The sequence below is a fragment of the Neotabrizicola paludis genome (genome assembly GCF_044142105.1).
GTDB lineage: Bacteria > Pseudomonadota > Alphaproteobacteria > Rhodobacterales > Rhodobacteraceae > Pseudogemmobacter.
Genome location: NZ_JBGTYM010000006.1, coordinates 1 through 112,446 on the forward strand (window position 1 = coordinate 1; position 112,446 = coordinate 112,446).

A 112,446-nucleotide genomic window follows, 5' to 3' on the forward strand; every position below is an offset into this window, starting at 1 on the left:
AAGCGCACCGTATAGGTCGAGTTGCAGACCCGGATCTTCTGCTCAAGACCAGGGCTCAGATCCATCAGCCGAACCGCACGGTTGAACATCAGATCAACCGATTCGCGGAAACTCGGTTCGTTGACGTTCTGGCCCTGTCTTTGCATCGTCGTCATGCGCACTTCCTCCCTCGTGCTGCCGGGCGCTGCGCCAAGGGTGACGCAGGCCGACGCGCGCAGCCTAACGTCAGTCGCGGCCGGTTTCACTGGCAGATCGTCGCTCAGGCCGGTTCCTGCTGCGACTTTTCTTCTTCCCCCCGGTCAGTCTGGCCGCCACGACTGATTCGCCCCCGCCCTGCCCGGAGCGGCCGCCACACGCGCCAGTTGCAGTCCGGCGTTCAACCGTCGCAGATAATTTCGCAGCAAGCCCGCCATCGTTTCCCGATCATGGAAATGTCCGGCCAGCGCCCGCGCAGCGCCACAATTCCGCCTGATCGCAAAGGCTACCTGCCGCTGGATCGGCCCGTCCTGCCAGGGGCGGCACCGGCTTTACCAGTGATCGGGGACAGATCGGCATGATGATGGACATTCTCCGCTTCGGGCTGCAACGGGCGCAGCACAGGACCCGGCGCTTCCGCCGCGACGAGGCCGGGGTCATGGCCCCGCAGATCCTGTTCTTCTTCTTCATGATGATCCTGGTGGGCGGCGTCGCCGTCGACGTGATGCGCTTCGAGACCAAGCGCGTCGCGGTGCAGAACACCATGGACCGCGCCACCCTGGCCGCGGCCAGCCTTGAGCAAAGCCTCAATGGCGAAGACGTGGTGCGCGACTTCTTCACCAAGGCCGGGCTGCAAAGCGAGCTGGACTCGATCAGCGTCGACAAGGGAATGAACTACAAGATCGTCCAGGCCAAGGCGACCGTGAAGTCGGGCAATTACTTCATGTCGCTGATGGAGATCCCCTATCTCGAATCCCAGACCCGCAGCCAGGCCGAACAGCGCGTGACCAATGTGGAAATCGCGCTCGTGCTCGACGTTTCGGGGTCGATGTACAATTCGTTCAGCCGGATCACCAACCTCAAGGCGGCGGCCAAGGATTTCGTCGACACTGTGCTGAGCAAGGACACCGAGAACAAGATCTCGATCGCCATCGTGCCCTATAACGGCCAGGTGAATATCGGACCCGATCTCTATTCCAAGTTCACCAAATCCTACGCTCACAGCTTCGCGGTCACCAGCGGATCGAACCAGGGCATGAGCCAATGCCTGGACCTGCCGACCTCGACCTATGCGAACACCACGCTGTCGCGCAGCACGGCCTATCCGCAGACCCCCTTTGCCGATGCCTGGTCCTCGACCTCGCAATCGACCAGCTACGTGAGCTACACTGACAGTTCCTACGGCAAGCCCACCTACGATTCCGGCCGCGCGCTCTATTCCAATGTCTGGTGCCAGCCGATCGCCGCCAACGTCGTGCGCCCGTTCAACAACAACCGCTCGGTCCTGAAGAACCAGATCGACGGGCTGGTCGCCGTCGGCGCAACCTCGATCGATCTGGGCATGAAATGGGGCGCCTTCCTGGTCGATCCCTCGTCGCAAGGCATCAACAGCGAGTTGGCCGCCGCCGGCAAGGTGCCCAGCTATTTCAGCGCCCGCCCCGCCGCCTATGGCGACCGCGAGACGCTCAAGGTCATCGTCCTGATGACCGATGGCGAGAATTTCGTGCAGGAGCGGTTCAACGACGGCTACCGCACCGGCGATGCCTCGGGCAGCGCGCCCATCGGCTCTTACCCCTCAGGCAGCCCCTATACCTATTCGATCTGGCGCGCGACCGACGGCAACTATTCCGTCTTCCAGAGCAACAAGGTCGACAGCTCGACCTCGACCAAGCTCTGCAACAGCCGCCCGTTCTGGGTGCCGCATCTGGGTGCCTGGCACTCGCGGCCCTGGAATGGCACCACGCCCAGCACCTCGGCCTGCTATTCGCCGACCGGAACCTACACGCTCACCGCACGGCAGACCTGGGAGCAGGTCTTCCAGACCATGCGCGTGCAATATGTCGCCTGGCAGTTCTTCGCGCGCGCCCAGGGCACGACCAGTTCGACCCGAAGCGCCTATTTCAACGCCTGGACCGCAGCCATCAACACCAGCACTGACACAACCACGATGGACACACGCCTGAACACGGTCTGTTCCTCGGCCAAGACCAATGGCGTCCTCGTCTATGGCATCGCCTTCGAAAGCACGACCAACGGCGCCAATGCCATTCGCAACTGCGCGTCGTCGCCCGCGTCGAGCTTCTTCTTCGACGTGTCGGGGCTTGAGATCAAGACGGCCTTCGCATTGATCGCCTCGAACCTGTCGCAACTGAGGCTGACGCAATGATCCTTCCGCCCCTCTCGCGTCTGGGCCAGCGCCTGCGCCGCCTGTGGCGGCGCGAGGACGGCACCGCCACGATCGAATTCGTGATCTTCGTTCCTGTCGTGCTGACCATCTTCATGGCCTCGGTGGAATCGGGCTTCTACATGATCCGCCATGTCATGCTGGAACGCGGCGTCGACCTGGTGATGCGCGATTTCCGCCTGGCGCGTCTTGGTGCGGTCACGCATGACCAGCTTCGCAACCTGATCTGCGACGCGACGCCGATCCTGGGCGATTGCCGGAATATCCTGAAAGTCTCGCTCGAGCCGATCAACACCGCGACCTGGACCATGCCGGCCGCTCCGGCGACCTGCGTCGACCGGGGCGCCTCGATCCAGCCGCCGTCCAACTATTCGACCGGCGGTTCGGGCCAGCTCATGGTGATCCGCGTCTGCGCCGTGCAGGACCCCATCTTCCCCTCGACCGGGATCGGGCTGCAACTGCGTGCCGACAGCAAGGGCGGCTATCAACTGGTCGCCGCTACCGTTTTCGTCAACGAACCTCGGTAAAACAAGAAAAGACGAGGAGAACCGAGCATGTCCTTCTTCAAGCGCCTGCGGAAATTCCGCGATCAGGAAGACGGTCTGGTGATGACCGAGTTCCTGATCATGCTGCCGCTGCTGGTCTGGACCTTCATGGCGCTCTTCATCTACTGGGACGCGTTCCGCACCATCAACCAGTCGCAAAAGGCGTCTTACGCCGTGTCGGATCTCCTGTCGCGGCAAAGCGACATCAATGTCTCGTTCATCGGCGGGATGAAGACGGTGATGCAGTATCTCACCGGCGAGACGGATGTGAAGCTGCGCATCACCTCGATCCAGTGGCTGCAGCCCGAGAACAAATATTACGTCCTCTTCTCGCGCTCGCCGGGCAACCAGCTTCCGGCGCTGTCGGCGGGCGATGTCTGGAACATGCGCTCGCGCATCCCCTTGATGACCAACCGCGATTCCGTGGTGATCGTCGAGGCGGTGGTCGCCTATCGCCCCGCCTTCAACGTCGGCATCCCGGCACATACCTTCGACAATTTCGTGGTGACACGGCCGCGCTCGCCGATCCGCCGCGTCTGCCTGATCGAGCAGCCCTGCCCGACCAACCTGTGATCCCAGCGCTGCGCCGTCGCGGCGACAAGCCCCCCTTGCCCCGCGCCGTGCCGCGCCTTTAGGGTGGCGCGTCCCATCCGAAAAGCGCACCGCCTTGCCCTCCTCTCCCCTCCGATGCCTTTCCCCTCTCGCCGCCTTGCTCCTGTCGCTTGCGGCCTGCGCCCCCCTGCCCGGCGCGACCGCCCTGCCTGCGGCCACGCTCGGCACCCCGCCCGTGCTTCTGCCGCTCGACCAGCTGCTCGCCCGGGCCAATCTGCCCCCCCGCGCGACCGAGACCAGCGCGGCCGCGCTTGACGGCCGCGCCGCCGATCTCCGCCGCCGCACCGGCGCGATCAACTGACCACCCCGCCCAAGTTGCGCCCGCCCGGCCGAACGGCTAACAGGCGGGGCGCAGTCCTTCAGCCGAAAGGTTTTCCCATGCCCGCCGCCCCGCTTCGCCTTGGTCTTGCAGGTCTTGGCACCGTGGGCATCGGTGTGGTGAAGATCTTGGAACGCGAGGCCGACCTTGTCGCCGCCCGCGCCGGACGCCCCGTGGTGATCACCGCCGTCTCGGCCCGCGACAGATCGAAGAACCGCGATGCCGACCTGTCCCGCTTTGCCTGGGAAACCGATCCCGTCGCCCTTGCCAGCCGCGACGATATCGATGTCTTCGTCGAGGTCATGGGCGGCCATGAAGGTCCTGCCCGCGCCGCCACCGAAGCCGCTCTCGCCGCAGGCAAGGACGTGGTCAGCGCCAATAAGGCGCTCCTCGCCCATCACGGCCAGACCCTCGCCACCCAGGCCGAGGCCAAGGGCGCCACGATCCGCTTCGAAGCCGCCGTCGCCGGGGGTATCCCCGTCATCAAGGCGCTGACCGAGGGGCTTGCCGGCAATCGCATCAAGCGCGTCATGGGCGTGATGAACGGCACCTGTAACTATATCCTGACCCGCATGCAGGCCGCCGGCCTGCCCTATGACCAGGTGTTCGAGGAAGCCCGCCAGCTTGGCTATCTCGAGGCCGACCCCAATCTTGATGTCGGGGGCATCGACGCGGGCCACAAGCTCTCGCTCCTCGCCGCCATCGCCTTCGGCACCCAGGTCGCCTTCGACGCGGTCGAACTGGAAGGCATCGGCAATGTCTCGATCGACGACATCCGCCTGGCCGATGAGATGGGCTATCGCATCAAGCTGCTGGGCGTCGCGCAGATGACCGGGCGTGGGCTGGAACAGCGCATGACGCCCTGCCTTGTCCCCACCGAAAGCCCCTTCGGCCCCCTGATGGGCGGCACCAACATGGTCATGCTGGAAGGCGACTCCGTCGGTCAGATCTTCCTGCGCGGCCCCGGTGCGGGCATGGGCCCCACGGCCAGCGCGGTCATGGGCGACGTCATCGACATCGCCCGCGGCATCCGCCTGCCGACCTTCGGCCTGCCGGCCGCCCAGCTCACCAAGCCCGTCCCGGCCCGCTCGGCCGCCGCCGCGCCCTATTACCTGCGCATGACCCTTCTCGACAAACCCGGTGCTCTGGCGAAAATCGCCACCTGCCTTGGCGAAGCGGGCGTCTCGATCGACCAGATGCGCCAGATCAACCAGAAGGGCGACGAGGATGACGATGCCATCGTGCTGATCGTCACCCACAAGGCCACCCCGGCCGATATCTCCGACGCCATGGCGCGTTTTGGCGCGACCGGCGTCCTGGTCGGCGCCCCGGTCGCGATCCGCATCGAAGAGGTCTGAGCCTCGGCTTGACAGCGCCCCCTGCGCGGCCCGACGCTGGCGGTCATTCAACCGCCCGTGAAAGGTCGCCGATGCGTTTCACCCGCGCTGTCCTCGCCAGTCTCCTGCTCCTGGCCGCCCCCGCCCGAGCCGAGGCTCCGGCGGGCCTGGACGATCCCGCCTTCACCCAGCCCTTCCAGCGGCTTCTCACAGCGAATGACACCGACGCCCTCGACGCGCTGCACCAGGCGGCCGAGGCCGGCAATGCTGCCGCGCGCCTTGCGCTTCCCGCCGCGCTCGACTGGCTGCGCCCGCCGCTCAAGGACCGCCGAAAATACCTGACCGTGGGCGGCGCGAAACTGGCCGATGCCGTCGCTGCCGCCGCGCCCCAGGCCGCCGACTGGGCCGGCGGCAATCCCGATTTCGCCAATACCGACGATCTGATCTTGCGCGCCCTGCGCCTCTACGATGCGGGCGAGCACGAAAAAGCCACCGGCTTCCTTCTCACCTGGATCAACCAGACCGGCCCCTGGGCCGCGCTGCCCGAAGGGCTGTTTGATCGCCCGCTGCCCGCGCTGGCCGAATATTTCCTGCTGGCGATGCGCCTGTCGGATCCGACCAATCCCGATCCCGCCGCCGCCCGCGCCCTGACCGTCACCCGGCTCAAGGCCGGAAGCCCCGCGGCCGCCATGGCGCTGGCCCATCTTGCCGGCCTGCATCGCCCCGATGGCCCGACCAATCCCGAAGGCGCAGCCATGATCCCGCAGTTCCTCGCCGATGCGGGCCTGTCCCCTGCCGAGGGCGAGGCCCGCCTTGACGCCGCCCTGCCCGCCTTGAAACTGATCCAGGGCCGCGAGATGCCGGATGCGGAAACCGCGCTGGCCGCGACCGATTACCTGGCGGCGACCCCAGACCTCGCGCCCCTGCGCGCCGCCTGCGCCGCCGCCTGCCCGCAAAGCAGCGGCACCTGCACCGCGGCGGCGCTTCTGGCCTATGGCTTCCCGCAGGGCCGCGGCGGCATTGCCCAGCCCTTCACCGCGCTGATTGCCGCCGATGCCTTCTGGGCGACGCCGCGCGGGATAGATCTGCTTCTCGTCCGCCCGCTGCGCGACGCTTCCCCGGCCCAGGCCGCAAGCCCGCCCATGTTGGCCGCCATCGCGCTGGACGCCTGTTTCGCCGCCACGACCGGCAGCAGCCTGCCGTGATGCCCTTCCCAAGACCCGCCGTTAGCGACACCAGCCTTGCCGCAACAGGCCCCGCCCGCTAAGGCTCTGCCCGACCGCATTTTTAAGGATCCCCCCATGGCCGATGCCATCGAATTCCAGGACCGCCTTCTTTCCCTCGGCCTTGCCCGCGTTTCCGAAGCCGCCGCCATCGCCTCGGCCAACCTGATCGGGCGCGGCGATGAAAAGGCGGCCGACCAGGCCGCCGTCAACGCCATGCGCGATCAGCTGAACCTCCTCGACATCCAGGGCGTCGTCGTCATCGGCGAGGGCGAGCGCGACGAGGCGCCGATGCTGTATATCGGCGAAGAGGTCGGCACCGGCAAAGGCCCGGCCATGGACATCGCGCTCGACCCGCTGGAGGGCACCACGCTGACCGCCAAGGACATGCCCAATGCCCTGACCGTCATCGCCATGGCGCCGCGCGGCACGCTTCTGCACGCGCCCGATGTCTATATGGAAAAGCTCGCCATCGGCCCCGGCTTCAAGACCGGCGTCGTCACCATGGCCATGACCCCCTCCGAACGCGTCTCGGCCCTGGCCGCCGCCAAGGGCGTCTCGACCGAGAACATCACCGTCTGCGTCCTCGAACGCCCCCGCCATGAAGAGATGATCGCCGAGATCCGCTCCACCGGCGCTGCGATCCGCCTGATCACCGATGGCGACGTGGCGGGCGTGATGCATTGCGCCGAGCCGGAAGTGACAGGCATCGACATGTATATGGGCTCGGGCGGCGCGCCCGAAGGTGTCCTCGCCGCCGCCGCGCTGAAATGCATGGGCGGCCAGTTCTTCGGCAAGCTCCTCTTCCGCAACGAGGATGAACGCGCCCGCGCCAAGAAGGCCGGCATCGCCAATCTCGACCGCGTCTATACCCGCGACGATCTGGTCAAGGGCGACGTGATCTTCGCCGCGACCGGGGTGACCAATGGCTCGCTTCTGGCCGGCCTCAAGCGCGAACCCGGCTGGGTCACCACCGAGACGATCTTGATGCGGTCGAAAACCGGCTCGGTCCGCCGCGTCACCTATCGCAGCCCGCTCCGCTAGGCGCGCAACCGCGCCGCGCGGAAACGGGCCGCCGCTTCATCTTGGCAAACTGCTCCGGGGGGCTGGCCCCTCCGGCGATCCGTCGTGGCAGAGCCCGGTCAGTCGTTAAGCAATCCTTAACGCGCCACAAGCAACCCATTGATCTTTATGGACTCACCCGGATGTCCCTGCATGGGACATCCGCTTTCCCCTTGCGCTTCGCGCCCCGATGCGCCACCCCTAGCCCATGTCCGAGGCCGCCTTTCTCCAGGTTGAAACCTCCCTGACCGGCCGGCGCTGGCGCGGCCCCGATGCCGCATCCGACCGTCTGGCCGAAGCCATGGTCCAGCAGACCCGCCTGCCCCTGCCGCTGGCCCGCGTCCTCGTCGCCCGCGGCGTCGCGCCGTCCGACGCTGCCGCCTTCCTCGCGCCCACGCTCAAGGATCTGCTCCCCGACCCGCGTTCCCTGCGCGACATGGAAAAGGCCGCCGTAAGGCTGATCCGCGCCCTTCAGGCGCGCGAGGCCATCGCCGTCTTCGCCGATTACGATGTCGATGGCGGCGCCTCGGCGGCCCTGCTTCTCACCTGGCTGCGGGCGATGGGCCATCAGGCGACGCTCTATATTCCCGACCGCATCGACGAGGGCTACGGCCCCAATGTCCCCGCCATGCAGGCGCTGGCCCGCAATCATTCCCTGATCCTCTGCGTCGATTGCGGCACGCTTTCGCATGAACCGGTCGCCGCCGCCGCCCCAGCCGACGTCGTGATCCTCGACCACCACCTCGCCCTCCCCGACCTTCCCGCCGCCCATGCGGTGGTGAACCCCAACCGCCAGGACGAAGACGGCAGCCTTGTCCATCTCTGCGCCGCCTCGGTGGTCTTCCTTATGCTGGTCGAGGCCAACCGCCAGCTGCGCACCCAGGGCACGCAAGGCCCCGACCTCATGGCGCTTCTCGACCTCGTGGCGCTGGCCACCGTCGCCGATGTCGCCGCCCTCACCGGCGTCAACCGCGCCTTCGTGCGCCAGGGCCTCAAGGTCATGGCCCGGCGCGAACGGCCCGGCCTGCGCGCGCTGTCGGATGTGTCGCGCATGGACACCGCCCCAACCGCCTATTCGCTGGGCTTCCTCCTCGGCCCCCGCATCAATGCGGGCGGCCGCATCGGCCAGGCCGATCTCGGTGCCCGCCTGCTGGCCACCGCCGATGACCGCGAGGCGCAGGCCATTGCCGAACGGCTTGACCAGTTGAACACCGAACGCCGCGAGATCACCGAACGGGTGCGCGAGGAAGCCCTCGCCCAGGCCGAGGCGCGCGGCATCGACGGCCCCCTGGTCTGGGCCGCGGGCGAAGGCTGGCACCCGGGCGTCGTCGGCATCGTCGCCGCCCGGCTGAAAGAGGCCACGGGCCGCCCCGCCGTGGTGATCGGGCTGGAAGGCGGCTTGGGCAAGGGGTCGGGCCGCTCGGTCGCCGGGGTGGACCTTGGCGCCGCCGTACAGCATGTCGCCGCCGAGGGGCTGTTGCTCAAGGGCGGCGGCCACAAGATGGCCGCAGGCCTGACGGTGGCGCAAGACCGGCTTGAGGCCGCGATGGACCGTCTCGCCGCCCTTCTCGCCCGCCAGGGCGCCGGCAGCGAGGCGCCGCAGGATCTGCGCATCGACAGCCTGCTTCTGCCCGAGGCCGCGACGCTGGCGCTGGCCGAACAGATCGCCCAGGCCGGACCCTTCGGTGCCGCCGCGCCGGCGCCGCGATTCGCGATCCCCAACGCCATCTTCACCGCGCGGCGATTCGGCGAGACCCATCTCCGTCTCGCCCTCGCTACGCCCTCGGGCGGGCTGACCGAGGCCGTAGCCTTCGGCGCCTTCGACAGCGCGCTTGGCCCGGCCCTCGAGACCCCCGGCCACCGCGCGTTTCACCTTGCCGGTAAGCTTGAAATCAACACCTGGGGCGGCCGCACAAGGGTGCAGTTGCGCCTTGACGATGCGTCGCCAGCCTAAGGTGAATTTTTCCTCTTGCGCTCCCCCTGCGCCCCGATTAGACACCGCCCACCGACAGCGTGGCCCGTTCGTCTATCGGTTAGGACACCAGGTTTTCAACCTGGGAAGAGGGGTTCGACTCCCCTACGGGCTGCCACTTACTTGCTGTAACTTGTTGATTTTATTCCGAAATCGGACAAACGGCAAAACTCTACCCCCGCTCTACCCACAGCAAAATCGCCCTGAAAACCGGCCTCTCTGGCGCTGGATCGGGCCGGAAGCGATCACGCGAACGTGAACCTGAACGGATGCTTGAGGACGCCCCGCTTTCGTCGCATGTTTCCAATAAAGCTTGATCGGGTGCGCCATGGCAATTGAATCCCTTTACTGGAAAGAAGAACTTTCCCGCATCGCCAAAGCTATCCGCCCGGTTGCCAAGCCGAAGCGATGGTCGGAACGTGCAGTTTGCACCGTAGAACGGGACGTGATGATCGGCTTCTTCATCGTTCGCCGAATGATCGAACTGCACAAAGTGTCATCGGCCATCGCCGACATGAAGCTTGATGTGTTCGGCACGCCAGTTCTAAAGAATATCAATAAAATGAATCGTTTTTCGCTGGAAGAAAACTACGACTGGCAGGCAGAGAAGGCCGAACAAAAGCCCGCGACCTACATCTGCAACCAAAGTATTCACGCCTACCTTAGCTTCGTGTTCCGTGGAACAGATAGAAATTGGTCAGATTTGATTGTCGTGTCCGACTACGACCGCAACAAGACTGTTTGGCGCATCCCTTTCGCGACTATCATCGCCTTGCTCGAAGCGACCTCGAAAGATTGGCCGCAGACAACGCACATGGTCTATGATGAAGCACGGAACGATTACATAGTCACAACGAACTAAAAAGACCCCGGCGCATCGCTGCAACCGGGGCCTATCGCCGGGTCACTACTCCGACTGCCAGACAGGGCGAAAGGAATTAAGCCCCTGTCCGATCCTTATTCAGCCGCTTCGGCGGGCGGCACGGCGAAGGGGGCTTCGGCATCGACAAAGGTTTCCCGTGCCTTGTTCGACTGCGCCGTGTCATAGGCAGCGGCTTTCAGCTTCGCCATGCCTGCCTCAATCTTCGACGCTTCGGCCCCCACTTCGACCGCGTGAACCATCGCGGCGGCATCGTCGGGCGCGAACTCGACAACGGCGGTCTGGATCAACTGCGACCAGCGATCATCCGTCAGGCCCGAGTTGAAGGCCGGGGCCGCGTTCAGGGCTGCGGCAATATCCCGGTTCGACTTCACTAAGCGCGACGCTTCAACGGGCCATGACGGATCGGCCTTCGCAGCCATGTCGCGGAAGATGGCACGGGTTTCGGCATACAAAGCGGTCTTGTCGGGATCGGCGGCGATAGGCGCGAAAGCACGGTCGCGGGCCGCTGCGGCGTCTTTGTCTGCCTTGTCGCGAATATACGCAATATCTTTGGCGACGTGTTCGGCCAAGCGGTCGTAGATTTGGCGCGAAGCCTCATGCTGCATCGGAACAGTCTTCGTCACATCGGACGCGATACGGCTGATACGCTTGATCGCATCTTTGACGGCCCAATCGACGCGGTTCGCCGCCGCCGCGATGGACGTTTCGACTTCGTTCTGGGCGTATTTCCAGAAGTGAACCTTGAACCCGATTGTCGGGGTCAGCATCATGTCAAGAAATTCGGCATAAGCGGGGTTCAGATATTTGGGCATGATTTAGACTTTCCATTTCTGCCCGGTTGAAATCTCGACTTGCCATTCGGTTCCGCTGGCGTCGGTTTCATACCGGAATTTCAGGGGCTTCGCGCCGGGCGCAAGTTGATCGGTAAAGCCCGCAGGTGCAGGCGACGTGTCCTTGCCATTCGTATTCCCTTCATCATCAATTTGCGCGTCGTAATCTATCAGATCGCGAAGCAACTTCGATTGTTGATTACGTGCATAAATTTCGAATCCGCCCGGCGGTTCAGGCCAAATCAAGTGACCGGGGTTCGCCGGGTCTTCGATCATCTGCATGTATGGCCCGCCGACAACGCAAATGACCTTCGGCAGATCGTTCATCTTTCGCTTCGCCTCAAGCTTGGCAATACGCGATGCAAGGATGCGGCTCATTCGCTCGCCTCAAGCGCGGCAATACGTTCGGCCAAATCCGTATCAACGAAAGAACGGGAAATCAGCGCAACCACGTTCACAAGGCGGCTGCAATCTTCGATCTTCAATTTGCCGTTCCGCGCTTCGCGATAAAGCTTCGTCATTTCAAGGCGACAGTCGATCACCGATGCAAGCCGAACCCGCTTCTGCGGTTCAGCAGGGGGAAGGGGGGTATTGGCAGAAGGCCATACCGAACTTGCGTTTGCCATGATTGCACCGTGCAGATTTGAGCATGTAAGGGCGGCTTAATGATATGCTATCAGGGATAGGCTTAATATCGAAATCCGGTCAATCCCAAATCGCCAACTCTGCCGGAATTGACGCACCCCATCCAATATCTTGCCGCACCTTTACTTTGCGGCGATGCCTTTCGGCTGACTTCCTACCCCGTTCTATTTGGATTACGTCTAATACTTCGCCGATGTTTTCGATCTTATTCTTTCGGCGCTTCCAATCCTTATTTTCGGAAATGATACGACGCTGCATTTCGATGATGTCTTCGACTAAAAGCGGCGCACCGCGATAGGCGTTTCGAATTCGTTCTTCGCTGAATGCTTCATTGCTCATTTTCATCATGCCCACATTATTCAGCCCGCAGGCTCGATTTATCCCCATCCCCGCAGCGCCCATAGGAAGCCCGTGCAGCGCCCATCCCCATCTAGGCCACCATGCACCACCCCAAGCCGTGCCATGCCCTGCCCGTGGCCCGCTGGCGCAGCGCCCCGCGCCTATGCCTGCCCTGCCTCTGCCAGAAGGTCGGCCCTTGAGTTAACACCCAAAGCCCGCCACATGGCCTGCCTCTCTTCCCGCATGTGATCTTCGATTGATTGTCCGGGTTTCAGCCAGCCAGACCGGCCTTGATGAAACTGATGCGGCATGATCTTCGCGACGCGGTTCAGGGCGTGAACTTCGGCCATACGGGGAACTTCGCGTTCGTAAGTTTCGGACTTCACTTTGCGGTGCCGCTCCATTTCGTTCAGGTATCGCGTGAACGTGATGCTTGGCGCTTCTTCGTAAAACTCTTGCCCAAGGGCGCGGGTATAGTCGTTGGCGCGAAACAAAATTTCGCGATCAATTGACAGCAAGGCGTTCAGCTTGAGGAACGATTGACTGCAAAGCGGCTTCAACGCTTCGACAATCGACGGGATGGAACTGGAAAGAATACTCCATACCGGGGCGTTGCGAACACGACGCCTGTAAGCCTCAAACACCGACCATTCCCTATGAACCCATTCGCTAAGAACGTCGGTCAAAAGATGATCCGAAGTCGCAGCGGTCGGAAGTTCTTTGCTTCGGTCGATAAGTCGGTGGCAAAGCAGGAAGTCAAACCCGCCCGGCTGTTCGGTCGCCATAGCGATGAAGTCTTCGGCTACTAGCGGGTATCCGGTTGCAGTCATTTCGTGGTTCCCTTCAATAGTGGGTAGATTGTGGGTGGACAGATCACGAAGCTTTATTCGTGTTATATTTCAATGTGGATCGGTAGCGGTCTGCGCTGCCATGATGCCCACAGGTATCTGTCGCACACTGTCCCTTGTGCGGGTGGGGCGGAAATGTTGTCCGACCTGTCCCTATTAAAGAGGATAGGGGAACCCCCCATACCATTCGTGTGCGCAAGGAACAGTCGGTGACAGTTAGGGTTCGGGCGGGTTGAAGTGTCACACATTGTCGCCGCCCTTGCCGAACAGCGACCGCAGTTCAGCCTTCGCCTTGTTCCTGCGGTCAATTTCCGCCCGCGCCCGGCCTTCGAAAAGGACATGCACTTGCGGGTTAACGATGTGCTTCGTTGAATCGCGACGCGGCCCTTGAACACTTTCAATCCAACCCAAAGCGGAAAGCTGTTCAAACAGCGGACGGATTTCGTCGTTCTTCAAGCTGCGCAAGGCACGGTCGCCGCGCTGAACCGTTCGCGCGTCAATTTCCTGCAACTTGTGGGCAACGATATACATGGCAAGGTCTTGCAGCCGGTCCCATTCCGACGAAAGCCCGAGGACATTCTGATAAAACGCGGCGGCATGTGGCAGCAAAAATTCGTGCATGAAGCGAAGCACTCGAAGCGCAACAGCTTCTTCAATTCTGCCAATACGCTGAAAATCGGGCGGGCATCCGTTCAGGGTGTTTCCCAAGTGGTCAACGACATGAAACACGACACAAAGACGGGCAAAGATGCCGTCATATTTCCCGATGTGTGATGCCAACTTCGGCGAAACGCTTTCAATTGCTTGAAGTTCATTGTGCCTAATTTCGGCACGGCGCTGAACAGCCTGCGCTTCACGGGTGAATTCTAGCGGCGCGGAAAGGAACCCGAAACCGTAGCACCCTTCGATTAGCTGGGAATACCAGTCGTCCAATCCTTGCGGCGACGGTTCTGCGCTTGTGACAGTTGCAGGTGGCAGGATGACCGGCAAGAACCGCTGCAAAAGGCCGTCGTCGGCGGTGTTCGCTGCGACCTTTCGTATCGCCTCGGGCTGGATAGCGCCGATCATCGAAACTGACCAGTTCTGCACAACCCGTGTGCCTCGCTTGATCCGATCAACGACATATTCGCCGCCGTCGTAGGCTTTCAGCCATGCGGCGCGGTCGGCACCGGCGCTGTTGCCGTAACGCTCAAGTCCCGCGAACCAGCCGCTAAGTTCGTCCTGCTTCGACAGAACACCGTTCAGGCTATCGGCTAGCGTATCTTGCATAGCTTCTACGGTCGTATCTTCGATCCGCGCCCGCGTCTTGGCTGGTGGCTTCCGTGTCTTCCGTTCGTCCGGTGGAAGGGCGTCGTATTCGTCCTTCTTACGCAGGTATTCACGCACAAGTCGGGCGTCGATCCGTGCCAGCGGTTCGGTTGCCGCATTGATTTGGGGCGTCTTCTTCGAAGACGGCGGGCCGACTAACACACCCCAAATCCGCGCCGCTTCTTCCCAAGAACTGCCCGGCTTCACCCTGACCCTGATCTTGTCGGGGGTCGCGGCGGCACAAGTGACCAGAGCGGCAACCGCCAGCCCGGCAGCATCGCACCCAAGTTCCTTCCCCTTGGCGTTCGCCCACCATTCGATGAATTCGGGCAAAACACCTGTGGGCACAGAAGGCGGCTGCAACTGCCCGAACAGGTCAACGGGCTGCGACGCGGCCAGCTTTTCGCGCCCTGCTTCGATCAACCCTGCGGAATCGACAAACTCAAAGTCGCGATCCGCCGCTTTGTCGATCATGTCTTCAAGGTAGCCGTCGCGATCAGCCTTTGCCCGCTGACCCAAGCCGGATGCCCGGAACACGCGCATTACTTGCGCGATATTTCGGGAATAGAACCAAAGCATATCGACAAGCGCGAAGTCAGCTTCCGACTGCGACGAATACATGACTTGCCAGTTGCCTGCCCAAAGATCGGCAAATTTCTGGCCATTCGATGCAGCCTTTCCGCGTTCGTAGATTTCTTCGTCGCCAGCGCGTTCCGGCTGTTCAAAGGTAGCCGCGACGCTGGCCGAAAACCGCTTTGCGAAATTGGCAGCGACGAACTGGTTCAACAGATCGCGACGTTCGGCGATTGGCCGGGGCGCACCGAACGCCTGTCCGGTCACGGTGACGAACCGGCTTTCCGAATAGGCTTCGACAGCCGACACGCTGTTCTTGCGCCCCCGACCGCCGGGCATTTCGCCTTCAATCCACACATGCAGGCCGGTGCCGCTCGGGCTGACCTCTGTGTAGCTGGCAAACCGCTGAACGACTTCCTGCGCCAAGGGCGACAGCACCCCGTCGGGGTCGATACAGCCGTCAAGGTCGATGCAGGCGAACCGATCCTGCCCCGACAGCACATAGCCGATGCCCACAGCCCCCGTGACCCCGCAAGCCTGATCGAAGCTGCCCCATGTGGTCGGATCATCAACGCTGGCCCTTTGCCCGGTGCGCGGATTCTGCGGCACCTTGCGCGGCTTCGGTTCGTCGGGCATCTGTTCGAAGCGCCACGCAACCCACTGGGGCCGATCTGTAAGTTCTCGCGGGATACTCTGCGACTGCATATTCGGGCCTGTATGGGTAGAAAATGGGTGGAATATTCGGCGATTGATATTCGCCGTTTTCTTTCAATTACTTGAGTTGAATTAATCGCAGCCCGCACGGCTGCCATAAGCTTCCGCGATCAAGGTGGCGATTTCTTCGACAGTTTCGCGCAACCATTCCAGCGCCATGCTGTCTGGATCGGCGGGTTCGCGGCGGAACCAAGCGGTGCAGTTCGTTCCGTCCGGTGCCCCCTTCGGCCTGCCGGGATGAAACTGTTCGACAGCGGCGGCATTCAGAAGAAAACCGGCCCCGGTGCGGGCGTTCGTCACTCGAATGAACATGGTCAAGCACACCGCTTGCGGGCGTCGGTCAGTTCGATGACCAAAGCGCGAATAAGGTCTTCCGTCTTCCCGGCGATCCGCGCAGCGCACATGGCGTTCACTTCGGACGCGGGCCACGCGCTTGAATTGGTGCCAAGCTTGATCGGACGGGGGAACAAGCCCTTTGCCATCGCCTCATAGAGCGTCGGGCGGGCCATGCCGGTGACGGCGCAAACGTCGGGGGTGCGCATCAGCGCGTTCGGCACCAGAGCCGCAGGGCTGAATGCACGGTCGGGGCTGCCATAGTCGGCAACAGGGGGCGCAGGGTTTGTCATATCGCTATCCTCACAAATCCCGGCGTGTCTGCCGGTCGTCTTGCGAGGCTAGCTGCAAATAGGGCTGCCGGTCGAAGCTGAACAAAAAACCACTTAGATTAAGCTATTGTGAACGCTTCGATATTTCTGCGATCAATCGCGATCTGAAATAGCGGCCATCTTCGGTCATACCTTGCGAGTATTCTTCGAAGAACCGTTCGACCGTGATAGAAACATTCGTTTCGGCGGTCGCAATGTGCCAATCGGCTGCCTTCGCGACGACCGCCGCTTTATGTGTTTGGCGTGGCCTGTTTCGCTTGCCGGTCGCCCGTTTGTCCTTGGCACCTTCCGGCCTGCCGCCTTTATCCGGGTTGTGCGCCCTGTGCAGAACGTCTTCGGGAACTTCCGGGACCATAGTCCATTTAGCCATCACGCCACCCCCGCCCGCAGCGAAACGACGGTCGAAGCGGCGTTACCGCGACAGAACGCGCTGAACCGTTCCATCATATCGCGGCGCTGTTCGACAAGATCAGTGCGACGATACCGCTGTTCGACTTCGTTACCTACACGGTGCGCCAGCGCGATTTCGGATTGAATGTTGTCGATACCGGCTTCCGTCGCCCAATCCTTGAAGGTCGAACGCAGGCCGTGCGGCACGGCGGGGCGCGGCTGCGGTTCTTCGGCGGGGTCTTCGGGCTGCGTCAGAACATGCGGGTCAATCCAGCCCTTGCCGTCCTTCTTCGCCTTGGCTTCGTGCATCCGCTTCATAACAGCGGAAATGGTCATGTCGGACATGACGCCGCCACGCGGGGCCGGGAAGACCAGCGCCTTTGGGTTCTTGTGGTCGGCATCATAGTTCGGAAGCGACTTCAAAAGCGCGACCGCAGCTTCGGACAGCGGCACCGAATGCGGCTTCTTCATCTTCATGCGGGCTGCGGGGATCGTGAAGACCTTTGCGGCGAAATCCAATTCACCCCATGTCGCGCCGCGCACTTCGCCCGACCGGCTGGCGCACAACACAGCGAATTCCAGCGCCCGCGCTGCCATGCCGTCACGCTGGCGAAGATCGGCGAACCATGTGGGCATGTCGCCCTGTTGAATGGCTGGATGGTTCTGCGCTTCGGCCTTCTTCTGGTTCCCGATCCAGACTTCAAGCGCCTTCACCGATGCCGGGTTGTCGTGCTGGCGGCATCCTTCGTCCATCGCCCATGCGAAGACGCTTTCCATGCGACCGCGAACACGGCGGGCGGTGTCGGTCTTCGTGGCCCAAATCGGCTTCAACACGTCCTTCACGTCGTCAATGGTCAGGGTGCCCACATCCTTCGTCCCCATCTTGGGAATGGCGTGAAGGTCAAGGCTGGCTCGCCATTGCTTGCGGTGCTTATCGCTGCGGAAGTCTTCGATCTTGCCCGACTTCATGTATTCGTCCAGCGCGTCGGCGAAGGTGACGACCTTCGGCGCGTCCGGCGCGACCTTTGCCGCCAGCCTTTCCGCGATGGGATCACGGCCAGCTTCGACAAGCTGTCGCAGTTCAGCGGCCCGCAGCCGGGCATCCTTGAGCGTCAGGCCCATCACGGGTTCGTCGGGGTCTTTGCGGGGCTTCGCGAACGGCCCAAGGCCCATGCTGCGGGTCTTGCCGTGCAGGGTGAACCTGAATTCCCATGACCGCGACAGAACGCCCTTCCAGTCGGTCACTTGTAGGAACAGCCCGCCGCCATCGGCAAGCCTGCCCCGCGCCTTCTGCGCATCAATGTCCTTCGCCGTCAGCCGGTATATCTGCGCCATCGCCGCACCCTCTACCCATTTTCCACCCACATAATCTGGCAGAAAGGGGCAGACTGGACAAGACAGGTGCAGACGCGACAATCCAGCAAGCAACTGGAAACAATGGTTACTTCAGACAGCCACAGACGCTTGCAGACACTATGAGGGAAGCCCTACGGGCTGCCACTTTCCCTCGCAATTTAATGATTTAGCTGCTGAATTTCCAGCGCGCAAAATCCTGCTGCAAAAGAACCGCCGCGAAGGTGCTCGTGCTTTCTGCGGCGCCGGAAGCGGCACAGCTTCACGGTCATGACGAGCGGCAGGCGGCAGGTATGACGCGACAGGCGATCAGCGTCAGGTCTGTGCCATGATCGCCCCCCGCCGCCTCCCAGGCTTGGGCCGCACCCGCCAAGTCGCGCCAGCACTCCCGATCCATGAGGCGCCGGGCGCCCCGAGTCACCCCCGCCCCGCGATCCTGGTTAATCCTGCGGCCGACACCCGAAGAGAAGACCATCGGAAGACCCTTGGAAGACGGCTGGAAGACACGCGGAATCCGCCGGAACCCATGGGTTAATCCGGCGTTCCCAAAGGCTTGCCGCGCGACTCAGCCCCTTGGCAGGCGCCGCGACAGTTTCCCGTCGGTCCGGGCAGAAACCAGCGCCAGCTCGATCAGCCGGGACAGTTGCGCCGCGCCGTCGACATAGCCAAGACGCCCTGCCCGCAGCGCGACGCCCCGGGCGAAATCCGGCGCCAGCGCCCGCCTCACCGCCGCCTCGGCCCGCGGCGCATCCTCGCGCGTCAGGCACAGACCCAGCCCCGCCGATTGCGCCCAGGCGGCCCGCAGATGCTGGTCATCCATGATGCCGTGCCGGTTCGGCACATAGATCGCGGGCACCCCGCCATAGGCGCATTCGTGAAAGCTGTTATAGCCGGGCGCGACCACCATCAGATCCAGCGCGCGGCTGAGCGGATAGAGCGGAAAGACCGCGCGCGACGCCGGATCGCCGGGCATCGGCGCCCGCGCCGGGGCAAGCGGATTGGCGATCTCGATCACCTGCACCTCCTGCTGTGCCAGCGCCGCCAGCACGGCCCTGCGCACCGGCTCCATGTCGTAATTGCGCCCTGATCCCAGCTGCACCGCCGCCACCCGCCGCCCGGGATCGACGCCCAGCGCCACCGCCGCAGCGTCCCGCGCAAGTCTTTGATCCGGGTTGCAAACCAGAACCGGACCGACCCGCGCCACATCTGGCGCGCCCATGGTCGGCCCACCATCTTCGGCCCCGGCCAGTTCGGCAGGCTCGATCACCAGACGGAAGGCGGGCGCATAGCGCGGATCCAGCCGGTGATGCGGTTGCCACAAGGCCCGGCGCAGCCAGAACCAATGCACGTCCGGTCGCATCGGCATGAGCTGCAAGAGGCCCGGATAGACATCGTTGGAATCGAAGACCACCATCCGCGCGCCGGTCGCCGCCAGCGCATTCTCGGTCTCGACCGCGAAGGCCTCGTTCCAGCTTTCCACCGTCACGCCCGAGCGGGTGGAGCTTTCGATGTAATCGGCGCTGAACCCCTGCTGGCGCAGAAGATGCGTGCCCAGCGAACGGGTCAGGAAGATCGGCTCGATCCAATCGGGCAACCGCCGCGCGATGGCCATCAGCCTGGTGACATGGCCCAGCCCGATGCCATTGCCGCAGACCAGAAGCAGGCGCTGGCGCGCGGGCGGCCGCACGAAATGCCACGGGCTTTGCAAGGGAAGCGGCGGGGCGGCGACCGGCAGCGCCTGCCCAGTGGCGAGGCGGTCGGGCAGGCGCAGCGCCTTGCGCAGGGCGGCCTGCCGGTCGGCAAAACGCGCTAGCCCGTGATGCGCCTCGATCCATGCCCGCGCCGCGCGGGACTGGGCAAGATAGGCCTCCGGATCGGCGCGCAGCCGCTCGATCAGGGTGAGCACATCCTGCGGCGCGGCATAAAGGGCGCCGGGGCCGAAACTGGGACGCAGGGCCGGTGGCAAGAGGCAGACAAGACCGGTCGCCATGGCCTCGGCCGGAGCCATGCCAAAGGCCTCCACCCAGTCGGGGTGATGGTGATAGACATAGAAATCAAGGCCATGCAGGAACCGGGCCAAACCCGTTTCGCGAAAGGGCAGAACACGCCAATTTGCAGGCAGCGCCATGCCTTCGGGCAGATGCACCCCGCCCAGGATGCGCACTTCGACATCGGCCCGGTCGGGCCAGACGGCGCGGATCACCTCGGGATCTTCGGGCCATTTCAGCCGGTCCGCGCGCGCGTGACGGCCAATGACGACGGGGCCGTCCCGACCCGGCGGTGGGCGGTCGCGCAGCGGCCAGTCGCGCAGGTCAAGCAGGTTGGGCAGATCCTCCGGCAGCAGGGTCTGTTCCGGCTGATCCAGCAGCGCCAGCTGCGCCCGTACCAGCGGCCCGACCGGGGCGAGCCAGGCCTGCTGCAGAAAAAGCCGATCCAGCACCGCCAGCACGGCGCCGGGGTCATATTGCTGCCGCCCGGCGCCATCGAGCGGCGGCTGGTGCAGGACCAGCACCACGCGGTCCGGCCGCAGGGCCAGCGCCCGGTCCGGCATGTGCCGGAAGACCTGCGGATGGTGGCAGAACAGGATCTCGCAGCGCGCCTCGGTCTCGGGCGCAAGGATCGGCACGCCAAGCGCTTCGCAAAGCGCCTCAAGCCGCGGATCGGCGGTCAGCGTATAGGGCGCCTCGGGGCCGAGCAGTGGCAAAAGGGCTATGCGCTGCCCGGCAGCGACCGCCGCAGCCAGCTCTCCTCGCAGGGCGCTTGACGTGCCGCCGCGATAGCGCAGGTCGCAGGCATGGACACAATCGAAGACGGGCAGGTCCGACGCCATGATCAGGTCTTCCCCGCGATCGGTGTCATCCTGCTATCCCGTCGGCTCCGGCTTCTCCGGTTATTGGTAGATTCGCTGTCCCAAGGCCGGGGTAACCGGAACGACGGGTTTCTTGATCACCGGCGCCACAACGGGTTTCTTGAGCTTGGCCGTCGCCCGCGCGACATAGCAGCCCTGCGGATAATTGTTCAGATAGGCGCGATAGGCCTTGGCCGTGCCCTTCTTGACCGTCGCATCCCAGAAGCTCTGTTCTTCATGACTGACGAAACAACCGTCCTTGGTCACATAAGTTGGCACGCAGGCGGCGAGCGCTGTGGCCCAAATCAGCGGCGCTGATTTCTTCATCGCGGCACCTCCTGGAAAATGTCTGTCAAAACAAGGGTCACGAGCGACAAATCCGCCCGTGAAAATATTAACGCCAGCCTAGCACCGTTGCCTACCCTGTCAATCCCGACCCCGCGAAGAGGATTGACATCACGCCCGCCTGCCCAAGAATAACCCTTGGGGTCCCCGCAGCATTCCAGGGGCCCGACCGGGCCTTTTGCCCCGGAATTTGCCGAAGGACATTTCATGCAAAGCCTCGCGATTGCCCTATCATGGCGCAGGGTTCGGACCGCTTTCTGCGCCGCCTTCTGCCTTGTGCTGCTGCCAGCATCGGCTTTCGCCGAGGGCCGGGTGGCGGTGGTCGTCGGCAATTCGACCTATGCAGGCGCACCGCTGGACAACCCCGCCAATGACGCGCGGCTGATCGCCCAGACGCTGACCGAGCTGGGCTTCGACACCTCGCTCTATCTCGACGTGACCAAGGCGCAGATGCCGCTTCTTCTGGACCGCATCTCCGAGACCATGGCGACCGCGGATGTCGGCCTGTTCTATTACGCGGGCCATGGGCTGCAATATCGCAACGAGAACCTGCTTCTGCCGGTCGATACCAACCTGACCTCGGTCAAGGGCATCGCGACTGCGGGCCTGCCGATGTCTTCGGTGCTCGATCGCGTCACCGCCAGCGGCAAGGGCATCCGCATCGTCGTGCTCGATGCGTGCCGCACGGTGCTGGCGGGCACGGGCGAGGGCGACCTGAAATCCGGCTTCAGCTTCATCGAGGCGCCTTCGGGCGAGGTTCTGATCGCCTTTTCCACCGGCGCGGGCGAAGTGGCGCAGGATTCCGACGCCACCGGCAGCGGCAACAGCCCCTATTCGCTGGCGCTGGCCAATGCGCTGCAACAAAGCGGCGCCGATCTGTATGACGTCTTCCGCACCGTGCGCCGATCGGTCCGCTCCTCCTCGGGCGGCACGCAGATCCCCTGGATCACCGGCTCGATCGAGACCAAGCTGATCCTGCGCCCCGATCTTGCGGCGCCGCTTGCCGGTCCGGCCCCCGCAACCGGCCCCGCCCGCGTCACCACCGCCTCGGGCGAGGTGCTGACGCTGGACCGCGTGCTGTGGGAATATCTGCAATCTTCCGGCGACCCCGCCGATTTCCAACGCTTTACCGAAGTCTTCCCCGACAGCCCCTATGCCGAGGCAGCCAAGGCACGCGCGGTGCAGGAATTGGCGTCCGGCACGCCGGATAAGGAAACCGTCACCCGCGACGGCATCATGCTGACACCCGGCGCCATCGTGACCGAGATCGGCCCCAGCCTGCCAGGATCAGAGGCCGAGGGTCGGTCCTCGCCGCTTCTCGACCAGTCGGGCGAATATGTGATGCGCGACAGTTTCCGCACCTGGCCGCTGAGCTACCCGCAGACCCAGGCCGGACTGGGCGCCCAGGCCAATGCCTGCGACGAGGAAGCCGCCGATCCCCTGGATGCAGCCAAGCTTACGCCGGGCGTATCGCTGTCGCGGATGAACCTGCGCCGCGCCCTGCGCGCCTGCGCCTTCGCGCTGGCCGAGGCGCCCGACAGCCCGCGCCTTCTGTTCCAGTTCGGCCGGGTGCTGGATCAGGCCCGCCGGTATGACTGGGCCAACGCCTATTACGATGCCGCGATCACCGGCGGCTATGCCGCCGCCATGGTCAACCGCGGCTTCAACGCCCGCATGGGCCGCGGGCAAGAGCGCGACTTCGCGCTGGCTTTCGCGCTGTATATGCGGGCCGCCGGCATGGGCAATCTGCGCGCCCGCACCAATGTGGGCACCGCCTACCGCCTGGGCGAAGGCGTCGACAAGAACCCGGAAGAGGGCGTGCTGTGGTATCGGCTTGCGGCCTCGATGGGCTGGCCGCATGCCACCACGGCGCTTGGCGATGCCTACAGGAACGGCACCGGTGTCGAGAAGGATCCGCTTGAGGCCGCTGCCCTGTACCGCGCCGCCGCAAACCAGGGCCAGACCACGGCGATGGCCAACCTGGGCCGCGCCTATCTGGACGGCGAGGGGGTGGAACAAGACGTGAAAGCCGGGCTCGACTGGCTGGAGCGCGCTCGCGAAATGGGCAATGGCTATGCGCCGCTTTACGGCGGGCGCTTTTACCTGAAGGGCGGTGGCGGTATCGCCGCAGATCCGCAGAAGGCGCTGGAATTGTTCCAGGATTCCACGCGGCGCGGGCTGGCGCAAGCCTATCTCGACCTGGCCTGGGGCTGGCGCGACGGCCGTTTCGGCCGCAAGCCCGATCTGGAAGAAGCCTTCCGCAACGCCCTTTTCGCCCAAGAAGGCAAGGTCAAGGGCGCCGAGGATCTGGTCAAGGATCTGGCGGCGCAACTGCCCAAGGGCCGTGAAGCCGCACTGCGCGCAGAAGTGAAAACCTTCATTGACCAGAACGGGATCTGACCGGAATGCCAGAAGACCCCATGCAGGACAACATCCTGACCGAGGAGGCCGTCGCGGAGCCCGCCGCCGAGGCGGAGTCACTGCCGCAATCCGACGCGATCCTTCTTGTCGATCTGGACGGCGGGTCGCGCCCGCGCTGCCTCATCTCGGCCCTGGGTCCTGGCCTGCCCGCGCGCGAGGCCCTGCTGGCAGGTGTGGCGCAAAGCCTCTGGGACGAGGGCAAGCGCCCGGTGATCTGTGCAACCGGCCTGTCGCTGCCCTTCCTTGCCGATGCACCCGTCGCCATCGAGCTTCTGCCCACACGCGCGGACCTGCGCCTGCTTGCGGCGGCGGAATATGAAAGCTACCTGCGCCGCCGCTACGAGGTGGTGCTGGCAAAATGGGCGGTGACCGAGGAGATCACGCTGGGCGAGGAATTCGAGGATTTTCTCGCCCGCGAGGCGGCGCTGCCGGTCTGACTCACACGTTGCCATCCGAGCAATGCCGGCCCACCCATCTTCTGTTCTCAAATACCCTGGGGGTTCGGGGGCAAAGCCCCCGAGGGCGCCACAAACGCCCCCCAGTACCAGTCTGGCCTCAGCTCATCGCCTGGAACTCGACCCGGCGGTTGTCGGCCGCCTTGGGATTGGTCTTGTCGAACAGGAACCGCTCGCCCAGGCCCATGGCCTGCAAGCGCGCCTCGTCAATGCCGCAATCGCTGACCAACCGCCGCTTCACCTCTTGGGCGCGCAGGAGCGAGAGCTTCTCGTTATACTCGTCCGAGCCTGCGGAATCCGTATGGCCCATGATGCGGAAAAGCTTGATGTCGCTGGCCTTGATGACGCGGCACATCTGCTCGATCACCGGCACCTGATCGGATTTGATCGAGGCGGAATCATAATCGAAGGTGATCCGCACATTGACCTGCAACTCTTCGGGCAGGATGCCGACCTGGGTCGGGTCGATGGGCGAATCCGGGTTGGCGGCCAGGATCAGGTCGGGATTGTCACCCGCCTTGACCGGATCGACCTCGGCCTCGGTCAGGGTGACGCCACTCGTCTCGTCCGTGGTGGTACTGCCCATCTCCGGCCCGTCGGTCGCGGCGACGACCGGGCCGGTCTCGCCGCCCGCTTCGGTCGCGCCGTCCGTGGCCGGTGTTCCACCATCGGCCACTGCCGTTCCTTCAGCCGCGCCTGCGGCCGCCGTGCCTTCGGTACCACCCAAATCCTCGACCGAGACGATTTCCAACCCGCGCGTCTTGCCCTTGCCGGTCTTGACGGCGGTATAGGCATCGCGCTGGATCAGGAAGCGCTGCAGGATTTCCTCGTCGGTCAGGCTTTCGGCCCGTGCGATCTGGGTCGTGGCGAATAGCCCGCAAACGGCGGCAAGAAGCACGGCATGACGCATGATTTCATCCAAATTTTTGCTGTTAAACGCGCAACCATGCTATGCTAGCCTGACCTTGTTTTCAATCTCCGCCATTGTTCCGGGCTCTTCGCCATGCATCACGTTTTCCTTACGCCGCCGCCTTCCGCGCTCCGGCGGGCCCAGGGTGCATGATGCAGCCGACCACCATACTTCCCCGCCCCGGCGCCGGGCCCCTGCCCGTTCCGAAGGGCGCGGGGCTTACCCATCGCGGTCGTGTGCGGACACAGAATGAAGATGCGATTCTGGCCGATCCCTCGCATGTTCTCTGGGCCGTGGCCGATGGCATGGGCGGGCATGAGGGCGGGGCCGTCGCCGCCGATCTGGTGATCGACGCGCTGGCCGCGATCGGGGATCAGGCCGATCCGCCCGAGGCGCTGGAAGACGCCATCGAACGCGCCAATACCATCGTCCGCATCGCCGCCCGTGAACGCGGCGCGCAGGTGATGGGGGCGACGGTCGTGGCCCTGTTCATCGCCCAGGGCGTGGCGCATGTGGCTTGGGCAGGGGACAGTCGCGCCTATCTGCTGCGCGGCCAGCGCCTGCGGATGCTGACCCATGACCACACGGTCGTGCAGGGCATGGTCGACCGCGGCGAGATCGGCAGTGACGAGGCCGAAGGTCACCCGGAAGCCCATATCATCACCCGCGCCGTGGGCGCCGCGCCCGAGATCGAGGTGGACCATGCCGCCGTGCCGCTGATCCTGGGCGACCGGCTGATGCTTTGTTCAGACGGGCTGCCGCGCTGCCTGTATGAATCCGCGATCGAGACGATCCTGTCGCAGGGCGGCCATGCCCAGGCGACCTGCGAGGCGCTGGTCCTGCGCGCGCTCGAGGAAGGCGCGCCCGACAATGTCTCGGTCGTGGTCGTCGATCTGGTGGCGGGCTGACCCTATGGCACGAGGCACGCTGATCGGCCCTGTCATCGTCGCCATTGGCACGGTCGTCGCCGCCATCGCCTTCGCCGTGGTCACGGTGCTGATCGACACCGCCGATGGCGCCACCGACCTGCGCTTGCAGCGGCTGGAAGACAGCGTGAAGACGCTGGAAACTGCGCTGGCCGAGGAGGTGGCGAAATCCGAAGGCCTGACCGAAGAGGTGAAACGGCTGCGCGAGGATCTGAGCCTTCTGGCCAATCGCGCCCCGGTCGCTGCCCCAACCCCGGCGCCCACGGGCGAGGCCGAGGGCGTCGTCCCCGCCGATCCCGCCGCCCTACTGCCCGACGAGGATTTCGAGAACCCGGCAACCGAAGACCTGACCGAGCAGATGAAGCTGGCAAAGACCCGCTTCAACAAGGGCATCACCCAGCCGCGCAACCGCACCATGCTGGAGCTGCTGGGCAATCCGCGCGAGAGCTATTCGCAGGATTGCCAGGGCATGACCAATGAGCACCTGAAGTCGCTTCTTGAGGAACGCACGGTCGGGCCGATCAAGGTAACGATGCTGCGGCCCGCGCTGGAAAGCCTGCAACGGGTGCTCGACCGGCTGAAGGAAAGCGATCCCGACATCTATGCAAAGGTCGGCACGGCGGGCGCCCTTTGCGTGCGCAACATCCGCGGGTCCTCGACCTCAATCTCGAACCATTCCTGGGGCACGGCCATCGACCTGACGCTTGAAGGCCAGCTTGACGGCTTCGCCGATGGCGGCACGCAATTCGGCCTGCTGATCCTTGCCGAATATTTCAATGACGAGGGCTGGTTCTGGGGCGCGGCCTATAACCGCGAGGATTCGATGCATTTCGAGGTGGGCGAGGAAACCCTGCGCGCCTGGAAGGCGGAAGGAAAGCTCTAATGGCCGCGCCGGGCAGCGAGGCCACGGGTCAGGCGGCCACGGTCGCCCGTCTTGCCGAGCCGGTCCTGGCCTATGCCGACAGGCTGGCCACGGTCACCCGCGAAAAGCAGTCGGACCTACTGCTGCATGCCCGCACCCTGCTAGAACGCTTTGAATTCGGGCTGCAGCGCGCGGGCGTGCCTGCCCCTGCCGTGCCCCCCTCGCGCGCGGCTCTCGCCCTGGTGATCGACCAGCGCGCCCGGCAGAACCGAGCGATCGACGTGGCCGATTGGGGCGATGCCTCGCGCCGCTTCCTGTTCGACGGGCGCGATGTCACCGCAGCCGATCTGGCCGAATTCCTGCGTCGCAGCGCGGGGATGGCGGATTATGCCGGGGTGACGCCCCTTCTCTCCGATTGCCTGCGCCGGATGGAGGAACGCCGCCGCGCCTTTGACACCTCGCCCGTGACCGCGAATTGGACCGGGATGCTCGCGGTCCTGATCACCGCCTATGCGCTGGCCGTGGCGGGCTGGATGGCTTGGGTGGAGTGGCGCTTTCACCGGGATCTGGCCGGGGCCTATGCCGCCAGCGCCATCGAGATCGGGCTGGACCGCGCCGGACCCTTCCCCGACCTTGCAGCCCGGCTGGATGCGCTGTGGCGCGAGACGGAAGTCACAATGGTCACCCGGGCGAAGGCGCCGGTGAACCTGTTCGCCGGGATGACGGGTCATGACGCCGCTGTCATGGCCGAGACGGCCTATCAGGAGGCGCTGCAACGCCATCTGCCCGGGCTGATGTCCAAGGCCATCGACCGCGCGCTGGCCAGCGAGGGCGAGCCCGCCGCCGCCTATGACACGCTGCGCGCCTGGACGATCCTGTCGGGCGAAAGCGACTGGCAACCCGCCTGGTTGGCCGGTTGGGCCGAGGATCGCGCCGCCGCCGACCCCGCATTGGCAGGCCTTGCGCCGCATCTTCTGCGGCTGGAAAAGCCGCCGATCATGCCGACCCCGCCCGATGGCGAATTGCTGGATCAGGGGCGGGTGATCGCCGCCGAGGCATCGGAACCCGACCGCGCCTATCTGGAACTGCGCCGCTCGGCCGCCGTGGCTGCCCTGCCCGTCTGGCAGCCAGATACCGCCGTGCCCGGCCTGACCACGATCCTGCGCCGCCGCTCGGGCCTGCCGATGGCGACCCCCATGCCGGGGCTTTACACCCAGGCGGGCTGGGACCATGCTCGCGATTTCGGTGCGGGCCTTGCCGTCACCGCCGCGCGCGAGCGGGCGAGCGCCCTGTTCAAGACCCCGCCCATACCGCAGAACGACACGCCCGATCTGCTGATGGACCGCTTGCAGGATGACACGCTGACGCGCTGGCAGGCCTATCTTGCCGATTTGCGCGTGCCGGATTTCGCCTCGACCGAAGTGGCGGTGCTGGTCTCGGGCGAGCTTGCCCGCCGCGCCTCGCCGCTCGAGGGGCTGCTGCGCGAGGTCTGGGTTCAGGCCGGCGGCACCGACCGGGCACGCAGCCATGAGCAGCAGATCCGCGTCGCCGCCGAATTCGGCCCGATGATCCAATATGTCGAAGCCGGGCGCATGCAGGAAATCGGCAAGCTTTTCGCCGGGTTGAACGTGGCTCTGGCGGCGCGCGACCGCGACCAGGAAAAGGGCCAGCAGCGGCTGATGTCGGTGCAGGACCGCGCGGCCTCGGTCGCGGCGCTGGGTGTGGCCCCCAAGGTGGTGGTGCAACTGGTCGAGGATACGCTGGCGCAGACCGGCGCCGCCCATGCCGATCTTCTGTCGAACGACCTGACCCGGCGCTGGCAGAGCGAGGTTCTGGAGACCTGCCTTGCCGTCACCAATGCCCGTTTCCCCTTTGCCGATCCGGGCGAGGATGCCGACCCCGACCGCATGGCGCAGCTTCTGGCGCCGGGCGGCCTGATCGACCGCTTCATCAAGACCCGCGCTGCCGAGATGCTGGACATGTCGGCGACGCCCTGGCGCTGGAAACCCGAGGCGCGGTTCGAGGGACTGACACCCGACAGCGCCATCTTTCTGCAACGCGCGACAGAAATCGGCGCGGGGCTGTTCCCCGAGGGCAGGCTGGGCGCCACGCTGACCCTGTCCGCCCTGGCCGAACGTGGCCAAGCGCGCGTGGTGCTGGGCGGCACGGGCGGCCCGGTCGAGGCGTCGACCGACAGTCTGGTCCTGGCCTGGCCCGGCCCCGATCCCGCGCAGGGCATCGAGGTGACCTTCGCCACCGGCAGCGAAGAGGCAAAACTTTCCGCGCCGGGCCTCTGGGGTCTTCTGCGGCTTGTCGCGCCCCTGCGCCTGCGCGACCGCGACAATGGCCAGCGCTTCCTTGTCGATCTGCGCGCCCAGAATGCCCGGCTGTTTCTGGAAATCCTGTTCGACAAGCCGCAAAACCCCTTGGCCCAGCGGGTGCTGATGAAGGGCCTTACCTGCCCGCCCCTGTTGTGATCCGCGCGCGCTTCCGCGCGGGGGCCGGAATTTCCCACGCGCCAAGTGGCCGTTAAGCCGCTATACTGCCCGCATATTGCCCTCGCGTCTTTTCATGATCCGCTTCAAGGATGCCCGCCGTGACCCCTGACCGCGACATCACCGTCTCGATTCCCGCCATTGACGACGAGATCTTCTTTGCCCGGATGGAGGGCAGTGACGAGATCTCGAGTCCCTTCGCCTATGGCCTGCTGATCTCGTGCAAGAACATGAATCTCGAGGCGAGCGTCGTTCTCGGGACCAAGGCGGTCATCACCGTGGCGGGCGAGGAAGAGCGGCATTTCCACGGCTATGTTGCCGATTTCGCGCTTGAGGAAATCCGCGACGACCTGGCTTTCTTCCGCATGACCCTGCGGCCCTGGCTGTGGTTCCTGTCCCTGGATACCGACAACCGGATCTTTCAGGAAAAGACCGTGCCCGACATCGTCGAGGCGGTGTTCAAGGCCTATCCTGAGGCGAAGTACCAGATCAAGCTGCGCGGCAAGTACAAGAAGCGCGAATATTGCGTGCAATATGGCGAAAGCGATCTGGCCTTCGTGCAACGGCTTTTGGAACACGAGGGCATCTTCTATCATTTCGACCACGATGCCGACGGTCATGTGCTGGTCCTCGCGGATGACAATACCGCGCTTCAACCGGGGCCGGGCAGCGAGAACCTGCCCTATGAGCCAGACAGCCGGGTCAGCTTTCGCGACGGCGATTTCATCACCCATTGGGTGCCCAGATCGCAGGTGCGCAGCGGCAAATACGCTGCGACCGACTACGATTTCGAGAAGCCGAGTTTCGATCTGACCACAATGACCCAGAATGCGCTGGAGGGAGAGCTGAACAAGGCTGAGGTCTATCACTACCCCGGACGCTACCTTGAGCTAAATCCCGGCCAGGCCATCGCCGAGCTGCGCCTGCAGGAATTGCAGGCCGATCAGCGCCGGGTCGAGGCGCGGGGCACCGCACGCCAGCTGTGGTCGGGCCGGGTCTTCACTCTGACGCTGTTCCCGCGCGACGACGAGAACCAGCAGTATATCGTCATCCGCGCAAGCTATGAGCTCTGGGACGAAGAGTTGCGCGCGGGCCAGTCGCGCGAGGGCACGGGCTATGTGGTCAAGCTGGAATTGTCGCCCGCCAAAGTCACCTACCGCCCGCCCCGCCGCACCCCGCGCCCGCGCATGGCGGGGCCGCAGACCGCGGTGGTGGTCGGGCCATCGGGGGCCGAGATCTTCTGCGACGAATATTCCCGGGTCAAAGTGCATTTCCACTGGGACCGGCTGGACCATCGCAACGAAAACTCGTCCTGCTTCGTGCGCGTCAGTGCGGCCTGGGCGGGCGCGGGCTGGGGCTTCATCCAGATCCCGCGCATCGGCCATGAGGTGATCGTCGACTTCCTGGAAGGTGATCCCGACCAGCCCATCATCACCGGCCGCGTCTACAACGCGCAGAACACTGTGCCCTATGGCTTGCCCGGCAATGCCTCGCAATCCGGCTGGAAAAGCTGGTCCACGCCGTCGTCCGGCGGCTTCAACGAATTGCGCTTCGAAGACAAGGCTGGCGCGGAAGAGGTCTATTTCCAGGCCGAGAAGGATCATGTCGAACTGATCAAGAACAACGAGACCCGCACCATCGGCCATGACTGGGTCGAGGATGTCGGCCATGACGCCACCCAATCCATCGGCCATGACCGCACCGAGAGCGTCGCAAACAACAAGTCGGTCACGGTGGGCGCGAACCAGACCACCTCGATCGGCGTCAATGACGACGAGACGGTTGGGTCGAACCGCACGCTTTCGGTCGGTGCGAATGAGACGATCACCATCGGCGCCAATTCGACCGAGACCATCGGCGCCAATCACACCCAGACCGTCGCCATTGCCCAGACCGTCACCGTGGGCGCCATGCGCACCGATACGGTCGGCGGGGCCGAAGTGCGCAGCGTGGGCGCGTCACAGACGAACACCATCGGCTCCAGCCGCTCGGTGACCGTGGGCGGGGCCGAGACGCATACCGTGGCCAAGGACGACACCTGGACCGTGGGCGGCAAGCAGGCGATCACCATCGCCAAGGATCAGACGCTGGATGTCGGCGGCTTGCAGGGCGTAAAGATCGCCAAGGATCAGGCCATCGAGATCGGCGGCGGTCAGGGCACGAAGGTTGCGAAGGATTCCGCCTTTGACGTGACCGGAAGCTTTGGCGTGAAAGCGGGCAAGACCATCACGCTCGAGGCCGCCGATGCCATCGTGATCAAGACAGGCTCGGCCGCGATCTCGATGAAGAAGGATGGCACGATCTCGATCGAGGGCAAGGACATCACCCTCAAGGGCTCGGGCAAGATCAACGTCAAGGCCTCCAGCGACGTGACCGTCAAGGGTTCGAAGATCAACAACAACTAGGGCCGTTGGCGAACAAGGCCGACAAGGCGGCTTCGGGGGCGGCGGCATCACAGGGGATCGCCGGATGGCCGGCGGCCCACAGCGCCATGGGCGGTCCCTCTGCCGCGCCCTCGGGCGGCGGCAGGGCCTCCAGCGCCTCGGCCACCTCGTCAGGCCCCTGCCCGGCCGCCTGAGCCGCGCGCAGACAGGCCAAGGCAGCGTCACACCAGGGATCAAGCCCCGCAGGTCCGGGCAGGTCGGCGGCGATCACAAACCCCGCCAGCGGAAATCGCCGCCCCACCCGGTCGGTGCCGGGGATCGCAACACCCGCCGCGACCCGACCACCCGATTGCAGGCGCAGGCGCAGGCCCGCTTCCGGCCAGCCCTCGCGCCGCGCCAGATGGGCCGCGGCCCAGCCATCCCAGAAGGCCTCAAATCCGCTGGGCAGGCCCCGGCTGACGAAATCGCCCAGCCCGGGCAGCTTGCCGTGAAAGCCGGTCAGGATCTCGGTCATACGTCCCGCCCCGCAGCGCCAAACTTCTTCGAAGACAAAGGCAAACTCCTTCGAAGGAATATGCGGCTCAGAACCCCTGCGGGCATTTGAAATTGCCGAACATGGTCAGGTCGAACGGGTTTTCCACCGAGGCCGCCCGCAACTCGAACTTGGCCGAGAAGCCACCCGCAGCCAGTGTCAGGCTGAACAGCTCGGGCAGGTCCGTCTTCGCCAGACTGCCCTTGCGGATCATGCGCAGCCAGGCCCAGGCGCCGGTCTCCGAACTCATCACCTCTCCCGAACCATCCACCGGCGCGAAGGACAGCGAGATCAGGTTGGTGCCGTCCTTGCCGGGCCAGGTCATCGCCATCGGACGCGCGGCCGAGTTGAAATAAACCAACTGCTGCCCGTCGATGTTCAGCGTCACCCGGCTGGCATTGCCCGACAGATCCTTCGGCTCCAGCGTGAACGCCATGATCGGCCCTGCCCCGCCCGGAAACAGGCTGTCGCGGATCGAGCGCGCCTGTTCAAAGGGTTGCAGCGTTGCCGCAGGCAGGCCGAAATCGGCCCGCCAGGCCCAGGGTCGCACAGTCGTGTCGATATACTGTTCCAGATGGGTGGTGGTGAAACTGTCGATCAGCCCGCCCGGCCCGAACAGGCGCTGGAAATCGGCCGTGTTCACGTCGATCGCACTGCCCTGCTCGAACGGATAGCGCCCGGCGGTGGCGTTCTGGCAGAAGGGCAGCACATCGGCCTTCCAGCGTGCGTTCAACTGCGCCACCACCGCATCGCGGGTCACGGTGATCGTGTCTCCGGCAAGCCCGGTCAGCCAGTCATCGACCGGATCGGGCAAGACGCTGGCGACATTGGCCAATTGCCCGGTCAATTGCGGCAACCCGCCCCGTGCCAGCAGCGCTGCCTTGGGGTCCGGGCTGGCCGCCACGGTCTGCAACTCGTTCGCCAGGGCCCCCAGTGCCGTCTCGGCATCGGTGATCAGGGGCGGCACGCCATCGATCTCGGTCACCGTCGCCTTCAGGGGCGCGAAATGCTCGGAGATGCCGCTGCCCGGCGCCTCGCCACTGGCATCCTTCACCTCTTCATCGCCGCCCGCGATCTTGCCTGCGGCTTTGGATCCTTTGGTGATCAGCGCGCCGACCTTGCCCGCCTTCTTCAAGGCGCCCTTGATCAGGCCATCCGTCGCGGAACTGTCCGTGGCCTCGGGTTCCTCGCGCACGGCCAGAAGATCGGTCTCCTCGACCACCGCCCGCAAGAGCCGCTTGAGCGAGCTGTCCGCGCTGGCCAGATCCTTCAGGCTCGCAGTCGCGACCGTCAGATCGGTGATCGGCGCCAGCCGCACATCGCGCAGGAACCCGTCCCATTGCGCGATGAAATCATCGGAATAGAGCTTGAGGATATCAGCCTGCAATTGCCCGACCGATGTGTCGGAACTGTCGGCGCAGCCGCCCTCGAACACGGCGCGATCCAGCGCCATCTGCGCCGCGACCTCTGGGATCAGCGGCAGGACGACAGTATGGAACCCGTCATAGGTATAGGCTCCGGGCAGGCCCACACGCAGGGTCTTTTCCGAAAGACGCGTCAGCACCTTGGTCGAATTCGGACCCGCCTTGTCGGCCGGAATCCACTCCGGCAGCGCCGTCACCGCCGGATCGTTCATCAGCGTGTTATAGGCGCGGACGGAAAGCGGCACGGTGCAGATCGCCTCAAGCGCCTTGGCGACCAGCATGTCATCGGGCGCGATGCGCTGCGCCGCCTCGTCCCCCGAGGCGCGGTCGATGGCGGCCAGTTCATGCGCCAGCGCCGCATCATTGGGGAAGGGCGGGATCGGCGCGAATTGCGGCAGTTCGGTCTGCCACCAATGCGACAGGAATTCGGCGTTGTAGGGCGCCTTGCCGGTCAGCATGTGATAGGATTTCAGCGCGCCCAGCAGGAATTCCGGGTTGCGGATCTCGCGCCACATCGTCGCTTCGATCAGGGCCACCATGCGTGGCTCGAGGATCGTCTTCAGCCCATGATCATAGGCGATCTTCTCGGCCCGGTTCAGATCGGTCTCGGCGGTCGGTCCCGCCAGCGTCAGAATGCTGGCCTCGCGCGGGGACCGCGCCTTCTCGATCTCGTCCATCGCGCCCAGCGCCACGTCGAGATCCAGCGGATCGGTCGGCGCCTGCCGTGCGGCGACATTGGTCAGGCGCTGCGACAGGTCGGCGGTCAGGCGGGCCTGATCGGCGATCACCCCGGAATAGCGCAGGTAGCTGAACAGGAAGGCCAGCCCGGCAAGGGTGCAGACCATCGCCGCCGTCGCGACCGAGCCGCGCCAGATCCAGACCCGACGTTCCTCGGCCGCGCGATCGAACTGGCCCAGACCGGCCTCGGGGAAGATCACGTTGGACAGCAGTTCGCGCAGGAAGTAGCTGCGCTGTTCCCCTGCGGCCCGGCGCGGCGGCAGTTCCGCCCGCATCCCGAACGACGCTGCCATCTCGCCCAGCATCCGGTCGATGGGGCTGCCTTCCTGCGCGGCCGAGGTGAAGTAGAAGCCACGCAGCCAAGGCGCCTCTTCATAGCGGCTTTCACCAAAGACCGTATCGACCAGAACCTTGAGCGCGCCTTCCAGCCGTTCGACCTGGGCGGGGAAACGAAAGACCTCCGCCCGCCAGGGCAAGGGCGCATCTTCGGCCATCCGCGCCGACAGCCGCTGTTCCAGCCGTGCCACCAGCCCGCGCAATTCGCGCACGGCAACCGTGCCCTCGGCCCGGGCATCGGTGGGCAGGGTCGCGCCCCAGACCTGCTCGCGCTCGCGCGTGGTCAGATCCGCAAAGAAGGATTCAAAGCCCGGTACAAGATCGGCCTTGGTGATCATCAGATAGACCGGAAGCTGGATCTCCAGCCGCTCGCGCAATTCGGCCAGCCGCTTGCGGATCGTCTTGCCATGGGCGCGCAGGGCAGCCTCGTCGCCCAGCAGTTCCTGCAAGGAAAGGGTGACGATCACCCCGTTCAGCGCCCTCCGCCCGCGATGCTTTTTCAGCAGGTCCAGAAAGCCCGTCCATTCCGCCGCGTCGATTTCGGGGTTCGACTGCTGCTCGACATAGCGCCCTGCCGTGTCGACCAGCACCGCCGTGTCGGTGAAGAACCAGTCGCAATTCCGCGTGCCGCCGACGCCCTTGATGTCATCGGAAAGATCGATGGGGAAATGCAGGCCCGACTGTTTCAGCGCCGTGGTCTTGCCGGTGCCGGGCGGGCCGATGATCACATACCAGGGCATCTCGCGCAGGAATTTCTTCGCCCCCAGACGCGACTTCTTCATCTGGCCCAGAATGTCCTGAAATTTGGTATTGATCGCGGCAAGGTTCGCGTCATGCGGGCGCGATTTGTCGACCACCGGCGCTGCCAGCTCGGTCACGAACATCCGGTTCTTGCGCGCCGCGCGCAATTGCGCGATCAGGATCGAGAACAGCCAGATCAGCACCACACAGGCGATGGCAATCAGGCGGTTCAGCTCGTCTTCCAGCGGATGCACATCGCCAAAGGCCAGAAGCGCGCCGAATTGCCAGATCAGTGCGCACAGCAGCAGAACGCCGATGAAGACCCACAGCTTGCGCGAAATCAGGAAGCGGAGGATGGCCTTGATCATGCGGAACATGGCTAAAGCCTCTTCTCGATCTTGATCTCGATCCGCCGGTTCTGCGCGCGACCGTCCTTGGTGGCGTTGTCGCCCACGGGTTCGGTATCGGCGCGGCCTTCGGATTTCACGCTCTCCGCCGGAATCCCCGCCGCGACCAGCAGTTCCGCGATGGTGGCGGCGCGGGCTTCGGAGAGGCCCTGGTTCGACTGGAACGGGTTCGACGATTGCACCGGAACCGAGTCGGTATGGCCGATCACGGTGATCTTGCCGATCACCTCGGCATTCTCCTGGATGACCTGGGCGATCGACTGGATCAGCGGGGCATATTCCGGGTTGATATCGGCCTTGGCGCTGCGGAACAGCTCGGGCGCGGTGCCCTGCACCACAAGGACGGCCAGCGACACATCCTCGCGCCCCTTCAGTGCGGCAGCGGTATCAGCGGGGGCTTTGGCCTGGAACAGCGGCAGAAGTTCGAAGATCACCGGCTCAACCGGCTTGATCGGCGTGGTCGCCAGCGCCTCCAACTCTGCCGTGTCGCGCACCGGGCGAAAGACGCCCGCGCGTTCCTTGGGCGGCAGGGCAGCGGCGGCGGTGAACAGCTGCTCGGCCTTGTTGCCCAGTTGCAGCGACAGGCCGGTATAGATCCCGGCGACCAGGCAGATCGCCACCAGCCAGACCGTCCACAAGGGCACGGCGAAGCGGCGCGGCTCGTCCGGAACCTTCACTCCCTCGGCATGGGGTGACAGGGCCGCAGCCATCACATCGGGGCTGCGCAGGTGGCGGGCAATCTGGCTGCGCAAGGCCATGATCGCGGCTTCCCCCGTCGGCCCCTGCGGACGGAACTGGCCACGGAAGCCCAGAGACAGGCAGAGATAGGCCAGTTCCATCAGCTCGGGGTCGCGGTTCGGATAGGCCAGCAATTCTTCCAGATGGCGGAAGAAGCGCGTGCCGGCATCGACCTCGCCCGAAAGCGCCGTCACCAACGGCTGGCGCGGCCAGTCGGAATGGCCGCCCCAGGGCGTGTTCAGCGCGATGTCGTCGATCAGCGCCGCGACGAACCAGGCGGCCTGATTGGCGCGGGTCAGCGGCTGACCCAGGGCCACGGCGGCATCGCGGGCCTCGATCAGCCCGGACTGCATCCTCTGGCGTAAGATTTCCGGCTGCGTGGGCGGTGCCGCACGTTCCAGTTCGGGCGCGAATTCCAGCAAGGGCGCGAAGGCCGTGACCAAAGGATTTGCATGAGGCCGCGCCCCCCGCGCGCGCGCCGGGCCGGGGGGCGGAGGGGCATAGCCCTGCCCTCCGCCAAAGCCGCCAAAGGCCGGCTGCTGGCCATAGCCGGGCATCGGCGCGCCATAGGCGGGTTGCGGCGGCGTACCAAAGGGCGGCTGAGCCGCGCCATAAGACGGCTGCGGCGCCAGAGTGCCGCGATCCGCCCCGCCACCGCCCACAGGCCGGATGCGCGTGCGCCCGGCGTCGGAATTCAGGCCGAAAGGATCGTCCTTGTCACTCATCTTGCCTTACCTGCTGACCGCGTAGCAGTCGATCTGCGGCTCGCTTTCAAGCTGGCCCGAAATGCCGATCACAAAGCCCGGCGCCGTCAGAAGCTGGGCGAAATGTTCGGATTGCTGGCTCAGTTCCAGACACAGCCTTTCGCCATCATAGGGGATTTCACGCGGCTGCGAATGCAAAGGTTTGAGCGCGATGCCCGGCAGCCGCGACTTCCACAGCATCTCGAAGGCATCCGCCGCGCCGACCGTGGCTTGGTTGACGAAAAGCTGGCGCAGCATGTCCTCGGACATGGGCGAGCCGACACGCAGCACGATCCGGCTGGTGCGCAAAAGTTCGGGGTTGTCGATGCGCACCTTCCAGATGTTCTGGCTGTGCTTGGCCACAGGCAGGGCGCGCGACTTGGGTTCCACATGGCGCAGCGACAGCATCAGGCTGCGCAGCGTGTCGGCCAGTGCGGTAAAGGCAGGTGTCGGATCCATATGGTCATAGGCGGGCAGGTCCGACAGCCGGCGCGAGGACGAGCCATAGGTCGCCATGCGCCCGGCAAGCCCCACCAGTTCCTCGTAAAGCGCGCAGGGATGGATCAGGTTCTGCGCCAGAAGATGGGCGATGCGCGGCCGCGCCGAATTGGCGAGTTCCAGAATGAGAAGGTTCTCGATCGACCGGCCCGCGCCACCAAGGACCAGCCCGCCATGCGCCTCGGCGATGCGGTCAAGTCCGGTCACCACTTCCTTCAGGAAACCGGCATACCAGGGATGGGCCGCGATGGTCAGCGCGGGCGGCAGGTCGCCCTCTCGGATCGCGACCGAGCCATCGGCGCGCAGGCCTTCGACATGCAGCAGCGGCAGGGCGACGAAACCCGCCAGCGCCTCGCCCGGCGCAAGCGAGCGCAGGCTGAGCCGGGCGATTTCCACCTCGGCCGGATCGGCCCCGTTGCGGATCGTGTCGCGCATCTCGACGATCTCGCCCTTGTAGCGGGCGCCCGAGGCCTCGGCATGGGCGGGGTCCATCGTGGCGGTCCCGGCCTGCTCGACCGGCACTGCCAGATGCACCGCACCCGATGCGTCTGCAACGATCCTGATCGGCGCGGGCGGCGTGGCGCTGTCAGGGATGGCGAAGGGTGTGCCATCGGGAAAAATCCCTTCCGCCACCCGGATGGCGATCTGGCCGGCATCCAGCGCGGCCCGGTCCAGCTCGACCCGGGAAAAGCCATGCGGCTGCCAGGGTGCCACAAGCAGCCCCGCCCGCATCAATGCCTCGGCATGACGGTCCTGCTGCTGGAAATGCTGAGTGCGAAGGTACAGACCCTCGCTCCAGACCACCCTGTTGCGCTCGCTCATCCCCTGCCCTTTCCCTTGGCCTTCGCCGCGCCTCAGCCCGCTTTCAGGCTGACGCCGGAAGACGTCACCGCCACCGCGAAGGTCACGCTTTCCGTGGCCGAAACGCTGGCCTTGGTGCGAAAGACCTTGCCGCCCGGGTCACGATAGCCCGCGATCACGCCGATGACCGTGGTGCTGGCATCAAGCCCGATCGACAGCGTCTTGGCCGGCCCCGCGGTCAGCGCCACCTGATCGGCCTTGATGAATTCGCCTCCCAGCGCCGCCTGCGGGTTCTGAAGCGCAAAGAAATCGGCCCCGTCAAAGGCCCCGGCGCTGCGCATCTGGACGACCTGCAGGGTCAGCGGCCGGTCGGCCCCGTCCGGGCCGGGGTTCATCCCCGCCGCGCCCTGCGCGACGATCGTCAGGACGCCAGGACCGGAAGGCGCGCAGCCCATCAATGCGCCCGTCGACGCCAAAGCCACCCACCCAACCAGAAATTCACGCCGTTCCATCATCAATCCTCCTTGTTTCACTTTCATATGCTTCTCGAAAATCTGCACCGACTTCGCCCAGGAACCTGTCCTCGGCGGCCTTGGCCATCTCGCGATAGCGTTCGGCGTAAAGCTGCCATAGTCTCGCCGACCGGCTGCCGGATACCAGCGCCTTCAGCATGCCCACATCTTCCAGATCCGCCTCGAACAGCGCGGGATCGAAGCGGTCGATCATGCGGCGAAGCGAGGCCTGAAGCCCCGACCAGCTGCGCTGATGATGGTCCATCAGATCCGACAGCGTGCCCGCGATGGCGGCGTCCGGGTCAAGATAGCCTGGACCCTTGGCCGCCACGAGTGCTGCGACCATGTCTTCCGGCGTCACGAGGAACTTGAGCGGATTGACATTGGCCGCCCCGATCACCGTCTGCGCCACCCGCGCGCTGCCCTTTTCCCGCGCGCGCAGGCGCAGAAGCTGGACCATGCCCTCGACCATGGCGCGGTAGCGGCGCCCCAGGGCCTCCATCTCTTCGGCGCTGCCCTTGAACCCGGCGGGCGGCTCGATCCCCAGCCCCTTCAGGAAGGCCGCCGCCGCGCCCGGATCGGCGGGCGGGGCGGGCTTGTCGAGGACGAGGGGCGCGGGCTTGGCAGCCCTTGGCTTGACCGGAACCGGATCGGTCGGCGCCGCGTGCGGCGGAGGAGGCGGCGCCGGTGCTGCGGGTGGGTGCGCTTTTGGCTGACCCAGATCGGCGGGCAGGCCGAAATCGCCAAAGTCGAAATCGCTGGCGGGAGCTGTCGCAGGAACCGCCGCCGCCGGGGAGGCGAAGGGATCGCCAAACGGATCGCGCGCGGCGGGGGCGGCAGGGGGCGCCGCAGGCGGAGGGGGTGCGGGGCGTTGCGGCGCCGGCGCGTCGAACGGATTGCCCAGGGCGGGTTGCGCCACGGGTTGCGGCGGCGCGGCGGGCGGCGCTGCGCGCGGGGCAGGGTCAAGCGTGAAAGGATCGTCGAAGAAGGCCGGGCCGCCCGGGCGCGGCGTATTGACCGGGGCCTGCGGCGTCGCGCGCGGGGCATCGAACGGGTCGGGCAGGCCCGCCGGGCGCGGCGCCGCCGGCGCCTCGGGACGCGGGGTGAAGAAATCATCGCCGAACATGCCGCCCCGCGCCTGCTGCGGGGGCGCGACAGGGGCGCCTTGCGCGGCCGCACCTTCCTCGGCCCGGATCACGAAATCCCCCAGCCGCAACCGCATCCCCGGCACCAGAACCGCCGTCACGCCCTGCCCCAGCGGCGCGGGCGCGCCATCCAGGAACAGGCCGCCCCGGCTGTCATCGGTCACCCGGTACTGCCCACCCTGCCCGACCACCGTGCAATGGCGGCGCGAGACGAACATCTGCGGATCCTCGATCTTCCAGTCGCAATCCTCGCCCCGCCCGATCACGACGCGGCCCTCGCCCAAGACGAATTCGGTACGGGCCTGCGGCGCGGGGACGGTTTCAAGGATCAGGCGCAGGGTCATGCCGCCACCTCGCGGCCCGAGAAGTTGCGCATCCGCCAGTCATCGACATCGCGGGAGGGCTTTGCCCCGATCCAGGTCGTTCGGCCCAGGGCGCATTGTCCAAGCCGCGGTTCAGGGATTTCCTCCGCCGCCAGCACCAGCCGCAGGTCGAATTCCACATCCGCCCCCGCGACGAAGCGGATCGCACGGCGCAGGGCGACCATGGCGCGGCGGTCGCGGATCAATGCCAGATAGCGGTCAAGCGGCAGAGGACCCAGCCGCAACTCGGCCCGGCCCTGACGCTGAAAGACGCGGCGTCCAACCAGCGCCCCCTGCCCCAGCGCGTTGAAGCCCTGACCCAGCCTGGTCTGCAAGGCCTGCGGCACCTCGAGCCAATGGCCGACGAATTCCACCAGCCGAACCGGCACGCCCAGAAGATCCGTCAGATAGCCGGTCAGCCGCTCTGCCCCGTTGACCTGATGGCCCAGCGACGTGGCCTGACGCAATGCCAGATCGGGATCGGCGCTTTTTGCATTGGTCTCGCGCAGCCCGGGCAGACCTACGCCGCCCAAGGCGGCGAGCATCGCCATCACCCGCCCGCCCGGTCCATGTTCGACCTGAACCTCCGGGCGCTGGTCGCCCCAGGCCCGCCAATAAAGCGCCAATTGCCGGTGCTGGAGCATGTTCGCGAAATCAAGGAAGGTCGTGTCCGCCGTCACCTGCCCCTGCGACCCGCCGGAAAACCAGCGCTCGGACTGGCGCGCCATGATCCAGCGCGTCATGTGCAGGGGCATGGCACCTTCGGGGCCGAAAAGACCCAGCACCTCGACCTCGACCTTCGCCGGCGTGTCCTCGCCGGGCGGGGTGAAGCTGGCCACATCGCGTGTCGCCATCGCCAGCCGCGCGCGCTGGCCCAGCCGCGCCGGTTCCTTTTCCGGCCCGCCCGCGCGACCGAAGCGATTCCCCTCGCGCTCAAGCCGCCGCAACAGCTCGAAAAAACCGATCTCTTCGGGGGCCGGATCGCGGAAGCCTAGATCAGGTCGCGGTTGCCCAGGGCCATCGGCCATGTCACCTCCTCCTGTCTTTGCTGAAGCCGCGTCCGCGTGCGGACAAAGGCGTTGATGCTGGCATGTCGGGCGAAAAGCCGCGACAGCAAGGCCGAGAGCAGAAGCGTGCTCGACCCCGACAGCGGGCCTTCATCGACATGCAGCGTGATCTCGATCCCCTTGCCCAGGCACAGGGGGCCAGGCAGGTCGAGCCGTTCGATCACCTGCCGGCTGGTGACGCGGGCAAGCGCGCGGATATGGCGCGAAAGCGCCGGGTCGCCCCGGTCAGCGTAAAGTTCCAGAAGCGCGCGCAACGGTTCTGCCCCCCGGTTTTCCTCGGCCAGCGACAGGTGGTTCAGCGACAGTTGCGCCACCAGCCGCCAGGTCAGGTCATCCATCGCCGCCTCGCCCTCGCGCCCGACTTGCGGCAGGCTTGCCGCCAGCGAACCGCGCGGACGACGCAGCGAGGAGAGAAGCTCTACCCGCGCCACCGGATCGCCGGTTTCCAGCGTCAGGCGCGGTGCGTCGTCGAAGATCGGCAGGTCGCGGTTCGACACCAGCGCCCGGATGTCCAGCCGCCGCAGGGGCCTGTCCTGCTGCACGCTCGCAGGCCGCGCGACCGAGATGAACAGGTCGTCGCCGGTATAGGAGGTGCGCGTCTGACCCCGGCGCAATTCATCCGCGCCGGGGCGGCGGGGGCGGCGTTCAAACGTATAGACCAGGCCCGAGCCGGATTGCGCGGCGGGGGTGTAAAGCGGGTGCACTTCGGATTGCGGCCCATCCGTCTCGGCGTCGGTGACGCGCAGGAGGCGGTGGATCTCGAAATCCAGCGGGCGGGTGCGGTCGGCATGGACGACATGCGCCGTGGCGCGGGCGCCCATCTCGACGACATTGCATTCCTTTTCGAACAGGTTGACCACCGGGGCCGCGAACAGCCGGAAATCCTTGGCCGAGACATCGGCGATGCCCGGTGTCGCGCGGCCCATGGGCAGGATCACCTCCAGCCCGCGCAGGCCGCTGGCACGCACCGCCTTTTGCAGGCCGGTCAGGCGCAGCCCGTGGAAACGGTCGGGCATAAGGAAATATTCGCGCAACAGGCGATACCCTTCGAAACTGGGCCGCAGGCGCGGCAGCAGCGCCTCGTCATCGCGGATGCCGACCAGTTCGGGGGTGGGGCTTTCATGGAAGGGCGCGGCGGGTTCGCCATGCCGCGCAATGGTCGGAAGGGGGGCGGCGAAGACCGCGTCGAAGATCGCGGCCGAACGCGGGCCATGCGAGAAATCCAGATCCAGCCGGTCGAGCGACAGGTCCGAGATCAGACCCGCGCCCTGTCGCCGGAAGGTCAGCTTCAGCCCGGCCTCGGCCCCTTTCAGCCGCGCCTCGGGCACACCCGCCGCCGTCAGCGCGCCGCGATCCTGAAGATATTCGACCGAGACCAGCGCGATGGGCCACAGCGTCACATCCTGCGCGGTCGTATAGATGGCGCGGGTGGAAATCCCCTCGCGCAGCGCCGCCACCAGCCGCGTGCCGCGCCGCACAAGATGGCCGTCGGGCATGGTCTGCACCTGCGGACCGGGATGCAGCACCGCCATGCCCATGGCCGGCGCAGGACCGGCAAGATCGGGATAAAGCGCATCCAGCACGCCCCGCACCTGCCGCTGGCTTTCGGCATCAAGCTTGAGCCGCGTCCGCGCCGCCAGATAGGCCACGCCTTCCAGCAACCGCTCGACATAGGGGTCCGGGCAGGGCACCGCATCCAGCGACAGGTTGCGGGCAACCGTCGGATGCAAACCGGAAAACTCCAGCGCCAGCTCGCGGATATGCGCAAGCTCGGCCTCGTAATAGCCAAGGAAAGCCCTATCCATTGTCAGGCCTCCTCGATCCGGGTCGCGGCACGGCCATTGTCCAGGTCGATGGTCGTTGACAGCCGCAGCCGCTCTGGCACGGGAGACAACATCAAGACCGCCTCGATCTTGACCTTCAACCCCTCGCGCCCCGAAGTATCCACGCTGATCTTGATCGTGTCGCGCTTGAGGCGAGGCTCAAAGACCGCGACAACCTCTTTCAACTCGCGCGCCAGAACCTCGGGCTCGAAATCCTTGGCCCGGCGGCCGGAAAAGGATGGCACGCCGAAATTCAGCACCGAGCGCTGGACATGCGGAAAATCGGCCAGCACGTCGAGCAGATCTTCGGTTCCGCCGCGTTCGGCATCGGACCACAGGAACTGCGCCTGAAGCCGCTCCATCCCGAACAGTTCTTCCAGATCGCGCCGCACCGCTTCGCGCAGGATATCCGCCGTCACCACGATACCGCGTTCCTCAAGAAAGGCCCGCCGCTGCACAAGCTGCAGGAACTGCGCCAGCTCGCGCCGCCTGCTCTCATCCAGATCGCTGGCCTGCTCGATGGCGCGGGGGCCGGCGGCGATGATCGCCTCCAGCCGCTCCACGCCGATTTCGGCGCCGATCTCGCGGCGCCGAAGGTCGGTTTCACTGACGATACCGGGCAGGTCATCGACCAGCCGGTCCCAGAGGCTTGGCTGAACCGCCTCGCGCCGCGCCTGCAGCTGAACCGGCCCCTTGACCAAATGCGCCTCCTTCGTCTTCCGTCCGGCGCGCCCGCCTTACTTGGCCGCGACCAGATCGTATTCCACTTCGTGCTCGTCGCCCTTCGAATGATCGTCGGCCTGCACGACGTATTTGAAATTCACCTTCTCGTAGGAAATCCCGATCGTCTCGGAGACCAGCTCGTTCGAGCTTTCCTCGGGGGCGTTCTGAGTCATCTGGTAGGACGAGATGATGCAGTTCTCGAGCGTGATGATCAGATAGTCGAGATGCGCATCCCCGGAATCCTTGCGCGCGGTGAAAACGATTTCGGAGAAGGATTTGCCTTTGGCGCAGGCCAGCATCAGATAGGGCGACGCCGCGTCGAGCCACTTGTTGAAGGTGAAGTCCGACAGCGTCGCGCGGCCCCGGGTGCGCCCCGAGCCGACCGAGGACGAGGACATCTGCTTGGCCTCGAACTGAACGCCGAAGACGTCGATTTCCTTTTCGTGATCGGCGCGCTTGGATTCGCCCTCGATGCCTTCAATCTTGAGATAACCGGTAAAAGCCATGATCTTACCCTTTCAAAAGATGTGTCTTCTTGGAATGCGTGCCCCCCGCCCAGTACGGAGGGCCTTTCGACAAAAACCGCGCCCCCGGCCTCCGGGGAAAAACGGTCAGGCGCCCTTCACGGAAGGAAGTTCCGAGACCAGCCGCAAGCTCGCGTTGATGCCTTCCAACTGGTAATGCGGGCGCAGATAGAACCTTGCATTGTAGTAGCCCGGCCGCCCCTCGACGGAATCCACCTGCACTTCGGCCATGGCGAGGGGACGTTTCGCCTTGGCCTTGTCATCCGCCATGGCCGTATTCGCCAGCACATAGCGGTTGATCCACTCCGACAGCCAGACTTGCATGTCGTTGCGTTCCTTGAAGGTGCCGATCTTGTCGCGCGCGATGGCCTTGAGGTAATGCGCGAAACGGCAGACCGGGAGCAGGTAGGGCAGGTTCGCCGACAGGCGTTCATTCGCCTGGGCGTCCGGGTCGACCAGACGTCCGGCGCGGGCGTCGTCGTCCTGAAGGCTGTGGGCGCCGATGAAGGCCGCAAGGTCGGTGTTCTTGCGGTGCAGGATCGGCATCATGCCCAGCTTCGCCAGCTCCGCCTCGCGCCGGTCGTCGATGGCGATCTCGGTCGGGCATTTCATCGCGACAGAGCCGTCATCGGTGGGGAAGCTGTGCACCGGCAGGTTGGTGACCGTGCCGCCCGATTCCACCCCGCGGATCTGCGTGCCCCAGCCATAAAGCTTGTGGCTGCGGTTGATGTTCACGCCCATCGCGAAGGCCGCGTTCATCCAGGTGTAATGGTCGTGCTTGCCATCTATCTCTTCCTCGAAGGCAAAGCCCTTCACCGGAACAGTATTGGCGCCATAGGGCAGACGCGCCAGCACGCGCGGCATGGTCAGGCCGATATACCGCGCATCTTCCGACTCGCGCAGCGACTGCCACGAGGCATATTCCGGCGAGGAGGTGATCTGTTTCAGATCCTGCGGGTTCGGTAACTCCTGCCAGCTTTCCATGCGGAACAGCTGCGGCGCCGCCGCCGCGATGAAGGGCGTATGGGCCGAGGCACAGATGCCCGAGAGGTTCCGCAACAGCCCCACATCGCGCGGATGGTGGCTGAACTCATAGGCGCCGATCAGCGCGCCATAAGGCTCGCCGCCGAACATCGAATATTCTTCGCTGTACAGCTTCTTGAAGGCCGGGGACTGGTCCCACATCTGGCCTTCGAAATCCTCGAGCTGGTCGGCAAGCTGATCCTTGGTGATGTTCATCACCCGGATCTTCAGCTTGCTGTCGGTCTCGGTGTTGTTGACCAGGTAGTGCAATCCGCGCCAGGTGCCTTCCATTTGGCGCACTTCGGGGGCATGCAGGATCTCGTTCATCTGCACGGTCAGAAGCTGGTCGATCCCGGCGATCAGCGACTTGATCGACTTGACGGCATTGCCCGAAATCGTCGCCGTGCCCGATTTCTCCTGCGCGGCAAGGGCAAGGTTCTGCACCAGCTTCTTCAGCTTGGCCGAACCGTCATCCTTGACGCGAAAGTCCTTCTCAAGCAGGTCGTTGAATTCGCCCAGGTCGATCGCCTGCGCTTCGGCTGCGCCGGGGCTGCCTGCGGATTTTTCGGTTTCGGCCATTATTCAGTGCCTCCCTGATCCTTCATCGCCTCGGTCGCGACCTGTTGCAGCAGGGGTTCGTTCTGGAGAAGCTGGGCGATGCGCTTCTCGGCATTCACCTTGCCGTCCATATAGCTGAGCAATTCCTCAAGCTGCTTGCGCATGGCCAGAAGCTCGGCCAGCGCGGGCACCTGTTCGGCGATCTTGTCGGGGGTGAAATCACCCATGTTCTTGAACGAGAGATCGACGAACATCTCTTCATCCGCTGCCTCGGCTCCTTCCTTGGCTGGCAGCGTGTTCTTGACCCGCGCCTTCACCCGCGGCGACAGCGCCTCCATGAACTTATTGAAACGTCCCGCATCGACCTCGACAAAGCTGCGGTCGGCGGGGGCTTTCATCGCTTCCCTGGTTTCGGACTTGCCGGCCAAATCGGCCATCACGCCCATCACGAAGGGCAACTCGATCGTGGTCGGGCTGCCGTAATGCTCTACGTCATAGGCGATCTGCACGCGCGGAGCGCGGTTTCTCTCGATGACTTTCGCCTTGCTCTCGCTCATCAGTCTCTCCCGGATTTGGCCTTGTCGTCAAAGACACCGGCGATGCCGCGGAATTCCTTCAGCCCGCTCGGCGCAATCTCTTCCATCAATTGCAAGAAATTCATCGGAACCATCTTGCGCATCCGCCGCGCAAGATGCGGGATCGGGCTCGAAGGCTCGGTCCTTTCGTAAAAATCAATCACCAGATCGAGGCAACGTTCCACGTCGCGGCGGCTATTGATCTGGCCGGGGACATAGGCCCCGTTGGCCGCGCCGTTCACCGGCGCTGTGGGCGTGGTCATGGCTGGGCCTCCCGTCCCGGCGGAAGCGGCAGGCTGGTCCGCAGCAGGCGCGGCAGCCCCTGCCCCGGCCCCTACCGCGTCAAGCGTCTGGGCGATCCGGCCCAGCATCTTGCCCATGGCATCGAAGCGCACCGCCACATCGTTTTCCGTGACATGGGGGGCAAGGGCCGACTCAAGCTCGGCCAGCGCCGCACGTCCCGCCGCGATCCCTTCGCGCAGCGCCGCGAATTCCTCGGGCCGTTCCGCCGCCGTGGCGCGGCAGGCCGCCGTCACCCGGTTGAGCCGCTGCTCATGTTTGGCGATCAGCTCGGCCACTTCCTTTTCGCCCAGCCCGCTGGGCACTTCATTGGCAAAGACCGCCCGGCTGATCGCGCCCGCCGCCAGATCGCCCCCCGTCACCGGACCGATGCCGCGCGGGGCCATCAGCGTCACGAATTCCAGATCGCCCAGCACGCCGCCATCTGGATTTTCAATCTGATACAAGGCGTTGATCCGCCGCAGCGCCGCCTCGCGCTTGCCGCCGCCCGGACGCAGGGCCGGATGCAGACTGTCCCAATATTGCGTGATCGTGTCGGCCAGCAACTTGAAGCCCGGCGCCAGACCCTCGGCACGATCCTCATTCACCATCAGCCGCGCGACGATGACCAGAAGCCGCAGATCGCGCCCCGACTGGGCCAGCCCCCGCGCCTCTTGCGCGAGGTCCGACCAATCAAGCTCCACCTGTCCCGTGCCGCCTTCGCCGACAAGTTTTAGCCGCGCGGCGCGCGAGGCGGGTTGCAGACGGTTCTCAAGGGCATGAAAGCGGGCGTCGTTGCGCAGGTCTGTGCCCGACGGCGCAGCAGAATCCAAGGGCGCGAGGAACGCTTCAACTTCCATAAGTCATTGGCCAGTACTGAAAAGGTCGTCGGAATAAAGAAAGACTGTCAGACAAGGACGATTCTTGCAACGTAACTGTCGAAAGGATCAACCTCGGCTTGTGTTCCGTCAAGGTCGGGATTCCAGAATGCGGCTGGCATAGCCAAGGATGTTCCCCGGATGCTCGGTCTGGGCGAAATCCAGCGCCTCGGCGAAAGACACGATGGATTCGTCGCGCGGCCGCCGCGTGTCGAAGAGGTCGGATTTGGTGACGAAGGCCAGAAACTCGCTCTTGCCATAATCCGTCTTCTTGATCCGCATCGCCAGAAGCTTGGGATTGGCGCGCAGCTCGTCAAAGCTGAACAGAACCCGGACCCGGCGCATCCCGTCCTGCACCGTACCGAGCTTGGTCAGGTCGGTTTCGGCGAAATTCACGTTCGGCAGCAGGTTGTAGACCGTGCCCGTATTGTCGACCACCATCACCCACAGGCGCCCCTCGGTGATCGAGGCCGGGATCAGCACTTCGACCACGGGATTGTCGCCCTCGGTATAGATGCCGGTCAGGTTCGGCTCGCCCGTCTCGCCCTTGCCCAGCCAGATCGACACGGCGTTGTTGGGCAGGTCGGGCAGCACGTCGCGCACGGCGCAAAGGTCTTCGTTCAGCACCGCCAGATCGACCCGCACCTTGCGGTCGCCGATGCGCTCGCGCAGACCAAGCTGCACATCGGCCGCCAGATCGCCATCGGGGGCCGAGCCGGTAACGGCGATCGTATCGCCCAACGCATAGCCCGCGGCGGGCGGGTCGGTGAGCATCAGCTTGCCGCAGGTCGCCCGCTCGTCCAGCATTTTCTGCACATCGGCCAGGACCAGCACCTTCGGCCCGATCGACAGCGAGGTGGTCAGGACGAAATTCCCCTTCTGCGCCCAGGTCTCAAGCATCTGGCGCAGCGCCTTGCCCGCGGCCGCATCCGCCGCAAGGCCCGTGACCTTCACCGCCCGATCCGAGACTTCGACCTTCCAGTCCTCGACGCCTGACAGGATCGAAAACAGCTCGCTCACCGCCCCCACCCAGTCCGGCCCGGGCACGCCCTGGGCCAGAATCAGCGCCTCCGGCGCGGCATCGCTGCCCGCCAGCCCCGCGAAAGCCGCCCGCAGTGCCGCCGCTCCGGCCTCATCCGGCGCGTGACCAGCGAGGGTTGGCGGAGCCGGGCCATCGGCCGCCTTGGCCGTCAGCGTATAGGGCGAAGCCACCGGCAGGGCGGGCTTGAGCAAATCGTCAAACAGGCCCGCATACCAGGCCCCGCCCCCTACAGCGCCCAGCATCAGGACCAGCACCGCCACCAGAAACCCCGCGCCCGAGGACCGCTTGGCCGGGGCAACCCCGCGCTCGCTGCGCGGCAGGGCACGGGTGCCGCCCGCTGCGCGCGTGGTCGCGGCCTCCCCCCCCGCCCGCCCGCCCGGCGTGCCGCCCAGGGCCGCACCGACCTGCTCCACCACCGCCGCCGCCGAGGGCGCGCGCTGCGCCAGCGCCGGGGCCGAAAGCCAGTCAATCAGCCCTTTCAGCGGCTCCGGCACGCCCAGAGTGTCCAGGGGCTGCCCCTTGCGGCGGATCATCTCGCCGGGTGTCATTCCCGCAAAGGGGATCTGCCCCTTCCAGGCCGCCAGCAAAAGCGCGCCCAGCGCATAAAGGTCGCTGCGCGGCTCGGCCTTGCCCTCCATCTGCTCGGGCGCGGCATATTCATATTTCCCAGCAAAATCATTGCCGACGATGGTTCGCGCCCCGGCTCCCGTGTCCTTGGCGATCCCGAAATCGATGATCGTCGCCTTTTCGGGACTGCCGCCTTTCAGGATCACATTGTCCGGCGACAGGTCGCGATGGACGATCCCCTGCGAATGGGCCGCCACCAGCCCCTCGGCCACACGATGCGCAATGATCATCAACTCGCGCGGCTCCATCCGCCGACGCATCATCACATCGGCCATCGACGGGCCGTCGATGAAATCCATCACCAGAAAGACATGGCCCTGATCGGTGCGCGAACATTCGGTGTAGCGCACCACCGCATCGTCACGGATGTCGCGCATCTGCTCTTCGCGGCGCATCAGGGCGATATAGCCCTCCTGCCCCGAGAACTGCGCGTTCAACGCCTTGATCGCCACGATCCTGCCCGAGATCAGATTGCGCGCACGGTACACCTCGCCCGTGCCGCCGCGCCCCAGCACGCCCTCGATCTCGTAGGTATTGTTCAGGATCTGGCCGGCACGGAAAATGTCGCCAGGCAACGGTGCTATCATCGCCTCAAACCTCCGGGCAACCTGACCGTCACCCTGTTCTCAAATCTGTCGCGCAGTCACTCAATCTAGATTAGACTGAGTCTGCAGGATTTCCCCATTTATCTGCAAGTCCGTTAGACAGACCCCTTTTTTTGAAAGGCTTTGGCATGGCCCAGCGCGGTTCGCCCGAAACCGTCAAGCGCAAGGAGCTTGTCGGAAAACTCAACGAAACCTGCCTGCGGGCCTTCTCGGCTGCTGCGCAAAGCGCCAAGGCGCGCGGCAACCCCTATGTGGAACTAGCGCATTTCATCGAGGCGCTGTCGCGGACGGAACGCACCGATTTCGATATCATCTGCCAGTCGGCCGGCGTCGATGGCGCGCGGATGGAAGGCGATATCCAGCGCGCCCTGGACAAGCTGCCGCATGGCGCAAGCGCGGTCGAGGAATTCTCGGACCATATTTTCCACGCGATCCGCGAAGCCTGGACCTATGGCAAGGTCGAGAAGGATCAGGACAAGGTCCGCTCGGCCTATGTGCTGGTCGCGGCGATGAAGACGGCGGTGCTGGAAGGGCTGCTGCTGAAGATCAGCCTGGAATTCGACAAGATCGACCCGGAAACGCTGGAACCGGCGCTGGAGGGGCTGCTGGAGGCCTCGGTCGAAACCGATGCCCCTGCTGCTGCGGCCGAGCCCGGCGCACCCAAGCCCCAGGGCAAGTCGGCGCTGGGGCAATATGCGACGAACCTGACCCAGCGCGCCAAGGACGGCAAGATCGACCCGGTGATCGGTCGCGACATGGAAATCCGCCAGATCATCGACATCCTGATGCGGCGGCGGCAGAACAACCCGATCCTCACGGGCGAGGCCGGGGTGGGCAAAACCGCCGTGGTCGAGGGCTTCGCCCTGCGTCTGGCGCGCGGCGACGTGCCGCCGCAATTGCAGAATGTCGACCTGTGGATGCTGGACATCGGGCTGATGCAGGCCGGGGCATCTGTGAAGGGCGAATTCGAAAAGCGCCTGAAGGCGGTGATCGACGAGGTTCAGGGCAGCCCGAAACCCATCATCCTGTTCATCGACGAGGCGCATACCCTGATCGGGGCCGGGGGCGCTGCGGGCACGGGCGATGCCGCAAACCTGTTGAAACCGGCGCTGGCGCGCGGCGAGTTGCGCACCGTCGCCGCGACGACCTGGGCAGAGTACAAGGAACATATTGAAAAGGACCCCGCCCTGACCCGCCGCTTCCAGGTGGTCAAGGTCGAGGAACCTTCGGAAGATGCCGCCATCCGCATGCTGCGCGGCATCGCGGGCGTTCTGGAGAAGCACCACAAGGTCGAGATTCTGGACGAGGCAATCCAGAGCGCCGTCCGCCTGTCGCATCGCTATATTCCGGCGCGGCAATTGCCCGACAAGGCGATCTCGCTGCTCGACACCGTCTGCGCCCGCGTCGCCGTCAGCCAGCACGCCACCCCCGCCGAGGTGGAAGACATCGAACGCCGCTTGCAGGCGCTTGAGGTCGAGGCCGCGATCATCTCGCGCGAGGGCGCCGTCGGCATCGAGGTGGCCGAGCGCGAGGCCGATGTGAGTACCGCGCTGGAGACCGCGCGCGGTGAGCTGGAAGCTGCGAAGACCCGTTGGGATGGGGAAAAGGCCTTGGTGGATGAGGTCCTGGACCTGCGCGCCAAGCTGCGCGCCGAGGGTTTGCCGGTCGATGACAGCGGCGTCGCTCCGCCCTCCGGCGAAGCCCTTGCCGATCCCAGCGCCGCGCCGCCCGAGGAGGGCGAAACCGCAGGCGAAGCGCCCGATGCGGCAACTCCCAGAATGACCGCCGAAGAACGCGCGGCAACGCTGGACAGCCTCAAGACCAAGATGGCAGAGCTGGCGAAACTTCAGGGCGAACGCCCGCTGATCCTGCCCTCGGTCGACCGTATCGCCGTGGGCGGCGTGGTGCAGGACTGGACCGGCATCCCCGCCGGCCGGATGCTCGCCAGCCAGGCCGAACAGGCGCTGCAACTGGCGTCGATCCTTGCCCAGCGTGTCGTGGGCCAGGACCATGCGATGAAGATGATCGCCAACCGCATCCAGACCAGCCTTGCGGGCCTTGGCGCGCCGGAAAAACCCGTGGGCGTCTTCATGCTTGCGGGCCCCTCGGGCGTCGGCAAGACCGAGACCGCTCTGGCGTTGGCGGAAACCCTGTTCGGCGGCGAGCAGAACCTGATCTCCATCAACATGTCGGAATTCCAGGAAGCCCATACCGTCTCGACCCTGAAAGGCGCGCCGCCCGGCTATGTGGGCTATGGCAAGGGCGGCATCCTGACGGAAGCCGTCCGCCGCCGCCCCTATTCGGTCGTGCTGCTGGACGAGGTCGAAAAGGCCCATCCCGACGTCCATGAAATCTTCTTTCAGGTCTTCGACAAGGGGATGATGGATGACAGCGAAGGCCGCCGGATCGATTTCAAGAACTGCCTGATCCTCCTTACCACCAATGTCGGCAGCGAAGAGATCATGGCGATGACCGACGACGGCCGCGGCACCGCAGATCTTGAGGAACTGACCGGCTCGCTGCGCGCGCCGATGCTGAAAACCTTTCCCGCCGCCCTTCTGGGCCGGATCGTCACCATCCCCTATTACCCGCTGTCGGATGCGATGATCGAGGCCATCGCCGGACACAAGCTGCGCGGCATCGCCCGGCGGCTTGAAGCCGGGCATGATGCAGAACTGGTGATCGGTGAGGGCGTGATGGACCAGATCAAGGCCCGCTGCACGGAACTGGAATCGGGCGGCCGGATGATCGACGCGATCCTGACCAACACGCTTCTTCCCGAACTGTCGCGTCAGGTCCTGAACCGCAAGCTGGAAGGCGTGCCGCTGTCAAAGGTCACGGTCACCGGCACGCCCGAAGGCTTTGCCTACGCTTTCGAGTAGCGCGCGATGCGCATCTTAAGCAGCACCCGTTTCCTTGCCCAATCCACGCAGGGCACAGACATCGCCGGCAGGACCTACCTGTCGCTGGTGATCAAGGGGACATGGGATTTCCCCGAGCCCGGGCAGACGCCGCGCAAGGCCAAGCTGCAGCGTACGCTGGTGATGGCCGATGAATTCACCGGCCCGCCCGGCTTTTCCGCGCCGCTCTGGGAGACGGATTTCGCTTTCCGCAAACCCCATGCCGAAGTGATCGCCCAAGGCGCCGCCTATGCCCCCGGCGGCCAGCCGGTCGAGCGGGTCCGCGTCGGCCTTCGCGTCGGCGACTGGACCAAGCAGTTTGACGTGGTCGGGCCGCGGCAATGGCGCACGCTGGGCCCGACCATCACCGCCACTAAACCCTATCCCTTCACCCGCCTGCCTTTTTCCTATGACACGGCTTTTGGCGGCCCCGACCGCTCGCTCGGCGATGTGCCGAACCGGCCCGCCTATGCCGACAATCCCTTCGGCCTCGGCTTCGCCACCGTCCGCGCGGGCAGCCGGATCGACGGGCTGGACCTGCCCTTGACCGAGGCGCCGGACGATCCCGTCCTCTCGCCCTTTGGGGCACATCGCCCGATGGCGCTGGGTCCTCTGCCACGCATCATTCCCGCCCGCGCCCGCCTGGGCGGCACCTATGATGACAACTGGAAGGACAATATCTTTCCGTTCCTGCCGCCCGATTTCGACGAGCGCTACTATCAGGCCGCGCCGCAGGACCAGTGGATTTCCAGACCCGCGCCCGGAACGCCGGTGGTCATCGTCGGCATGACGCCACGCGGTCGCGAGGAATTCCGTCTTCCCGACACGACGCTGCCCGTCCGCCTGTTCCGCGGCCGCGAAGTGGCGCTTGACGCCACGCTTGTCGCCGACACGCTGACCTTCGACACCGAGGCACGGCAGTTCACGCTCGCCTGGCGCTGCGAGGCCCCGATCCGCCGCACCATCGGCGAGTTCACCGAGTCCTGGATCGGCCCGCCCTCGCCCGGGCTGCGCCGGGCCTATGCCTGGGGCAAGGAGTATCTCGTTCTGCCACCGGTTGTCCGCCCGGATGACCAGATCGCCGGGGCCGCTGCGCCATGAGCCGCCCGCTGCATATCACTGCCGCCGGAATGGTCACCTGCGTCGGGCTGGACGCTGCCGCCTCCTGCGCGGCGATGCGGGCGCGGCTGGACGGTTTCGCCGAGACGCGCTTTCTGGGCACCGAAGGCGCCTGGCTGATCGGCGGCGGCGTGCCCCTGCCCCGCAACTGGATCGGGATGAAACGGCAGGCCTATCTTGCCGCCGGGGCCTTGATGGACATCGAGCGCCAGCACCCGGGAACCCTTGCCGCGACGCCCCTTCTTCTCTGTCTGGCCGAAACCGACCGCCCCGGTCGCCCGGTCAACGACGCCGAGGCGTTCCTTCAGCAGCTCGCCCAGATCCTGGGCAGCCCCGCCTCCCCCCAAATCCAAGTCATCGCGCATGGCAGGCCTTCGGGCTTCGTCGCGCTCGATCTTGCGCGCAGAATGATCGCCGAAGGCGCGCGAGCGGTGCTGATTCTGGGTGTCGACAGCTATCTGACCGCGCAATCCGTCAGCCATTACCTGAACCACAGCCGCCTGCTCTGCCCCGGCAATGCCAATGGCTTCATCCCCGGCGAGGCCGCCGCCGCCATCCTCTGCACCGCCGCGCCGGGGCCGATCCGCATGACGGGGCTCGGTCTCGCCCGCGAGGTGGCGCATATCTACAATGCGGCGGACACGGGCGGGGCGGATCTGCCGCTGCGCGGCGATGGCATGACCCGCGCCTATGACCTTGCCATGACCGAGGCCAGTGTCGACCTGGCCCATGTCGAATACCGCATCTCGGATCTGATCGGAGAGCAGTATTTCTTCAAGCAGGCGGCGCTTGCCTCGCTGCGGCTCGAACGGGGGCGCATCCCGTTTCAGGACCTGTGGAGCCCGGCGGAATCGCTGGGCAATATCGGCGCCGCGGTGGTGCCGGTGATGGCCGGTCAGCTCATGATGGCCGAGCGCCGCGGCTATGCGCCGGGAAGCCCCGCGCTGATGGAAGGCTCGGGCGATGACGGTGCCTGTGGCGCTGCGGTCTTTCACGCCGTGCGGAGGGCCGCCTGATGCCCGACGTCTACGCCAATGGTCTGGAAATCTCGGGCAAGGCGGTGCAGGCCCAGACCATCGCCGCCTTTCCCGATGTCTGCTTCACCCCGCCCGAGAACCCGGCCACGCCCCCTGGCGTGCCGATCCCCTATCCCAGCTTCGGCATGGCCTCGGATACCGAGAACGGCACTGCGACTGTCTTCATCTCGGGCAAGACGGTCAACATCAAGAACAAGTCCGATGAATCCAAGACCAGCGGGACCGAAGCGGGCTGTGCCGCGAAGAAGGGTGTCATCACCTCGAAGAACACCGGCAAGAAGTATTTCAACAGCTGGTCTGCGGATGTGAAGTTCGAAGGCGAGCCGGTGATCCGCTTTACCGACCTTGCCACCCACAACCACGCCTCGCCCATCGGCAATACCGGCCCCTGGCCTGACATTTGCAAGGCCAATCCCGCCGTCACCGCCTGCGCCGCCACGCTGGCGAAGCACGGGATGCCGGTCCATACCCATGGCAAAAGCGATTGCACCACCCCGGCGGAAAAGGCGGCGGGCAAGAAGCCGATGAAGGAATCCGAGCATTTCTTCGAGAATCAGATGCTGCAAAAGGCGCGCGGCGGACCGAATTACAAGAATTTCCCCGGCTATGACGTCGATCAGGCCCCCTGCGTCTGCATGACCTCGCGCCATGACGATGGCACGGGATTCGGCAAGCGCGGCGGTGGCTCCAAGAAGGACACGCCGCACAATCTGAAGACCGCCGACATGCGGGAATTCCTGGCCGAGAACACGAACCCGCAACCGACCGTGGGCGAGGCCTGCGACGAGACGATGAAGGCCGTCGGCAAACATCACGAGGCGCTGGAGAAGAAGACAGACGCCGAGAAGAAAGAAGTTCTGGATTGCCTGACGCTGATCATCCTGTCCTATCTGGCGGCCTGTGCCAAACCGGTGCAGGACAGCCCGACCAGCAAACCGCGCCAGCCCACCATCGCCGAAATCCGCGGCGTGAAGGTAAGGACATGACACCATGGTAAAACGTCAGATGCCCGAAGAAGGCTGGGAGATCGACCGGCTCGCCCCCGATGAGGTCGATATCGAGGCGATGGAGGCCTTCCATCTGGGCGGCGACCGCTTCAGCGCCAGCTTCGAATTGTCGAACGACCGCAGCGAATTTGCCCGCTCCTTCCTGCTGGACGTGCGGTTCGGCACCTCGCTGACCTTCGACATCCGCTTGCGGGTCGAGGATTCGATCCTGTCCCATGCCAGCCTGGCGCCGGATCGGCATCTGGTGCTGGAATTGGGCGGGATCATCCACCATCTGCAACCCGGCGGCGACACCGAGGTCACGCTGAAACCCAGCCGCCTGCGCCGGATCTGGGCGCTGGATGACCGGCATCAATATCTGATCGGCGATCGCGGCATCTCGTTCCTGCGTGAAGGCGGCGACTGGCAGGCGATCGAACCCTATGGCGACAGCCTTTTCAAATCGGTCCATGGCCTCAGCCCCCAGACCATCCACGCCTGCGGCACGAGGGGAGAGGTTGTCCGTCTGGAAGGGCGGCGCTGGGTGCCGCTGGACGTGCCAGTCCAGACCGAATTCAAGGCGGTCCATCTGGGACAGGACGGGACCCTCCACCTCGCCGGAACCGAGGGCCAATGCTATGCCATCCGCGACAGCGAACTGATCCCGCTGGCCAATCAGGGCTGGAGCTACATGGGCATCGCCGAGTTCAAGGGCCAGCGCTACTGGAGCGACGCGAATTTCGGCCTGTCCATCCAGCGCGGCGACAGGATCGAGCCTTTCCGCGCGCTGGGTCAGGGCTTCACCATGCATGCCTCGTCCGACCTTCTGGCCATTGCCGGATGGAAAGAGGTCTTCCTTTTCGACGGCGAGAACTGGTCGGGCTTCGAGCTGGGCTATGACGGCACTCTTTTCCTCAGCCAGCTCGACATGACCCAGTTCGGCGGCTGAGGCCGGCGCCCTTAGGGGGGCAGCGTCTGGGCCAGATAGTCGCGCACCTTGGCAAGATCCAGATCGGCGACGCGCAGCCCGGCCGCGGCGGGCTGCAACATGCGGATCACGAACAGCTCTCCCGGCTCGGGATAGTCGGCATAGCGTTCCTGGGCCATGGCCTGTCCCGCCGCGCCGGCAAGGCGCAGACCGTCCAGATGCGCCTCGAGCCGTTCCAGCAGCCGCGCTATGCGCAGCTCGTCGAGTTCGGGGTTTTCCTCGGGAAACAGCCGCGCCCGGTCATAGACCGTCCAGAGAAAGGCCGCCTGTTCGGCATGCTGGCGCAGGATATGGGTAAGCTGCGGCACCGCAGGCTCGGGGAAGGACGGGGCATCCTGCATGCAGGACCTCAGTTCAGGTTGACCGACCCGCCGCGGATACGGTTTGACCGCGCGGCATGGCTGACAAGATCGGTGCCGCGTATGGTGATATGGCCATCGGCCTCCATCACGATGCTGGCCTTGCCGACGCGCAGTTCGATCTTCTCTTGCGCCGTCAGGCGCAGCATCTCGCCATCGGCCACCACCAGCGGCGCCTTCGCCACCCTTGCGGGTTCGATGATCCGCCCGACGATCAGCGGCCGGTCGCGGGCGCCATCCTCGAACAAAAGCGCGACTTCCGCCCCCACATCCGCCGAGGACAGCGGCGCCAGGCTGCGCGCGGCGATGGCATGATCCTTCTCATTGCCAGGGAACACGACCAGCGGCCTGTCCTCCTGGAAGCCCAGAAGAAGCCCGATCACAACGCCATCCACCTTCTGCCGGTCTGCAATCATCGCCTGAAATCCCTGGTTCAATACCGAAAGGATACACCCGTCCGGCCCTTGGGGCGACGAAAATCTGCGTGGGCCAAAGCGGCCCGATCCGAAAGGCTTGGCATCGCACAACCCGCCTTCTATGCTGCCGCGAAACCTGCACAAAAGGTGTTTTCAGTGCCGCGCTCCCTTCTGGCCTTCGCCCTTTCCCTGACCCTCGCCGCCCCCGCAATCGCCGCACCCTGCTCGGATACCGGCGGCAAATACGAAGACTGGAAGCCCGTCATGGCCAAAGAGGCCCGCGCCGAAGGCGTGGGCGAAAAAGGCATCGCCGCGCTGATGGGCACCAGCTATTCCAAAGCCACCATTTCCGCCGATCGCGGTCAGAAAAGCTTCAAATACTCGCTCGAGAAGTTCCTTCAGGTGCGCGGCGCCGACACGATTATTTCGCAGGGCCGGTCGAAGAAGAAGAAGAACGCCGATTTCTGGGCCGGGATCGAGCGGACCTATGGCGTGCCCGCCGGGGTGATCCTGGCGATTCACGGCATGGAAACCGGCTTCGGCAATTTCATGGGTGATACCAACGTGGTCTCGGCCATCGCGACGCTGACCTATGACTGCCGCCGCTCCGATTATTTCCGTCCGCATCTGATCGCGGCGCTGATGCTGGTCGATGAAGGCTCGATCAGTTCGAAATCGGTCGGCGCCAAGCATGGCGAATTGGGCCATACCCAGTTCCTGCCGGGCAATGCACTGAAATACGGCGTCGACGGTAATGGCGATGGCCGCGTCGACCTGACGAATTTCACCGATGCCATGGCCTCGACCGCCAATTACCTGCGCCAGAAGGGTTGGCAGGCCGGCAAGGGCTATCAGGAAGGCGAGCCCAATTTCGCCGTGATCAAGGAATGGAACGCCGCCAAGGTCTATCAGCAGGCCATCGCGCTGATGGGCAAGCGGATCGACGGCTGACCCGCCCTTCCCGTCCGCCCTGGGCGGCCCGTCACGCAAGGGCCGCCGGGCAGACGATGTAAGGGCGCAGGCGAAAGAGGACGCGCCCGTGCCAGAGCCGCAGCCCTTCGAGCTTGTCATTTTCGATTGCGACGGGGTGCTGATCGATTCCGAGATGATCTCGGCCCGGATGCTGGTGGCCGCCCTGGCCGAGCGCGGCGTCTCGATCGACCTGCCCTATGTCGCGCAGCATTTCCTGGGCCGCAGCTATCCGACCGTCATGGCGACAATCCGGCGCGACTTCGGCCTCGACCTGCCGCCCGCCTTTGAGGAAGACTATCGCGAACGTCTGCTGGAAGGGTTCCGCCGCGAGCTGCGCGTCATGCCGCATGTGGCGGAGGTGATGGATGCGCTTGGCCTGCCCTATTGCGTCGCCACCTCCTCGTCGCCGCGCCGGGTTGAGATTTCCCTTGTGCTGACAGGACTTTGGCCGCGCGTTCAGGGCCGCATCTTCACCGCGTCGGAAGTGGCGCGCGGCAAGCCTGCGCCCGATCTGTTCCTTCATGCCGCCGCGCGCATGGGGGTCGATCCGGCCCGCTGTCTGGTGATCGAGGACAGTCTGACCGGCATCGCCTCTGGCCTGGCCGCCGGCATGACCGTCTGGCGGTTCACCGGCGGCAGCCATATGGCGAATGGCTATGCGCCCGAGCCGCCCGAGGCCACACCGCAGATGCACTTTGCATCCTTCGCCGATTTCTTCCATCTTGCGCCCGACTTGAGGGGGGCCGGATGACGCCGAGACAGGAGCCAGAACCCACGCCGCTGGACGATGCCGCCCGCGCGGGCTGGTTGTCCTATGTCGGCGGGCTGACGCAGGACCAGATCGCCGCCGAGCTGGGCATCTCGCGCCAGCGGGCGCAGCGACTGGTCAGCCGCGCCATGGCGGAAGGGCTGATCCATGTCCGCCTGAATCATCGCATCGGCGCCTGCATGGATCTCGAGACCGGGCTTACCCAGCGCTTCGACCTGACCCGCTCCCGGGTCGTGCCTGGCCTTGGCCCCGGCGCCGATCCGGTGCGCGCGCTCGCGCCCGCCGCTGCGGCAGAGCTGGAGCGGTTCCTGCGCATGGCAGAGCCGCTGACCATCGCCCTTGGCACCGGCCGCGCGCTGCGCGGCATGGTCGACGCGGTCGAGGCGACCGAGGCGCCACAACACCGGCTGGTCTCGCTGATCGGCAATATCGCGCCCGACGGTTCGGCCAGCTTCTTCGATGTGGTGATGCGGCTGGCCGACAAGGTCATGGCACCGCATTACCCGATGCCCGTGCCGGTGATCTCGCCCACGGCCGAAGAACGGGCGGCTTTCCACGCCCTGCCGCCAGTCAAGCGCGTGGCCGACCTTGCGGCCTCGGCCGATGTGGTCTTCGTCGGCGTGGGCCAGATGTCCGATGATGCACCCCTGCTGAAGGACGGATTCGTCACCCGCGCCGAACTGGACGAGATGCAGGCCGCCGGGGCGACCGGGGAAGTTGCAGGCTGGGTCTTCGATTCCACCGGCGCCTATCTTGATTTTGGCACCAACCGCCGCACCGGCGGGGTGCGCGTCACGCCGGGCCTTGACCGGCCCTCGATCGGCATTGCTGCGGGCGCATCCAAGGCGCCCGCCATATTGGCCGCGCTGAAATCCCGTATCCTCAATGGCTTGGTGACTGACGAGCCAACGGCCCGCTGGCTGATCGCGCAGCGCTGACCTTCGCATCTGCGGCGGAAGTGGGGGCTTGACGACTCAGATCGTCGTGTGAGCATTTACTCATTCAGCGATGAATTGCTCATACGCTATCAGGGAGGAATACTGATGACCTATCCGCTCCGCGCCCTTCTGGGCGCGACGGCCTTTGCCGCCCTGTCGGGTGCCGCGCTGGCCGAAACCACCATCACCGTGGCCACCGTGAACAACGGCGACATGATCCGCATGCAAGGCCTGATGGACGACTTCAACGCCAAGCACCCCGACATCAAGGTCGAGTGGGTGACCCTGGAAGAGAACGTCCTGCGCCAGAATGTGACGACCGATATCGCCACGGGCGGCGGTCAGTATGACGTGATGACGATCGGCACCTATGAAGTTCCGATCTGGGGCAAGCAGGGCTGGTTGGTCAGCCTGAACGACCTGCCCGCCGAATACGATGTCGATGACCTTCTGCCCGCCATCCGCGGCGGCCTGACGGTCGATGGCAACCTCTTTGCCGCGCCCTTCTACGGCGAATCCTCGATGGTCATGTATCGCAAGGACCTGATGGAAGCCGCGGGCCTGACCATGCCCGACGCGCCGACCTGGGCCGATATCGAGAAGGCCGCCGCGGCCATGACCGACAAATCCAAGGAGCAATATGGCATCTGCCTGCGCGGCAAGGCCGGCTGGGGCGAGAACATGGCCTTCCTCACCGCCATGTCCAACTCTTTCGGCGCGCGCTGGTTCGATGAGACCTGGCACCCGCAATTCGACCAGCCCGAGTGGAAGGCGACACTCGACTTCTACCTGAACCTGATGAACAACTACGGCCCGCCCGGCGCCTCGAACAACGGCTTCAACGAGAACCTGACCCTGTTCCAGCAAGGCAAATGCGGCATGTGGATCGACGCCACCGTCGCGGCCTCCTTCGTGACCGGCAAGGATTCCACCGTGGCCGACAAGGTGGGCTTCGCCCTTGCGCCCGATAACGGCCTCGGCAAGCGCGGCAACTGGCTCTGGGCCTGGTCGTTGGCGATCCCTTCCTCGTCCAAGAACCAGGAAGCGGCCAAGACCTTCATCGATTGGGCGACCAACAAGGACTACCTCGCCCTTGTCGCGTCCAAGGAAGGCTGGGCCAACGTGCCTCCGGGCACCCGCACCTCGCTGTATGAGAACCCCGAATACCAAAAGGTTCCCTTCGCGAAGATGACGCTCGACTCGATCAATGCGGCCGACCCGAACGCGCCGACCGTCAAGCCGGTGCCCTATGTCGGCGTGCAATTCGTCGCAATCCCCGAATTCCAGGGGCTTGGCACCTCGGTGGGCGAGTTGTTCTCGGCCGCTCTGGCCGGTCAGAAATCGGCGGATGACGCGCTGGCCGAAGCCCAGAAGCTTGTGACCGATGAAATGACCGCTTCGGGCTACATTCAGTAATCCTCCTGACTTGGGGGCCGGAACCCTTCACCGGCCCCCCTTTTTCTTCCTTATCACCTCCGTCCCGGCATCCGCGCGCCCCGCCGCGCCCGCCCCCCGGCGCCCCTTTGCGCCATTCCCCGAGCGACCCGGAGACCTGTTCCCATGTCCACGCAATCGACCCGCGCCGCAGCCCGACTGATGGTCGCGCCTTCGGTCTTCGTCCTGTTCATATGGATGATCGTGCCGCTGGCGATGACGCTGTACTTCTCTTTCCGCTTCTACAGGCTGCTGACGCCCGACCGCACCGGCTGGGTCGGCCTTACGAATTACAAGTGGTTCCTGAACGCGCCCGATTTCTGGCTGGCGATCTTCAACACGCTGCTGCTGGTCGGCGGGGTGCTTTTCATCACCGTCGTTCTGGGCACGCTGATTGCGCTGCTGATCGACCAACCGGTCAAGGGTCAGGGCGCGCTGCGTATCCTGGTGATCGCGCCCTTCTTCGTCATGCCCCCCGTCGCCGCCTCGATCTGGGAAAACCTGTTCATGCATCCGCAGAACGGGCTGCTCGCCGCCCTTTCGCGCGGGCTGGGCTATGATCCGATCCTCTATCTTGAACAATATCCCATGGCCTCGGTCATCGGCATAACGGCCTGGGAATGGCTGCCCTTCGCCACGCTGATCCTGCTGACCGCGCTGCAATCTTTGTCTTCGGAACAGCTTGAAGCGGCGGAGATGGACGGGGCCTCCGCGCTTTCCCGCTTCCGCTACATCATCCTGCCGCACCTGACCCGGGCCATCACCGTGGTGATCCTGATCGAGACGATCTTCCTGCTGGGCATCTTCGGCGAGATCTTCACCACTACCCAGGGCGGCCCCGGCTCGGCCTCCACCACCCTTCCCTATATGATCTACAAGCAGGCGCTGGTGGCCAAGGATATCGGCCGCGCCGCCGCCGGTGGGATCATCGCCGTCATCCTTGCCAATATCGTTGCGGTCTTCCTGATGCGCGGCATCGGCAAGAACCTCGACGCATAGGAGAACCGACATGGCCCGTGCCGTCACCCCGCAACGCCAATGGATCGTCACCATCGCCGCCTGGTTCGTGGCCTTGCTGATCTTCTTTCCCGTCCTGTGGATGATCCTGACCAGCTTCAAGACCGAAGCCTCGGCCGTCGCCTCGCCGCCGCAGCTGTTCACCGCGGACTGGACGACCGAGAACTATGCCGAGGTCTGGGCGCGGTCGGATTATCCGCGCTTCTTCTGGAACTCGGTCGTCATCTCGGTTGGCTCCACGCTGCTGGGCCTGGCCATTGCCATCCCGGCGGCCTGGTCCATGGCTTTCGTGCCCGGCAAGCGCACCAAGGATCTGCTGATGTGGATGCTGTCGACCAAGATGATGCCGGCCGTGGGCGTTCTGATCCCGATGTATCTGCTGTTCCAGAAGATCGGGCTCTACGACACCAAGACCGGCCTGATCCTCGCCTTGATGCTGATGAACCTGCCGATCATCGTCTGGATGCTCTACACCTATTTCAAGGAAATCCCCGGCGAGATCCTTGAGGCTGCGCGGATGGACGGCGCCAGCCTGTGGAACGAGGTCGTCTATGTCCTGACCCCCATGGCCATTCCCGGCATCGCCTCGACCATGCTTCTCAACATCATCCTCGCCTGGAACGAGGCCTTCTGGACCATCACGCTGACCACGACCAAGGCGGCGCCGCTTTCGGCCTTCATCGCCAGCTTCTCGGCGCCGCAGGGCCTGTTCTACGCGAAACTCTCGGCAGCCTCGACCATGGCGATCCTGCCGATCCTGATCCTGGGCTGGTTCAGCCAGAAACAACTCGTGCGCGGCCTGACCTTCGGCGCGGTGAAGTGAGGAAGAAATGGGACAGATCACGCTCAAGCAAGTCCGCAAATCCTTTGGCGATGTGCATGTCATCCCCGGGGTCGACCTTGACATCCATGATGGCGAGTTTGTCGTCTTCGTCGGCCCCTCGGGCTGCGGCAAATCCACCCTTCTGCGCCTGATCGCGGGCCTGGAAGACACCACCTCCGGCACGATCGAGATCGATGGCAAGAACGCCACCAACCTGCCGCCCTCGAAGCGCGGCCTGGCGATGGTGTTCCAGAGCTATGCGCTTTACCCGCATATGACAGTGCGCAAGAATATTGCCTTCCCGCTGAAGATGGCGGGCATGACCGAGGCCGAGCAGGCCAAGCGGGTGGAACGCGCGGCCAAGGTGCTGAACCTTGGCAGCTATCTCGACCGCCGTCCCGGCCAGTTGTCGGGCGGCCAGCGCCAGCGCGTCGCCATCGGCCGCGCCATCGTGCGCGAACCGGCAGCCTTCCTGTTCGACGAACCGCTGTCAAACCTTGACGCCGCCCTGAGGGTGGGGATGCGGCAGGAAATCTCCGAACTGCATCAGTCGCTCAAGACCACCATGATCTATGTGACCCATGACCAGGTCGAAGCGATGACCATGGCCGACAAGATCGTGGTGCTGAACGCGGGCCGGATCGAACAGGTTGGCGCGCCGCTGGAACTGTACAGCACCCCGCGCAACCTGTTCGTCGCGGGCTTCATCGGCAGCCCGAAGATGAATTTCATCACCGGACCCGAGGCAGAGAAGCACGGCGCCCATACCATCGGCGTGCGCCCCGAACATATCCGCGTCGCCGATGACGGCATCTGGGACGGCGTCGTGGGCCTGTCGGAACATCTCGGCTCGGACAGTTTCATCAAGGTCGACGTGCCCGGCATCGGCGTCATCAACGTGCGCGGCCCAGGCGAATTGGGCGTGCATCACGGCGACCGCGTCCGGCTCGCGCCCGCGGGCAAGATCCACCGCTTCGACGCGCAGGGGCTGGCGCTGAAATGAGACTGGCAGGTAAGACAGCCCTGATCACCGGGGCGGCGCGCGGCATCGGCCTGGAATTTGCCCGCGCCTATATTGCCGAGGGCGCCCGCGTGGCGCTGGCGGATATCAACGAGGCGGCAGTGCGGGCGGCGGCAGAAGGTCTTGGCCCGCAAGCCGTGCCGGTGGTGCTGGACGTGACCCGGCAGGACAGTATCGACGCAGGCTTCGCCGCTGCGGTCGCGGCGCTGGGGCGGCTCGATATCCTGGTGAACAATGCCGCGCTCTTCACCGCGGCCCCCATCGTCGAGATCACCCGCGCCGATTACGACCGGCTCTTCGCGGTCAATGTCGCGGGCACGCTTTTCTGCCTGCAGGCCGCCGCCCGCCAGATGATCGCGCAAGGCGGTGGCGGCACCATCATCAACATGGCCTCGCAAGCGGGCCGCCGCGGCGAGAGCCTTGTCGGCGTCTATTGCGCCACCAAGGCCGCCGTCATCTCTCTCACCCAATCGGCGGGGCTGAACCTGATTTCCCATGGCATCAACGTCAACGCCATCGCCCCCGGCGTGGTCGATGGCGAGCATTGGGACGGCGTCGATGCCTTCTTCGCCAAATACGAAGGCAAGGTCCTTGGCCAGAAGAAGCGCGAGGTCGGCGATGCCGTCCCCTTCGGCCGCATGGGCACCGCCGCAGACCTGACCGGCATGGCGATCTTTCTCGCCACGCCGGAAGCGAAATACATCGTCGCCCAGTGCTTCGGCGTGGATGGCGGCAATTGGATGGCCTGAGACATGGACGCAACCCTTCCCGACTATGACCGCAAGACCCTCACCCCCGGCATCGTCCATATCGGCCTGGGGAATTTCCACCGCGCCCATATGGCGGTCTATCTCGATGACCTTTTCGCCACTGGCGAAAGCCGGGACTGGGCCATCCTTGGCGCGGGCGTCCGCGCGCCCGATGCCGCGATGCGCGCGGCGCTCAAGGCGCAGGATTGTCTTTCAACCATCATCACGCTCGACCCCGCCGGCAAATCCGCCCGCCGTGTCGGCGCGATGATCGACTTCCTTCCGGTCGAGGCCGACAACAAAAGCCTTATCGCCGCCATGGCGCGGCCAGAGATTCGCATCGTGTCGCTGACCGTCACGGAAGGCGGCTATTTCATCAACCCCGCCACCGGCCAGTTCGACCCGACCGACCCTGCCATCCTGGCCGATGCCAAGGACCCCAAGACCACCGCCTTCGGCGCGATCGTCGCCGCGCTCAAGGCGCGCCGTGCCGCCGATATCCCGCCCTTCACCGTGATGTCCTGCGACAACCTGCCCGGCAACGGCCATGTCACCCAGGCCGCCGTGGTGGGCCTTGCCCGGTTGTCGGACCCGGCCCTGGCCGACTGGATCGCCGCCCATGTCGCCTTCCCCAATGGCATGGTCGACCGCATCACCCCCGCCACCGGCCCGCGCGAACGCGCGCTGGCCGAGGTCTTCGGCCTGAACGATCCGGTTCCCGTCACCTGCGAGCCGTTCCGGCAATGGGTGCTGGAAGACAATTTCCCGCAGGGCCGCCCCGCATTGGAAAAGGTCGGCGTCACCTTCACCCCGCATGTCCATGCCTATGAGATGATGAAGATCCGCATCCTCAACGGCGGCCACGCGACCATCGCCTATCCCGGCGGGCTCATGGGGGTGGAATATGTCCATCAGGCCATGGCCCATCCGCTGATCCTGGGCTTTCTGAACAAGGTCGAGACCGAGGAGATCATCCCCTATGTCCCGCCCGTTCCGGACACGGTCATCCCCGATTACTACAAGCTGATCGTCCAGCGCTTTTCCAACCCCGAGATCGCCGATACCGAACGGCGGCTTTGCCTGGACGGGTCGAATCGCCAGCCCAAGTTCATCGTGCCCTCGATCCGCGATGCGCTGGCGGCAGGGGGTAGCATCACCGGTCTCGCGCTGGTCTCGGCCCTGTGGTGCCGCTATTGCGCGGGCACGCAGGATGACGGCACCGAGATCCCGCCCAACGATCCGAACTGGGACATGTTGCAGCCGATGGCCCTTTCGGCGCGGGTCAAACCGCAGCTCTGGCTGGACGGGCTCCGCACCGTTTATGGCGAGGTCGCCGATGATCCGCGTTTCAGCGCCTCCTTCGCCACCGCCCTGCGTCAGTTGTGGGATCAGGGCACGGCGGCGACGCTGACCGCCTATATCAACGGCTAGCGCTCGATGCGCGTGCCCATGACCCGGCCGCGCCCGCCCGCCTTGGCGGCGTAAAGCATGATGTCGGCCTCGGCCAGCGCGGTGGCGGGGTCGGGGCCAAGCCCGGCCTGCACGATGGCAAAGCCCATGCTCGCGGAAATCTCGCAACGCTCCTCCTGAAAGGGAATGGGGTGCGAAAGCTGGGCGATGATCTTTTCTCCCAGCGCAATCAGTCGGTTGGGTTCAACCAATCCCGGCAGCACCATCATGAATTCATCGCCGCCCACCCGCGCCACGCAATCCATCACCCGGGCCTGTGCGCTCAGCACCTTGGCCACATGTTTCAGCACATGATCGCCCGCCGCATGGCCCAGCCGGTCATTCACCTGCTTGAAGTAATCCAGGTCGATCTGCATCAGGCTGAACGGCGCGCGCTCCCGGCACAGCCGGGTCAGGAAACTGTCGCAGGCACGGCGGTTGCGCAACCCCGTCAGAGGATCGGTCTGGGCCTCTTCCTGCGCCTGCAACCGGGCGCCGACCAGACGGCGGCTGAGTTCCCGCATCTCGCCGCGCACGGCGGTATTGGCCTCGACCAGATACAGCAACTCCATCGCCAGGTCGGTCGGGGCGAAATCCATATCGGTCAGCTGCAACTGGCCCACGGCGCGCGCCACGTCGATGCCGAAGGACAGGTTGACCAGATGACCGCCCGTCCCAAGCGGGGCGAGGATGCCGCGCAGCCGCAACCCCGCGGCGGCCCCGCGCGGCGAGAGGTGCAGCTTCTGCCCGGCCCGCGCCAACAGCGCGCCCATATCGCCTATCCAGCCCGGCCCCCGTATTTCGAAAAGGCCAAGGAACGGCTTGCCCAGAATCTGCTCGCCGGGAAAGATCTTGGCCAAGGTCGGCCCGGCGCCCCGAAGGATGCCCTCGGATGACAGGATGGCGTGCAGAGGCATGATGCGCGCCAGATCACCGGGCGAAAGACCAAGGCCCTCGACGCGTTCTTGGGGCGGCGGTGGCGTCACCGTCGCAGCCCCGAACAGATCTGCCAGATGTGCCGCCATCGCCGCTACCCCGCCGCCGATAGATCAAAGGGCCGCCCGGCCGCGAAACCGGCATCCAGCAGTCGCAGCGTCAGGATCACCGCCTGATCGTCGGCCCGCTCGGCCTCGATCGTGACCAGCGCGCCGTAATCGTCGGCCATGGCGCGCAGAATGCCCAGCATCAGGAAGCCCAGCTCGCCGCAATCGGTAGAACAGATCAGTCGGAACTGCCCTTCCCCCAGATCGGTCAGATGCAGAAGGGGCAGCTCGGCATCCGGCAGGGCAAGCCGCAGGCGTTCCGGCAATTCCTCAAGCGAGAACAGAAACTCGCTGAAACTCGTGCCCCCGAAGCGCAGCAGGCGGCGGGTGGCGGAATGACCTTCGTCAGTGACGACGAACGTGCCCAGATCCTCGAGTATCGCCGTGGCCGGGCGTCCGAGTTCGGCGCAGACCTTGGCCAGAAACGCGCGCAACGTGTGGTGTTCGTAGCGCAGAAGCGGTTCGAACCCTTCGGGCGCACCGGCAGCCGCCAAAGCCCGCACCAGAGGCTCGGGCCCGAAGGTGACGCAGACATAGTTCTGAAGGGCACGTAGGAACAGCCCGTACATCCTGGCTCCGCGGTTGATTCCCGGCAAAGCCTAAGGTGGAAGCGTTAACAAGGCGCTGTACCCCGCCGTGCCGGACATGCCCTCCGGCCGGACCCTGGTGCGAAGGTTAAGAAACACTTACGCCAGAATCGTAAGTCATTGATTTTCCTTGGCCTACCCTCTGTCCCACCGTGGGACATCGGCGCATGGTCTAGAAATCGGTCGGAGCCCCGCCCTCTTGCTTGCGGCGCGCGACGAAGCGGGTCAGCTCCTCCAGCGCGCCGCCGTCGATGGCCGGGGCCTCGAATTCGGCCAGGATCTGCTTGTAGATCCGATGCGCCCGCTCCGCCGTCCAGACCGAGCCGTCCAGCGCCCAGGCCTCATAATTGCGCCAATCGCTCGCGAAGGGCTGGTAGAACGCGTGCTGGTAACGGTCTTGGGTATGCTGGACCCCGAAGTAATGCCCGTTCGGTCCGACCTCGCGGATCGTGTCGATGGCGATGTCCTCGACATCGGTCGCAAAGGTCGCCTGCTCGAAATAGCGCTGGATCATCTGAAGGACTTCGCAGTCCATGACGAATTTCTCGGGGCTGGCGATCAGCCCGCCTTCCAGCCAGCCCGCCGCGTGATAGACCATGTTGGTCTGGCTCATCACCGCCGACCACAGGCTGTTCGAGGTCTCCCACATCGACTGCCCGTCGGGGATATTCGCGGCGCAGACGCCCGAGGCCCGCATCGGCACGCCATAGAAGCGCACCAATTGCCCGGTCATCTGCGTCGCCCGCATATATTCCGGGGTGCCAAAGGCGGGCGCGCCGGATTTCATGTCGACATTCGAGGTGAAGGTGCCGATCGCCACCGGGCAGCCGGGGTTGATATATTGCAAGAGCGCCACCGCGGCGAGTGCCTCGACGATCGACAGCGTCACCGCCCCCGCCATGGTCACCGGCGCCATGGCCCCGGCCAAAGTGAAGGGCGTGACAACCACGGGCTGCCCGCGCCGCGCCAGCCGCATCGCCCCGTCGAGCATGGGAAAATCATGCTTCAATGGGCTGACCGAGTTGATATTGGTATACATCCGGGGCTTGGCGTCGAATTCGTCATGGCTCAGCCCGCCTGCTAGGCGCACCATCTCCATCACGTCCTCCACCCGTTCCGCCCCCAGCGAATAGGCGTGGCAGACCTTGTCGGTCAGGACGAGCTTTTCATAAAGACAGTCGAGGTGGCGGATCGAGGGGTGGATATCCACCGGCTCGACCGGATAGCCGCCCGCGACATGGATACAGTTGAAATACTGCGTCAGCTTGATGAATTCCTTGAAGGTCTCGAAGTCGCCCGAGCGCTTGCCGCGCTCCAGATCCCAGGCATTGGGCGGCGACGAGACGTTCACGAACACCATATGCTTGCCGCCGATGGTGATCTCGCGCGCGGGATTGCGCGGGGTGATGGTGAATTCGGATGGCGCGTGGGAGAGCATCTCCATCACGAAATCCTCGTCCATGCGCACATTGGTTCCGTTCACCACGCAGCCGGCTTTCTTGAGGATCTCGACCGCTTCGGGATTGAGGAACTCGATGCCGATATCCGACAGGATCCGCATCGCGCCCTTGTGGATGCGCTGCACGCCGTCTTCGTCCAGCGGTTCGGTCGGCCGATCGGGATTGACCGGGATTCTCCAGGGCATCTGGTCGATCGCGGCACCGCCCGCGCGCACCTTCATTCCTGCCCGCCCCCCCGCGCGGCGCTTGCGGCCCGGCTCGTCGGTCATGGTCGCCCCCATAGCTGCTCAGTCGCCAATCTGGCCGAACCCGCCAGCGCAAGCGCACCCGTTCTACGACGTGAATATGTCGTTTTTGATCGGCGCTCGCGAATTAACGGGCGGAAAGCCCATCAAGCCAGGCCGGAAGCGCACCGATATCCGGCAGGACGACATCGGCATGCGGGGCCAGATCGGCTTCGGTCGCGATGCCGGTCAGCACGGCGATGGTGCGCATCCCGGCGGCACGGCCGGCTTCCAGATCATGACGGCTGTCCCCCACCATGAGCACCCGGGCCGGATCAAGGCCCTGTGTATCGGCGAAGGCCCGGCACATTCCGGGGCCGGGCTTTGGGCCATAGCCGGAATCGTAGCCGGCGATATAGTCGAAGAGCTGCGTCAGCCCGTTCGCCGCAAGATGGGCACGGGCCGGGACTTCGCTGTCATTGGTCGCGACGCCCAGCCGCAATCCGCGCGCGCGGAGCGCCGTCAGCAAGGGCACCAGCGGCACCGCCTCGGCCATGGCCACACCGGCGGCGGCGGCGTCGATCGCCTCGGTCAGTTCCGCCTGTTCGCGGCCGGGCAGATGGGGCAGCAGGGCTGCAGCGATATCGGCGGCGGTTGCCGCGATCACCACGCTGTCGGGGCGGAAGCTGCGCGCCTGCGGCAAGTACCCGATGGCATCGGCAAGGGCCGCGAAATGGGCCGGATCGCGGGCCAGGCCCGAGAGGAACAGGTCAGCCCAGCGTCCCCAACTTGCGCGAAAGTCGAAAAGCGTGCCGTCCTTGTCGAAGACGATTCCGTCGATCATGCCTGCCCCCATGCGCTGCCGCCCGCAGTCTTGCCGGGAGCCCGCCCGAAAGTCCATCACGTCCAGTTGGGCAATTGTCCCCCGGGCAAAGCCGCCCGCGCTTCGACCACGGTCAGGGGCGGCAGACCTGCCTCAGCGGCAAAGCCGGTCACCAGCGCATCATCGCTGAGCAGGTGATCAAGCACCGCGGCCAGAAAGACAGGATCGCCCGCACCCGCGCGCAATTCGGCGCCGCCTGCCCCTGTCGCCGCAAGGAAGGATGACAACAGATCCTCGCGCGCCAGAATGTAGGCCAAGGCCTCAAGTGCCAGGGCCTCAGCGGATTCTTGCCCAACCATGCTTATCCTCAACTATGAATCGCCTATCCGCCAAGTTTCGCGACAATGTCTAGATAAGACAGGCGGTTTATGAAAAGGTGGAAAGACTTTCTTAACCTTCTGAGTAAGAAAATGCACAGCATGTGACGGTGGGAGTCACCAGATCTCGGGTTGCGATGCACGGACGTATCCTCATTGTTGATGCTGCAGCGACAAACCGTGTGATCCACAAGGTTAAGCTCGCCAAAGCATTCTACGAGCCGATCCTCGCGGCCGACGGGGCGTCGTGCCTTGACCTGGCGCGCAGCGAACAACCCGACCTGATCCTGCTTGACCTCGCGTTGGCCGATCTGTCCGGCACCGACCTTCTGGCTCTCTTGCGCGGCGACCCCCTGACCCGGGCGATTCCGGTGATCGCCTTCGCGCCTCCCGGCGATCCGGCGGCACGCCTTGGCGCGCTGCGCCATGGCGCTGATGCAGTGATGAGCAAACCCATCGCCGAAGCCGTTCTTCTGGCGCGGATTCGCAATCTGATGCGCGGCCGGACCGATGCGCGCCGCGTCTCTGAAATGTGGGGGGAAAGCGCATCCGGGATCTTGGGCCTTGCGGAACCGGCCAGCGGCTTCGACACGATCGGATCGATCGGCCTGATCGCGGCAAGGCCGGAAACCGCCAACAGCTGGCGCCTTGCGCTGCAACGGCGCATGCGCGACCGGCTGAGCGTGCTGACACGCGAACAGGCCATGGCGCTCCAGCCCGGCGCGGATGAAGCGATTCCCGAAGTCTTCGTCATCGAATGCGATCTGGACGGCGCGGGTCTCGGCTTGCGGCTGATGTCCGCGCTCAAGACCCATGCCGGAACGCGGCAAAGCGCCTTTTGCATGATGGCCGAACGTGAGGATGGATCGGCAGCGGAAATGGCCTATGACCTTGGTGCCGACGACGTGGTTTCCACCGCCGCCCCCGAAGGCGAGCTGGAATTGCGTCTGCGTACCCTTTTGCGGCGCAAACGGCAGACCGACCGCACCCGCGCCACCTTGGAAGACGGGTTGCGCCTTGCGATGATTGACCCGCTGACCAGCACCTATAATCGTCGCTATGCCATGCCACGGCTTGCGGGCATCGCCGCGCAGGCTGAATCGGAAAACCTGCCCTTTGCGGTGATGATCGTCGATCTCGATCGGTTCAAGGGCGTGAACGACAGGTATGGCCATGCGGCGGGCGATGCGGTGCTGGTCGAGGTGGCCCGGCGCCTGGCCGAAAACCTGCGCATCAGCGATCTTCTGGCCCGGATTGGCGGAGAGGAGTTTCTCGTCGTCCTGCCCCAGACCGGGCTTTGCGATGCCGAACGCGTCGCGGAACGCCTGCGCCAGATCGTGGGCGAACAGCCCATCCGCCTGCCTGCTGGCGAAAACATCATCGTCACCGTATCGATCGGGGTGGCCGTGGGCCGTTTGGGCCAGACCGGCGACGGGGACCCGGCCACCGTGGTCGACCGCGCCGACCGGGCGCTGCTCCTGTCAAAATCGGGCGGTCGCAACCTGGTGACCTTCAGCCAGAGCGCAGCGTAAGGCACGACTGCGCCCCGGCTCAGTTCCCGTCCTTTTCCCGGTCGTGGTCCTTGCCCTTCCGGTCGTCCCGGCTGAGCGAGGCCTGCAAACGGTCGGCAAAGGCCGACCGCGCCTCGGGCGAAAGACTCACCAGATAGTTCGAAAAAATATCGCGGATCGAAGCAAGACGCTCGCTGTTGCGATCGGCGATGACCAGGATCGCCGCATCGACCGCCGCCGGATCGAAAGGCTCGGCCCGCAGCGCGTCAATCAAAGCGGCGAAATCGGCCTGCAGGGCCGCGCGACCCGCCTTCAGCTCGGGGAAACGGGCGAGGAAAGCCTTGCGCAGCGCGCGCCGGTCGTCCCGGTTCAGCGCATCACCCATGGGGCCAAGGCCCAGGTCCCGCCCCTCCATCCGCGGGGGTGGACCGCCATTCTTGACAAAGGCCCCCACGGCCAGTCCGGCAACGCCCAGGTTGATCGCCAGCGACACAACCAGAAGCGTCCTGACCCAGCCCCGCGTGCGCGGCGGCGCCGGGGGCAGCGGCACTCCGGCACCGGGCTTCATCTCGGCATCACTCATGGGCTTACCCCTCGCTCAGAAAGAAATCGACGCCGGGCAGAAACTGCACGTCCGACACTGCGACCCCGCCCAAACCGCCGGTCAGCCAGGTCAGGGTCGACGGATCGGCATACCCCAGCACAAGCCCGAAACAGGCCGCGCCACCCAGACCGGCCAGCGCGCCGCGTCCGCCGAACCCGTCGGCCAGGGTCGCGCGCAGCCTGGCAAGAAGGCCTTGCCGCGCCGGGCGGGCAGCGACCATCTGCGCCGCGCTGCTGCCGGGGGCCGGTTGTTCCGCCAAGGCATCCGCCAAGATGCGCGCCATCAGATCCGTGCCGGGCTGCGCGGGGGTGGCGCGCGCGCGGTCGAGAAGCCGGTCAAGATCGTCCATGTCCATCCGCGTCATCTCCCCTCATAACCCAGCACATCGCGCTGGTCTTGCAGCGCCGCAGCCAGCGCCCGCTTGCCCCTTGCAGTCAGGCTTTCCACCGCTTCGACCCCCACGCCCAGAATGGCCGCGATCTCGGGGTTTCCAAGCCCTTCCAGATGGCGCAGCACCACCGCTTCGCGCTGGCGGTCCGGCAAAGCCGCGAGCGCCCGGCCCAGCGCATCCATGCGCTGACCGTCGATCATCTGGGCCAGCGCCCCCGGCGCGGCATCCTCGGGCTCGGGGCCGGCGTCGAGCGGAAGGTGCCCACCGCCGCGGCGTCCCCTTGCCCGCAGCCGGTCGGTGACCAGATTGGTCACCACCCGGTAGAGCCAGGTCGAGACCTTGGCCTCGCCGCTGCGCCAGCCCGGCGCCGCGCGCCACAGGCGCAACATCGCCTCCTGCGCCACATCCTCGGCCTCGGCCCGGTCGCCCGCCAGAAGACGGCTGGCATAGGCCAAGACGCGCGGCACCAAACGCTCGGTCAGAAGACGCGCGGCAGTACGATTCCCCTGCGCATAGAGCGCCAGAAGATCGTCGTCCGAGGCCTCGGCCTGCCTGTCGCGCGGCATGGTCATCCTTTGCATCTAGCCCCATCCCTGAGCGATGCGCAAAGGGGAGTTCAGTTTTCCGCGCCCTGCGCATCGCCCTGACCCCACCACCAGCCGGGACCGCCATGGCCCTTGCCACGATGCTTCTCCATCCTGCCGGCCAGCTTTGTCATGGCCGCTTCGGCCTCGGCCTTGCTGATAGCGCCGTCCTTGTCGGAATCGGCCCGCGCGAACAGCTGCGCGCCCATGCCTTCGCCCGGCATCTCGCTTGCCGAGAGCTTTCCGTCGCCATTGCCATCCATCCGGTCGAGCATCCTGGCCGCCTGGTTCCCGGCCCGCGCCTGCATCTCCTGCAAGCGCAGCGCGGCCAGCTCGTCCTTGTCGATCGCGCCATCCCCGTTCGTGTCCGCCGCAGCAAAACGCGCCGCCCGGAAGGCGTCGATCTCGGCTTGGGTGAGCTTCCCATCCTTGTCGGCATCCATCGCGTCGAAACGCTGCATCAGCAGCGCTGCCCCTTCGCCCCGGCCGGGGCCGCGGTCGGCCATCGCAGCCGTTCCCAGCGCAACAAGCGCCACGGCGCCCAAGGCAAGGGCCGCTGCCATGCGACGATCCATCTGTCCAAACATCTGTGTCATCCTTCTGCCAGGGTCGGCGCTGCTCCGCCGCCCATCTGCCCTTGCAAACGACAGGGCTGGCCCATTCCGTCGCTGCCGCCGCCCGAATTTTCAGCAGGGCTCTTGCGACATCGGGACACAGCGCCGCTGAGCCCCTGTCAATCGCCACGCTCAGCGCTTATGTTCGGCCGGTACCACGACAGGCCCGTAGGCAGAGTTCCCCATGCAGAACCAGCACACCACCGCCACGCCCTCGACCGATGAGCGCCCCCTTTGGCCCGCCGTCGCGCGCGGCTGGCGCCAGCGTTGCCCCAATTGCGGCGCGGGTCCGATGATGCGGGCCTATCTCAAAGTGCGTGATACCTGCCCGGTCTGCAGCCAGGACCTGCACCACCACCGCGCCGATGATGGCCCGGCCTATCTGACGATCCTGATTGTCGGCCACTTGATGGCTCCGGTCATGCTGTTCCTGTTCACCCATTGGGAGCCCGATCCGCTGGTGACCGCCTCGATCCTGTCGGTCGGCTGCGCGGCCCTGTCCTTGTACCTTTTGCCTCGGCTGAAAGGTGCGCTGGTCGCCGTGCAATGGTCAAAGCGGATGCATGGTTTTGGGCATGAAAGCTCTGGCCAGCCCATTCCGGCCCATGATCTTGCCTGACAGCGACGCCGCGATCCGCGCCGCAGCGACGGTGATCCTCGCCCGCAGCCTGCCCGCAGGCGGTTCCGCCGTACTGATGGGTCAGCGCGGCGCCCAGGCCGCGTTCATGCCGTCGAAATATGTCTTCCCTGGCGGTGCGGTCGATCCCGGCGACCATTGGGCCGGGCCATTGCCGCTGGCACCTCAGTGCCAGAGCCGACTGTCCCAATCTGATACCGCACCCGAGGCGCTGGTCGCCGCCGCGCTGCGCGAGCTTGAGGAAGAAACCGGCCTGACCCTGCGCCCTGACGCGGCGCCCCTGCGCTTTGTCTTCCGTGCCATAACCCCACCCGGTCGCAGCCGCCGCTTCGACGCACGCTTCTTCCTTGCCGATGCGGCAGGTCTTGCCTGCGACCCGGATGACCTGACCCGCGCCGATGCTGAACTGTCGCATCTGCACTGGATCGGGCTGGCCGAGGCACGGGCGCTGGATCTGCCCTTCATCACCGAGGTCGTGCTGGCCGAAGTGACGAACCTTCTGGCGGGCGGCACCCAGCCCGGCGTGCCCTTCTTTGACAATTCGGGGTCACGCCCGATGTTCCGCCGGATCGACTGAGCCTATTCCGCCGCGTCCTGCAAGGGCCGCTCTTCCCCGCGCTGCACCGGCCAGACCGGATGCGGCACCGGATCCTTGGCGCGGAACAGGTGCTTGCGGAAGATTTCCAGATAGTTGCGGTAGAGATAGCCCTCGTTGCGCCGCAGGTAATGGTCGCGGTTCTGGCGGTACAGGGCGGGCAGCCGGTGCCAGGGCACCGCTGGATGCATGTGATGCACGACGTGGAAATTGTTGTTCAGGAACAGCAGCGCCAAAGGGCCGCGATCCTCGATGATCACAGTGCGGGCGCGGAACAGCTCATGCGCGCGATGTTCCAGAAAGGTGCGTATCTTCAGGATCGCCCCGGCCAGATAGGCCGCCAGCAGCCAGGCCCAGACCGGCATTCCCGCCAGGGACAGCCAGCCAATCACCAGCGCCAGCCCCAGCAGATGCAGCGCCCAGGCCCGCGCCACCCCCGGCACGCCGCGCCGGATCAGCGCCGCCTCCGTGCCAAGGAAGAAGCCGAAGCCCAGCAGCGGACCCAGGATCATCCGTCCCGCCAGCGTGTTGTTCACCCGCAGAACCGCCCGCATCGGTGCGGAGAGCCGCACCCAGATGTCAGGGTCAAGGTAGTTCGATTCCGGGTCATCATAGGGATCGGTGAGGATCGGGTCGTGGTGATGGGCCAGATGCGTGTCCTGAAAGCGCAGATAGGGATAGAAGAAGCCCAGGGCCGGAAAGGCGAGCGCATGGTTCAAGTGGCGGTTGGTGAAGGGATGGCCATGCAGCATCTCGTGCTGGAGAGAGCAGAACTGCGCGGCGGCAACGGCGGTGACGAGGATGGAAAGGCCGGGCGAGACAGCCCAAAACCACGAGGTCGCCAAAGCGAATAGGCCATAGGTCGCCGCCAGAAGCGCGAGCGTTGGCGCCTCATCCGACCATGAACCTGCGAGCAACCTGTAACGCATTGTCTTTCCCAACGAATTATTACGCATATGATAAGCCTTGCCGTGGCGGCTGGGAATTCGGAAGATACGCACCATAAAGGCAACATCGTTGACTAAAGTAACCATATGCCGGATATGATGGACAAGCGGGATAGGGCGGGTCTGTTCCGGCTGCGGCTGGCGCAGGCGATGGCAGAAAAGGGCGTCACCCAGGCGGCGCTGTCACGGGCCTGCGCGGTCGACCGATCAACCGTCTCGGCGCTTTTGGCACCTGGCAAGCGCCTGCCCAATGCCCAGCTTGTCGCCGATTGCGCCCTGGCACTGGGCGTGTCCTGCGACTGGCTTCTGGGCCTCTCGGCCCGGCCCGAACCGGTATCGAACCTGCTTGCCGCGTCACTCACCATGACCGAGGCGCCGCGCGCCCTGATCGACGAGACGATCTTCGGCTGGCACCGCGAGGCGGCGGGCTACAAGATCCGCCATGTCCCGGCCACCCTGCCCGACATGCTGAAGACCCGCGCCATGGTGGAATGGGAATATGCGCCGCAACTGGGCCGCAGCCCGGAACAGGCGCTGCGCGCCTTCGAGGACCGTCTGGCCTGGATGCGCGGGGCGCGGTCGGATTACGAGATCGCCCTGCCCCTTCATGAGATCGACAATCTGGCGACCGGCACCGGCTATTATCGCGGCCTGCCGCCCGAAGTGCGGCTTGGCCAGATCGACCGCATGGCCGATCTTTGCGACCAACTGTATCCGACGCTGCGCCTGTGCCTTTTCGATGCCCGCCGGGTGTTTTCAGCCCCGGTCACGGTCTTCGGCCCGCATCTTGCCGTTGTCTATCTGGGCCGCCACTACATCGCCTTTCGCGATGATGCCCGGGTCGAAGCTGTGAGCGAGCATTTCGACTGGCTGGTGCGCGAGGCGGAAATCGGCGCCCGCGATGCTGCTCGTCATTTGCGGTCGCTGAAGCTGAAGATCTAAGGATCACGTTGCAGGTGGCTGATTTTTCATTGAAAAATCGACATGCGCCTCAATAGGCGAAAAGCCGTCCCTTGGCATAACCGTTGAAGTCGAAGATCTCGGCCGCGGCCTTGAGCCGGTCCCCACCAATCTTGCCACGGTCAAGAATGAAACCGAAACTTCCATCTGGCGTGCCCACGGCGAGGGTACGGTAATCGGCATCGACCCAGATCACCCACCAGTCCGACATGCCAGGCAGGGTCAGGCGGCCCGGGCCGCTGGGCCGCAGCACGCCCGCGATGCGCCTTGGCTGACCATTGAGGCACAATTGTCCCTGCACGGTCAGCCCCGCGCCAGAGCGCGCGAAATGCAAGCCCCCCGGCGCGCAGCCCGGCCCCTTGCCGGATGAAAAACTTGCGACCTGGGTCCAGCTTCCCTCGATCTTCGTCGGCAAGAAGGCGGCCGAAGACCAGATCGGCGCATCGGCGCGGCGGAAGCCCGCTATCTGCGGCGGGGGCGTACAGGCGGCAAGCGCCAGCACCAGTGCCAGGATCAATCGATGCACAGGGTGGTCCTTCGTCCCATATCGTCCAGTATCTCGTTGCAGCCGAACAGTGGTTTGATGGGCGCGCAGGTGCCCGAGCGCGCCAGGCATTCGCCCTCGCATTGCTTGGCGTTTCGGCATTCCTTGCCCGAATCCCGCGTCTTGCTGACACAGGCAAATCCGCCCTTGCCCGCCTTGGACCAGAGGCCCTTCTTGCGCTCGCAGGCAATCTGGGCAGGCGATTTCGCCGCCTCGGGCACGGCAGGCGCGGCGACGGGCGCTTCCGGCGCGGCAGACAGGGCAGCGGCGGGCCTGGGCTTCGGGCGCGTGTCCCCTGCCGCGGGGGCTTTCGCCGACGCGGCGGCCGGCGTCACAGCCGCTTGGGCCGTCGGGTCTTCTTCTGCCTTTGCCGTGGTGGCCGAAGGGACGGCGTCCAGAGGCGTCACTTCGATGTCGCCACCGGTCACCGGGTTGGGAGCCGCGGTTTTTCCACCGCCCCCAGGCAGCACGCATCCCCCAAGGGCCAGCACGCCCGCAAGCGCGAGATATCGCAAGCCTCTCAGCACCATCGGTCCCGCAACCCCACCCCTTATCCCGAGCTTCTGACTGATAGCGAGCACTCCTTCAAGCGCTAGTAGGGCCGCGGATGCGCGCGATGCGCCTCGTCAAGCTCGACCAGCACTTCGGACGGCAGGACCATTCCTGCCGCGCCCAGCGTGACTTTCAACTGCGCCACCGAGGTTGCGCCCACGATCGGGATCGTTGTGAAGGGGCGCGAACGGCAAAAGGCGATGGCCATCTGACAGGGGTCAAGCCCATGCCGCGCGGCCACGCCCAGATAGGCCGCGACCGCCGGAAAGACCCGGGCTGTGATCCGGCCGCCCAGATTGGGCGTGAAACTACGCCTTGTGCCCTCGGGAGTCACATCACCCGCGTATTTTCCCGACAGAAGACCCGCCGCCAAGGGCGAGAAGGCCAGAAGCGGCATCTCCTCGATCATCGAGAATTCCGCCCAGTCGGTGTCGAACTGGCGGCAGAGCAGCGAATATTCGTTCTGTATCGAGGCCATGCGCGGCAGGCCCAGCGTATCGGCCAGATGCAGCCAGCGCGCCGCGCCCCAGACACTTTCGTTCGACAGACCGATGGCGCGGATCTTGCCTTCGTCCACCAGGGCGCGGGCCGTGGTCAGGATGTCGGTCATATGCGCCGTCTCGGCAGCCTTGTCGACGCCATGCGGGGCATAGGCCCAGGCCTGGCGAAAATGATAGCTGCCCCGGTTCGGCCAATGGAGCTGGTAGAGATCGACATAATCCGTGCCCAGCCGCCGCAGCGATCCTTCCAGCGCTGCGCGCAAAGTGCGCCCGGTGATCGGTTCGCCGCCGCGCACCACCTGCCCCTTGCCGGTCACTTTGGTCGCGATCACCAGCCGCGACCGTCCGCCCCGCGCTGCGAGCCATGAGCCGATGATCTCTTCGGTCCGGCCCACCGTCTCGGCCCGCACCGGATTGGTCGGGTACATCTCGGCCGTGTCCCAGAAGGTCACGCCCCGATCCAGCGCCAGATCGGCCTGCGCATGGCCCTCGGCTTCGGTGTTCTGGCTGCCCCAGGTCATGGTGCCCAGGCAAAGCTCGGACACGGTCAGGCCCGATTTTCCCAGCGGAATCATTTTCATCCTGCACCCCCTGCTTGACCACAGGCTAGCGCGCCCGGCGCAACAGGCAAGCGATGCGCATCCACGCACACGTTCCGGTGATGTCCATTGGCGCCCGCGACGGCGGCCCTGGCCCGTGCTAATCTGGCCGGACAGATGGAGATCGCGATGCGCTGGATTGCCCCTGCTGCGCTGATCCTTGGCCTGTCGCCCGCCGCCTTCGCGGCGCCGGTCGCCTATGATCTTCAGGCCGACCGCTCGACCGTGACCTATGAGACGGATTTCGGCACACAGGTCATTTCCGGCCATATCCCCATTGCCAGCGCCGATCTGGTTCTAGACCTCGACCGGCTGGCGAATTGCACCGTTGCGGTAGTGCTGAACGCCACCGGGGCCGATGCGAGCTTTCCCTTCGCCGCCGAGGCGATGAAGGGAAAGACCGTGCTGGATGCGAGTGACTTTCCGACCATCAGCTTCCACTCCAGCGCCGTGACCGCGGCAGGCGATGGCGCGTTGATTTCGGGCGCACTGACGATCCGGGGCGTGACGCGCAAGGTCACGCTGGATGCCGCAATCTTCCGGCAGCAAGGCACGCAGGCGGGCGATCTCTCTCATCTAACGGTGCGGCTGACGGGCAAGGTGAAGCGGTCGGATTTCGGCGCAACGGGCTTTGGCCAGCAGGTTGGCGACGAGGTGCGCATCATCATCACCGCCCGGATCGCCCGGCGCGAGTGAATCTGCGCGGACATCTGGTCCTCGCCACCGCTTTGCGCTATCCCGCCTCGGGCAATTCCGACAACTGCGGGCAAGACATGGCACGGATCCTGATCACCTCGGCCATTCCCTATATCAATGGCATCAAGCATCTGGGCAATCTGGTGGGCAGCCAGCTTCCAGCCGACCTTTTCGCACGCTACAAGCGGGCGCGGGGCGACGAGGTGATGTTCATCTGCGCGACCGACGAACATGGCACGCCAGCCGAGCTGGCGGCGGCCAAGGCTGGCAAGCCCGTGGCCGAATATTGCGCCGAGATGCATGAGGTCCAGTCCGAGTTGGCGCGCGGCTTCCGGCTGTCTTTCGACCATTTCGGCCGGTCCTCCAGCCTGCGCAACCACCGGCTGACCCAGCATTTCGCCGGGCGTCTGGACGAAGCCGGGCTGATCCGCGAAGTCAGCGAGAAGATGGTCTTTTCCATCGATGACAACCGATTCCTGCCCGACCGCTATATCGAGGGCACCTGCCCCAATTGCGGCTATGACTCGGCGCGCGGCGACCAATGCGACAATTGCACCAAGCAGCTGGACCCGACCGACCTGATCAACCCGCATTCCACCATTTCCGGCTCGACGAATCTGGAAGTGCGCGAGACCAAGCATCTGTACCTGATGCAGCGGTCGCTCAAGGACAAGCTGGAAGCCTGGATCGACAGCAAGACCGACTGGCCGGTCCTGACGACATCGATCGCGAAGAAATGGCTGAATGACGGGGACGGATTGCAGGATCGCGGCATCACCCGCGATCTGCATTGGGGCATCCCGGTGAAAAAGGGCGATCAGCCCTGGCCTGGGATGGAAGGCAAGGTCTTTTACGTCTGGTTCGATGCGCCGATCGAATATATCGCGGGCACCGCCGAATGGGCCGACGCCAATGGCCGCCCGGATGCCGATTGGGAACGCTGGTGGCGCACCGACAAGGGCGCGTCCGACGTCACCTATTTCCAGTTCATGGGCAAGGACAACGTCCCCTTCCACACCCTGTCGTTCCCGGCGACGATCCTTGGGTCGGGCGAGCCCTGGAAGCTGGTCGATTACCTCAAATCCTTCAACTACCTGAACTATGACGGCGGCCAGTTCTCGACCTCGCGCGGGCGCGGCGTGTTCATGGATCAGGCTCTGTCGATCCTGCCCGCCGATTACTGGCGCTGGTGGCTTCTGTCCCATGCGCCCGAAAGCGCCGACAGCGAGTTTACCTGGGAGAATTTCCAGGCCTCGGTGAACAAGGATCTGGCAGATGTCCTTGGCAATCTCGTCAGCCGCGTCACCAAATTCGCCCGGTCGAAATTCGGCGAGACGGTTCCGGCGGGCGGGGAATACGGTCCGATGGAACATGCGCTGATTGCCGATCTGGGCGCACGCATCCGCGAATATGAGCGGTTGATGGACGCGATCGAAGTGCGCAAGGCCGCGGCCGAGCTGCGCGCGATCTGGGTGGCGGGCAATGAATACCTGCAAGCCGCCGCCCCCTGGAGCGTGGTCAAGACCGATCCGGAACAGGCGCAGGCGATGGTGCGGCTGGGGCTGAACCTGATCCGGCTCTACGCCGTCCTGTCGCGGCCTTTCATCCCCGATGCCTCTGAGGCGATGATGGCGGCGATGGGCTGCACCGACTGGTCCTGGCCTGCGGATGTGCCTGCCGCCCTACGCCAGCTGGCCCCCGGCGCGGGCTTCTCTGTCCCCGAGAATCTGTTCCGCAAGATCACCGATGAGGAACGCGCCGAATGGCAGGCGCGCTTCGCCGGCATTCGCACCTGAGGCTTTCCGCCACGCTTTTGCGCGGCTCGACAACCCGAGATTGCGCCGAGGCCATGCAGGTGGGGATTTCCCCACCGCGTCGGCCGTCATGACGAGGTTTTTCATTTGAAAGCGGCATGGCACAAAGGCACATTGTGTTCACATCCGACCCATCAGCGATCACAGTTGTGCGATCAGGGGACGGGCGAAACATTAGATCCGGGAGAATCATATGAAACACTTTCTGACTGCTCTGACCCTTTCCGTCGCCATGCTGTCCGCCCCTGCGACCATGGCCGAGACCAAGGCCCCGAACGCCGCCGAACAGGCCGAGGCCCGCGCCACCCTGCAAACCGCCAATGCCGTGATCAATTATGGCCGCGCCAAGGGCGATGCTCTGGCCATGGTCACCGGCGTCGAGATGATGCTCTCGGCCGCCGAGGGCACCACCATCGAGGAAAAAGGCCAGACGCTTGATCTGGGCAAGATTCTCGACGAAGCGGCCGAACTGGGCAAGGACGATCCGATGATCGTCGCCAAGGTCGAAGAGCTGCGCGATGCCGCCGAAACCAAGACCCGGGGCGCCTGCTATTGGGAATACTGGTGCGACTGGTACGGCTACTGCGAATACTGGTACGTCTGCTACTGATCCCAGCAGGATCATGTGACGAAAGGGCCGGCCTGGACAACCAGGCCGGCCTTTTTCATTTCCGCCGCAACGCCCGATTGCTGCGGCGGCAGGATAATCTTCTTCGCAGCTGCAGAATACTCTCGGTTCATTGGCGCAAATCCGCCGAAACCACGGCGCGATGGGAAAATATTCCAGATACACGCAGAAGATGAGAAACCCGGTCACGACTTTGGGTGTTACGCTCTCGCCATCGGCACCGACTGACCCGAAGCTGCACAAGGGAGAGACTGATGTCCGACACCTACAGCCAGAGGCGCGCGCCGCGCCCCATGCTTGCAATCGTGCTGTTCATGGCCGTCTACGCGGCCGCTTTGGTGATCATGATAGCCCCGAAAGACATGCTTGGCACCGAGCCGGGCAGCAGCGTGGCGCTACAGGGCCCATAGGCCCTGGCTGAAAAGCCGAAGAGGGGATCGAAAAGAAAAGGGGCGGGCGCCACAGGCGCCCGCCCCTCTCCTTTCAGAAGCCTCTGATCAGGCGATCAGGTCGAAGCGGTCGGCATTCATGACCTTGGTCCAGGCGGCGATAAAATCGGCCAGGAATTTCTCGGTCGCATCATCTGCCGCATAGACCTCGGCATAGGCGCGCAGGATCGCGTTCGAACCGAAGACCAGGTCCATCCGCGTGGCGGTATACTTCACCGCGCCGGTCTTGCGGTTACGGATCTGGTAGCTGCCATCGCCCGCCGGGGCCCAAGTGTAGGCCATGTCGGTCAAGGTCACGAAGAAATCGGTCGTCAGCGCGCCCGGACGGTCGGTGAAGACGCCGTGCTTGGTGCCGCTATGATTGGTGGCCATGGCGCGCATGCCACCGACCAGAACCACCATCTCCGGCGCCGTCAGGCCCATGAGCTGGGTGCGGTCGAGCATCAGCTCTTCCGGGCTGACCACGTAATCCGCCTTGAGCCAGTTGCGATAGCCATCGGCCAGCGGCTCCAGCACGTCGAACGAGGCCGCGTCGGTCTGCGCATCGGTCGCATCGCCCCGGCCCGGCGCGAAAGGCACCGTCACCGCATGGCCCGCGGCCTTGGCTGCCATCTCGATCCCGACGCCGCCCGCCAGCACGATCACATCGGCCAGGCTTGCGCCTGCGGCCTTGGCGATCGGCTCCAGCACCGCCAAAACTTTGGCCAGACGGGCGGGCTCATTGCCTTCCCAGTCCTTCTGGGGCGCCAGACGGATGCGCGCGCCATTGGCCCCGCCCCGCATGTCGGACCCGCGATAGGTGCGGGCCGAATCCCAGGCGGTCGAGACCAGCTCGGCCACAGACAGGCCCGAAGCCGCGATCTTGGCCTTGACCGAGGCGACATCCCAGCCCGTCGCGCCCACGGGCACCGGGTCCTGCCAGACCAGATCCTCCGCCGGCACTTCCGGCCCGATGTAGCGGCATTTCGGCCCCATGTCGCGATGGGTCAGCTTGAACCAGGCGCGGGCGAAGGTTTCCTTGAAATAGGCCGGGTCCGCCATGAACTTCTGGCAGATCGCGTTGTAGACCGGGTCCATGCGCATCGCCATGTCGGCATCGGTCATCATCGGATTGCGGCGCTTGGTCGGGTCGCTCGCATCGCGCGGCTTGTCTTCTTCCCTGATGCTCACCGGCTCCCACTGGGTCGCGCCCGCGGGAGATTTGCGCAATTCCCATTCGTGGCCAAAGAGCATTTCGAAGAAGCCCATGTCGAACACGGTCGGGTTGGCGGTCCAGGCGCCTTCGATGCCCGAAGTCACCGCATTCGCGGCCTTGCCCTGTTGGTTGGGGTTGGCCCAGCCCATGCCCTGCGCCTCGACGCCAGCCGATTCCGGGTCGGCGCCCAGCGCCTTGGCGTCGCCATTGCCATGCGCCTTGCCGACGGTATGCCCGCCCGCCGTCAACGCGACGGTTTCCTCGTCGTCCATCGCCATGCGGGCAAAGGTCTCGCGGATCATCGCGGCGGTCTTGAGCGGGTCAGACTTGCCGTTCACCCCTTCCGGGTTCACATAGATCAGGCCCATCTGCACGGCGGCGAGCGGGTTTTCCAGCGTTGCGGGCTGGGCCACATCGCCATAGCGGCCGTCGGACGGCGCCAGCCACTCTTTCTCGGCGCCCCAATAGGTGTCTTTCTCGGGATGCCAGATGTCCTCGCGACCGAAACCGAAGCCAAAGGTCTTCAGGCCCATGGATTCATAGGCGACATTGCCCGCCAGGATGATCAGGTCGGCCCAGCTCAGCTTCGAGCCATATTTCTTCTTGATCGGCCACAGCAGACGACGCGCCTTGTCCAGCGAAACATTGTCCGGCCAGGAGTTCAGCGGCGCGAAGCGGATGTTGCCCGAACCGCCGCCGCCACGGCCATCGGCCAGACGGTAGCTGCCCGCCGAATGCCAGGCCATGCGGATCATCAGCCCGCCGTAATGGCCCCAATCGGCCGGCCACCAGTCCTGGCTGTCGGTCATCAGCGCGGTCAGGTCGGCCTTCACGGCGGCGTAGTCCAGGCCCTTCACCGCGTCGCGATAGCTGAACCCCTGAAGCGGGTTGGTCTTGCCATCATGCTGATGCAGGATGTCGAGGTTGAGCGCATTCGGCCACCAGTCGGTATTCGACTTCGAGGTCACCGTCAGCGCCCCATGCATCACCGGGCATTTGCCCCCACCGTTTCCGTCCATCTCGCTCTCCTGCATTGAAGGTTCGAACCGCGCCGGGCCGCTTGGGCCCGCTGCGATTCCCCATAGTCTGGAATGGTTCTAACAGGCGCGTATCATTGGATGAAGTCGCATTTCCTGATTGGTTCGATAAGTATTCCTGATCGAAAAAACCGCAGGTGTCAGAGCAGCAAAAAGGCCGTCACCCCGGGGCGGGCGACGGCCTCAGGGCCGGGTTGACCTTCTTCCGCACCTATCCGCGGCTGCAACCGGCGCGGGTCAACATATCCCGGACGATCAGCGGCGTCGCAGCGGTCTGGCTCGCCTGCGGTTCTTCGGTCGCGGTGGAAATCGCCTTGCGCACCTGCCGCGCCGTCAAGGCGAGGGGCCGCTTGCAGGGCGCGCCGCCAGCATCGACGACGGCCCCCACGGTTTCACCAACAACCGCAAGATAAGCGGTGAGCACCTGCTGCGCGGCTGTATCTGTGGATGCCTGATCCAGCATCTGGGCAAGCTGCGCGACCGAAATAGCGCCAGCATCCGTCGAAGCCTGTGCATTGGCAGCGGCGACCAGAACGAAGCACGACGCCCATCCGGCGATCGCGACGGGAAGGGTTCTAATAAGTGACATATGGCCTCCTGTTGATGATGTTTGATCGTCACATGAAAATCTATTATTGTAAAACGATAATTTCTTGGATAGATTCTGGCTGGAAGAGGAGATTTCGGAATGGTCACATCCGGCATGAGCGGAATTTCAGAACGCAACAGCCCCCGCGCGATCCGCCTTGATCGCGTTCGCCGCCTCAGCGGGGCAATGGCGACGGCCAGTGCTGCGGTGGCAACCCTGCTTGGGGGGGCGATGCTGCTCTACTGGTGCTTGACGCCCGCAGATACGCTGTTTCGCCATGCAGGCCTCGTCACTCCGCCGCCGACGGAGATCGGGCTTCCGCTGCGGCTGGCCGGTTTCGCCATCGCCATGATTCCGCTTGGTGCGCTGATTGCCGGATTGATGAGCGCCCGCCGCTGTTTCGGCCATTTCTCGGCTGGCCGGATATTCTCGGCTGACGCCGCCCGCAGCCTGCGTGGCTTCGCCTTTGGCGTCGGCGCATCGGCCCTACTCAAGCCCGCTGCCGGGGCTGCGGTCAGCGTGCTGCTGAGTGCGCTCTCCCCAGCTCAGACACGCAACCTCGTGCTGGACATTGGTTCGGACTTGCTGCTGTCGCTGCTGTTCGCAGCGATGGTTGCGGTCATCGCGGGCGTTCTGGTCGAAGGCGCCGACATCGCGGCCGAAAACGACCAGTTCGTCTAGGGAGAGCTGACCATGCCGATTCAGGTCCGGCTCGCCGTCATGCTGGCCGAGCGCAACGTCAAATCCAAGGAGCTCGCCGAATATGTCGGGATCACCGAAGCAAACCTTTCGCTGCTTAAGAAGGGCCATGTGAAGGGCGTGCGCTTCGAAACGCTGGAACGGATCTGCGACTTCCTCGACTGCCAGCCCGGCGATCTGCTGCGCTACCAGCGCGCCGATGGAGAAGACGGAAATGAGATGCCCCAGGTTTCCTAGGCAGGGGCTGGGTTGGGTTTGCGCTGACTGATCTTGCAGTCGATGGGCGACGGCCTGCCCCTGGCCCTGCGCCTTGTCACTCTTCCCCGGTCGGCGTGGCCCTCTGCCCGCCGCCTGTGGAAAGAAAGTGATAAGGAACGCCGATCCTGCGCGAACCGGCTTATCGTTGAGGCAAGGTGTCACACATTGGCTTCGCTGCCGACGATGCAACCGGCACTGTAGCCGGTTCGCACGGATGGACTGTCTGAACAGTCCTTATCTAGCGGCAGTCAACAGGATAAGGCGGTCATGGTGGAGCAGAGGGGGATCGAACCCCTGACCTTATCATTGCGAACGATACGCTCTCCCAACTGAGCTACTGCCCCAATGACCGTGGCGGTTATCTGGCGCAGCCGCTCGGGGATGTCAAGGCCCGGCCATGGTCTGTCAGCCCAGGCTCTGGCGGACAAAGGCCGCGATCTCGGCCGCCGGGCGGGCGCCGGCCAGGCGGGCCAGTTCGCGGCCATTGCGATAGAGGATCAACGCCGGGATGCCGCGGATGCCTGCGCGTTGCGAGATGGCGGGATGGTCCTCGGTGTTCAGCTTCATAAGCCGCGCCTGCGGGGCCAGCATCTTCGCCGCCTTGGCGAATTCCGGCGCCATGGCCCGGCAGGGGCCGCACCAGGGCGCCCAGTAGTCAACCAGAACCGGCAAACCGTCGCCGCGGGACACCTTGTCATGGGTGGCGGCGTCCAGTTCGGCCACCTTGCCGTCCAGCAGCGGATCGCCGCAAGAGCCGCATTTCGGTCCCTCGGCCAGCCGCGCCCGTGGCACGCGGTTTGCCTGTCCGCAGGTCGCGCAGACCAATTTCACGCCATCCATCGTCTCGGCCATCATCGCCTCACATTCCCGTTCAGGAATATATCTGCATCGCGCTGCCCGGGTGCAAGGGGATCAGAGCAGATCCTCTTCCTCGCCGGTGACATCCACGCCCAGCGCCTCGAGCCCGGCTTCCAGGTTTTCCGACAGATGGGGCATGCCCATCAGGTAATCGGCGGTGGGGACCGTCGCCTCGGCATAGGCGGTGGCCACCGCCTCGCGGAAATCCTCGGGTTCGAAAGCGCCCCGACCGACCCAGGCGATGGCGGTCAGATGCGCTTTTTCCTCGGCGTTGAAATTGTCGATGAAGGCGTGAAGTTCGGCGGCACCCGCCTGTTCCTCGCGCGCGAGGAAGATCACCTGCACCACCTTGCTGGGACTGATCTCGATCATCTTGGGTCTCCTTGCACGCAGGTTCGCGCTTTGGCGGCGCGGGCGCAAGGGAAAGCCGCGTATCAGCCCAGCGCTGCGAAGGCCAGCCCATAGGCCAGCGCACCGCAGAGCGTTGCCGCCACGACCGAACGGCGCGGCAGGAAGGCGAGGATTGTCGCGGTCACGCCGGCCGCGAGGGGCACAAGGTCCTTGGGTGCGGGGTAAAGCTGCGGCAGAATCGAGGCGGCAAACAGCGTGGCGATGGCGGCGGGGCCGGTCGCGGCAAGAAAGCGCGACAGGATGCCGCCGGGCTGCGGCTCGCGTCGCAGCAGGATCGTCGGCAGGGCGCGGAAGGCCCAGTTCGCCGCGCCGACCATCAGCGCCAGAAGGACGAGATCACGGCTCATCGGCGCAGGACCCCGGTCAGCGCGCCCGCGATCATGCCCAGAAGGATGCCCGCCGTGCCGGACCAGAAGACCGTGCCCAGGACGCAGGCGAGGATCGCCGCCGCGACCACGGGCAGCAGGGCGCGGCTGAGGATGGAAAGAAGAAGCGCCAGGAACAGCGCGGCCAGCATGAAGCCCAGGCCCGCCTGCACCGCCGGATAATCCTGAAGGGCGCCACCGCCCGCGACGGCGCCGAAGCCGGTGCCGATGACCCAGGACGCATAGGCGGCCAGGCCCAGGCCGAACATATAGGGTTCCGAAAACCGCCGCCCCCGCGCCAGCGCGCCCAGGGCCTGACCGAAGACCTCATCCGTCAGGCCCAAGGCCCAGGCCCAGGCATGGCGGCGGCTCGCTGTGGCGCCGGCCTGTTTCATCAGCGCCGGGCCGTAGAGGACATGGCGCAGGTTCATGGCGATCAGGGTGAAAGCCGCGACCAGGAGGGGCGCGCCCGAGGTGACCAGCGCCAGCGCGAGGAATTGCGAGGCCCCGGCATAGATGACCAGCGACAGCATGACCGCCTCGGCCGGGGTCAGGCCGGATTGAGTGGCGGCAACGCCGAAGGAAAAGGCGATGGGCAGGTAGCCCAGCACGATGGGCAGGGCGGCGCGCAGCCCCTGGGCAAAGCCGGGGCCCTGAGCCCCTGCCCCGTCGGAAATCGCTGTCATCCTGCCCCCCGCAATCGCGCCCGTCCCGCGCAGCCGCACAGGCCTAGCCCGGCGCGGGCCTACTGTCAAAGGCCCGGGGACAGCGAAAGGCGGCCTGTCCCACGCAGGGACGGGCCGCCAAGCCATTGAAAAACCTAAATTCCTCGAAAAATATTAGATCTTTTTTAACTCCTGACTATTCCGCCGCCTCGGCATAGCTTTCGACCGGTGGGCAGGTGCAGATCAGGTTGCGGTCGCCGAAGACATTGTCGACCCGGCCCACGGGCGGCCAGTATTTGTCGACCCGGAAGGCGCCCGGTGGGAAACAGCCGGCCTCGCGCGAGTATTTGCGGTTCCAGTCGCCCACCAGTGCCGCGACAGTATGCGGGGCGTGGCGAAGCGGGCTGTCCTCGGCGGTGATCTCGCCCGCCTCGACCGCGCGGATTTCCTGACGGATCGCCAGAAGCGCGGTGATGAAACGGTCGATCTCGGCCTTGGTTTCGGATTCCGTCGGTTCGACCATCAGGGTTCCGGCCACCGGCCAGCTCATGGTGGGCGCGTGGAAGCCGTTGTCGATCAGACGCTTGGCGATATCGTCCACCGTCACGCCATGATCGGCGAAGGGCCGCGTGTCGAGGATGCATTCGTGCGCCACGCGCCCCTTGTTGCCCATGAACAGGATCGGATAGCTGCCCGACAGGCGGCTGGCGATGTAATTGGCGTTCAGGATCGCCACCCGCGTTGCCTGGGTCAGCCCCGGCCCGCCCATCATCAGGCAATAGGCCCAGGAAATCAGCAGGATCGAGGCAGAGCCACTGGGCGCCGCCGAGACCGGCCCCTCGGCGCCGCCCGTTTCCGGGTGACCGGGCAGATAGGGGGCAAGATGCGCCCGCACGCCGATCGGCCCCATACCAGGCCCGCCACCGCCATGCGGGATCGCAAAGGTCTTGTGCAGGTTCAGGTGGCTGACGTCGCCGCCGATCTCGCCCGGTTTCACGAGGCCGACCAGAGCGTTCATGTTCGCGCCGTCGATATAGACCTGGCCGCCATGGTCATGGGTGATCTGGCAGACCTCTTTCACCGTCTCTTCGAACACGCCATGCGTGCTTGGATAGGTGATCATGCAGGCGGCCAGACGGTTGCCCGCCGCCGCCGCCTTGTCGCGGAAATCGTCGAGATCGACGTCGCCATTGGGGGCGGCCTTGACCACCACCACCTGCATACCGGCCATCTGGGCCGAAGCCGGGTTGGTGCCATGGGCGGAAACCGGGATCAGGCAGATCTTGCGGTCATGGTCGCCCCGGGCGCGGTGATAGGCGAGGATGGTCAGCAAGCCCGCATATTCGCCCTGCGCGCCGGAATTGGGCTGCATGGAAAAGGCGTCATAGCCGGTGATCTCGCAGAGCTTCTGGGTCAGATCGTCGATCGCTTCGGCATAGCCCAGGGCCTGATCCGGTGGCACGAAGGGGTGAAGCGAGCCAAACTCGGGCCAGGTGATCGGCATCATCTCGGCTGCGGCGTTCAGCTTCATCGTGCAGGAGCCAAGCGGGATCATGGCCCGGTCCAGCGCCAGGTCGCGGTCCGACAGGCGGCGCATATAGCGCATCATCTCGGATTCAGCGCGGTTCATGTGAAAAACCGGATGGGTCAGATATTCGGTTTCGCGCAGCATCGCCTCGGGGAAGCCCAGGGCCGCGCGGTGCGGCGGCACGCCATGGATGCCGAAGGCGCGCAGGACGCGCAGCAGCACCTGTTCGTCCGAGGTTTCGTCCAGCGAAATGCCGATCCGGTCATTGCCGATCTTGCGGAAGTTCAGCCCCTCGGCCCGGGCGGCGGCCAGGATACCCGCCTGCCCGACGCCGACCTCGACCGTGATCGTGTCGAAAAAGGCCTTGGGCGAGACCTTCGCCCCCGCCGCCTTGAGCGCGCGGGCCAGACGCTGGGTCAGGAAATGCACCCGCTCGGCAATCGCGCGCAAGCCCTTCGGGCCGTGGAAGACCGCGTACATCGAGGCCATGACCGCCAGCAGCGCCTGCGCGGTGCAGACGTTGGAGGTGGCCTTCTCGCGCCGGATATGCTGTTCGCGGGTTTGCAGCGACAGGCGATAGGCCTTGCCGCCCTGCGCGTCGATCGAGACGCCGACGATGCGGCCCGGCATCTGCCGCTTATGCGCATCCTTGACCGCCATGAAGGCGGCATGGGGGCCGCCATAGCCCAGCGGCACGCCAAAGCGCTGCGACGAGCCGATGGCGATATCGGCCCCCATCGCGCCCGGTTCCTTCAGAAGACACAGGGCGAGAAGATCGGTCGCCACCACCGCCACCGCGCCCGCAGCGTGAAGAGCGGCGATCTGGTCGGTGTAATCGGTGACATGGCCGTAGCTGCCGGGATATTGGAAGATCGCGCCGAAGACCTTGGACGGGTCCAGTTTCTCGGCCATGTCCTCGATGATCTCGATGCCCAGCGGCAGGGCGCGGGTCTTGATCACCTCGATGGTCTGGGGATGGCAGAAGCGGTCGACGAAGAAGGCGCGGGCCTTCGATTTCGCCACCCGTTCGGCCATGGTCATGGCCTCGGCCGCCGCCGTGGCCTCGTCCAGAAGCGAGGCATTGGCCACATCAAGCCCGGTCAGGTCGCAGACCATGGTCTGGTAATTCAGCAGCGCCTCGAGCCGTCCTTGGGCGATTTCGGGCTGGTAGGGCGTATAGGCGGTGTACCAGGCCGGGTTTTCCAGGATGTTGCGCTGGATCGCGGGCGGGGTCACGGTGCCGTAATAGCCCTGCCCGATCAGGCTGGTCATCACGCGGTTCTTCTTGGCCACGGCTTCCATCTTGGCCAGCAATTCATGCTCGGCCAGGGGGGCCCAGGAGAGCGGCTTTTTCTGGCGGATCGCCTTGGGCACCGTCTCTTCGATCAGCGCGTCGAGCGAGGTGACGCCCACCGCCTTCAGCATCTCGTCCATTTCCGAGGGCGAGGGGCCGATATGGCGGCGGTTGGCGAAATCGTAGGGGTTATAGTCGGTCGGGGTAAAAGCCATGGCTTTATGGTCCTTCGCTATTCGACAAGGGCGGCAAGGTTCGCCAGAGAGGCGCCCATTCCTGCCGCGTGATCTTCGGCCGATATGCCCGGCGGCACATTGGCCGCGATGATGCGGACGCGGGTGGCCGCGCCCACGGGATCGAAATGCCAGTCCATCCGCATCTCGCCCTGGAAGGCGGGATCGTCGCTGGCGAAACGGCTGATGAAGGCGAGATGGTGCGGCGGATCGACAGTGACGAATTCACCCGCCACCACATCCTCGCCGCCACCCGACTTGCCGTCGATGGCGTCGTCTTCGTAGCGCAGCACCAGCCGGAAGGGCCGGCCGGGGCGCGGGTCAAGATGGTCGACCCGCGCCGCCATGCCGCGCGGCGGCAGCCAATGGACCAGCAGGGCCGGATCGGTCCAGCAGGCGAAAAGCCGTGCGGGCGGCGCGGCGATCAGCCTCTCGGCACGGTCGGTCCGGCCCGGCATGGTTCAATCTCCGATCAGTTCCTTGTACTCGTCCTCGTCCATGAACTGGTCGAGAACGGACAGGTCATCGAGCTTCATCTTGAAGAACCAGGCGGCGCCGGTGGCGTCTTCGTTCACCAGGCCGGGATTGTCGACCAGCTTGGCGTTGACCGCCACGATCTCGCCGTCGACGGGGGCCAGGATGTCCGAGGCCGCTTTGACGCTTTCGATCACCACGACCTCGTCGCCCTCGCTGACCATGGTTTCGGTCTCGGGCAGTTCGATGAAGACCACATCGCCCAGCGCCTCGGCGGCGTGTTCGGTGATGCCGACGACAACCACGTCACCCTCGACGCGCAGCCATTCATGTTCCTTGGTGAATTTCATCTCGCGATCCTCAGCGTTTGTAGGATGTGGGGTGGAAAGGCATGTCGCAGACGGTGACAGGCAGGCGGCGCCCGCGCACATCGCCCTCGAGAGCCGTGCCTGTCTTGGCCAGGGCGGTCGGCAGATAGGCCATGGCGATCGGGGCCTCGACCGAGGGGCCGAAGCCGCCCGAGCAGATCACGCCCGCCTGATTGTCGCCGCTGAACAGCAGCGTGCCCTCGCGCATCGGTGCGCGGCCTTCGGGACGCAGGCCGACGCGCTGCCGCGACGGGCCTTCGGTCAATTCGCGCAGGATACGCGCCGCGCCCGGGAAGCCGCCTTCGCGCGCGCCGCCTGTGCGGCGGACCTTCTGGATCGCCCAGGTCAGACCGGCCTCGACCGGGCTGGTCGACTGGTCAAGGTCGTGGCCGTAAAGGCAAAGCCCGGCCTCGAGCCGCAGGCTGTCGCGGGCACCCAGGCCGATGGGCAGGACGCCCGGCTGCGCCAGCAGATCGCGGGCGAAGCCTTCCGCCGCCGCCTCGGGCACGGAAATCTCATAGCCATCCTCGCCGGTATAGCCGGAGCGGCTGATCCACAGATCGCCGAAGACACCGACATCCATGAAGCGCATTGCCGCCACGCCAGGCACCAGCGCCTCGAGCGCCGCCTCGGCCCCCGGCCCCTGCAGGGCCAGCAGGCAACGGTCGGTCACCGGCAGCACCTCGGCCACCGGGGTCAATGCCTTGCGCATCAACTCGATGTCCTGCGCCTTGCAGGCCGCGTTCACCACGACGACGAGATGATCGCCCCGATTGGCGAACATGAGGTCATCCAGCACGCCGCCATCGTCCGTGGTGAACAGGCCATAGCGCTGCCGCCCTTCGGCCAGCCCCGCCACATCGACCGGCATCATCGCCTCGAAGGCCGCGACCAGCGCCGCCATGTCGCCGCGCGGGCGCAGGATCACCTGGCCCATATGGCTGACATCGAACAGCCCCGCAGCGGCCCTTGTGTGAAGATGTTCCTTCATCACACCGGCCGGATATTGCACCGGCATTTCATAGCCCGCAAAGGGCACCATGCGCCCGCCCAGTTCCACATGCAGGTCATGCAATGGAAGGCGCTGAAGATCGGTCACACCGCTTCTCCCCGTTTCGGCCGGCAAACAGCCCGGCACCGTACACGGCAGTTCCCCTGCCGCTCGGTGCCCCCTCTGTCCTTGCGCCTTTCGGCACGCCTGAGATCGTTATCCCTTCGGCGGGCGCCTGCGCGCCTCTCTCCAGAGTCCGTGTATCAGAACGGTCCTTGCGCCTGAGAGTTTACCGGGGCGGTTGCTCCTTCGGCACCGGGGACGGACCCCGGATTCTCCCGATCTGACGCATCCTGACTAGCCCAAGCGGCCTGATCCGGGCAAGAGGAAAAGGAATGCGACGGTATGCAATGCGTTTACGACGCGCAGCGCTTGCACCGAAAAAAGGAAAAGGGCGCAGCCAATGCCGCGCCCTTCATCTTGGTCCAAGAACTCCGGGCTCCGGGGCAGAGCCACGGAGTTCACCATTCGCTAAGGCCGGTACCGAAGTCCTTCAAAGCGCCCGGCACCTTTTGCAAAAGCGGCATCACATCGGCCATCTCGGGGCCGGCATCGCGCCCGGTCAGCGCCCGGCGCAGCGGGCGGAACAGGTCCTTGCCCTTGCGGCCCGTGGCGGCCTTGACCGCGGCGGTCCATTCGCCCCAGGTCGCCTTTGTCCAGGGCTGGGCGGGCAACATCGCCAGCGCCTGCGCCACGAAATCGCGGTCGGCGTCGTCGACCAGCGGCTCGGCCCCGTCGCGGAACAGCGCCCACCAGCCCTCAAGATCGGCGAGAACAGTGATGTTGCCCTTGGCCACGGCCCAGAATTCCTGAGCCTTGTCTGCCGGAACGCCCAGCGCCGCGATCCGCGCCTGCACCGTGGCGAAGGGCAGGCCCTGCACATATTGACGGGTCAGCGGGAACAGGTTCTCGGCATCGAATTCGGTGGGCGCGGTGCCGAAACTGCCGACATCGAAACCCTCGGCCAATTCGTCCAGCGAACCCGCCAGTTCCACCGGCCTGGAAGATCCCAGCCGCGCCATCAGCGACAGAAGCGCCATCGGCTCTACCCCCTGCGCGCGCAGGTCGCGCAGGCTCAAGGCGCCAAGCCGCTTGGACAGTTTCTCGCCGCCCGGGCCGGACAGCAGCGAATGGTGGGCAAAGCTGGGCGGCGTGCCGCCCAGGGCTTCCATGATCTGGATCTGCGTCGCGGTATTGGTCACGTGGTCGGCGCCGCGCACGATATGGGTGACGCCCATCTCGACGTCATCGACGGAGGAGGCGAAGGTGTAGAGCACCTGGCCATCGGCGCGGATCAGCACCGGGTCAGAGACCGAGGCGGCGTCGATCGAGATCGGGCCGATGATGCCATCGTCCCATTCGATGCGGTTCTGGTGCAGCAGGAAACGCCAATAGCCCTCGGCCCCTTCGGCGCGGGCCTTGGCCTTCTGCTCTTCGCTTAGGCCCAGGGCCGCGCGGTCATAGACCGGCGGGCGGCCCATGTTCAGCTGCTTCTTGCGCTTGAGGTCCAGCTCGGTCGGCGTTTCGAAACATTCGTAGAACCGGCCATCGGCGCGCAGCTTGTCCGCGGCCTCGCGGTAGCGGTCATAGCGCAGCGACTGCCGCTCCAGCCGGTCCCAATGCAGGCCCAGCCAGTCGAGATCCTGCATCAGACCGTCGATATATTCCTGCTTGCTGCGTTCCTGGTCGGTGTCGTCGAGCCGCAGGATGAACGTGCCGCCGGATTTGCGGGCGATCAGATAGTTCATCAGCGCGGTGCGCAGGTTGCCGACATGGATATAGCCGGTCGGCGAGGGGGCGAAGCGGGTGGTGACGGGAGAAGACATTGGCGGCTCCTTCGGAACCCGCACCCTCTGTCACAGGGTCGGGGCTTTGTCCAGTTGCCGGGGGGTTTTGCAGCCGTCGCGCCCGCGGCCAGCCCCTTCCCCCCGACGCCCTGCCCCGCTAGCCTGCGGCCATGACAAATCCCGCCCCCGACGCCATCGCCCCCTCGCTCGACTATATCGCCCAGCTTGCGCATGACGCGGTGGCGAACCTGCCGGAACCCTGGCGCACGCCCGCGACCCAGGTCGTGCTGCGGATCGAGGATTTCGCGCCGGACGAGATGCTTGAGGCAATGGACCTGCATGATCCCTTTGAATTGACGGGGCTTTATGAAGGCGTGCCGATGACGCAGAAATCCGTCTCGGACCCGGCGCCGCACCCGGATATCGTCTGGCTGTTCCGCCGCGCCATCCTGGACGAATGGGCCGAGCGCGGCGATGTCTCGATCGCCGATCTGGTGACGCATGTGACCATCCACGAATTCGCCCATCATTTCGGCTGGTCGGATGACGATATCGCCGCCATCGACCCCTGGTGGGAGTAGCGGGCAGGTGCGGGACCGGACCTCCCGCCGGGTCGCGACGACAAGTTAGCGCTAACCCTTGCCGGGACGGGGGTTGCGGGGGTAGAGGAAAGACCTGCCCGCGCGAGGTGTTCCATGACCGACCAGGCCCCGATCCTGACGCTTACGCTCAATCCGGCGCTGGATATGGCGACGGATGTCGCCGAGATCCTTCCAGGCCAGAAGCTGCGATGTTCGGAACCTTTGCTGGACCCGGGCGGCGGGGGGCTGAATGTTTCCCGCGCGATCAAGGCCTTGGGCGGCGACAGCCTGGCGCTGGTGGCGATTGGCGGGCTGACGGGCGACCGTCTGGCGGGGCTGATCCGGCAGGCAGAGGTGACTTTCCTGGCGATCCTGGGGCCGGGAGAAACCCGCCAATCCCTTACAATCACTGAGGAAATTACCGGCAAGCAGTATCGGTTCATGCTGCCGGGGCCGGTCTGGGGCGGGGCGGAGCGGGAGCGGGTGTTCACGCTGTTGCGCGCGACGGCGCGGCCGGGGGGGATTTCGGTCATTTCGGGCAGCCAGCCGCCGGGGGTGCCGGTGGATTTTCCCGCGCAACTGGCCGAATCGATGCCGGGCAGCCGGGTGGTGCTAGACACATCGGGCGCGCCCCTGACCGAGGCGGTGCGCCATCCGATCCCGGGGCTTGAGGTCCTGCGCATGGATGGGGAGGAGGCCGAGGGTCTGGTGGGCCACGCGCTGGAAAGCCGCGAGCAAACTGCTGATTTCGCACAAAAACTCGTCCGCGACGGCGTGGCGAAACGCGTGGTGGTGGCGCGCGGGGCCGATGGCAACGTGCTGGCCACTGCCGAGCGGCGGATTTTCGTCAAGGCCCCGAAAGTAAAGGTGAAATCGACGGTCGGCGCGGGCGACAGCTTTGTTGCCGCGCTGGTCCTGTCGATGGCGCGCGGCCAGGGCGATGACGAGGCGCTGGCGCTGGGGGCCGCAGCGGCGGCGGCCGCAGTGATGACCGACGCCACCAACCTGTGCCGCCCGCAAGACGTGATGCGGCTTCTGCCGGAATGCCAGGTTACCGAAGTGTGAATCCCCGGGCCGCGAGGGCGGCGGGGAGGGGGTCAAGACGTTGAAACGAGGGGATTTGCGGGGTCTTCCGAACGTCTTCCTTGCGTCTTCCGAAGGTCTTCCGAGTTGAGGAGGATTTCGATGGGTTTTGACTCGTCTAAGGCAGCCCAGAACTACCGCGATGTGCGGACATCTGACGATTGTGGCGCTCCGATGGGTTCGCTGTACAACATAAAAGAGACTAGCCTGCAAAGGGCGGAGATTGCCGAAAGTGGTAGGGTCAAGGGGATGCTAAAGCTCTAAACTTGGTCTTTGCAATTTGGCTTAACTCAACCATTGGGCAACCTTGACGGCACAGTAAAGAGCGATTCAGGAAGAAATAAGATAATGGATGGCGCGACCAGCGTTGACATTTTACGCATAGCACTGTCAACTCTATAGGCTGTTTCTTGTGGGGCTGAACATGGTCAAGCGCGTCGTATTAGATGCAATGATAAAGCGTGCAGATTTTGCGCATCAGTCTGAGTCAGTTTCCGTCGAATTGAGCAACTCTTTGAAGCTATCTGACATCGCCGGGTCCAGCCCTATGTCTAAACTTCTTAGAAAGCCTGACTTCCAACGCGAAACGAACCACTGGTCCCCCGCACAGGTTGTCAGCCTGATAAAAAGTTTCGTCTCCGGGGAACTTATACCAGCAATAATTCTCTGGAAATCCGAGTCTTTCATCTTCGTTATCGATGGGGGGCATAGACTTAGTGCGCTAAGAGCTTGGGCAGAAAACGATTATGGAGATGGGTCGGTTTCCTATGGATTCTATGATCGAAATATACCGCAAGATCAAAAAGACTTAGCAAAAGCTACACGGAGGGCAGTTGAGTCTGAAGTTGGCAGATATAGTGATTTCTATTCCTTGTCAGAGGAACAACTCGCTGAAGATGCTGTAAAAGCAAAGCAGCATTCTACGATATTTTCCAGATCACTCCACGTTCAGTGGATTCAAGGAAATCAAGAGGTGGCCGAAAGCTCATTTTTCAAAATAAACTCACAAGGGACAGCGCTCGACCAGACCGAAGAACTATTGCTAAGAAACCGGCGGAAATCTTATGCAGTTGCCGCTCGCTCAATAGTCCGTGCTGGCACAGGTCACAAATATTGGTCTACTTTTTCCCCTGAAATACAATCTCAAATTGAGAATTATGCCCAGAGGCAGAATGACATTTTCTTCCAGCCTGACGCCACGGAGCCAATCAAAACTCTCGATCTCCCTCTAGGAGGAACGAGTTCCCCTATTGATGCGCTCAAAACACTGGTGGACATCTTTGGCTTGGTCGATCAGGCTTCCGACATTAAAAAAAGAATGAATGATCTCGCGGACGATATAGACGGCACAGAAACTGTCTCACTTCTTCGGCGCAGCCTTAAAGTTGCCTCTCGGATGTCCGGGAATGATCCGGGCAGTTTAGGCCTTCATCCAGCAGTTTACTTCTACACAGAGAGAGGCAAACATAGCCGTTTCTTGTTCTTGGGCGTTGTCAAGTCCATCGCAAATGCAATTGCCAATAACAATAAGGAATGGTTTAGATCATTTACCAAAGCTCGAGCGCGCATAGAGAGCACACTAATCGATAGAAAATCTCTAATTAATCAGGGTCTTGCCAATGTAAACAGCAGCCAGAGGGTTGACCGTATCTCGGACCTCATGAACTATTTGATACAGCAGCTGCAGGACAAAGAAAGAGTATCTGATGTCGATATTCTAAGATCTCTGGGCTTGGAAGGAGCTGCTGGAGATTTAAGGATCATCGATGCTCCTGAAGGCTTTTCAGTAGACGTCAAATCAGCTGTTTTCCTCCAATCAGCAATAGTGACCGCACCTCGCTGCGAAGTTTGCGGCGGACTTCTCCATGTCATCAAATCTGCATCTTATGACCATAAGGAGCCGGTGCATGCAGGAGGAAAAGGAACTTTGGTAAACGCTCAGATCCTGCATCCATACTGCAACACTGGAATCAAGGGAGGATTAGAGGGCGCCAATGATGATCCTAGCCATACTTAGGTCTTGGTGTAGTGGACATCTGAACGTCGGGTTTTTTCCGCATAGCTACCATCGTGGCCGCAAGGTTGCCGCTGTGCAAGTCGAACGTCAACTTCCCGGATTGGGCCACGACAAATCGGTCTAGGCTCATCGGCGGCTAGTGCCGCCCTACGGCCCGCCCCCCTCCGCCGGCGCCGCCCCGTCCGCCGGGGCCTCCGGCGCGCCCTCGGGCGGGGCGGTCAGGATGCCGTCTTGCCACACCCCCTCGGCCACCACGCCATTGGCATAGGTCATCTTGCCCGGACCGTGGCGCTTGCCCGCCTTGAAGCCTCCTTCGTAGATGTCGCCGGTGGCGTAGGTGGCCTTGCCCTGCCCCTCGATCACGCCGGCGACCCAGTCGCCGGTATAGAGGAAGCCGTCCTTCATGGTCAGCTCGCCCTTGCCGTCGCGCAAACCGTTCCTGAAGCTGCCCTTGTAAACGGTGCCATCGGCATAGGTCGCGGTGCCGACGCCGTCGCGGCTGCCGGCCTTCCAGTCGCCGTCATAGGTGTAGCCGTCGGGATAGGTCATCTTGCCGCGGCCCTCGGGCTCGGCGGCGACGAAATCGCCTTCGTAGACGAGGCCGGTGGCATAGGTGGCGCGACCCTTGCCCTGGATGACGCCGCCGACCCAGGTGCCAGTATAGGTGGAGCCGTCGGGATAGGTGATGGCGCCCTGCCCCTCGGCCTGGTCGGCCTTCATCGCGCCGACATAGACCGAGCCGTCCGGGTAGGTGACGGTGCCGGTGCCTTCCATGCGGCCCTCGACCCAGGAGCCTTCGTATTTGAACCCGTCCTTGGCGGTGAAGCTGCCCTGGCCATGGCGGCGGTCGGCCTTATAGTCGCCCTGGTAGACGTCGCCCGAGGCATGGGTGGTGCGGCCCTTGCCTTCGCGCGTGCCGTTGACGAAGGCGCCTTCATAGACATCGCCATTGGGCTGGGTGAGGGTGCCGGTGCCGTTGATCTGGCCGTCGGCCCAGCTGCCGACATAGGTGGTGCCGTTGGGCAGGATGAGGGTGCCGGTGCCGGCGCGGTCATCGGCCTGCATGTCGCCGTCATAGGTGGCGCCATCGGCATAGGTGATCTTGCCCTTGCCCTGTTTCTTGCCGGCCACCCAGTCGCCGTCATAGCGGTAGCCGCCGGGATTCTCGAGGACGCCCTTGCCGTCATGCTGGCCGTTGGTGAAGGCGCCGGTGTAGGTGGCGCCGTTCGGATAGGTGGCCACGCCCTGGCCGGTCATCTTGCCCATGACCCAGTCGCCGTCATAGCTGCCGCCATCGGCGAAGGTGATCTTGCCCTTGCCGTTCGGCTGGCCCTTGTCGAAGGCGCCGGTAAAGGTGGAGCCGTTGGGGTATTTGGCGGTGCCCTGGCCCTTGATCTCGCCATCCACCCAGTCGCCGGAATAGGAATAGCCGCTGGGCAGGGTGTAGGTGCCGGTGCCGTGCTGGCGGCCGTTGCGGAAGGTGCCCTCATAGACCGAGCCGTCGTCATATTGCTTGGTGATGACGTCGGACGTGTCCTGGGCGGCGGCGGCTCCGGCGAGGGTCAGCGACAGGAGGGCGGCGGGAAGAAGGCGCATCGGGGGGCTCCGGGGACGATTCCGCGCAAAGGGTAAGCGGCGCGGGTTATGGCTGTCCAGTCAGGCCGCGGGCGGTCTTCCGCCCGGGCGGGGATGCGGGTAAGGCTTTGCTCCAGGCGGACAGGAGAGCGTGATGGGCGAGATTTTCCGGCTGACCCTGGTGCAGGCCAATCCGGTGGTGGGCGACATTGCCGGGAATGCGGCCCGGGCGAAGGGCTATTGGGAGGCGGGCCGGGCGGCGGGGGCCGATCTGGTGGCACTGACCGAGATGTGGATCACCGGTTACCAGACGCAGGACCTGATCCTGAAGCCCGCCTTTCACAAGGCCGCGATCGCGGCGATCGAGGCTTTGGCGGCGGATTGCGCCGATGGTCCGGCGCTGGGGATCGGCGGGCCGGGGCTGAAGGACGGCAAGCTGTACAATGCCTGGTATGTGCTGCGGGGCGGCAAGATCCATGCCCGCGTCCTGAAGCACCATCTGCCGAATGATGCGGTCTTCGATGAAAAGCGCGTCTTCGCCTCGGCCGATGTGACCGGACCCTATGTGGTGAATGGCATCCGCATCGGCACGCCGATCTGCGAGGATGCCTGGCACCCGGATGTGGCCGAGACGCTGGAAGAGACCGGGGCCGAGATCCTGCTGGTGCCGAATGGCAGCCCCTATCATCGCGGCAAGCCGAACCTGCGGCTGAACCTGATGGTGTCGCGGGTCATCGAGACCGGGCTGCCCTTGGTCTATCTGAACATGATCGGCGGGCAGGATGATCAGGTCTTCGACGGATCCAGCATGGTGCTGAATCCGGGGGGCCAGTTGGCGGTGCAGATGCCGCAATTCGACGAGAGCGTGACCCATGTGACCTTCCGCAAGGGCGATCAGGGGTGGCGGGCCGACCCGGGCGAGATCGCCCCGATCCCGCCGATCGGCGAGGCGGATTACCGGGCCTGCGTGCTGTCCCTGGCCGATTACATGGCGAAATGCGGGTTCAAGAAAGCGGTGCTGGGCCTGTCGGGCGGGATCGACAGCGCCATCGTGGCCGCGATTGCCAGCGACGCCCTGGGGCCGGAAAATGTGCGTTGCGTGATGCTGCCGTCGGAGTTTACCAGCGCCCATTCGCTGGAGGATGCGGCGCTTTGCGCGCAACGGCTGGGCTGCCGGCTGGACACGATCCCGATTTCCGGGGCGCAGGCGGCGGTGGGGGCGGCGCTGGCCCCCCTGTTCGAAGGGACCGAGCCGGGGATCACCGAAGAGAATATCCAGAGCCGGTTGCGCGGGCTGTTGCTGATGGGCCTGTCGAACAAGTTCGGCGAGATGCTGCTGACCACCGGCAACAAGAGCGAGATGGCGGTCGGCTATTGCACGATCTATGGCGACATGAACGGCGGCTACAATCCGGTCAAGGACATGTACAAGACCCGCATGTTCCTGACCGCGCGCTGGCGGAACGAGAACCACCGGCCCTGGATGAAGGGGCCGGCGGGCGAGGTCATTCCGCAGCGGATCATCGACAAGCCGCCCAGCGCCGAATTGCGCGCCAACCAAACCGACCAGGACAGCCTGCCGCCCTATGAGGTGCTGGACGCGATCCTGGAGGGGCTGGTGGAGAAGGATCTGTCGGTGGCCGAGATCGTGGCGCAGGGCCATGACCGCGCCCTGGTGAAGAAGGTCGAGCATCTGCTCTATCTGGCGGAGTACAAGCGCTTCCAATCGGCGCCGGGGACGCGGCTGACGCAGAAGGCCTTCTGGCTGGACAGGCGCTATCCGATCGCGATGCGCTGGCGCGATCCGTCCTGAGCGGATGGTGCGTGCGAGCACGCGCCCTACGGATCGGCACAAGGGACCCCTGAAAGGAAGCGGCGGGTGGCGGGACGCCGCCTTTCCGCATCCGCATGGGCGCCATGCGCCTGTCGCATGGCTGGCGACAAGATCGGCTTTGCGCGGCGCGGCAGGCGACGTTATCGCTAATGCTGCATCTGCGAAATCGAGTTTTCCCGCCATGTCCGCCGCCGCCTCTGCCGCAGCCCCTGCCCTCAAGACGCAATCGCCGAACCTGCTGATCGCCATTCTGGCCCTGGCGCTGGGGGCCTTTGCCATTGGCACCTCGGAATTCGCGGCGATGGGGCTTTTGCCGATCTTCGCTGCCGATCTGGGGGTGAGCGAGCCGCAGGCGGGCCATGTCATCAGTGCCTATGCGCTGGGGGTGGTGGTGGGGGCGCCCGTGACGACGATCCTGGGGGCAAGACTGCCGCGCCGGCGCTATGTCGCGGGGCTGATCGCGCTTTATGGCGTGCTGAACCTGCTGGCGGCGGTCTTGCCGGGCTTCTCGACGCTGGTCGCGGCGCGCTTTGCCGCCGGGCTGCCGCATGGCGGCTATCTGGGCGTCGCCATGCTGATGGCCGCCGACGCGCTGCCGCGCGACCAGAGGGCCAAGGGCGTGACGCAGGTTCTGCTGGGCCTGACGGTGGCGAATATCGTCGGCGTGCCGCTGGCGGGGGCGCTGGGGCAGGCCTTCGGCTGGCGCTTCGGCTTTGCCCTGCCGGGGCTGCTGGCGCTGGTGGCGGGGCTGCTGATCCTGAAATTCGCGCCACGCCAGGGGGTGGACCCCGAAGCGCGGCCGATGCGGGAACTGGCGGCGCTGGCCGATCCGGCGGTGATCATCACGCTTCTGGTGGGCGTTGTCGGCTCGGGCGGGATGTTCGCGGTCTATGCCTATCTGTCGGCGGCCCTCCTGGCCACGACCGCGCCGCCGGTCTGGGCGGTGGCGGCGCTGCTGTCCTGCTTCGGGATCGGCAGCACTTTGGGCAGCCTTCTGGCCGCGCGGGTGACGATCCGCCTGGGCGCCTTGCGCGCGGCGGCGGTGATGATCGTCTCGGCCATGCTGGCGCAGGGCTTCGCCGCCTGGGCGGTGGGGGATTGGCGGCTGATGCTGTTGTCGTCCTTCCTGCTCGGGCTGGGATCGAACCTCTTCGTCGCCTTGCAGACCCGGCTGATGGAAGTGGGCGGCAAGGGGCAGAGCATGGCAGCGGCGATGAACCATGCCGCCTTCAATGCGGCCAATGCGCTGGGGCCCTGGCTCGCCGGTCTGGCGCTGGCGGCGGGCTGGGGCTGGTCCTCCTCGGGTCTGGTCGGCATCGCGCTGTCGGCGGCGGGGATGGTGGTGCTGGGCCTGGCCGCGCTGCAGGGACGGGCCGCGCGGGCGAGGCAAGGGGCGCTGGACGCGCGCTGACAAGCGGCAGAAAATCGGCTTCTGCCGCGCTTCCCCCCTTTTCAACCGGTGATTCCTTCGTATAGTCCGGCGCCATGACCAAGGGTTTCGCCACGTCCATCCGCCATGCCGACGGCTTTGCCGTCGCACTGCCCCTTGGTCAGCTTCTGCTTCTTAGCCGCCTCTGAGCGTGCCCCCGGGGCGCGACCGCTCAGAGGTGACCAGCGCCCGCCGAAGAGAAGCACCAGGCTAGGATGAAGGATCCCAAGACATGGCCACCGAGACCCAAACGCAACCCCGCGTCCTGATTTTCGATACCACCCTGCGCGATGGCGAACAGTCGCCCGGCGCGACCATGACCCATGAAGAGAAGCTGGAGATCGCCGGTCTTCTGGACGAGATGGGCGTGGATATCATCGAGGCGGGCTTTCCGATTGCCAGCGAGGGCGATTTCGCCGCGGTGAGCGAAATCGCGAAACGGGCGCGGAATTCGACGATCTGCGGGCTGGCGCGGGCGAATTTCAAGGATATCGACCGCTGCTGGGAGGCGGTGAAACACGCGAAAAGCCCGCGCATCCATACGTTCATCGGCACGTCGCCGCTGCATCGGGCGATCCCGAACCTGACCATGGACGAGATGGCCGCGCGCATCCATGACACGGTGACGCATGCCCGCAACCTGTGCGACAATGTGCAATGGTCGCCGATGGATGCGACAAGGACCGAGCATGACTATCTGTGCCGGGTGGTGGAAATCGCGATCAAGGCCGGCGCCACCACGATCAACATTCCCGATACGGTGGGCTATACCTATCCGTTCGAGAGCGCGAAGATCATCGCCATGCTGAAAGAGCGGGTGCCGGGCGCCGACGAGATCATCTTCGCCACCCATTGCCACAATGATCTGGGCATGGCGACGGCCAACAGCCTGGCCGCGGTGGAAGCGGGCGCGCGGCAGATCGAATGCACGATCAACGGCCTGGGCGAACGGGCCGGGAATACCGCTTTGGAAGAGGTGGTGATGGCGATGAAGGTCAGGAATGACATCCTGCCCTATCGCACCGGCATCGACACCACGAAGATCATGCATCTGTCGCGCCGCGTCTCGACCGTGTCGGGCTTTGTCGTCCAGCCCAACAAGGCCATCGTCGGCAAGAACGCCTTCCTGCATGAAAGCGGCATCCATCAGGATGGCGTGCTGAAGAATGTCGAGACCTTCGAGATCATGCGCCCCGAGGATATCGGGCTGACGCAAAAGAACATTGCGATGGGCAAGCATTCGGGCCGGGCGGCGCTGCGCTCGAAGCTGAAGGAACTGGGGGTCGAGCTGGCCGACAACCAGCTGAACGATGTCTTCGTGCGGTTCAAGGCTTTGGCCGATCGCAAGAAGGAGGTCTATGACGAGGACCTGATCGCGCTGGTGTCGGACGAGCAGACCAATGACGCCTATGAATATCTGCAGTTGAAGAAGCTGCGGGTGATCTGTGGCACCGAAGGCCCGCAGGAGGCCGAGATGGTGCTGGCGATCGACGGGGTCGAGCACACAATCGACGCCACCGGCGACGGGCCTGTGGATGCGGCCTTCATGTGCGTGAAGATGCTTTATCCGCACAAGGCGCGGCTGCAGGTCTATCAGGTCCATGCCGTGACCGAAGGCACCGATGCCCAGGCGACCGTCAGCGTGCGGCTGGAAGAGGATGGCCGCATCGCCACCGGCAGTTCGGCCGATACCGATACGATCGTCGCCTCGGTCAAGGCCTATATCAACGGGCTGAACCGGCTGATCGTGCGGCGTCAGAAGACCGCGCCGAATGACGACGTGAAGACGGTGACTTATCACGGGGAATAGGCCGGGCTTGCTGATTGCCTTTGGCGTCTCATCGCTGTGCGCGCTGTGCGGCGATGAGGCCCGAAGCCGCGACAAGGGGCCCCGTCAACGCAGCCAGGCCGAAAGGTCACGGCCGATCAGGGTTTCGGTGCGCCGGATGTCGTCGCGGTACAGCGCGCGCAGATAGGCGATGTCCGCCGGATCGGGCGGGGCCAGGCCCGGGTCGCTGCGGAAATGGCCGCTTTCAGTCCGGGGCACCGGGCTGGAGGGCGGCCGCGCCCCCAGAAACCCGCACAGCTCGGCCAGGCTGCCGAGCGGATCGCGCGCCAGATCCTCGTTCAGCAGGAAGTGCATCTGGCCTTGCGGAAAGCGCCGGATCATCTGGTCGATCTGGGCAGCATAGAAGCCGCGCTCGACATAGCTGAAATTGCGGAGATTGCGCGCGATGCGCTGCCGTCCCTCGCGGATGGCCCGGTTGAAGGGCAAGTCCTCGGCCCCGCGCGTGACCTGCATGCGCCATTGCGAATAGGCCCGCGCCGCCGGGTCGCGCAGGATGGCGATCAGTCGCATGGCGGGATTGTAGGCCCGGATGCGGTCAAGACAATCTGGGCGGAACATGTAGTAGGGCGTCGCCTCGCCGCAGATCTGACGCGGCGCCGCTGGGGCGAAGGCGGCCTCATAGCCGGCATAGTCGGGACGGACCCAATCCACCCCCGTCTCGTCATCGAAGAAATGCAACTCCTTGCGGTCGGGCAGACAGAGATCGTCACATCGGCGCAGATGCGCGTAGAGTGCGGTCGTCCCCGCCTTCTGCGCGCCAACGATCAGGAAGGCGACCCGGGGCGAGCGCGGATCAGACATAGTCGAAGGCGCGCAGACCCGGCAGGGCCGCCGCCTGCACCGCGGGGGCAGAATCGGGCGGCAAGGCAGTGTGACGCTGCGGCACCGGCGCACCGGGCGGCATGTCGGCGCAGGCCGCGGCGAATTGCGGCAGATCAAGGGACCGGAACAGCGCCGCCGCGCAGCCCGCCGGATCGCGCGCCACATCTTCGTAGCGCAGCCGCAGATAGCACGGGCCGAGCCGATCCGTCGCGAAGCTGGCCACGGCCAGATTGCTGTCAGACCAGAATTGCGCCCTGGCGACCGGGCTGTCCTCGCCCTGGGGGCGGTGCAGGCGATACTGGCGCTGGTTGGTCGACAGCGCCATGTCGCGGCCGTCGCGCACGACATGGATCACCCGCAGCGCCGGACAAAGCCGCAGGGACAGCGGCAGAAGGAACATTGAGCGGGGGTTTTGCCAGCCCCAGACAGCGCCTTCGGGACGGCCGGTCAGATGGCGAGACAGGGCCTCGCGCCAGAGCGCGAGCGCCGGGGGCGGCGGCTCGGTCCCGGGGTCGCGGATCAGCGCCGCCTCGCCATCGAGGGCGAGGAGGCCGATCGTATCGACAAGATCGAGCGAATCCTCGGCCCCGTTGCGGTTGCCCCCCAGAAACACCCCGGCGCGCCGGAGGATCTGGCCCAGGATGCGTGTTCCCGATCCGCCCGAGACGCAGACACAGATCACGGGCATGGCGAACGGGTCGGGCGGGACGGAGAACGGTTCGGCAAGGTCAGACATGGCCGCCAGTTGTTCTGCGCCGTGGCGGAGGGTCAAGGGGCGGCGAGTCACATGCGACGAAGACGGCCGTTCATCCCTTCATCTCTTGCAGCGTATTGCCGCCATCGACCACGAGCGTGGTTCCCGTGACATAGCTGGCCTCGTCCGAGGCCAGGAACAGCGCGCAGGCCGCCACTTCATCGGGCGTGCCGGGGCGGCCTGCGGGGGTCTTGGCCCCGGCGCGTATCTCTTTCGGACTGGAGCTGGCAGTGGCGATCCATCCCGGCAGGACGGCGTTGCAGGTGATGCCGTGGCGTCCGTATTCCAGAGCGATGGAGCGGGTCATGCCGGTGATGCCGGCCTTGGCGGTGGCATAGGCGGAGGAGCCGTCGATGGCAACCATCGGGCCGGTGACCGAGGCGATGTTGACGATGCGGCCATAACCGCGTTCGGCCATGCCCGGCAGAGCGGCGCGGCAGCAATGGAAGGTCGTGTTGATGTTCAGGGCCATGTGATGCGCCCAGGCTTGATCGGACCATCCGGCAAGGCTTTGGCGCGCGACCCGCTTGCCGGTCTGCACCATGCCTGCGTTGTTCACCAGAAGCTCGACCGGGCCAAGCTGCGTCGCGACTTCGGCGAAAAGTGCCGCGACCTGCGCGGGGTCGGTCAGGTCGGCCACATGGCCCATGCAGCCCAGCGCCCGCGCGCGATCCTGCACATGCGGCCCGGTCGCGGTCACGCAGACCCGCGCCCCTGCGGCGAGCAAGGCGCGGGCGATGGCATAGCCGATTCCCCCCTCAGACCCTGCGCCGGTCACCAGCGCGACCCGATCCTTAACTCCGGCCATGCGGCCCCCCTTTCCGCCTTGCGCGGCAGATGTTGCAAAAGGTCAATTCTTGCACTGTTCTACGCCAGATCCGGCCTTCGAATATTGAGTTTTTTCAGTCGCGCAGAATTGCGCAGGGTGGTTTTTGCCCGGCCTTTCCCTCGGGCAGGCGAATGCGTATAGGAAGGCGCCCTCTGCACTTGGCCGAGTCTTTCACGACCGAGTCGTCGGGCCTCATCGCCGCCCCGCTTCCTCTCGCAAAGGACCGCCCCGCATGTCCATCCTTTCAGGCCTTTTTTCCTCCGACATGGCCATCGACCTGGGGACGGCGAATACGCTGGTCTATATCCGCGGCAAGGGGATCGTGCTGAACGAGCCTTCGGTGGTGGCCTATCACGTCAAGGACGGCAAGAAGGTGGTGCTGGCCGTGGGCGAGGATGCCAAGCTGATGCTGGGCCGCACGCCGGGCAGCATCGAGGCGATCCGGCCGATGCGCGACGGGGTGATCGCGGATTTCGACTCTGCCGAACAGATGATCAAGCATTTCATCCGCAAGGTGCAGAACCGCCGGGTCTTCGGGAACCTGAAGGTCATCGTCTGCGTGCCGCATGGCGCGACGCCGGTGGAAAAGCGGGCGATCCGCAATTCGGTGCTGCAGGCGGGCGCACGGCGGGCGGGGTTGATCGCGGAACCGATTGCGGCGGCAATTGGCGCGGGGATGCCGATCACCGAGCCGACCGGGAACATGGTCGTGGATATCGGCGGCGGGACCACGGAAGTGGCGGTCCTGTCGCTGGGCGACATCGTCTATGCCCGCTCGGTGCGCGTGGGCGGCGACCGGATGGACGATTCGATCATCAGCTATCTGCGGCGTCATCAGAACCTTCTGATCGGCGAGTCGACGGCCGAGCGGATCAAGACCTCGATCGGCACGGCCCGGATGCCCGATGACGGGCGCGGGGCGAGCATGCAGATCCGCGGCCGCGACCTGTTGAACGGCGTGCCGAAGGAGACCGAGATCAACCAGGCCCAGGTGGCCGAGGCGCTGGCCGAACCCGTGCAGCAGATTTGCGATGCGGTGATGCAGGCGCTGGAAGCGACCCCGCCCGATCTGGCCGCCGATATCGTCGATCGCGGCGTGATGCTGACCGGGGGCGGGGCGCTCTTGGGCGATCTGGACCTGGCGCTGCGAGAACAGACCGGCCTTTCGATCTCGGTCGCCAACGAGTCACTGAATTGTGTTGCCCTGGGCACCGGCAAGGCGCTGGAATACGAGAAACAGCTGCGGCATGTGATCGATTACGACAGCTGAGGAACCCGGCCCTGCCCGTTCCCGGCTGACAGCCCAGAGAGGCGCCCTTGTCGAAGACCCGCATCGGACCGGAAGACTATGCGCGCCCCCTGCGCCGCCTGCTGGTGGGGGTGCTTGTGCTGCTGCTTCTGGTGCTGTTCCTGGTCTGGCGGATCGACAGCCCGCGGGTGGAGCGGTTTCGCGCGGCCCTGGTCGACGCTTTGGTGCCGAACCTGGAATGGGCGCTGGTGCCGGTGGCCAAGGTCGCCGACATGGTCGACGATTTCCAAAGCTACACGCGGATTTACGAGCAGAACCAGGAGCTGAAGCGCGAGCTTCAGAAGATGAAGGCCTGGAAGGAAGCGGCCGAGCAGCTGGAGCAGAAGAATGCCCGGCTTCTGGACCTGAACCATGTCCGGCTGGACCCTAAGCTGACGCATATCACCGGGGTGGTCATGGCCGACAGCGGCAGCCCGTTCCGGCAATCGGTGCTGTTGAACGTGGGCGCGCGCGACGGGATTCGCGATGGCTGGGCGACCATGGACGGGATCGGATTCGTGGGCCGCATCTCGGGCCTGGGCGAACGGACCTCACGCGTGATCCTGGTGACCGATTCGAACAGCCGCATCCCGGTGACGGTGCAGCCTTCGGGGCAGAAGGCGCTGTTGTCGGGCGACAACTCGCCCCTGCCGCTTCTGGATTTCATCGAGGATGCCGATGAGGTGCGACCGGGCGACCGGGTGGTGACCTCGGGCGATGGCGAGGTGCTGCCGGCGGGCCTGCTGGTCGGCCAGGTGGTGCGCGGCACCGACAACCGGCTGCGCGTGGCGCTGTCGGCCGACTACCAGCGGCTTGAATTCCTGCGCGTGCTGCGCAGCCATGACATAGAGCCGATTTCCGATCCGGGCGGGCTGATCGCACCGCCCCTGCTGCCTTCGGACCCCGCCCCGGTGGTGGATGGCGAGGGTGACGCGGCGGCCCCGCCGGTGCAGGGCGGCGGCGATGTGGGCGAGACCGGCTCGGGCGACACCGAGGGCGGCGCCTCGGGCAGCGGGTCCCTGCCATGAACCGGCTGCTGCAGACCGATCCCTGGGGTTATCGCGGGCTGTTCCTGGCGCTGGCACTGTTGCTTCTTTTCCTGCGGCTTTTGC

105 protein-coding genes, 2 tRNA genes and 1 riboswitch (1 of these 108 only partly in view) are annotated in these 112,446 nt (G+C 65.0%); of the genes, 49 read left to right on the top strand and 58 right to left on the bottom strand.

The genetic code is table 11. The features are described 5' to 3' along the window. Nucleotides 1-556: 556 nt before the first annotated feature. The 10 genes from ACED67_RS13460 to ACED67_RS13505 all read left to right on the top strand — a co-directional run bounded on the left by ACED67_RS13460 (nt 557) and on the right by ACED67_RS13505 (nt 10,312). Nucleotides 557-2,362 (top strand): TadE/TadG family type IV pilus assembly protein, encoded by a 1,806-nt coding sequence (locus ACED67_RS13460; protein WP_395542184.1) that lies wholly within the window; start codon nt 557-559, stop codon nt 2,360-2,362. Next, on the top strand, nt 2,359-2,907 hold the full coding sequence (locus ACED67_RS13465; RefSeq protein WP_395542185.1) for a TadE/TadG family type IV pilus assembly protein: 549 nt from the start codon (nt 2,359-2,361) through the stop codon (nt 2,905-2,907). Before ACED67_RS13460 ends, ACED67_RS13465 begins: the two co-directional genes overlap by 4 nt. Nucleotides 2,908-2,934: 27 nt before the next feature. Then, complete coding sequence (locus tag ACED67_RS13470) at nt 2,935-3,498, top strand: TadE/TadG family type IV pilus assembly protein (RefSeq protein WP_395542186.1); 564 nt, start codon at nt 2,935-2,937, stop codon at nt 3,496-3,498. Between the two features lie 94 nt (nt 3,499-3,592). Further along, complete coding sequence (locus ACED67_RS13475; protein WP_395542187.1) at nt 3,593-3,838, top strand: hypothetical protein; 246 nt, start codon at nt 3,593-3,595, stop codon at nt 3,836-3,838. A 77-nt stretch (nt 3,839-3,915) separates the two neighbouring features. Next, nucleotides 3,916-5,214 (top strand): homoserine dehydrogenase, encoded by a 1,299-nt coding sequence (locus ACED67_RS13480; protein ID WP_395542188.1) that lies wholly within the window; start codon nt 3,916-3,918, stop codon nt 5,212-5,214. Nucleotides 5,215-5,285: 71 nt separating this feature from the next. Beyond that, nucleotides 5,286-6,398, top strand: a complete 1,113-nt coding sequence (locus ACED67_RS13485; protein ID WP_395542189.1) for a hypothetical protein — start codon at nt 5,286-5,288, stop codon at nt 6,396-6,398. 96 nt (nt 6,399-6,494) lie between these two features. After that, the gene (gene glpX, locus ACED67_RS13490; RefSeq protein ID WP_395542190.1) at nt 6,495-7,460 is read left to right on the top strand and encodes a class II fructose-bisphosphatase; all 966 of its coding nucleotides are present in this window, start codon (nt 6,495-6,497) and stop codon (nt 7,458-7,460) included. 226 nt (nt 7,461-7,686) lie between these two features. Then, entirely contained in the window at nt 7,687-9,432 is a 1,746-nt protein-coding gene (gene recJ, locus ACED67_RS13495; protein ID WP_395542191.1) for a single-stranded-DNA-specific exonuclease RecJ, read from the top strand. Nucleotides 9,433-9,493: 61 nt separating this feature from the next. Next, a tRNA-Glu gene (locus ACED67_RS13500) sits at nt 9,494-9,568 on the top strand. Between the two features lie 210 nt (nt 9,569-9,778). Next, complete coding sequence (locus tag ACED67_RS13505; protein ID WP_395542192.1) at nt 9,779-10,312, top strand: hypothetical protein; 534 nt, start codon at nt 9,779-9,781, stop codon at nt 10,310-10,312. A gap of 95 nt (nt 10,313-10,407) precedes the next feature. Here ACED67_RS13505 and ACED67_RS13510 read toward each other — a convergent pair whose 3' ends face one another. The 12 genes from ACED67_RS13510 to ACED67_RS13565 all read right to left on the bottom strand — a co-directional run bounded on the left by ACED67_RS13510 (nt 10,408) and on the right by ACED67_RS13565 (nt 21,173). Continuing rightward, nucleotides 10,408-11,145 (bottom strand): hypothetical protein, encoded by a 738-nt coding sequence (locus ACED67_RS13510; protein WP_395542193.1) that lies wholly within the window; start codon nt 11,143-11,145, stop codon nt 10,408-10,410. Between the two features lie 3 nt (nt 11,146-11,148). After that, nucleotides 11,149-11,541: a hypothetical protein gene (locus tag ACED67_RS13515; protein ID WP_395542194.1), complete on the bottom strand. Its 393-nt coding sequence runs from the start codon at nt 11,539-11,541 to the stop codon at nt 11,149-11,151. Beyond that, nucleotides 11,538-11,789: a hypothetical protein gene (locus ACED67_RS13520; protein ID WP_395542195.1), complete on the bottom strand. Its 252-nt coding sequence runs from the start codon at nt 11,787-11,789 to the stop codon at nt 11,538-11,540. Before ACED67_RS13520 ends, ACED67_RS13515 begins: the two co-directional genes overlap by 4 nt. 79 nt (nt 11,790-11,868) lie before the next feature. Continuing rightward, nucleotides 11,869-12,156: a hypothetical protein gene (locus ACED67_RS13525; RefSeq protein WP_395542196.1), complete on the bottom strand. Its 288-nt coding sequence runs from the start codon at nt 12,154-12,156 to the stop codon at nt 11,869-11,871. 152 nt (nt 12,157-12,308) lie between these two features. Beyond that, nucleotides 12,309-12,977 carry a hypothetical protein gene (locus ACED67_RS13530; protein WP_395542197.1) on the bottom strand — a complete coding sequence of 223 codons (669 nt, stop codon included), beginning with the start codon at nt 12,975-12,977 and terminating at the stop codon, nt 12,309-12,311. Between the two features lie 258 nt (nt 12,978-13,235). Further along, complete coding sequence (locus ACED67_RS13535; protein ID WP_395542198.1) at nt 13,236-15,512, bottom strand: phage NrS-1 polymerase family protein; 2,277 nt, start codon at nt 15,510-15,512, stop codon at nt 13,236-13,238. Between the two features lie 150 nt (nt 15,513-15,662). Continuing rightward, nucleotides 15,663-15,908 (bottom strand): hypothetical protein, encoded by a 246-nt coding sequence (locus ACED67_RS13540; RefSeq protein ID WP_395542199.1) that lies wholly within the window; start codon nt 15,906-15,908, stop codon nt 15,663-15,665. Continuing rightward, entirely contained in the window at nt 15,905-16,216 is a 312-nt protein-coding gene (locus ACED67_RS13545) for a helix-turn-helix transcriptional regulator (RefSeq protein WP_395542200.1), read from the bottom strand. Before ACED67_RS13545 ends, ACED67_RS13540 begins: the two co-directional genes overlap by 4 nt. Nucleotides 16,217-16,319: 103 nt before the next feature. After that, a complete protein-coding gene (locus tag ACED67_RS13550; RefSeq protein WP_395542201.1) occupies nt 16,320-16,625 on the bottom strand; it encodes a hypothetical protein in 306 nt (101 codons plus the stop codon). Further along, nucleotides 16,625-17,980 (bottom strand): tyrosine-type recombinase/integrase, encoded by a 1,356-nt coding sequence (locus ACED67_RS13555; protein WP_395542202.1) that lies wholly within the window; start codon nt 17,978-17,980, stop codon nt 16,625-16,627. Before ACED67_RS13555 ends, ACED67_RS13550 begins: the two co-directional genes overlap by 1 nt. A gap of 583 nt (nt 17,981-18,563) precedes the next feature. After that, the gene (locus tag ACED67_RS13560) at nt 18,564-20,828 is read right to left on the bottom strand and encodes a glycosyltransferase (RefSeq protein ID WP_395542203.1); all 2,265 of its coding nucleotides are present in this window, start codon (nt 20,826-20,828) and stop codon (nt 18,564-18,566) included. 60 nt (nt 20,829-20,888) lie between these two features. Next, nucleotides 20,889-21,173, bottom strand: coding sequence for a hypothetical protein (locus ACED67_RS13565; RefSeq protein ID WP_395542204.1), 285 nt, complete (start codon nt 21,171-21,173; stop codon nt 20,889-20,891). A 225-nt stretch (nt 21,174-21,398) separates the two neighbouring features. On the opposite strand from ACED67_RS13565, the gene ACED67_RS13570 reads away from it, so the two are divergent. Then, nucleotides 21,399-23,591: a caspase family protein gene (locus ACED67_RS13570; RefSeq protein WP_395542205.1), complete on the top strand. Its 2,193-nt coding sequence runs from the start codon at nt 21,399-21,401 to the stop codon at nt 23,589-23,591. 5 nt (nt 23,592-23,596) lie between these two features. Continuing rightward, the gene (locus ACED67_RS13575; protein WP_395542206.1) at nt 23,597-24,049 is read left to right on the top strand and encodes a hypothetical protein; all 453 of its coding nucleotides are present in this window, start codon (nt 23,597-23,599) and stop codon (nt 24,047-24,049) included. A 118-nt stretch (nt 24,050-24,167) separates the two neighbouring features. Here ACED67_RS13575 and ACED67_RS13580 read toward each other — a convergent pair whose 3' ends face one another. Then, nucleotides 24,168-24,977, bottom strand: a complete 810-nt coding sequence (locus ACED67_RS13580) for an OmpA family protein (protein ID WP_395542207.1) — start codon at nt 24,975-24,977, stop codon at nt 24,168-24,170. Nucleotides 24,978-25,129: 152 nt separating this feature from the next. Between ACED67_RS13580 and ACED67_RS13585 the strand changes: the two genes are divergently transcribed. From ACED67_RS13585 to ACED67_RS13600, 4 genes are all read left to right on the top strand, one after another. After that, complete coding sequence (locus ACED67_RS13585; protein WP_395542208.1) at nt 25,130-25,885, top strand: PP2C family protein-serine/threonine phosphatase; 756 nt, start codon at nt 25,130-25,132, stop codon at nt 25,883-25,885. 4 nt (nt 25,886-25,889) lie between these two features. Further along, nucleotides 25,890-26,786, top strand: coding sequence for a M15 family metallopeptidase (locus ACED67_RS13590; protein WP_395542209.1), 897 nt, complete (start codon nt 25,890-25,892; stop codon nt 26,784-26,786). Beyond that, nucleotides 26,786-29,242, top strand: coding sequence for an ImcF-related family protein (locus tag ACED67_RS13595; protein WP_395542210.1), 2,457 nt, complete (start codon nt 26,786-26,788; stop codon nt 29,240-29,242). Before ACED67_RS13590 ends, ACED67_RS13595 begins: the two co-directional genes overlap by 1 nt. A 110-nt stretch (nt 29,243-29,352) precedes the next feature. Continuing rightward, entirely contained in the window at nt 29,353-31,665 is a 2,313-nt protein-coding gene (locus ACED67_RS13600) for a type VI secretion system Vgr family protein (protein ID WP_395542211.1), read from the top strand. On the opposite strand, the gene tagF is transcribed toward ACED67_RS13600, so the two are convergent. From tagF to ACED67_RS13670, 14 genes are all read right to left on the bottom strand, one after another. Next, nucleotides 31,652-32,158 (bottom strand): type VI secretion system-associated protein TagF, encoded by a 507-nt coding sequence (tagF, locus tag ACED67_RS13605; protein ID WP_395542212.1) that lies wholly within the window; start codon nt 32,156-32,158, stop codon nt 31,652-31,654. The two genes, ACED67_RS13600 and tagF, sit on opposite strands and share 14 nt — an antisense overlap. Before the next feature lie 67 nt (nt 32,159-32,225). Continuing rightward, nucleotides 32,226-35,792 carry a type VI secretion system membrane subunit TssM gene (tssM, locus tag ACED67_RS13610; RefSeq protein ID WP_395542213.1) on the bottom strand — a complete coding sequence of 1,189 codons (3,567 nt, stop codon included), beginning with the start codon at nt 35,790-35,792 and terminating at the stop codon, nt 32,226-32,228. A 2-nt stretch (nt 35,793-35,794) separates the two neighbouring features. Then, nucleotides 35,795-37,285, bottom strand: coding sequence for a type VI secretion system protein TssL, long form (tssL, locus tag ACED67_RS13615; RefSeq protein ID WP_395542215.1), 1,491 nt, complete (start codon nt 37,283-37,285; stop codon nt 35,795-35,797). A gap of 6 nt (nt 37,286-37,291) precedes the next feature. Beyond that, nucleotides 37,292-38,623, bottom strand: coding sequence for a type VI secretion system baseplate subunit TssK (tssK, locus tag ACED67_RS13620; RefSeq protein ID WP_395542216.1), 1,332 nt, complete (start codon nt 38,621-38,623; stop codon nt 37,292-37,294). 32 nt (nt 38,624-38,655) lie between these two features. Beyond that, nucleotides 38,656-39,117, bottom strand: a complete 462-nt coding sequence (gene tssJ / locus ACED67_RS13625; RefSeq protein WP_395542217.1) for a type VI secretion system lipoprotein TssJ — start codon at nt 39,115-39,117, stop codon at nt 38,656-38,658. Beyond that, nucleotides 39,101-40,603, bottom strand: a complete 1,503-nt coding sequence (gene tagH / locus ACED67_RS13630; protein ID WP_395542218.1) for a type VI secretion system-associated FHA domain protein TagH — start codon at nt 40,601-40,603, stop codon at nt 39,101-39,103. The genes tssJ and tagH overlap by 17 nt, the downstream gene beginning before the upstream one ends. After that, nucleotides 40,600-41,649, bottom strand: coding sequence for a type VI secretion system baseplate subunit TssG (gene tssG, locus ACED67_RS13635; RefSeq protein WP_395542219.1), 1,050 nt, complete (start codon nt 41,647-41,649; stop codon nt 40,600-40,602). The genes tagH and tssG overlap by 4 nt, the downstream gene beginning before the upstream one ends. After that, complete coding sequence (gene tssF, locus ACED67_RS13640) at nt 41,613-43,493, bottom strand: type VI secretion system baseplate subunit TssF (protein ID WP_395542221.1); 1,881 nt, start codon at nt 43,491-43,493, stop codon at nt 41,613-41,615. Before tssF ends, tssG begins: the two co-directional genes overlap by 37 nt. A gap of 2 nt (nt 43,494-43,495) precedes the next feature. After that, the gene (locus tag ACED67_RS13645) at nt 43,496-44,212 is read right to left on the bottom strand and encodes a type VI secretion system baseplate subunit TssE (RefSeq protein ID WP_395542222.1); all 717 of its coding nucleotides are present in this window, start codon (nt 44,210-44,212) and stop codon (nt 43,496-43,498) included. A 36-nt stretch (nt 44,213-44,248) separates the two neighbouring features. Next, a complete protein-coding gene (locus tag ACED67_RS13650; protein WP_395542223.1) occupies nt 44,249-44,740 on the bottom strand; it encodes an Hcp family type VI secretion system effector in 492 nt (163 codons plus the stop codon). A 105-nt stretch (nt 44,741-44,845) separates the two neighbouring features. Then, entirely contained in the window at nt 44,846-46,360 is a 1,515-nt protein-coding gene (gene tssC, locus ACED67_RS13655; RefSeq protein ID WP_395542224.1) for a type VI secretion system contractile sheath large subunit, read from the bottom strand. Next, a complete protein-coding gene (gene tssB / locus ACED67_RS13660) occupies nt 46,360-46,896 on the bottom strand; it encodes a type VI secretion system contractile sheath small subunit (RefSeq protein ID WP_395542225.1) in 537 nt (178 codons plus the stop codon). Before tssB ends, tssC begins: the two co-directional genes overlap by 1 nt. Then, nucleotides 46,896-48,053, bottom strand: a complete 1,158-nt coding sequence (locus ACED67_RS13665) for a type VI secretion system protein TssA (protein ID WP_395542226.1) — start codon at nt 48,051-48,053, stop codon at nt 46,896-46,898. Before ACED67_RS13665 ends, tssB begins: the two co-directional genes overlap by 1 nt. A gap of 108 nt (nt 48,054-48,161) precedes the next feature. Further along, the gene (locus tag ACED67_RS13670; protein ID WP_395542227.1) at nt 48,162-50,327 is read right to left on the bottom strand and encodes a serine/threonine-protein kinase; all 2,166 of its coding nucleotides are present in this window, start codon (nt 50,325-50,327) and stop codon (nt 48,162-48,164) included. Between the two features lie 146 nt (nt 50,328-50,473). On the opposite strand from ACED67_RS13670, the gene tssH reads away from it, so the two are divergent. Genes tssH through ACED67_RS13695 form a run of 5 tightly spaced genes read left to right on the top strand, consistent with a single transcriptional unit; the run spans nt 50,474 to nt 57,336 of the window. After that, entirely contained in the window at nt 50,474-53,227 is a 2,754-nt protein-coding gene (tssH, locus tag ACED67_RS13675; RefSeq protein WP_395542228.1) for a type VI secretion system ATPase TssH, read from the top strand. A gap of 6 nt (nt 53,228-53,233) precedes the next feature. After that, nucleotides 53,234-54,346 (top strand): DUF2169 family type VI secretion system accessory protein, encoded by a 1,113-nt coding sequence (locus ACED67_RS13680; RefSeq protein WP_395542229.1) that lies wholly within the window; start codon nt 53,234-53,236, stop codon nt 54,344-54,346. Further along, nucleotides 54,343-55,380, top strand: a complete 1,038-nt coding sequence (locus ACED67_RS13685) for a 3-oxoacyl-ACP synthase (protein ID WP_395542230.1) — start codon at nt 54,343-54,345, stop codon at nt 55,378-55,380. The genes ACED67_RS13680 and ACED67_RS13685 overlap by 4 nt, the downstream gene beginning before the upstream one ends. Continuing rightward, complete coding sequence (locus ACED67_RS13690; RefSeq protein WP_395542231.1) at nt 55,380-56,387, top strand: DUF4150 domain-containing protein; 1,008 nt, start codon at nt 55,380-55,382, stop codon at nt 56,385-56,387. The genes ACED67_RS13685 and ACED67_RS13690 overlap by 1 nt, the downstream gene beginning before the upstream one ends. A 4-nt stretch (nt 56,388-56,391) precedes the next feature. Then, nucleotides 56,392-57,336 (top strand): hypothetical protein, encoded by a 945-nt coding sequence (locus ACED67_RS13695; RefSeq protein ID WP_395542232.1) that lies wholly within the window; start codon nt 56,392-56,394, stop codon nt 57,334-57,336. Between the two features lie 11 nt (nt 57,337-57,347). On the opposite strand, the gene ACED67_RS13700 is transcribed toward ACED67_RS13695, so the two are convergent. Beyond that, on the bottom strand, nt 57,348-57,716 hold the full coding sequence (locus ACED67_RS13700) for a hypothetical protein (RefSeq protein ID WP_395542233.1): 369 nt from the start codon (nt 57,714-57,716) through the stop codon (nt 57,348-57,350). An 8-nt stretch (nt 57,717-57,724) separates the two neighbouring features. Next, the gene (locus tag ACED67_RS13705) at nt 57,725-58,150 is read right to left on the bottom strand and encodes a DUF6484 domain-containing protein (RefSeq protein ID WP_395542234.1); all 426 of its coding nucleotides are present in this window, start codon (nt 58,148-58,150) and stop codon (nt 57,725-57,727) included. A gap of 156 nt (nt 58,151-58,306) precedes the next feature. On the opposite strand from ACED67_RS13705, the gene ACED67_RS13710 reads away from it, so the two are divergent. From ACED67_RS13710 to ACED67_RS13750, 9 genes are all read left to right on the top strand, one after another. Beyond that, nucleotides 58,307-59,101, top strand: coding sequence for a lytic murein transglycosylase (locus ACED67_RS13710; RefSeq protein WP_395542235.1), 795 nt, complete (start codon nt 58,307-58,309; stop codon nt 59,099-59,101). 88 nt (nt 59,102-59,189) lie between these two features. Beyond that, nucleotides 59,190-59,873 carry an HAD family hydrolase gene (locus ACED67_RS13715; RefSeq protein WP_395542237.1) on the top strand — a complete coding sequence of 228 codons (684 nt, stop codon included), beginning with the start codon at nt 59,190-59,192 and terminating at the stop codon, nt 59,871-59,873. After that, nucleotides 59,870-60,829 (top strand): sugar-binding transcriptional regulator, encoded by a 960-nt coding sequence (locus ACED67_RS13720; RefSeq protein ID WP_395542238.1) that lies wholly within the window; start codon nt 59,870-59,872, stop codon nt 60,827-60,829. The genes ACED67_RS13715 and ACED67_RS13720 overlap by 4 nt, the downstream gene beginning before the upstream one ends. Nucleotides 60,830-60,934: 105 nt before the next feature. Beyond that, on the top strand, nt 60,935-62,245 hold the full coding sequence (locus ACED67_RS13725) for an ABC transporter substrate-binding protein (RefSeq protein WP_395542239.1): 1,311 nt from the start codon (nt 60,935-60,937) through the stop codon (nt 62,243-62,245). A 144-nt stretch (nt 62,246-62,389) separates the two neighbouring features. Beyond that, nucleotides 62,390-63,262, top strand: coding sequence for a carbohydrate ABC transporter permease (locus ACED67_RS13730; RefSeq protein WP_395542240.1), 873 nt, complete (start codon nt 62,390-62,392; stop codon nt 63,260-63,262). 10 nt (nt 63,263-63,272) lie between these two features. Then, nucleotides 63,273-64,103, top strand: coding sequence for a carbohydrate ABC transporter permease (locus tag ACED67_RS13735; protein ID WP_395542241.1), 831 nt, complete (start codon nt 63,273-63,275; stop codon nt 64,101-64,103). Between the two features lie 7 nt (nt 64,104-64,110). After that, entirely contained in the window at nt 64,111-65,106 is a 996-nt protein-coding gene (locus tag ACED67_RS13740) for an ABC transporter ATP-binding protein (RefSeq protein ID WP_395542242.1), read from the top strand. After that, entirely contained in the window at nt 65,103-65,873 is a 771-nt protein-coding gene (locus tag ACED67_RS13745; RefSeq protein WP_395542243.1) for an L-iditol 2-dehydrogenase, read from the top strand. The genes ACED67_RS13740 and ACED67_RS13745 overlap by 4 nt, the downstream gene beginning before the upstream one ends. Before the next feature lie 3 nt (nt 65,874-65,876). After that, complete coding sequence (locus tag ACED67_RS13750; RefSeq protein WP_395542244.1) at nt 65,877-67,304, top strand: mannitol dehydrogenase family protein; 1,428 nt, start codon at nt 65,877-65,879, stop codon at nt 67,302-67,304. Here the strand turns inward: ACED67_RS13750 and ACED67_RS13755 are convergent. From ACED67_RS13755 to ACED67_RS13775, 5 genes are all read right to left on the bottom strand, one after another. Further along, nucleotides 67,301-68,347: a GGDEF domain-containing protein gene (locus ACED67_RS13755; RefSeq protein WP_395542245.1), complete on the bottom strand. Its 1,047-nt coding sequence runs from the start codon at nt 68,345-68,347 to the stop codon at nt 67,301-67,303. The two genes, ACED67_RS13750 and ACED67_RS13755, sit on opposite strands and share 4 nt — an antisense overlap. A gap of 5 nt (nt 68,348-68,352) precedes the next feature. After that, entirely contained in the window at nt 68,353-68,934 is a 582-nt protein-coding gene (locus ACED67_RS13760) for a heme NO-binding domain-containing protein (RefSeq protein WP_395542246.1), read from the bottom strand. Between the two features lie 190 nt (nt 68,935-69,124). Continuing rightward, nucleotides 69,125-70,681 (bottom strand): trimethylamine methyltransferase family protein, encoded by a 1,557-nt coding sequence (locus tag ACED67_RS13765; protein ID WP_395542247.1) that lies wholly within the window; start codon nt 70,679-70,681, stop codon nt 69,125-69,127. Nucleotides 70,682-70,784: 103 nt separating this feature from the next. Then, on the bottom strand, nt 70,785-71,480 hold the full coding sequence (locus tag ACED67_RS13770; protein ID WP_395542248.1) for an HAD family hydrolase: 696 nt from the start codon (nt 71,478-71,480) through the stop codon (nt 70,785-70,787). A 56-nt stretch (nt 71,481-71,536) separates the two neighbouring features. Then, the gene (locus ACED67_RS13775; protein ID WP_395542249.1) at nt 71,537-71,818 is read right to left on the bottom strand and encodes a DUF3572 domain-containing protein; all 282 of its coding nucleotides are present in this window, start codon (nt 71,816-71,818) and stop codon (nt 71,537-71,539) included. 155 nt (nt 71,819-71,973) lie between these two features. On the opposite strand from ACED67_RS13775, the gene ACED67_RS13780 reads away from it, so the two are divergent. Then, the gene (locus ACED67_RS13780) at nt 71,974-73,368 is read left to right on the top strand and encodes a diguanylate cyclase (protein WP_395542250.1); all 1,395 of its coding nucleotides are present in this window, start codon (nt 71,974-71,976) and stop codon (nt 73,366-73,368) included. Between the two features lie 19 nt (nt 73,369-73,387). On the opposite strand, the gene ACED67_RS13785 is transcribed toward ACED67_RS13780, so the two are convergent. From ACED67_RS13785 to ACED67_RS13800, 4 genes are read right to left on the bottom strand one after another with little or no spacing between them, the layout of a single operon-like run. Next, complete coding sequence (locus ACED67_RS13785; RefSeq protein ID WP_395542251.1) at nt 73,388-73,930, bottom strand: periplasmic heavy metal sensor; 543 nt, start codon at nt 73,928-73,930, stop codon at nt 73,388-73,390. A 4-nt stretch (nt 73,931-73,934) separates the two neighbouring features. Then, entirely contained in the window at nt 73,935-74,315 is a 381-nt protein-coding gene (locus ACED67_RS13790; protein WP_395542252.1) for a dihydroorotate dehydrogenase, read from the bottom strand. Continuing rightward, nucleotides 74,312-74,914 (bottom strand): RNA polymerase sigma factor, encoded by a 603-nt coding sequence (locus tag ACED67_RS13795; RefSeq protein ID WP_395542449.1) that lies wholly within the window; start codon nt 74,912-74,914, stop codon nt 74,312-74,314. Before ACED67_RS13795 ends, ACED67_RS13790 begins: the two co-directional genes overlap by 4 nt. A gap of 44 nt (nt 74,915-74,958) precedes the next feature. Then, the gene (locus ACED67_RS13800; RefSeq protein WP_395542253.1) at nt 74,959-75,489 is read right to left on the bottom strand and encodes an EF-hand domain-containing protein; all 531 of its coding nucleotides are present in this window, start codon (nt 75,487-75,489) and stop codon (nt 74,959-74,961) included. A 235-nt stretch (nt 75,490-75,724) separates the two neighbouring features. Here ACED67_RS13800 and ACED67_RS13805 point away from each other — a divergent pair, with 235 nt between their 5' ends. Together ACED67_RS13805 and ACED67_RS13810 are read left to right on the top strand one after the other, a co-directional pair. Then, a complete protein-coding gene (locus ACED67_RS13805) occupies nt 75,725-76,159 on the top strand; it encodes a DUF983 domain-containing protein (protein WP_395542254.1) in 435 nt (144 codons plus the stop codon). Beyond that, the gene (locus tag ACED67_RS13810) at nt 76,116-76,754 is read left to right on the top strand and encodes an NUDIX hydrolase (protein WP_395542255.1); all 639 of its coding nucleotides are present in this window, start codon (nt 76,116-76,118) and stop codon (nt 76,752-76,754) included. Before ACED67_RS13805 ends, ACED67_RS13810 begins: the two co-directional genes overlap by 44 nt. A gap of 2 nt (nt 76,755-76,756) precedes the next feature. Here the strand turns inward: ACED67_RS13810 and ACED67_RS13815 are convergent, their stop codons facing one another. Further along, nucleotides 76,757-77,701 carry a fatty acid desaturase gene (locus tag ACED67_RS13815; protein ID WP_395542256.1) on the bottom strand — a complete coding sequence of 315 codons (945 nt, stop codon included), beginning with the start codon at nt 77,699-77,701 and terminating at the stop codon, nt 76,757-76,759. Nucleotides 77,702-77,806: 105 nt separating this feature from the next. Between ACED67_RS13815 and ACED67_RS13820 the strand changes: the two genes are divergently transcribed. Next, nucleotides 77,807-78,661, top strand: coding sequence for a helix-turn-helix domain-containing protein (locus tag ACED67_RS13820; protein ID WP_395542257.1), 855 nt, complete (start codon nt 77,807-77,809; stop codon nt 78,659-78,661). 49 nt (nt 78,662-78,710) lie between these two features. On the opposite strand, the gene ACED67_RS13825 is transcribed toward ACED67_RS13820, so the two are convergent. From ACED67_RS13825 to ACED67_RS13835, 3 genes are all read right to left on the bottom strand, one after another. Continuing rightward, complete coding sequence (locus tag ACED67_RS13825) at nt 78,711-79,205, bottom strand: lipocalin/fatty acid-binding family protein (RefSeq protein WP_395542258.1); 495 nt, start codon at nt 79,203-79,205, stop codon at nt 78,711-78,713. Then, nucleotides 79,193-79,651: a hypothetical protein gene (locus ACED67_RS13830; protein WP_395542259.1), complete on the bottom strand. Its 459-nt coding sequence runs from the start codon at nt 79,649-79,651 to the stop codon at nt 79,193-79,195. The genes ACED67_RS13825 and ACED67_RS13830 overlap by 13 nt, the downstream gene beginning before the upstream one ends. A gap of 164 nt (nt 79,652-79,815) precedes the next feature. Beyond that, a complete protein-coding gene (locus tag ACED67_RS13835) occupies nt 79,816-80,856 on the bottom strand; it encodes an aldo/keto reductase (RefSeq protein WP_395542260.1) in 1,041 nt (346 codons plus the stop codon). 147 nt (nt 80,857-81,003) lie between these two features. On the opposite strand from ACED67_RS13835, the gene ACED67_RS13840 reads away from it, so the two are divergent. The 4 genes from ACED67_RS13840 to ACED67_RS13855 all read left to right on the top strand — a co-directional run bounded on the left by ACED67_RS13840 (nt 81,004) and on the right by ACED67_RS13855 (nt 84,422). Next, a complete protein-coding gene (locus tag ACED67_RS13840) occupies nt 81,004-81,570 on the top strand; it encodes a YceI family protein (protein ID WP_395542261.1) in 567 nt (188 codons plus the stop codon). A 77-nt stretch (nt 81,571-81,647) separates the two neighbouring features. After that, nucleotides 81,648-83,366 (top strand): methionine--tRNA ligase, encoded by a 1,719-nt coding sequence (gene metG, locus ACED67_RS13845; protein ID WP_395542450.1) that lies wholly within the window; start codon nt 81,648-81,650, stop codon nt 83,364-83,366. 211 nt (nt 83,367-83,577) lie between these two features. Next, entirely contained in the window at nt 83,578-83,994 is a 417-nt protein-coding gene (locus ACED67_RS13850; RefSeq protein WP_395542262.1) for a hypothetical protein, read from the top strand. A gap of 272 nt (nt 83,995-84,266) precedes the next feature. Beyond that, a complete protein-coding gene (locus tag ACED67_RS13855; RefSeq protein WP_395542263.1) occupies nt 84,267-84,422 on the top strand; it encodes a hypothetical protein in 156 nt (51 codons plus the stop codon). 87 nt (nt 84,423-84,509) lie between these two features. Here the strand turns inward: ACED67_RS13855 and katG are convergent, their stop codons facing one another. Together katG and ACED67_RS13865 are read right to left on the bottom strand one after the other, a co-directional pair. Further along, the gene (katG, locus tag ACED67_RS13860) at nt 84,510-86,675 is read right to left on the bottom strand and encodes a catalase/peroxidase HPI (protein WP_395542264.1); all 2,166 of its coding nucleotides are present in this window, start codon (nt 86,673-86,675) and stop codon (nt 84,510-84,512) included. A 229-nt stretch (nt 86,676-86,904) separates the two neighbouring features. Beyond that, nucleotides 86,905-87,282: a hypothetical protein gene (locus ACED67_RS13865; RefSeq protein ID WP_395542265.1), complete on the bottom strand. Its 378-nt coding sequence runs from the start codon at nt 87,280-87,282 to the stop codon at nt 86,905-86,907. A 99-nt stretch (nt 87,283-87,381) separates the two neighbouring features. Here ACED67_RS13865 and ACED67_RS13870 point away from each other — a divergent pair, with 99 nt between their 5' ends. Continuing rightward, a complete protein-coding gene (locus ACED67_RS13870; RefSeq protein WP_395542266.1) occupies nt 87,382-87,963 on the top strand; it encodes a DUF2975 domain-containing protein in 582 nt (193 codons plus the stop codon). Nucleotides 87,964-87,975: 12 nt separating this feature from the next. Then, the gene (locus tag ACED67_RS13875) at nt 87,976-88,218 is read left to right on the top strand and encodes a helix-turn-helix domain-containing protein (RefSeq protein ID WP_395542267.1); all 243 of its coding nucleotides are present in this window, start codon (nt 87,976-87,978) and stop codon (nt 88,216-88,218) included. A 289-nt stretch (nt 88,219-88,507) separates the two neighbouring features. Here the strand turns inward: ACED67_RS13875 and ACED67_RS13880 are convergent. The 10 genes from ACED67_RS13880 to gltX all read right to left on the bottom strand — a co-directional run bounded on the left by ACED67_RS13880 (nt 88,508) and on the right by gltX (nt 97,312). Beyond that, a tRNA-Ala gene (locus tag ACED67_RS13880) sits at nt 88,508-88,583 on the bottom strand. Between the two features lie 61 nt (nt 88,584-88,644). Further along, a complete protein-coding gene (gene trxC / locus ACED67_RS13885; protein WP_395542268.1) occupies nt 88,645-89,091 on the bottom strand; it encodes a thioredoxin TrxC in 447 nt (148 codons plus the stop codon). 60 nt (nt 89,092-89,151) lie between these two features. Continuing rightward, on the bottom strand, nt 89,152-89,469 hold the full coding sequence (locus ACED67_RS13890; protein WP_395542269.1) for a DUF3775 domain-containing protein: 318 nt from the start codon (nt 89,467-89,469) through the stop codon (nt 89,152-89,154). Nucleotides 89,470-89,531: 62 nt separating this feature from the next. Then, nucleotides 89,532-89,855 (bottom strand): AzlD domain-containing protein, encoded by a 324-nt coding sequence (locus ACED67_RS13895; protein WP_395542270.1) that lies wholly within the window; start codon nt 89,853-89,855, stop codon nt 89,532-89,534. Then, nucleotides 89,852-90,559 (bottom strand): AzlC family ABC transporter permease, encoded by a 708-nt coding sequence (locus ACED67_RS13900; protein ID WP_395542271.1) that lies wholly within the window; start codon nt 90,557-90,559, stop codon nt 89,852-89,854. Before ACED67_RS13900 ends, ACED67_RS13895 begins: the two co-directional genes overlap by 4 nt. Before the next feature lie 175 nt (nt 90,560-90,734). After that, nucleotides 90,735-93,575, bottom strand: a complete 2,841-nt coding sequence (gcvP, locus tag ACED67_RS13905; protein WP_395542272.1) for an aminomethyl-transferring glycine dehydrogenase — start codon at nt 93,573-93,575, stop codon at nt 90,735-90,737. Nucleotides 93,576-93,592: 17 nt separating this feature from the next. Next, on the bottom strand, nt 93,593-94,051 hold the full coding sequence (locus ACED67_RS13910; RefSeq protein ID WP_395542274.1) for an SRPBCC domain-containing protein: 459 nt from the start codon (nt 94,049-94,051) through the stop codon (nt 93,593-93,595). A 3-nt stretch (nt 94,052-94,054) separates the two neighbouring features. Next, nucleotides 94,055-94,417: a glycine cleavage system protein GcvH gene (gcvH, locus tag ACED67_RS13915; RefSeq protein WP_395542275.1), complete on the bottom strand. Its 363-nt coding sequence runs from the start codon at nt 94,415-94,417 to the stop codon at nt 94,055-94,057. A 10-nt stretch (nt 94,418-94,427) separates the two neighbouring features. Next, nucleotides 94,428-95,534: a glycine cleavage system aminomethyltransferase GcvT gene (gcvT, locus tag ACED67_RS13920; RefSeq protein ID WP_395542276.1), complete on the bottom strand. Its 1,107-nt coding sequence runs from the start codon at nt 95,532-95,534 to the stop codon at nt 94,428-94,430. Between the two features lie 151 nt (nt 95,535-95,685). Next, nucleotides 95,686-95,777, bottom strand: a riboswitch (glycine riboswitch). Nucleotides 95,778-95,947: 170 nt separating this feature from the next. Then, on the bottom strand, nt 95,948-97,312 hold the full coding sequence (gltX, locus tag ACED67_RS13925; RefSeq protein ID WP_395542277.1) for a glutamate--tRNA ligase: 1,365 nt from the start codon (nt 97,310-97,312) through the stop codon (nt 95,948-95,950). Between the two features lie 131 nt (nt 97,313-97,443). Here gltX and ACED67_RS13930 point away from each other — a divergent pair, with 131 nt between their 5' ends. From ACED67_RS13930 to ACED67_RS13940, 3 genes are all read left to right on the top strand, one after another. Further along, on the top strand, nt 97,444-97,854 hold the full coding sequence (locus ACED67_RS13930; protein ID WP_395542278.1) for a metallopeptidase family protein: 411 nt from the start codon (nt 97,444-97,446) through the stop codon (nt 97,852-97,854). A 114-nt stretch (nt 97,855-97,968) separates the two neighbouring features. After that, a complete protein-coding gene (locus tag ACED67_RS13935) occupies nt 97,969-98,919 on the top strand; it encodes a 1-phosphofructokinase family hexose kinase (RefSeq protein WP_395542279.1) in 951 nt (316 codons plus the stop codon). Between the two features lie 442 nt (nt 98,920-99,361). Beyond that, on the top strand, nt 99,362-100,954 hold the full coding sequence (locus tag ACED67_RS13940) for a GmrSD restriction endonuclease domain-containing protein (protein WP_395542280.1): 1,593 nt from the start codon (nt 99,362-99,364) through the stop codon (nt 100,952-100,954). 147 nt (nt 100,955-101,101) lie between these two features. Here ACED67_RS13940 and ACED67_RS13945 read toward each other — a convergent pair whose 3' ends face one another. Then, entirely contained in the window at nt 101,102-102,550 is a 1,449-nt protein-coding gene (locus ACED67_RS13945; protein WP_395542281.1) for an MORN repeat-containing protein, read from the bottom strand. A 133-nt stretch (nt 102,551-102,683) separates the two neighbouring features. Here ACED67_RS13945 and ACED67_RS13950 point away from each other — a divergent pair, with 133 nt between their 5' ends. From ACED67_RS13950 to ACED67_RS13960, 3 genes are all read left to right on the top strand, one after another. After that, nucleotides 102,684-104,342, top strand: coding sequence for an NAD+ synthase (locus ACED67_RS13950; protein WP_395542283.1), 1,659 nt, complete (start codon nt 102,684-102,686; stop codon nt 104,340-104,342). 202 nt (nt 104,343-104,544) lie between these two features. Next, complete coding sequence (locus tag ACED67_RS13955; RefSeq protein ID WP_395542284.1) at nt 104,545-105,774, top strand: MFS transporter; 1,230 nt, start codon at nt 104,545-104,547, stop codon at nt 105,772-105,774. Between the two features lie 250 nt (nt 105,775-106,024). Then, a complete protein-coding gene (locus ACED67_RS13960) occupies nt 106,025-107,602 on the top strand; it encodes a 2-isopropylmalate synthase (RefSeq protein WP_395542285.1) in 1,578 nt (525 codons plus the stop codon). Nucleotides 107,603-107,686: 84 nt separating this feature from the next. Here ACED67_RS13960 and ACED67_RS13965 read toward each other — a convergent pair whose 3' ends face one another. The 3 genes from ACED67_RS13965 to ACED67_RS13975 form a co-directional block, all read right to left on the bottom strand. After that, nucleotides 107,687-108,442: a sulfotransferase domain-containing protein gene (locus ACED67_RS13965; RefSeq protein ID WP_395542286.1), complete on the bottom strand. Its 756-nt coding sequence runs from the start codon at nt 108,440-108,442 to the stop codon at nt 107,687-107,689. Then, the gene (locus tag ACED67_RS13970; protein ID WP_395542287.1) at nt 108,435-109,199 is read right to left on the bottom strand and encodes a sulfotransferase; all 765 of its coding nucleotides are present in this window, start codon (nt 109,197-109,199) and stop codon (nt 108,435-108,437) included. The genes ACED67_RS13965 and ACED67_RS13970 overlap by 8 nt, the downstream gene beginning before the upstream one ends. Before the next feature lie 70 nt (nt 109,200-109,269). Next, complete coding sequence (locus tag ACED67_RS13975) at nt 109,270-110,025, bottom strand: SDR family NAD(P)-dependent oxidoreductase (RefSeq protein ID WP_395542288.1); 756 nt, start codon at nt 110,023-110,025, stop codon at nt 109,270-109,272. A gap of 253 nt (nt 110,026-110,278) precedes the next feature. Here ACED67_RS13975 and ACED67_RS13980 point away from each other — a divergent pair, with 253 nt between their 5' ends. The 3 genes in view from ACED67_RS13980 to ACED67_RS13990 are tightly spaced (at most 47 nt apart) and all read left to right on the top strand, a layout consistent with a single transcriptional unit that may run on beyond the window. Then, nucleotides 110,279-111,316, top strand: a complete 1,038-nt coding sequence (locus ACED67_RS13980) for a rod shape-determining protein (protein WP_395542289.1) — start codon at nt 110,279-110,281, stop codon at nt 111,314-111,316. Between the two features lie 47 nt (nt 111,317-111,363). Further along, nucleotides 111,364-112,362, top strand: a complete 999-nt coding sequence (mreC, locus tag ACED67_RS13985) for a rod shape-determining protein MreC (protein ID WP_395542290.1) — start codon at nt 111,364-111,366, stop codon at nt 112,360-112,362. Next, nucleotides 112,359-112,446: the beginning of a rod shape-determining protein MreD gene (locus tag ACED67_RS13990; protein WP_395542291.1), read on the top strand. 452 nt of this gene lie beyond the right edge of the window; 88 of the gene's 540 nt are visible here — the first part of the coding sequence; it begins with the start codon at nt 112,359-112,361; its stop codon lies beyond the right edge, outside the window. Before mreC ends, ACED67_RS13990 begins: the two co-directional genes overlap by 4 nt.

What these genes read in the sequence shown, in the direction of transcription:
- ACED67_RS13855 (WP_395542263.1), top strand. Translation starts at nt 84,267, where the DNA reads ATGTCCGACACCTACAGCCAGAGGCGCGCGCCGCGCCCCATGCTTGCA.
- ACED67_RS13510 (WP_395542193.1), bottom strand. Translation starts at nt 11,145, where the DNA reads ATGCCCAAATATCTGAACCCCGCTTATGCCGAATTTCTTGACATGATG.
- ACED67_RS13955 (WP_395542284.1), top strand. Translation starts at nt 104,545, where the DNA reads ATGTCCGCCGCCGCCTCTGCCGCAGCCCCTGCCCTCAAGACGCAATCG.
- ACED67_RS13770 (WP_395542248.1), bottom strand. Translation starts at nt 71,480, where the DNA reads ATGATCGACGGAATCGTCTTCGACAAGGACGGCACGCTTTTCGACTTT.
- ACED67_RS13870 (WP_395542266.1), top strand. Translation starts at nt 87,382, where the DNA reads ATGGTCACATCCGGCATGAGCGGAATTTCAGAACGCAACAGCCCCCGC.
- ACED67_RS13730 (WP_395542240.1), top strand. Translation starts at nt 62,390, where the DNA reads ATGTCCACGCAATCGACCCGCGCCGCAGCCCGACTGATGGTCGCGCCT.
- ACED67_RS13895 (WP_395542270.1), bottom strand. Translation starts at nt 89,855, where the DNA reads ATGAGCCGTGATCTCGTCCTTCTGGCGCTGATGGTCGGCGCGGCGAAC.
- tssJ (WP_395542217.1), bottom strand. Translation starts at nt 39,117, where the DNA reads ATGATGGAACGGCGTGAATTTCTGGTTGGGTGGGTGGCTTTGGCGTCG.
- ACED67_RS13575 (WP_395542206.1), top strand. Translation starts at nt 23,597, where the DNA reads ATGCCAGAAGACCCCATGCAGGACAACATCCTGACCGAGGAGGCCGTC.
- ACED67_RS13960 (WP_395542285.1), top strand. Translation starts at nt 106,025, where the DNA reads ATGGCCACCGAGACCCAAACGCAACCCCGCGTCCTGATTTTCGATACC.
- ACED67_RS13670 (WP_395542227.1), bottom strand. Translation starts at nt 50,327, where the DNA reads ATGATAGCACCGTTGCCTGGCGACATTTTCCGTGCCGGCCAGATCCTG.
- ACED67_RS13470 (WP_395542186.1), top strand. Translation starts at nt 2,935, where the DNA reads ATGTCCTTCTTCAAGCGCCTGCGGAAATTCCGCGATCAGGAAGACGGT.
- tagH (WP_395542218.1), bottom strand. Translation starts at nt 40,603, where the DNA reads ATGACCCTGCGCCTGATCCTTGAAACCGTCCCCGCGCCGCAGGCCCGT.
- ACED67_RS13890 (WP_395542269.1), bottom strand. Translation starts at nt 89,469, where the DNA reads ATGATCGAGATCAGTCCCAGCAAGGTGGTGCAGGTGATCTTCCTCGCG.
- ACED67_RS13515 (WP_395542194.1), bottom strand. Translation starts at nt 11,541, where the DNA reads ATGAGCCGCATCCTTGCATCGCGTATTGCCAAGCTTGAGGCGAAGCGA.
- ACED67_RS13935 (WP_395542279.1), top strand. Translation starts at nt 97,969, where the DNA reads ATGACCGACCAGGCCCCGATCCTGACGCTTACGCTCAATCCGGCGCTG.
- ACED67_RS13570 (WP_395542205.1), top strand. Translation starts at nt 21,399, where the DNA reads ATGCAAAGCCTCGCGATTGCCCTATCATGGCGCAGGGTTCGGACCGCT.
- ACED67_RS13580 (WP_395542207.1), bottom strand. Translation starts at nt 24,977, where the DNA reads ATGCGTCATGCCGTGCTTCTTGCCGCCGTTTGCGGGCTATTCGCCACG.
- ACED67_RS13930 (WP_395542278.1), top strand. Translation starts at nt 97,444, where the DNA reads ATGACAAATCCCGCCCCCGACGCCATCGCCCCCTCGCTCGACTATATC.
- ACED67_RS13965 (WP_395542286.1), bottom strand. Translation starts at nt 108,442, where the DNA reads ATGTCTGATCCGCGCTCGCCCCGGGTCGCCTTCCTGATCGTTGGCGCG.
- ACED67_RS13875 (WP_395542267.1), top strand. Translation starts at nt 87,976, where the DNA reads ATGCCGATTCAGGTCCGGCTCGCCGTCATGCTGGCCGAGCGCAACGTC.
- ACED67_RS13795 (WP_395542449.1), bottom strand. Translation starts at nt 74,914, where the DNA reads ATGACCATGCCGCGCGACAGGCAGGCCGAGGCCTCGGACGACGATCTT.
- recJ (WP_395542191.1), top strand. Translation starts at nt 7,687, where the DNA reads ATGTCCGAGGCCGCCTTTCTCCAGGTTGAAACCTCCCTGACCGGCCGG.
- ACED67_RS13665 (WP_395542226.1), bottom strand. Translation starts at nt 48,053, where the DNA reads ATGGAAGTTGAAGCGTTCCTCGCGCCCTTGGATTCTGCTGCGCCGTCG.
- ACED67_RS13970 (WP_395542287.1), bottom strand. Translation starts at nt 109,199, where the DNA reads ATGTCTGACCTTGCCGAACCGTTCTCCGTCCCGCCCGACCCGTTCGCC.
- gcvH (WP_395542275.1), bottom strand. Translation starts at nt 94,417, where the DNA reads ATGAAATTCACCAAGGAACATGAATGGCTGCGCGTCGAGGGTGACGTG.
- ACED67_RS13790 (WP_395542252.1), bottom strand. Translation starts at nt 74,315, where the DNA reads ATGACGCGGATGGACATGGACGATCTTGACCGGCTTCTCGACCGCGCG.
- tssB (WP_395542225.1), bottom strand. Translation starts at nt 46,896, where the DNA reads ATGAGCGAGAGCAAGGCGAAAGTCATCGAGAGAAACCGCGCTCCGCGC.
- ACED67_RS13680 (WP_395542229.1), top strand. Translation starts at nt 53,234, where the DNA reads ATGCGCATCTTAAGCAGCACCCGTTTCCTTGCCCAATCCACGCAGGGC.
- ACED67_RS13840 (WP_395542261.1), top strand. Translation starts at nt 81,004, where the DNA reads ATGCGCTGGATTGCCCCTGCTGCGCTGATCCTTGGCCTGTCGCCCGCC.
- ACED67_RS13560 (WP_395542203.1), bottom strand. Translation starts at nt 20,828, where the DNA reads ATGGCGTCGGACCTGCCCGTCTTCGATTGTGTCCATGCCTGCGACCTG.
- tagF (WP_395542212.1), bottom strand. Translation starts at nt 32,158, where the DNA reads ATGACCGAGATCCTGACCGGCTTTCACGGCAAGCTGCCCGGGCTGGGC.
- ACED67_RS13780 (WP_395542250.1), top strand. Translation starts at nt 71,974, where the DNA reads ATGCACGGACGTATCCTCATTGTTGATGCTGCAGCGACAAACCGTGTG.
- trxC (WP_395542268.1), bottom strand. Translation starts at nt 89,091, where the DNA reads ATGGCCGAGACGATGGATGGCGTGAAATTGGTCTGCGCGACCTGCGGA.
- ACED67_RS13850 (WP_395542262.1), top strand. Translation starts at nt 83,578, where the DNA reads ATGAAACACTTTCTGACTGCTCTGACCCTTTCCGTCGCCATGCTGTCC.
- katG (WP_395542264.1), bottom strand. Translation starts at nt 86,675, where the DNA reads ATGGACGGAAACGGTGGGGGCAAATGCCCGGTGATGCATGGGGCGCTG.
- ACED67_RS13520 (WP_395542195.1), bottom strand. Translation starts at nt 11,789, where the DNA reads ATGGCAAACGCAAGTTCGGTATGGCCTTCTGCCAATACCCCCCTTCCC.
- ACED67_RS13530 (WP_395542197.1), bottom strand. Translation starts at nt 12,977, where the DNA reads ATGACTGCAACCGGATACCCGCTAGTAGCCGAAGACTTCATCGCTATG.
- ACED67_RS13545 (WP_395542200.1), bottom strand. Translation starts at nt 16,216, where the DNA reads ATGACAAACCCTGCGCCCCCTGTTGCCGACTATGGCAGCCCCGACCGT.
- gcvP (WP_395542272.1), bottom strand. Translation starts at nt 93,575, where the DNA reads ATGGCTTTTACCCCGACCGACTATAACCCCTACGATTTCGCCAACCGC.
- ACED67_RS13460 (WP_395542184.1), top strand. Translation starts at nt 557, where the DNA reads ATGATGGACATTCTCCGCTTCGGGCTGCAACGGGCGCAGCACAGGACC.
- gltX (WP_395542277.1), bottom strand. Translation starts at nt 97,312, where the DNA reads ATGTCTTCTCCCGTCACCACCCGCTTCGCCCCCTCGCCGACCGGCTAT.
- tssG (WP_395542219.1), bottom strand. Translation starts at nt 41,649, where the DNA reads ATGGCCGATGGCCCTGGGCAACCGCGACCTGATCTAGGCTTCCGCGAT.
- ACED67_RS13465 (WP_395542185.1), top strand. Translation starts at nt 2,359, where the DNA reads ATGATCCTTCCGCCCCTCTCGCGTCTGGGCCAGCGCCTGCGCCGCCTG.
- ACED67_RS13835 (WP_395542260.1), bottom strand. Translation starts at nt 80,856, where the DNA reads ATGAAAATGATTCCGCTGGGAAAATCGGGCCTGACCGTGTCCGAGCTT.
- ACED67_RS13940 (WP_395542280.1), top strand. Translation starts at nt 99,362, where the DNA reads ATGGTCAAGCGCGTCGTATTAGATGCAATGATAAAGCGTGCAGATTTT.
- ACED67_RS13595 (WP_395542210.1), top strand. Translation starts at nt 26,786, where the DNA reads ATGGCCGCGCCGGGCAGCGAGGCCACGGGTCAGGCGGCCACGGTCGCC.
- ACED67_RS13785 (WP_395542251.1), bottom strand. Translation starts at nt 73,930, where the DNA reads ATGAGTGATGCCGAGATGAAGCCCGGTGCCGGAGTGCCGCTGCCCCCG.
- ACED67_RS13815 (WP_395542256.1), bottom strand. Translation starts at nt 77,701, where the DNA reads ATGCGTTACAGGTTGCTCGCAGGTTCATGGTCGGATGAGGCGCCAACG.
- tssC (WP_395542224.1), bottom strand. Translation starts at nt 46,360, where the DNA reads ATGGCCGAAACCGAAAAATCCGCAGGCAGCCCCGGCGCAGCCGAAGCG.
- metG (WP_395542450.1), top strand. Translation starts at nt 81,648, where the DNA reads ATGGCACGGATCCTGATCACCTCGGCCATTCCCTATATCAATGGCATC.
- ACED67_RS13945 (WP_395542281.1), bottom strand. Translation starts at nt 102,550, where the DNA reads ATGCGCCTTCTTCCCGCCGCCCTCCTGTCGCTGACCCTCGCCGGAGCC.
- ACED67_RS13750 (WP_395542244.1), top strand. Translation starts at nt 65,877, where the DNA reads ATGGACGCAACCCTTCCCGACTATGACCGCAAGACCCTCACCCCCGGC.
- ACED67_RS13900 (WP_395542271.1), bottom strand. Translation starts at nt 90,559, where the DNA reads ATGACAGCGATTTCCGACGGGGCAGGGGCTCAGGGCCCCGGCTTTGCC.
- ACED67_RS13700 (WP_395542233.1), bottom strand. Translation starts at nt 57,716, where the DNA reads ATGCAGGATGCCCCGTCCTTCCCCGAGCCTGCGGTGCCGCAGCTTACC.
- ACED67_RS13810 (WP_395542255.1), top strand. Translation starts at nt 76,116, where the DNA reads ATGAAAGCTCTGGCCAGCCCATTCCGGCCCATGATCTTGCCTGACAGC.
- ACED67_RS13950 (WP_395542283.1), top strand. Translation starts at nt 102,684, where the DNA reads ATGGGCGAGATTTTCCGGCTGACCCTGGTGCAGGCCAATCCGGTGGTG.
- ACED67_RS13485 (WP_395542189.1), top strand. Translation starts at nt 5,286, where the DNA reads ATGCGTTTCACCCGCGCTGTCCTCGCCAGTCTCCTGCTCCTGGCCGCC.
- ACED67_RS13820 (WP_395542257.1), top strand. Translation starts at nt 77,807, where the DNA reads ATGCCGGATATGATGGACAAGCGGGATAGGGCGGGTCTGTTCCGGCTG.
- ACED67_RS13980 (WP_395542289.1), top strand. Translation starts at nt 110,279, where the DNA reads ATGTCCATCCTTTCAGGCCTTTTTTCCTCCGACATGGCCATCGACCTG.
- ACED67_RS13705 (WP_395542234.1), bottom strand. Translation starts at nt 58,150, where the DNA reads ATGATTGCAGACCGGCAGAAGGTGGATGGCGTTGTGATCGGGCTTCTT.
- ACED67_RS13745 (WP_395542243.1), top strand. Translation starts at nt 65,103, where the DNA reads ATGAGACTGGCAGGTAAGACAGCCCTGATCACCGGGGCGGCGCGCGGC.
- ACED67_RS13550 (WP_395542201.1), bottom strand. Translation starts at nt 16,625, where the DNA reads ATGGCTAAATGGACTATGGTCCCGGAAGTTCCCGAAGACGTTCTGCAC.
- ACED67_RS13585 (WP_395542208.1), top strand. Translation starts at nt 25,130, where the DNA reads ATGCAGCCGACCACCATACTTCCCCGCCCCGGCGCCGGGCCCCTGCCC.
- ACED67_RS13805 (WP_395542254.1), top strand. Translation starts at nt 75,725, where the DNA reads ATGCAGAACCAGCACACCACCGCCACGCCCTCGACCGATGAGCGCCCC.
- glpX (WP_395542190.1), top strand. Translation starts at nt 6,495, where the DNA reads ATGGCCGATGCCATCGAATTCCAGGACCGCCTTCTTTCCCTCGGCCTT.
- ACED67_RS13525 (WP_395542196.1), bottom strand. Translation starts at nt 12,156, where the DNA reads ATGATGAAAATGAGCAATGAAGCATTCAGCGAAGAACGAATTCGAAAC.
- ACED67_RS13650 (WP_395542223.1), bottom strand. Translation starts at nt 44,740, where the DNA reads ATGGCTTTTACCGGTTATCTCAAGATTGAAGGCATCGAGGGCGAATCC.
- ACED67_RS13555 (WP_395542202.1), bottom strand. Translation starts at nt 17,980, where the DNA reads ATGGCGCAGATATACCGGCTGACGGCGAAGGACATTGATGCGCAGAAG.
- ACED67_RS13685 (WP_395542230.1), top strand. Translation starts at nt 54,343, where the DNA reads ATGAGCCGCCCGCTGCATATCACTGCCGCCGGAATGGTCACCTGCGTC.
- ACED67_RS13505 (WP_395542192.1), top strand. Translation starts at nt 9,779, where the DNA reads ATGGCAATTGAATCCCTTTACTGGAAAGAAGAACTTTCCCGCATCGCC.
- ACED67_RS13720 (WP_395542238.1), top strand. Translation starts at nt 59,870, where the DNA reads ATGACGCCGAGACAGGAGCCAGAACCCACGCCGCTGGACGATGCCGCC.
- ACED67_RS13760 (WP_395542246.1), bottom strand. Translation starts at nt 68,934, where the DNA reads ATGTACGGGCTGTTCCTACGTGCCCTTCAGAACTATGTCTGCGTCACC.
- tssH (WP_395542228.1), top strand. Translation starts at nt 50,474, where the DNA reads ATGGCCCAGCGCGGTTCGCCCGAAACCGTCAAGCGCAAGGAGCTTGTC.
- tssL (WP_395542215.1), bottom strand. Translation starts at nt 37,285, where the DNA reads ATGAGTGACAAGGACGATCCTTTCGGCCTGAATTCCGACGCCGGGCGC.
- ACED67_RS13535 (WP_395542198.1), bottom strand. Translation starts at nt 15,512, where the DNA reads ATGCCCGACGAACCGAAGCCGCGCAAGGTGCCGCAGAATCCGCGCACC.
- ACED67_RS13910 (WP_395542274.1), bottom strand. Translation starts at nt 94,051, where the DNA reads ATGCCGGGCCGGACCGACCGTGCCGAGAGGCTGATCGCCGCGCCGCCC.
- ACED67_RS13735 (WP_395542241.1), top strand. Translation starts at nt 63,273, where the DNA reads ATGGCCCGTGCCGTCACCCCGCAACGCCAATGGATCGTCACCATCGCC.
- ACED67_RS13480 (WP_395542188.1), top strand. Translation starts at nt 3,916, where the DNA reads ATGCCCGCCGCCCCGCTTCGCCTTGGTCTTGCAGGTCTTGGCACCGTG.
- ACED67_RS13565 (WP_395542204.1), bottom strand. Translation starts at nt 21,173, where the DNA reads ATGAAGAAATCAGCGCCGCTGATTTGGGCCACAGCGCTCGCCGCCTGC.
- tssF (WP_395542221.1), bottom strand. Translation starts at nt 43,493, where the DNA reads ATGGATAGGGCTTTCCTTGGCTATTACGAGGCCGAGCTTGCGCATATC.
- ACED67_RS13765 (WP_395542247.1), bottom strand. Translation starts at nt 70,681, where the DNA reads ATGACCGACGAGCCGGGCCGCAAGCGCCGCGCGGGGGGGCGGGCAGGA.
- ACED67_RS13600 (WP_395542211.1), top strand. Translation starts at nt 29,353, where the DNA reads ATGCCCGCCGTGACCCCTGACCGCGACATCACCGTCTCGATTCCCGCC.
- ACED67_RS13775 (WP_395542249.1), bottom strand. Translation starts at nt 71,818, where the DNA reads ATGGTTGGGCAAGAATCCGCTGAGGCCCTGGCACTTGAGGCCTTGGCC.
- ACED67_RS13800 (WP_395542253.1), bottom strand. Translation starts at nt 75,489, where the DNA reads ATGGCAGCGGCCCTTGCCTTGGGCGCCGTGGCGCTTGTTGCGCTGGGA.
- tssK (WP_395542216.1), bottom strand. Translation starts at nt 38,623, where the DNA reads ATGAGCGAGCGCAACAGGGTGGTCTGGAGCGAGGGTCTGTACCTTCGC.
- tssM (WP_395542213.1), bottom strand. Translation starts at nt 35,792, where the DNA reads ATGTTCCGCATGATCAAGGCCATCCTCCGCTTCCTGATTTCGCGCAAG.
- ACED67_RS13865 (WP_395542265.1), bottom strand. Translation starts at nt 87,282, where the DNA reads ATGTCACTTATTAGAACCCTTCCCGTCGCGATCGCCGGATGGGCGTCG.
- ACED67_RS13740 (WP_395542242.1), top strand. Translation starts at nt 64,111, where the DNA reads ATGGGACAGATCACGCTCAAGCAAGTCCGCAAATCCTTTGGCGATGTG.
- ACED67_RS13590 (WP_395542209.1), top strand. Translation starts at nt 25,890, where the DNA reads ATGGCACGAGGCACGCTGATCGGCCCTGTCATCGTCGCCATTGGCACG.
- ACED67_RS13695 (WP_395542232.1), top strand. Translation starts at nt 56,392, where the DNA reads ATGGTAAAACGTCAGATGCCCGAAGAAGGCTGGGAGATCGACCGGCTC.
- ACED67_RS13725 (WP_395542239.1), top strand. Translation starts at nt 60,935, where the DNA reads ATGACCTATCCGCTCCGCGCCCTTCTGGGCGCGACGGCCTTTGCCGCC.
- ACED67_RS13975 (WP_395542288.1), bottom strand. Translation starts at nt 110,025, where the DNA reads ATGGCCGGAGTTAAGGATCGGGTCGCGCTGGTGACCGGCGCAGGGTCT.
- ACED67_RS13755 (WP_395542245.1), bottom strand. Translation starts at nt 68,347, where the DNA reads ATGGCGGCACATCTGGCAGATCTGTTCGGGGCTGCGACGGTGACGCCA.
- ACED67_RS13690 (WP_395542231.1), top strand. Translation starts at nt 55,380, where the DNA reads ATGCCCGACGTCTACGCCAATGGTCTGGAAATCTCGGGCAAGGCGGTG.